Raw genomic sequence first — 115,343 nt, 5'->3', positions numbered from 1 at the left:
TCGATCTCATCGAGCACTTTATCCAAATGTCCGAGTTCATCGATAGCGAAGTGTGCTCCCGCCTGCTTGAATCGCTCCACAGCTTCTGCAACCTTTTGTGCGAGCAATTCCGGATCGGCCGCTGCCACTTGCTCGCGCGACCAGCCGAGTTCGCTGCCGCCTTTTACGACCCCGACCGTCCACATGCCGGCATTTTTGCCTTCCCAAATATCGCTTACGGTATCTCCCACCTTGACCATCGCGCTCATCGGATAGACTCCGAGCCGTTTGGCATTCTCGTAGCACATCCATGGCTCTGGCCGGCCGGCCGGAACTTCGTCGGAAGCGACGATCGCATCCGGCGCGTAGCCGCGCTTTCGTGCTTCTTCCGCCACAATCTCCATCATCTCGCGGGTATAACCAGTCGTCGAGCCTATCTGCAACCCGCGTCTTCGGAGCCGCTCCACCAATTCCACCGCTCCCGGGACCGGCACCGCATACTTTTTTAGAACGGCAAACATCATCGGCTCAAACTCTGTATACAGAGCGTCCACATCCGCCTCGTCCGGTTTTTTGCCGTAACGCTGCTCCCACTGGGCGGAAATCCGTTCCATCCGGCAGATCGCCCGGATGTGATCCCGTTTCAGCAAGCCCATCGGTTCGCGAGCCTCCTCGGGCGTCACATCGATCCCTCGTCGCTTGAATACTTCGATAAAAACGGCGAGCGGTGCGAAACAACCGTAGTCGATCGTTGTTCCCGCCCAGTCAAACACTACAGCTTTGATCATATTTTCACCAGCTTTCTCGCATTTTCTCGTACTTATAGGCTCTGGCAGCAAAACGGCGTTGCTGGGTGCAATGCCTGATCTCAGCCTTGTTTCGCGCTATCTTGCCTGCCATTTGGCAGTCCGCTTTTTCAAAATCAGCGAAATCCACTCTGCAAGGCTGCGGGCGACGATATTGATCGCGACGATCAAAACGGACATGGCGGCAGCCGGGGCTATGTCTCCGGCATCGTCCATGTTGACGATCGCCACCGAGGCCAGCTTGAAGTCTGCCGCGTAGAGGAACACCACCGCCGAGATCGTCACCATCGCATTCATAAAGAAATAAACGGCCATCTCGATAATCGCGGGCAGGCACAGCGGCACAGTGACTCGCCAAAATGTTTTGTACGGGGCTGCTCCCATCGATTCCGCAGCCGACTCGAACTCCCGGTCCAGCTTTTTCAACGCGGTCATGGCCGTGATAAAGGCAACGGAAAAAAAGTGAACGACATTGGCCAGTACCAGTATCCAGATCGTTCCGTACATACTGTGCAGAGGATTCGCCGGATTGTTGAAAAAGAAGATGTACGCAAGGCCTATGACCATGCCCGGCAAAGCGAGCGGCAATACGGACAAAAAGTAGCCTGCCTGGCGAAGGCCATTCCATACCTGCATTTTCTCCAGGACGTAGGCCGTAACAAAGGTGAAAACTGTCCCGACCGCTGCCGTCCAGAAGGCGATTTTCACACTGTTCCACAAAGTCTCCATCCCGGCTCCCGCTGCTTGCGAGAAGTCGTAATGATCGAGCGTAAAGGCCAGGTTGTACGGCCACACCTTGATAAACGACGCCAGGATGACCGCTCCCATCAAGAGCAGCAGCAGACTGGCGACTCCCAGGCAGTAGAGAAAGTAAATCGTGTCCCGAAGCTTGTTTTCTTTGATCTGATAGGGCAGCGACTTGGACGTGATGGCAGCGTTTTGCTTTCGCTGCACGATCCGATCGACGGCAAAAGCCAGCAGGGCAGGCGCGATCAGCAAGAGGCCAACGGTCGCTCCCATCGTCATGTTTTGCTGGCCGATCACCTGTTTGTACACCTCTGTCGCCAATACGGAATACTGCCCGCCAACCACTTTGGGCGCGCCAAAATCGGTGAATGACAGTGTAAACGAAACAAATGCCGAACTGATCAAACCGTATTTGACAGTAGGGATGGTAACCGTCCAGAACTTCCGCCAGCCGCGCGCTCCGAGGGTGTCGGCCGCCTCGTACAAGCGATAGTCGGCAAAGGCAAGCGAGACGGCCAAAATCAGATAGGCTTGCGGAAACACGTAGACGACCTCCGCGAGCACGATCCCTGTGGCACCGTACAGCTCCATATTCCAGGAGAACGGCAATAGCCCGAAAATCCCGGTCGTGATCAAGCCTTGATTGCCAAAAAGATAGGTCAGTCCGATCCCGTGCATCATTGTCGGCGCAAACAGCGGCAGCAGGGCAATGGAACGAAACAGCGCCTTGCCTTTGATCTTTGTTCGCGTCAAGGCGTAGGCAAACAAAAAGGCCAATGTCACGGCAATAATCGTCGTCAGGCATGAGATGTACAGCGTATTGACAAAAGACTGGACGAGCGACGGCGCAGAAAAGTACGCGATGAAATTGGCAGCGCCTGCGAAGCTCCCCTGCTCGTCCCAAAAGGCTCGGAGAAATAAGGTCAGCAGGGGCAGCAGCACAGCTGCCACCAGGATCAAGACCACCAAAGCAAGGATTCCCTTTTGCCAGCCTCTGCCGATCATGGCGGGGCTGATTGCTTTCTTCTGACCTCGTGCGTCGAAGAATGGTCCCATGCTGGCGGGGCTCCTTGCGTCCATACGCGAGGCCTCGCGAGTCCCCTCCTGTGCATCCTTGTCAGCTTCCATTTTTGAATTCAGCAATGTCCCCATTCGCCTCACCCTGTGCCCTTCCAAGCATCCCGTTCAAACACCAGCAGCTTTTCCAGCGGAAGCTCCAGCAGTACCTTTTGATTGAGCTTCACCATCATGCGCTGGGGCATTGTGGCAGGCAAGTCGATCGTCAGGCGAAGGGGAAAGGATGATTCCTGCCCGTCGAGCAAGTGCAAAAACAAGCGGTAAAAGGAACCGCGGAACTCCACACTCTCGACGACCGCAGGGATGCCGCACTCCGAATCGTGATCCAGCAGACGCACATGCTCGGGACGAATCGCCAATAGCGCATTCTCATCCGGGAGAAGTCCGCCGAAACGGGAGCCCTCAAAAAAGTTGATCGCTCCGATAAAATCGGCGACAAACGGGCTGCCCGGCCGATTGTACACGTCCTCTGGCGTTCCGATCTGAACAACTTCCCCGTGGTCCATCACGACGATTTTATCGGCCATGGTCAAGGCTTCATCCTGATCGTGAGTCACCATGATCGTAGTCATACCCGTTTCTTCATGAAGACGCCGAATCTCGCGGCGGAGCTTTTGGCGGACCTTTGCGTCCAGCGCGGACAGGGGCTCGTCAAGAAGCAGGACCTCGGGCGCAAGCGCGATGGCCCGCGCCAAAGCCACTCGCTGCTGCTGGCCGCCGGAGAGCTGCGCCGGATACTTGTCTGCCGCCTGCTCCAGATCCACCATGGCCAGTACCTCCGTCACCTTCTCCCTGATGGCGGTGCGTGTCCATTTTTTCTCTCGCAAGCCAAAGGCAATGTTTTGGGCGGTCGTCAGGTTCGGGAACAGGGCGTAGGATTGAAACATCATCGCGATTCCGCGCTCCGCAGGGGGACGCGCGGTAATGTCTTGTCCGTTCAGTACGATGCGACCCGTCGTCGGCTGCTCAAGTCCGGCCAAAATGCGCAGCAGCGTTGATTTTCCGCAGCCGCTGGGGCCGAGCAGGCAAACAAATTCGCGCTGGCTCACGGCAAAGGAAACATGCTGGAGCGCGGTGTACAATCCAAAACGCTTGCTCACACCCTGGATGGATAAACAGGACTGTTTCATGTCCGCACTCCTTTACTTCGAAGGTTCGCTTTTTGTGTTGAAACGCTTCTCCCATTCAGCCAGCACCTTGTCGCGGCTCGCTGCCGATTTTTTCAGGTCGTTTTTGATCAATTGCTGGAGCGGATCGACCGTATAGCCTTCCGGAAGCTGGCTTGTGATCCCCTCGACGCTGACGATGGCAAAGTTCTTGTTGTATGCCTTCATCGCTTCGTCAGAGATCGCCCAATCGAGAAATTCCTTTGCAGCCGGTTTGATCGTTTGCTTTTTCACAAGCGCGTTTGCTTCCACATCCCAGCCCGAGCCCTCTTGCGGGAAGACGACTTCGACCGGCGCTCCTTTTTGCTTTTCGGCGATGGCGCGATAGCCAAACGAAATGCCGATCGGGTACTCGCCGGAAGCGGCCATTTTTGCCGGTTTGGAGCCGGAGTGGGTATAGACAGCCATATTTTCGTGCAGCTTGGCCAGATAGGCCCAGCCTTCTTGTTCTCCTTTCAGCTGAAGCAAGGCTGAAACGGTCAGGTAGCCAGTGCCGGACGATGCCGGATTAGGCATTGTGATCATTCCCTTGTACTCCGGCTTGATCAGGTCTTCGTAGGACTGCGGAATGGGGAGGTTCTGCTTCGCAAGCTCTGTCGTATTCACGGCAAATGCAGTCTCCCAGGCGTCAATGCCCACCCAATGGGCCGGCTCCTGCGTGTCTTTGAACTCGGTAGAGACTCTCTCAATTCCTTTGGGCGAGTACCCTTCCAGCATGCCTTGTTGATCCAGCACCAACAGACTGGTAGCCGCTACTCCCCAGATGACGTCCGCCTGCGGATTTTCTTTTTCCGCCAGCAGCTTGGCCGTAATAACGCCGGTAGAATCCCGGACAATATTGATTTTTGTCTCCGGATGCCTTTGCTTGAACGATTCCAGGTACGACTTGATCTGGTCGTCTTCCAGCGCAGTGTAGACGGTGAGCTCGGATGAATCTGATGCATCGCTGCCCGCAGAGGCTGTCGATTGTTGTGATTGTGTCCCTGGAGCCTGCCCGCAACCGGCGGCGACGGAAAGCAGCAACAAGGATGCCAGCAAAGGATGGTACCAACGCTTCATAATGAACCTCTCCCTCTCTTTTTCAGAACCTTTCATCACCTCTCATGATACGGGTTAATTGTAAATTGTGTGTGAATCGAGCATTAAGAATGTGTTTTTACTTTGTTTTCGTTGTTTTTAACTGTATATCTGTTTGCCAAATAAAGAAAGACCAGCCCAAAACATGAACGATCATGTTTTGGGCTGGTCGCGAGCTTCTTGCCTTTATTCATTTCCCATGCAAAGTCTTCAAGTTTGGACGCCGGATTTCTCGGCGAACCTGACCTAGACAGATCAGGCGAGTGCCTTCACCAGGCTTTTTCCGAATTCTGTCGCTCCGTCCGGTCCATCGCTCGTAATGACGTCTTTGTGGGCAACGACATGCTCGGGAACGTATTCGACGTTGTTGGCGGCAAGCTCGTTGATCATCGCATCTACAGGGTAGCATGTTCCTTTGCGTCCGGACAGCAAGCCTGTCTTCGCTACCACAACCGAACCCGCGCAGATTCCCGAAACGAGAATGTTCTGGTCATACGCTTGTTTCAGATAGCTGATCAGCTCTTGGTTTCCCCACAGATAATCGATGGTGCCGGAACCGCCGATCACCGCCACCACGTCGAAATCGCTCGCCGACACATCGGAGAAAATTACCTCCGCCTCTGCTTTGCCGGCATTGTCTCCTGTGATTTCTCCCGTTTTCGTACTGGCAACGGTCACTTCGATCGCAGCCTTTTGCAATTCTGCCTTCGGTTTAAACAATTCATCCTCATTAAACCGGTCTGGTGGTATGATAAGCAATGCTTTTTTCGCCATGAAATACGTACCTCCCTGGATGATAAACAAAATGTGTTCGAAAAGTTACTCTTATCCTAACGCCATTTGCGGGTGTCGGGAAGAGTGCACTTTTTTGTTCGATGGTTACGAAAATGTTACTATTGGAGAAGGAGGCGTAGGAAGCGATGTCAGACAAATTGCGAAAAGAAATCCAGGAAAAGCTCAAAAATGGCGATTTTAATTGTGAAAAAGAGCTTACCTTGTCCATCATCAGCGGAAAATGGAAGGTCGTCATTTTGTGGCATCTAGGCGTCGAGGGACCGCATCGGTTTAGCGACCTCCAGAGGCTTTTCCCGAAAATATCCCATAAAATGTTGACCAATCAGCTGCGAGAGCTTATGGAAGACGGGATCGTTCACAGGGAGGTTTATCCGGAGGTTCCCCCCAAGGTGGAGTATTCCATGACAGAGCTCGGCATGACTCTCTTGCCGATCGTCGAAATGATGTATGAGTGGGGAAAGACGCGGATGGCACAGATCAAGGAACAGATCCATAACAGCGATGAGTAACAGCGGGGGCTTGAAGGAAGCTTTCGCTTTGACACGAAAGGCTGCCACGTTCACACATGGCAGCCTTGGTTGTTTATAGGGAGCAAATCTGTTAGGGGAGGACTTTCAGGCGTTACGGTTCGCCGCAGGGAGCTTTCACGTCTCCTGCTTATCTTACGTATTGCACTACCTACTGCAAGCAGAATATGGTAGCCGAATGCATCGCTTCATGTCCTTTTTGCTAGGCTCCCTCCCCCAGAGCGTAGCGGACAGCGGCTTCCGCGTGAATCTGCGTCGTGTCAAAAACGGGCACGGTACAGTCTTCCTGCCCGATCAAGAGGCCGATCTCGGTGCAGCCCAGAATGATTCCCTCGGCACCCTGTTCGATCAGGCGGCGGATCACTTCCAAATATCGGCCTTTTGATTCTGCCCGGATCACGCCCTGGCAAAGCTCCTTGTAAATGATTTCGTGCACGACTTCCCGATCTTCCGCGGAAGGGATGAGCACATCGAGGCCGTGCTTGTCCCTCAGCCTTCCCGTATAAAACGCCTCTTCCATCGTAAAACGGGTGGCGAGCAGGCCCACCCTCGTCAAACCGGCGGCCTTGATAGATTCAGCCGTAGCGTCAGCGATATGGATAAAGGGAAGCGGAACCTGCTCCTCGATCTCCTCCGCGACCTTGTGCATCGTATTGGTGCACAGCACAAGCAGCTCGGCGCCGGCAGCCTCCAGCCGTTGCGCGGCAAGCACCATCTCCTTGCCCAGTTCCGTCCATTCCCCCTCATGCTGCAAATGCGCGATTTCGGCAAAATCAACGGAGAACAACAGGCATTTGGCCGAATGCAAATTCCCTCTTTCCGCCTTCACCATCTCATTTACCAAACGATAATAAACCGCTGACGACTCCCAGCTCATCCCGCCGATCAACCCGATCGTTTTCATAACCCGCTCTCCCTTCTCCGAAATGTTTTCTATACATTATACGTCTACAGGTCGATCAAAGGTATCTCCTTCTCGGGTGAAACCGGAGTGACGGCCCTGCCTCCTTCACGCACCAGCGTGTAGTATTCATAGCATCCGATCACGCCGCTGTCTCCGTTCATCACGCCCGGATAGGCGCGATTGACTGAATACTCCTGGCTTTGATGGGCACGGAGCGCTTCCGCTTTTCGTTCACGGTACAGCGTGATGTCCACTTTTCCTGTAATGGGAACAGCAGGCCTCGGTCCCTTGTCGAGGCAATGATCGTAGTAATGCGGAATGGAAACGAAATAAAGCGAAGGGCACTCCCTGTTTTGCAAATGCTGTTCCGCTCGTTCCACTGCAGCGGCGGTGGCATTGGATACGGCGATATGGTCGGGATGTCCCGTCACGCCATCCGGCGGAAACGTCACCACCGCGTTTGGTTTCCGAGCCAAGATCAATTGGCTGATGCGCTCCACAAGCTCTTCCGGCTCTACTGCCGACAACCCGCCGTCCGGATAACGGAGCAGCTCCAGCTTGCCGATTCCCAAAATATCAGCCGCGCACGCAAGCTCCTGTTCCCGATGCCGAGCCAGCTCTTCCCGGCAATGGATCGGAAACGGTCCCGGACGCCCCTTGCAGCCGGAAGTGACGCAAACGAGGCATGTTTCATGACCTGCGTCCCTGCACTTTGCCAATGTTCCGGCACATGCGAAGGATTCGTCGTCGGGATGGGGAAACACAAACATCAAACGCTTCATCATTTTCACCTCAATGTTTCTCGATTCTCCCTTTGAGATATGCCAATCCTTTGGCAATAACTCCGTAGATGGGTTCGTTTTGCGCCTTGTCGATCACAACCTGGGGAGCCGCCGAGCGGATTTTCTGCATGACGGTAGAACGGACCCGCTCATCGTTTTGCAAGACGCCCCCCTGCAGGATCATCTTGAACGGCTCATTGTCCATGCCCAGCCGCTCCATCACTGCTCTGGCCGCATGAAACAGCTCTTCTCCCGCCTTTTCCAGAATGCCCAGGGCAACTTTGTCTCCACGGTCGGCAGCCTGGCTGACGAGCAGGGAGAGTTCCCCGATTTTTTCGACGGAGCATTGCGAACCGTATGTCCAGTTAAACAGCTCTTCCACATGGGAAAGTCCGATATGCGGCAGCAGCAGGTCTATCAGCGCGGTCTGGCTTCCCCGGCCATCCGCGGCTTTCAGCACCGCCGTGACGGCCTGCTTGCCGATCCAATAGCCGCTGCCTTCGTCTCCGACTCTGTGTCCCCATCCGCCTGATCTGGCAGTTTCTCCGGCTTTGTTGACACCGAAGGCGATCGAACCGGTACCGGCGATGACGAGGATTCCCGGCTCCCCGTTTGTCGCTCCCAGAAGAGCTGCGAAGCCGTCGTTTTCCACCAGCAGGTGCCGTACAGTTACATCCAGCTTTTGCAGGACGGAAACGACCATGTCCGTAATCACTTGGCGGTCGTATTCCGTATCCAGACCGGCAAGTCCGAATACCGCGCATTCAATTTCCAGCGCATCCATCCCCATGGTGCGGCTGTTTTCCGGAATCTCGCAGTCACAGGCAAGCACATCCGACGTGTGTTCGCCTGTACTCCCTGCCTTCTGCCAAAATCCGGCTTCCCGCAGCGCTGTCCGTATCGCCGTCTCCAGCTCCCGGGCTGCCACCTCTCTGCCGATGCCCTGGTAGTTGCAGGAGCCTGCCCGCCCTGTTCCCACGATCTGTTGTCCGTCGTCCACCAATACGGCCAGACACTTTGTTCCCCCGCCGTCCACGGCCAACAGGGGAATGCGTGTCACGGTCATCATGCTTCACTCCATTCGGACGTGATCTGATCGAGAAAGCTCATCGCTTGATGAATGCTTTGCTTCTCTGCTCCAAGCCATGCCGTCTCGGATTGGCCGTCTTGCTTTCGCTGGGCGATCATGCGTCTTATTTCATCCGGGCTGGGACCTCCGGGAAGCTTGCGGATCGCGACAAAATGAACCGGGTCGAGGGCCTGCCGCAGTTCCTGTTCGGTCAGTGCCAAGCTTCGGCCGATGACAGCCTGCGCCGCTTCGTGAACCAGATCGAGTCCGATCTCATCGGCACGAAGTCCGCGTGCCAACGCTTCCTTGACCACTCTGCTGACGATATGGTGGGAGGTGCGGAAAGACAAACGGTCCGTCCGTACAAGAGTATCTGCCAGCTCGGTAACCGTGGCAAAGCTGCCCTTGGCCCGCTCCAGCAGACCTTGCCTGTTGACGTCCATCGTCCCCACCACGCAGGCCATCAGCCGGTACATCTGATCGAGGACGGACAGGCTGCGCCACGCATACGGCTGCATGTCGTCCTCCGTATCGACGATGTCGCCGAACGGGGTATTGTGCATCATCGTCAAGACGGTAGCGGCGCTGCCGGCAGAAGACGACAGCAGGGAGCGCATGTGCTCGAATGAGACCGGGTTCCGCTTCTGCGGCATGATCGAGCTGATCTGTACATAGGGGCTTGCCACTCTCAACACCGCAAACTCCTGTGTACACCACTGCAGCATATCCTGAACGGTGCGTCCCAGATTGATCGACGCCAGCTGCACAGCCGTTGCGACTTCCCCCAGATAGTCGGCGCCCCCGATGGCATCGTATGCATTCTCCACCAGCTCGTCGAAGGCCAGCAGCTTCATCACCCGCTCCCGGCTGATCGGAAAACCGGACGTCGTAAGAGCCGCCGCCCCCATCGGACTGCGGTTGCAAGTCCGATACGCGCTGATCAGCCTGCGGATATCCCGCGTCAGTGAATCGACCACCGCCATCATGTAGTGAGCCATAGTCGTCGGCTGGGCCTGCTGCGTATGGGTATACCCGATCATCACCGTTTCCGCGTGTTCATCAGCAAAACGGAGCAATTGCTCTTTCAGGGCGACAGCCGACGATAGCGTCACCAGCAATTTTTCCCGCAGCACCATGCGGTAAATGGTGACGCCCATGTCATTGCGGCTGCGGGCCAGATGCAGATTGCCCGCGACATCGCCCGCCAGCTCCAGAAGCTTGCTCTCTACCTGAAAGAACAAATCCTCAAATTGTCCCGTATACGAGGAGCGGCGCAGCTCTTCCAGATCGATGCCGCGCAGCGCACGGGCGATCTGCCGGGCTTCGTCATCCGTGATCAACTCCTGCTCGCGAAGCATGACGAGGTGGGCCTTGTTGATCGCCATCATCGGCGTCAAAAGATGGGTTTTGGCTTCCGTAAAGGCTGGCTCCAATACTGCTTCGACATACGTCTTTCCAGGGAAAGTGTTTCCCTCCTGTTGAAAGATCCGTTCTTTGGTATCCATGGTGTTTCTCCTTCCGGCTTCCGGCCATTTCTTTTGTTTTTAGAGGATGTTCGTTCTCCGGTCAAAGCTGCCCCGAGGGGGAAACGGGGAGGACAGCCGACAAACGCAGCCTCCCGCTCTCCTCTCACTTTCTGTATCTGTGTCCGGTTTTTTGTCCGGTGTCTGTCTCCGTTGTTTGTCTCCAGCGTCTGTTTCCGGTATCCGGTTTCTGCATCCGGTGTCCGCGTTTTTCCTTGCCGTTTGCTTTCTATATTACTGCTTTAGACTGGCCATGTTGACAAACAGCCGGATCGCTCCCGGCACCAGCGCGGGTATTTCGCGGTACCAGACGAGCGAGCTGTACGTATACGTCCCTTTTCCGTATGTGGCGGTGAGGAACGTACCAGTGAACTCCTGCTCGCCCGGATCGCCGTTTTTGATCAATTCCACATACTCCTTTGCCCATTTGGACGGATTGTAGGCGGAACGGTCCTGAATCCAATGATTCCAGTCCTCGTCTGTTATTTTGTTGGGCGTGTTGAAAATCGGATGCTCAGGTGTCAGCATCGTCACCTTGGAATTCTCGTCTGTCACGCGCCATTGGATCAACGGCGTACCGATGGTGATCGGATACGGCGCCAGCTCCGGCTTCCATTTGTCTTCCGGCTTGTGGTACTGGACGACCAGATTGCCTCCGTCCTCCACGTATTTGAGCAGACGGGCATTGCTCGGGATCAGCTCCGGCCGGAATCCGTAGGCGCGAATGCCCAGCACGATCGAGTCGTATTGGCTGAGATCGCCAGATTCGATGTCGCTTACGCTGAGCGAAACTACATCCACCCCTACCTGCCGCAAGTACTGGTCGATGTTGTCAAAGCCGCTGGAGACGTACCCGACCTTCAATCCCTCCGGCACGTTCAGATCAAAAGCCTGGATCGCCACCTCTGCCGGCTGGATAAAGTACGTGGTGCCAATGTGCGGATAACGGATCACTTGGGCCCCTTGGGTGCTTTCCTTTCCGTTTCCGCGAGCGACTGCCGTTACCCTGGATTTGCCAGGCTTCACCGAAGCCGCCGCCTTGACCGTAAACGCTGCCGATTTGGTCTCGCCCTTGGCGGCGAAGGAAACCGGCAGCGACTTCGGCTCGGCGGACCAGCCGTCAGGCAGCTCCAGCGAAATAGCGGCATTCGCAGCCCCGGGATTGTAGTTTTTGACCGTCACCTTGACCGGGATCGACTCTTCCGGCTTGAGTGTATTGAGCACGGTCGCTCCGGGACTGACCGACAGGGCGAAGCCTGGCAGAACGGCGACTGCGTCCGCGGGTACGACGTGCGTGACAGAAGCCGTTCCAAAGGCGGTGACCGCAACATCCGCCGTGATCAGCGGCTTTTGATACGGCTGGAACAATGGCGCATCGTTTGGCACCGTTACCTCGTATTCGGCTTTTGCCGTCTGGCTGTAGCCGAGACCGTTTACGCTCGTCGGGCCTGTTGCCCGCGCCTTCCATCCTTCCGGGACATTCAGGTTCAGTTTGACCCGGCTCCATTTCACCTGGCCGCCATTATAGGCGGTTACGGTTACTTTCGTCGTCTGACCAGCCACCAGCTCGCCGGTCTCCGGCTGTACCTTGGCTACGAGCGACAACGCTTCGGCGCACGCTTTGTCCAGCTGCTTTTCTTTTACCTTCAGCCGATGCAGCACATCCTGCTTCGCCGTGCGCTCCAGACCGGATGCCTCCACGGCAGCCTTTGTCTTCCTGACATCGGCAAGCATCGCGTGGACTTCTTCGGCAACGTTGGCGAAGCTCGGATAGGCGGCGATCACCCGGTCGGCGTCCTTTTGCAGCGCGGAAAGCTCTGCCGCCAGCTTGCCTCCGCCCGCGGCTTCCTTCACTTCCTCGGCCAGATCGTCAAATGTATAGGCAATGCCTTCAAAGAAATCGGGGTCTTTTTCCCTTGCCTTTCTCTCCGTTTTCTCCGGGGCAGCCGACTTCTCCAGCTTGTAGTAGCTGTAGCTCGGACCCTCGTCATAGTGCCGCCCCATCCCCTGGCTCTTGTGCATGAACCGAGATTCCTCGCCCAGCTGCAGGTACGAGGCTCCGTAAATCTCGTCGTACTCTCCTACCGGCACTCTGACGTCGTAATCCTTTTCTGATGCCGGGACGTACAGCTTTTTGATTTGCCACGGCGCAAGCCCCTGGTCCAGATGCTCGGGAAACACGCTCGGGTCGGCGGCGTCCTCAAACGCCCTGACGGTAATCACGTTGATGGCGCGATGATGTCCGTGCGTGGACGGCTCGTTCAGGAAAGCGGGAATGACTGCGTCGGGTCTAAGCTCCCGGATTTTCCGGATCAGCCGTTCATAGACCATCTTTTCTCCCCATTTGGAAAGGGTCTCGTCCGGGCTTTTGGAGAAGCCGAAATCGTAGACGGGATCGTCGATCTGTTCGCTGAGCATGCCCAGCGTCACATTGGTGACCTTGGACGCTTCCTGCAGCTCGCGCGTGCGGATGATGCCGAGTGCATTGCCCAGCTCGCTGCCGATCTCGTTCTGTCCGCCTTCGCCGCGATTGGCGATGATGCTGGACGTGTCCACTCCTCTGCCCAGCGACAGGTACGCCAGCATCGCGCTGTGCTCGTCGTCGGGATGCGCTCCGGTGTTCATCGCACTGGCGATCGTGGTCAGCGGCTTGATCGCTTTCCACAGGTCGACGACGCCCCGGTCGGCATGAGCGGTCTGGGGTGCCAGCGGCAGGACGAGACTGCCGGCCAGCGCTACGGCTGAAGTGACGGAAAACAGCTTGGCAAAAGTCCCCTTTCTCAGGTGAATCCTCCTCCATTTCCTCTGTAAGATGATCTATCTGCAGGAATACCTGCATTATCAATCATGGCCTCCATGCAGGGGTGTCATGCTGTCGCCACGGATTGACCCACGGAAGAAAATCGGAAATGCACGAGAATCAAAAGTGCCGGCAGTTGGCGGCGGACTTACTGCTGCTTTTGGCTGATCATGTTTACAAACAGCCGGAACGCTCCGGGAACGAGTTGGGGAATCTCGCGGAACCAGGCCAGCGAGCTGTAGGTATAGGTCCCTTTTCCATAGGGTGCGGTCAAAAAGATGCCGCGGAATTCCGGCTCGCCCGGGTCGCTGGTGGCGATCAGCTCGGTGTACTCGCTGCCCCACCGCGAAGGATTGTAAATCGAGCGCTCTTGCACCCAATCCTCCCAGTCCCTGTCGGTGATCCGATTCAGATAATGGAACAGGGGATGTTCGGGGGCCAGTATTCGCACGGGAGAGCGTTCATCGGTGACCCGCCAGTCGATCAGCGACTCTCCGATGAAGATTGGATATGGCGCGAGCTGCGGCTTCCATTTATCCTCCGGCTTGTGGTACTGGACGACGAGATTGCCTCCGTCCTCGACGTACTTCAGCAAACGCTGGTTGCTCGCAATCAGCTCCTTTCGAAAGCCGTACGCCCGGATGCCAAGCACGATCGTATCGTAGCGGGACAAGTCGCCCGACTGGATGTCAGAATCGTCCAGATTGACGCAGTGCACCCCGACTGCCCGCAAGTATTTGTCGATATTGTCAAAGCCGCTGGACACGTAGCCGACCCGCTGATTTTCCGGAATGGCCAGGTCAAAAGCCTGGACGGTCAATTCAGCCGGACGGATGAAATAGCTCCTGCCGACGTGGGGGTACTCGATCACTTGCACGTCCCGCGAAACCTCTTCCGTGCCGTCTGCCGAAAGAACCTGCGCGGACAGCATGTATTTGCCGTTTTCCACCTGTCCTTCTGTGCGGACGGTAAACGAGACGGTCTGTGTTTCTCCCCTGAATGAAAAAGGCAGCTCGGCGTAGGCCGGTTCCGCTTCCCATCGGGGTGGGACATTGAGCGAGACCCGCGGCTGCGATGCGCCCGGGCGATACTGCTTCACTGTCACCTTGACGGGAATCGCCTGGTCCTGATGCAGCGTGTTCAGGACAATCGCCGAGGGGGTCAACGTCAATGCGTACGGAGGCAGGACGGCGACGCTCGTGTCCGGCTCTACGCGGATGGCGGCAGCCGTCTCGAAGGCGAAATAGTGGGCTTCCACATCGAACACGGGCGATTTGTACGGGTGAAACAGCGGCGCACGGGCAGGGATGCCCAGCTCGTAGACGGCGCAAACCGTCTGGTTGTAGCCAACCTTGGGAAAGCAGGTGGGCGTCAGCGGCTTGACCGTCCAATCGTCGGGTACGCGCAGCCGCAGCTGGACGTGCTCGACATCGAGGGAACCCCCGTTGTAGGCGGTCACCGTAACGGTCGTGGTTTGCCCCCCGACCAGCTCGCCTGTCTCCGGCTTGATTTTCACGACCAGAGACAGCGCCTCGGCGCTCGCCTGATTCAGCTGCGCGTCCTTCACCCCCAGCCGGTAGAGCAAATCTGCTTTCAGCTCTTCTTGCAGGGAGGCTCCGGCCACTTCCTCCTGCGCGGCCCTTAGCAGGGCCTTCATCCGGTGGACGCGGCTGGCCACCTCCGCAAAGCGCGGATAAGCGTCCAGCACTTGCAGCGCGGCCTCGTGCAAGCGGCGCAGCGCTTCTGCCGCATCTGCGGCTCCCTTCGCCGCCACATTTTCGGCCAGATCGGCAAAAGTAAAGGGCAGCCCGGAGAAAAAGTCCCGCTCTTTGCGCTGGGCTGGTGTGACCGAAGCATCCAGCCGGTAGTAATTATAGGTCGGCCCCTCGTCGTAGTGAACGCCCATTCCCTGTGTCTTGTGCATAAAGCGGGAGCGCTCGCCGAGCTGCACGTAAGAGGCGCCGTAGGTCTGGTCGTATTCTCCTACCGGCACGGCCACGTGATAGTCATCGGGACTGCCCGGCACGTACAGCTTTTTGATCTGCCAGGGCAACAGGCCTCGCTTCAGATGCTCGGGAAACACCTGGGGATCGGCCGCTTCGCGATAAGCGCGCTCGGTCAGGATCGTGATCGCCCGGTGATGGCCGTGCGTAGTCGGCTCGTTTTCGAAGCAGGATATCACCACGTCGGGGCGCAGCTCCCTGATTTTACGGACCAATCGCTCGTATACGATCGACTCTCCCCATTTTTCAAAGGTCTCCTCCGCGCTCTTGGAAAATCCGAAGTCGTAGATCGGATCGACCAAATCCTCGCTGAGAATCCCCAAGGTGACGTTGCTTTTGGCGGAAGCTTCCTCCAGCTCCCTTGTACGGATAATTCCCAGTGCGCTCCCCAGCTCGCAGCCGATCTCGTTTTGCCCGCCTTCCCCCCGCGTCGCGATCACGCTGGAGGTGTGCACGCCTTTGCCCAGCGCCAGATAGGCGAGCATCGAGCTGTGTTCATCGTCCGGATGCGCTCCTGTATTCATCGCGCTGGCAATCGTCGCCAGCGGCTTGATCGCCGTCCACAAATCAATCAGTCCGTGCTCCCCGTGCAGGGGGCGTGCGGAGACAGGAATAGGCGGACACGCGATGCCCTCCCCCATTCCCGCATGGACTGGCTTCTCCCTTGCGTCGCTTTCTCCCACGTGAAGCTCCTCCTTTTCGGCGTTTTGCCTGGTTAAACCGCCGTTCCCGCATTGTCGCCGGTCAGTTTTCTGGAGACGAACAGCACGATGATGATAACCGCGATTTGCAAGACGCCGTAGGCGCATGCGGTACCGAACTCAAACGAATACATCTTTTGAAAAATGGCCACGGACAGCGGCGTGGTCCGCGGGGTAAAGATCAGGATGGAAGCCACGAACTCGCCGATACACTGGACGAAGGCGAGCAGCGTGCCGGCCAGTATTCCGCCGAACGCCATCGGAAAGACAACGCGCCGGAAGCTGTACCACCATGTGGCCCCCAGGTTTCGCGCCGCCTCTTCGACGGACGGGTCCATCTGCATCAGGGTAGCCGACGTCGAGCGGAACACAAGCGGCAAATGACGGACGAAGTAGGCGAGCGGGATGATCCAGAAGGTGCCGATCAACACCTGGTTGAAGCTGAACGCGGTCGGCTCGCTGAAGGCCGCGATCAGGTTGACCGCCACGACCGTGCCTGGCAGTGCCCAGGGAAGCATGATCAGCACGTCGAGCAGCGTTTTCCCGCGAAAGCGCAGCCTCACCATGGCGTATGCCGCCGCTACCCCGAACAGGACGATCCCAATCGTGGCGATCGCGCTCAGCTCCAGACTGTTCATGATCGGCCGCCACGTTTTCTTGTCGGTAAACAAGTCGAGATAATGCTCCACCGTGTACTTCGGCGGCAAAATCTGGACGGTCCATGTGCCGTCTACGGAGAAGGAAATTAAAACGAGCACCAGGATCGGCAGCATCAGGATGACGACGCCGATAAAGGCCAGCACGATCGACACGTAGCGGCCGGTCTTGCTTTTGATTTCCGTTCTGTGCACACTGACGCCCTTGCTCTGGTTTTGATAGTTGCGCGCTCCCTGATACCAGCGCATCAACAGGAGGAAGGCTACCGACACGATCGACAAGATCGTCGATTGCGTCGCCGCCATGTCCAGATCGCCATTTGTCCGGGAGAGGTATATTTGCATCGTCATCGTCCGGTCGATGCCGAAGATGAGCGGCGCCGTGTAGGACGCCATCGAAATCATAAACACCAGCAGAGACGAGGCGACCAGCGCAGGGGTGAGCATCGGCAAAATGACTCTCCGCCACACGGTAAAGCGCCCCGCCCCGAGGCTTGCGGCCGCCTCCTCCAGGGACGGATCAAGCCCCTTGATCGCCGCCGAGGCGGTCATGTAGAAATAGGTGTACATCGTAAAGGTGTGAACGACGACAACGCCCCAGATTCCTTTCAAGGAAAACGGAACCTGGGCCAGCCCAAACAGTTCCTTGAACGCCCGGGGGAAAATGCCGCTCTCTCCATACAGAAACGTAAACGAAAGCACGCCGATCAGCGGTGGCAGGGCCATCGGGACCAAGGCCAGCACAGACAGGATTTTTCGCCCCGGAAACTCGTAGCGCTCCAGCAAAAAAGCCATCGTCACTCCGACAACGCCGCAGCTGATGACGCTTAAGACGGATATATAAATGCTGGTCCACAACGCCTCCAGATTGGCTGTATGCTCCAGACTGAAAAAGCGGGCGTAGTTTTTCCACGTTGTCTCTCCATCGATGTGGACACTGGCGACAAACGTTTCCCAGAGCGGGTAAATGACGTACGCCAGCAAGATCAAAAACAGCGGCGAAACCAGTACATACACAAATGCCGGCGAAGAGGTAAACGACATTCGCCTTGCGGGTGCCGATCCTGGCTGCAGCTCTGCTCTCATCGCTTTTCCTCCTTATCCGGCAAAGTAGATGCTGTTTTTCGGTATATGCAGGGAAATGGCTTCTCCTGGCTGTTTGACAGCGCTTCCTTCGTTGATAAACATACTCTTCAGCTGGTGGGGTCCGACGCTGGTCACGTAGTTGACGCATGCTCCGGTAAACTCGGCAAGCGCCACGGTTCCTCTCACCACGTTCTCACCGTCCGCTCCCGCACTTTCCCGAACCGCTTCGGGACGAATCGAAAGCGCTACCTTTTCTCCGACCGCCAAACGAACCTGCGGGGATGCCTGCTGCACGGAGCCGCAGAGGGAAATGTCGGACGTCAGCTGGACATAGACGTCCTGGCCTTCAATTCCCGTCACTGTCGCTTCCCACAGATTGGTCTCGCCGATAAAGGAAGCGACGAAGCGGTTTATTGGCCGATGGTAGATTTCGTGCGGCGTCCCGATTTGCTGCACCACACCGCTGTTCATGACCATAATCCGGTCGGACATCGACATCGCCTCCGCCTGATCGTGGGTCACGTAGATGGTCGTGATGCCCAGCTCCATCTGCAGGCGTTTGATTTCGTAACGCGTCTCTTCCCGCAGCTTCGCGTCCAGGTTGGACAGCGGTTCGTCGAGCAGCAAAATTTGCGGTTCGATGACGAGGGCCCGGGCGAGAGCGACGCGCTGCTGCTGGCCGCCGGACAACTGGTCGATCCGCCGTTCGCCGTACCCGTCTAGACGGACCAGCTTCATGATCCTCTCCACGCGTTCTTTGATGTCGGCTTTCGTCATTTTTCGAACCTGCAGGCCAAAAGCGACATTTTCAAACACCGTCATATGCGGAAACAGGGCGTAATTTTGGAAAACCATCCCGGTGTTGCGCTTGTTGGGCGGCAGCATCGTCACATCCTGGCTGCCAAACGAAATGCGTCCTTCCGTCGGGTAGTAAAAGCCGGCGATCATTCTAAGGGTCGTTGTCTTCCCGCAGCCGCTGGGGCCCAAAAACGTGAAGAATTCTCCCGATTCGATATGAATGTGGACGTCCTCTACCCCTTTGGCATTTCCAAATCGCTTGTGTACGTGATCCAGTGTTACGCTGCTCATCAGGTGTCCTCCCTAACAAAAATGGGCCCGGTCCGGCAGTGATCGCTTATGACCACCTTTATGCAGAGCCAGACGGAGCGGACTTACGCCTCCCCGTCTGGCCGAAACCGGTTACTTCTTTCCTTTGCCTTTGATGTTTTCGTCCCAATGCTGCATCCATTCTTTTTCTTTTTCCGCCATGACCTTCCAATCCAGCTCCAGCGGCTTCAGCTCGAGGTTTTTCATGAAGTCAGGCAGTTCGTCCTTGTTGATGTCTGTGCGGGACGGGAACTGGTAGCGCTCCTTGGCAAGCTGGGCGGCAATTTCCGGGCTGAACAGGAATTCGTAAAACTTCTTGGCCGCGTCCGCGTTTTTCGCGCCTTTGATCAAGCCGACGCCGTCAACGAGGATCGGTGCCCCGCTCTTTGGATAGATGAAGTCGTATGGATGGTTGTTCTGTTTGCTCTGAATCAGCACGTCTTGCAGGTTCCACAGAGAAATGACGCCTTCCTGGCGGTCCATCTTGAGATAGAGGTTGGTCGGGTCCTGGGTGTATTCCTTGGTGTTGGCGTCAAGCCTTTTGAGCCACTCATAGCCTTTTTCCGGGGTGTCTGATCCTTGGCGGTAGATCATGGCGGAGTAGATGGTCCTCATCGTTCCCGATTGCAGAACGTTGCGGATTACGATTTTGTCCTTGTACTTGGGATCGATCAGCTCATCCCAATCTTGCGGGACTTCCTCCGGCTTGAGCGCCTGGGAGTTGTACATGATGACCTCCGGCAGGAGCATTTCACCGTACCAGCGATCCTGCGGGTCCTTGTACAAATCCGGGATTTTGTCCGCAAACGTCGGCTTGTACGGCTCCAGCAAGCCTTCATCCGCTGCCGTGCTCAGAGCCGACTGCGTGCCGCCCCACCAAAAATCAGCCTGCGGATTGGCTTTTTCCGCGCGTACGCGTTCCAGAATCTGCTGCGCTCCCATCTCAAGCGGTTCCACTTCGATATTCGGATACTTTTCGTTGAACTTGGGCAGGACGATTTCGAAGATGTTCTTGTCCCGGGCGGTGTAAATAATCAGCTTCTGGTCGCCTTCCGTCTCGGCCGGCTTCGCTTCGCCGCCGGACGCGGCAGGCTGCCCGCCTGTATTGTTGCCATCTGCAGGCTTCGCCTCCTGTCCCCCGCCGGAGCACGCCGCGACCGTCAGGGCCAGCGAGCTGGCAAACACGCCGCGCATCCATTTTTTCAGTGTGCTGTTGGACTGTTTCAAAACTAACTCCCCCTTTTTTCTTTTACCTGTCCAGCAGTCTCGTGGACGGGAACGCTTCTAAAACGCTGTGGACAGCGCCGATCAGGCCCGCCTGTTCGCCAAGACTGGCCTTTTCCAGGCGAGGCGCTACAGGGACCCATTCATTCAGCCAATCGCGAATCCGCTTCACCCCTTTTTCGTCGATATGGACCATCTCCCCGCTCAGGATTAACAGCTCCGGGTTCAGGATGCTGACGATGTTGGCGATTCCGCATGCCCAGCTGCGGTATACTTCATCCAGCAGCCGAACGGCTTCTTCGCATCCCTCGTCTGCACACTGAATCAGCGCTTCTATGACACTCGACCCTTCCTTGAGGTCGGAGAGAAATCCCTTGGCTTTATACGCGATGCCGGGAGCGGAATAATGGGTCTCGAAAACGCCCGACGCCCCGTCTTTTCTGGTATCGGCGGGGCCGATCATCATGAAGCCGATCTCTCCTGCCGCTTCCCGGCTCCCCCGGTAAAACTGTCCGTCCAGAATGATCCCGGAGCCGATACCCGTGCCTACATACATGTAGACGACCGTGCTGTAGCCGACCCCTACGCCGCGGACGTACTCGCCAAGCGTCATCATGTTTACGTCATTGTCGATGATGACAGGCAAGCCCAGCCGCTCCTCGATGGTCTTCTGGATCGGCGAACCCATCCAGCCTGTGCTGGGAGAAAAGCTGACGGTTCCGCTTCCGCGCTGGGTAACGCCGGGCAGGCCGACGCCGATCCCGAGCAAGCGGTCGCCGGGCAAGCCGCTTGCCTGCAGCAGCATCCCCAGCCCCTGCGCCAAATCCTCGATGACCAGCTCTCCATTTGCAGGCTGTGACAGCCGCTTTTGGTACCGGGCCAAAAATTGGCCTTTCAAATCGGCTATCGCCATATCCAGCGTGGAGCCTTCAAATACGGCGCCGGCAATGGCGTAAGCCTGGTAGTTGTACTCCAGCAAAATCGGCTTGCGGCCGCCGCGCGAGTCTCCCATGCCCACTTCGTGTAAAAGACCTTCCTGGATCATCTCGTCGACGAGGGCCGACACACACGGGCGGCTGAGCTGCGTTTCCTTGGAAATGTCGGCGCGGGAAATCTGTCCGTGCAAAATGACCTGCTGCAAAATCTCTTCCTTGTTCCACTTCTTGACAAGTTTGCTGCTGCCTGTTCGTTTCGAAGAACGCACGCTTCGCCACTCACCACCAGAGAGTTAGTTAACCTTACTAACAAAGTTATCCAAATTATACCTGCCGTAGGCTGAATAGTCAAACTCTTTAGATATATATGACGAAAGGGACAAAAACAGGATTTCCTGAGACATAAAGGGGGAATTCTCGAGAAACTTACTATGCTTTGATATGGTATAATGGCCGAAAGAGAGGTGTTCAAGCGTGAATATGGAAGATAAGTTAGATCTTGTCCTGTCAAAACTGGAAGCCTTGGAGAGCGGCCAGAACACTATTTATCAAGAAGTGGCTGAAATCAAAAAAGAAGTAGCTGAAACTAAAAAAGAAGTGGTTGAAATCAAAAAATCTGTGTTTCGCTTGGAAGAAAGCCAACCTCAAGACATCATGGCATTGATGGAAAGACTGGAAAGAAAAGTTGACACCTTCCGAATGGATGTCGAATTTATTGCCGAAAAGCAATCGATACAAGATTTAAAAATAAATCGAATCGAGAAACAAATCCAGTCATAGATAGAACTGGATTTGTTTTACAGATAGGAATTTGAGTTTTGGGGAAGCTTCAGGGCTTCCCTTTTTCTTTTTTGGAGGGCAGACTTTGACTACCGAACAGGTAAGCTCTTTGAGTGGCTTCACTATCATAAAATTGATATGTATGATGAAATTTTTGTTATCAATGTAAATGAATATATTGGTGAACCCACAAAAAGAGAAATTGCTTACGCTGTCCAAAATGGCAAGGTAAGTAAGTTACCTTGAGCCAATCAATTAGAGTAAGGCTAATCGGGCTTCCCTTTTCTATGCACTTTCTCGCAGCATGAGACGTCGGCCTTACTGATTTTCCCGAACGCTTTGCCACACATCCGCCACCAGCTCGGCGAAGGTCTGAATCGCCGCCTCGTCTTTTCGACGCTTTAAACAAATAATCGAAGTCTCCGCCCGCCGGGAAAAACGGTGCAGCTCCTCGACTGCGCCGGAACGGAGCTCTGCTTGTATCAGAGCAGTACTGAGAAAGGCCACCCCTGTGTGGTTGAGCACCGACCGCTTGATCGTCTCTTCGCTCGTGCACTTGATGACGGATTGGGGGACGTAGTTGATTTCCGCGAGGCACTGGCTGATAAACCCGTCGAGGTTGCAGCCCTCCTGATAGGACAGGAAGGGATACTGCTCCAGCACCTCGGAAAAGCCGCGCCCGGCAATCATTTCCGGCGTCGCTACCAGCGCGAACTCCTCCAGATCGACGACGCTTGCATAAATATCCGGAAGATCGCATGTTCCGGCGATAATGCCGATGTCGGCTTCATGGTTGTTCACCTTGCGCAGCGCCTCCTGGCTGCTGCAGGAAATCACCTGCAAATTCACCTGCGGATGCATTTCCAGATACGTTTTGAGCATGTGCGGCATGTACTGGGTACAGTAAAACTCGGGAGCGGCGACAATCAGATTGCCGAAGGGGTCGTTCAGCTGGTTCAGCTCCTCCTCCATCAGCTGCATGACGGAAAACAGCTGCTCCGTATACTGCTTGACCACCTTGCCCGCCGGAGTCAGGAATGTTTTCTTGCCCACCCGGTTTAAGAGAGAATGGCCCAGCTCCCTTTCCAGCGCCTTGATTTGCAAGGTAATCGTAGGCTGGCTGTAGCCCAGATGCTCGGCTGCTTTGGTCAAATTCAAATGTTCGGCGACGACCTGAAAGGTCCTTAAATTACGAAGCTCCATCGTCTACACTCGCTTTGTCCGAATTGGAAGGCGACGAACGCGCAATCCTTATTCCCCAAAGTGTACCCGATGGAGCTCATTTATGCTATGCCAATTTCACGTGAATGCGCGTCAAAGACGTGACGGTCTCTTCGTTCACTGCGATTCCCAGGCCCGGCGACTCGCCAAGCCGGATGCGGTCGCCGGAAACAGGGAAGTCCGCCACGTCTTTGGCAAACATCCGGGGGCCGACCATTTCGTTGGACCAGATGTTTTTCTTTGCCAGCGAGAGATGCGCTCCCGCCGCGGTGGCAACCGCCGACTCCACCATCGAGCCTATCTGCACGCGGATTCCCGCCATCTCCGCCTGGTGGACCAACCGTACTGCCGGATACAGTCCGCCGCATTTCATCAGCTTGATGTTAATCCAGTCCGCGGCATTTTTCCGGATGATCTGCCGCATCTCCTTGTCTCCCAGCAGCCCTTCGTCGACCATCACCGGGATCGTCGTCTTCCGGCGAATATCGGCCATGCCGTCCAGGTCGTCGGCGTGAACCGGCTGCTCGATCCAGTCGATGCCGCACCCCTCCAGATGCTTCAGCGCCTGCAAGGTCTCGGCTGCGTAACCCCAGCCCTGGTTGACGTCGACGCGGAGCCTGATATCGGGCCCGACCGCCTGACGCACAGCTTGCACCCGGGCCACATCCGTCGCAACATCCGTCCCGACCTTCAGCTTCAGGGTTCCGTACCCTTCAGCGACAGCCGCTTTGGCCTCTTCCGCCATCACCTCCGGCGGCTGAATGCTCATGACATAAGGAATGACCAGTTCATCGTGGGATGGACCGCCCAGCAAACGGTAAAGCGGCTGTCCCGCCAGCTTGCCCATCAGGTCGTGGCAGGCGATGTCAAGCGCCGCCTTGGCCGCCGGGACTCCCTTTGCCTTCTGGTTCATCTTCTCGTGAATCCGCTCGATGGAAAACGGGTTTTCTCCGAGCACAGCCGGACCCAGATGATGCTTGATGACCTCGATCGTGCTCCAGTAGGTCTCTCCGGTCACATGCTCGTCCGGAGTAGCCTCCCCGTATCCGACGACTCCCTCGTCCGTTTCCAGCCGGACCAGTATCGTCGGCATCTCGCGGAACGTATCGTAGGCGATGATAAACGGGCGGATCAGCGGCAGCGCAATCGCGTATAGATCGATGGACCGAATGCGCGTCATCTTACTCGTACCTCGCGATCAGCTTTGCCAGCTTGCCGGCGTCCACATTGCTGCCGCTGACGATCGTCAGCACTTTTTTGCCCGCGATACCCGGGACGGCCCCTTGCAGCAGGGCCGCGACGCCGACGGCACCAGAGCCTTCCACCATCAAGTGATGCTCTTTCGCCAGCCAGTGCATGGCTTGTGCGACGTGCTCTTCTTCGACGAGGAGAATGTCGTCGACGATCTTCAGCGCCAGCTCCAGGTTGCCCTGGGTGATGCCGCCGTGCAGGCCGTCAGCCAGCGAGTCGCTGTACTCGACATCAACCAGACGCCCTGCGCGGAACGAGTAGTACCACGGCGGCGACGCATGGGTCTGGATTCCGATCACTTTTATCGAAGGGTTGATCGACTTGGCTGCGGTGGCAATCCCGCAGATCAGCCCTCCGCCGCCAGCGGGAACGACGATCATATCGAAATCGGGCTCCTCCAAGAGCGCTTCCAGTCCGACTGTCCCTTGTCCGGCGATGATCTGGTCGTCTTCGAAGGCGTGCACGAAGGTTCTTCCCGTTTCCTCCGCGAGCCGGTACGCATGGGCCTCGGCTTCATCGTAGTTGTCGCCGTAAACGACCAATTCCGCTCCATACTTCTTGATTCCGGCTTTTTTCGTCTCCGGCGCAGTCTTTGGCACTACGATCAGCGCGGAAACGCCTTTCAGTGACGCGGCATAGGCTACGCCCTGCGCATGATTTCCCGCAGAAGCGGTGATGACGCCTTTGGCCAGCTCCACTTCGCTGAGGGAAGCGATTTTGTTCAGCGCACCCCTGACTTTGAACGAACCGGTTTTTTGCAAGCATTCCAGCTTGAGCCATACATCCGCGCCAGCCGCGCCGGACAAAGCGTCCGATCGAAGCAGCTGCGTCTTGGTCACCTTCCCCTGCAAGTCCTTGTGCGCTTTGACAATATCGAAAAATGAAACGGATAGCATCCTGTAAAAACCTCCTTAGGCAAACTGCTTGACGAGCTGAATGAACAGATTGATCGCTGTCGGCATCACGTCTTCGTCGATATCGAAGCGAGGGTGATGATGCGGATAGGCGCTCTTTTCGCCGTTCATGCCTACAAACACAAAGGCGCCCGGCTTCTTGAGCAAATAGTGGGAGAAGTCTTCGCCGCCCATGACCGGGTCGACGTGGACGAGCAGCTCGCTTCCGAGCTTTTCTGTTACGACCTGCTCCACGAATTGGCTCATCTCTTTGTCATTGACCACCGGCGGCGTGCCCCAGTCGACCTCCAGCGTCCCATTCGCCCCGAAAGCGGCGCAGATTCCCTTGACGGTCCGCTTCATCTCTTCCGCCAGAGCCCGGCGCGTCGCTTCCGAATGCGACCGGAACGTGCCGGACATGACTGCCTGGTTGGGAATGATGTTGTACGTCGTCCCCGCTTCGATTTTGCCCACAGAGATGACCGCCGGCTCGATGGCGTTCATCCGGCGTCCGACGATTCCCTGCAAAGCGCCGATCACATGACTGGCGATGTAGATCGGATCGATTGTCTCGTGCGGCATCGAGCCGTGCCCGCCCTTTCCTTCGATGACGATGCGGTAATCGTCCGCCGACGCCATCATCGCGCCGTAGGCGATGCCGATCTTTCCTTTCTCCAGCGGCTGCCAGAGGTGAAGGCCGAAAACCGCGTCCGCCTGGTCGACCGCTCCCTGGGCGACCAGCTTTTCCGCCCCGCTCGGCAGCATTTCCTCCGAGGACTGGAACAAAAACAGCACATTCGGCTTGACCTCCTGCCGGTTTTCCGACAGCCATTTGGCGGCGGCGAGCAGCACGGCCGTATGTCCGTCATGGCCGCAGACGTGGGCGATGCCCTCGCGCTTGGACATATAGCCGTCCTTTTCTCCTTCCTCCAGAACCGGCAGCGCGTCGATGTCGGCCCTCAGGGCAATCGTCTTTTTCCCTTCCGTCCCCTTCAAAAAGCCGACTACGCTCGGCGCGGGAAAGTCGAGAATGTCGATGTCCAACTCCCGCAGACATGTTCTGATATACTCGCCGGTCTCGAATTCCACCCCGGACAACTCCGGATTTTGGTGCAAGTAGCGGCGGTGGCCGATAGCCCATTGGGCGAGTTCTGCAGTGCACAAGGTTGCAGTCATGCGATCACGCTCCTGTCAAAGTTGATAGAGGGAGGATGCTCACCGATCCGCTAGACATCCTCCTGCTGACATTTTCTCAAAACGGCCCGTAGCCGATCATCTGGGCGATGATAACCGCCACAGCTCCGATCCCATACTGTGTGAGGATCAGCGGCAGGATCCATTTAACCCAGCGAATCCACGGTATCCCCGCGACCGCCAAGCCCGCCATGAAGTATCCCGAGGTCGGCGTAAAGATATTCGAGATCCCGTCGCCGAACTGGAAAGCGAGAACGGCCGTCTGTCTGGTCACTCCCACCAGATCGGCCAATGGCGTCACGATTGGCATCGTCAATGCTGCCTGACCGCTTCCGGAAGGGACGATGAAATTGATCAGGCTTTGCAGCACAAGCATGCCAAACGCGGAAAACGTGGCTGGAACCTGGTTGATGGCGGTGGCCGCGTAGTAGAGAATGGTATCGAGAATATGTCCATCATTCAATACCACAACGATTGCCCGAGCCACGCCAATGACCAGCGCCCCCGAAATCAGCCCGGCCGCCCCCTTCATAAAGGAATCGACGATGGTATTCGGCGTCAGTCTGCCGATCAATCCGATAATAATTCCCAATAGAAGGAAAAGTCCAGCGATTTCGGTTATGTACCAGCCGTATTTAATGACGCCGAATGCCAGTACGACGAAGTTGATGAGGAAACAGGCCAAAATCCATTTGTGGCTCGTCGTCAGTTTGACGTCGCTGCGAATCATGTCTTCCGTGCTTTTCCCCGCATAATTTCCAAAGAAGCCCTGACCCCGGTCTTTCTTTACCTTCATCGCATAGCGGTAGACAAATCCTACCGAAACAACGTACATGACCACAAATACGCCGATGCGAAAGCCAGCTCCGGAGAACGTCGGCAGCTCGGCGATGCCTTGCGCCACTCCGATTGTAAACGGGTTCATGATCGCAGAGGTGAACCCGACCGAAGCCCCTACGAGCACGATCGCCGTACCGGTGATGGCATCAAAGCCGAGGGCGATCGCGAGCGGGATCATGATCGCAATGTACGGGATTGTCTCTTCCGCCATTCCCATCAAGGTTCCTCCCATGGCAAAGAAGAACATCATGATCGGAATGAGCCATTTTTCCTGGTTTTGCAGCTTGCGCGAGAGCGTGACGATCAAAGCCTCGATAGCCCCGGTCGCGGTCAAAATACCGAAGGTGCCGCCGATAATCAAGACGAAAAAGATGATGCCCGCCGCTTCTTCCATGCCGGTGTGGACGCTGTTGACGAGGCCGAGCGGCTTGACCGGAGACGATTCGATAAATTGAAAGGATTGCGGGTCGACGACGCTTCTGCCGTTTACGTCCACTCGCGCGTATTCGCCCGCCGGGATCAGGTAAGTCAAGACGACCGCGATGGCCAGCACAGCAAAAAGCAGGACGAATACGTTTATTTCCTTGACCTTCGAAAGAGAAGTCTTGGTGTTCGCTTCTGGTTGCGCCATAAGCAATTTTCCCCTCCCTAAACTTTTTTTAATAATAACATTTTTATATTTATACATTCAATTGTATTTTTATAGGGCCCGCACTTAGCGGCGAGCCCTTAGGTATTCCGATACTTTCGCCAGACCGTCACGCAGCACGTCTGTAGCGCATGCATAGCCGATCCGCACATAGCCTTCCATGTCAAAGCAGCTTCCCGGCGTCAGGAAAGCTCCGGTCGTTTTAAACAGGTCAATGCAAAATTCCTCGGACGGAATGTCCAGCTCGTACTTCAGCATCGCTGTCGTCCCTGCCTGCGGCTTCACATACGAAATGAGCGGCTCATTTTGCACCCAGTCATCCAGTATCTGCAGATTGGTGCGAACGATTCCGAGATTGCGGTCCATGATCTTGTCGTAGTTTTTCAGCGCGTGCACGGCGAGGACGTCATCGATCATGCCGCAGCTGATCGTATTGTAATCGCGGTGCTTGACGCATTCCTTGATCACGTCAAGCGGTCCCGCGATCCAGCCGAGGCGAAGGCCGGCCAGCGAGAACACCTTGGACAGGCTGCCCGTGCTGATCCCTTTTTCGTACAGGTCGACGATCGACGGAATGACGACCTCGGGGTCCTGATGCAGTCCGCGATACACCTCGTCGCAGAGCAGGTACGCATCCACACTGCGGGCGATTTCCACGATTTCACGCAGCATCTCTTCGCCCATGAGCGCGCCGGACGGGTTGTTCGGATTGTTGATGCAAATCAGCTTCGTTTTCGGGCTGACCAGACTTCTCAGCTCATCCAAGTCGGGGTAAAATCCGTTCTCCGGACGCAGCCCGAGAAGCTTCACCTGCGCCCCGAACGATTCGGGGACCGAGTACAGCTGCTGATAGGTCGGATGTACGGCGATGACCTCGTCACCCGGTTCCACGAGTGAATAGAGCAGGAGGAAATTGGCTCCGATGGCGCCGTTCATCGAAATGACATTTTCCGGCTTCATGGTCTTGTACAAACCGGCTACCAGCGAGCGAAACTCCGGCGATCCCTCGATATGCCCGTATGTCAGCTTCATTTTTGCCAGCTCGCCAAAAAAACGCTCCGGCTCATCCGACAGGCGGATCAGTTCTTCCACGGTCAGAGAGTCCACGCACGTCTCGGCGATGTTGTAGACCGCGTCCATTTCATACGCATTCATCCATTCTTCGACTTTAAACGGTTTTACCTGCATCTTTTGTTTGCTCCTCCCTGTTTCTAGAGTTCGACTACCGTACCCGCACCCGTCTTTTCCGCCGCTTCCAGCACAAGATTGGCTGTCAGCAAATCCTGCAGCGCGATGCCGGTGCTGTCAAAGATGGTAATTTCCTCGGGCGATCTGCGTCCGAGTGTCCGGCCCAGAATCACTTCGCCGATTTCCGCTGCGATTGCCTCCTTCGTGACGACGCCTTTCTTTACCGGAATCTCCATTTCCCCGACACTGACCGATTGCGTGACATCGTCTACAAAAACGCGTGCTTCGGCAAACAAACGCTCATCGATCTCCTGCTTGCCTTCCATGTCCGCTCCGATACAGGTGATGTGCGTTCCCGGCTTGACCCATTCTTTCCGGATCAACGGCTGACGCGCAGATGTGGCGGTGATGATGATGTCCGCTTCTCTCGTCGTCTGCTCGATGTTCTCTACGGGAACAAACTCGATTTGGCAGCGTTTGGCGTACTCCTCCAGGAGCTCATCCTGCCCGTTAAACTGTGATGCGACCATGCCTAGCAGCCTGGACTGGATCGATTTACAAAACGCATCTGCGCGTTCGTAGGAACGGGCGTTGTATACGGATACCTTTTTTACATGTTTCATGGCAATCAACGTGGCCAGGATTTGAAAAGGAGCTTGGTGGCCGCTGCCGACGATTAGCAGATGCTCAGACTCCGGCCTCGCGAGGTATTTTGCGCCGATTCCCCCGGCAGCACCGGTGCGCATGCATGTGATATGCTCGCCGCTGAGGATTCCCCGCGGAGCGCCTGTGCGGCTGTCCAGCACCATGACCATTCCGATCAGCTGAGGCAGGTTCTTTTGCGTGTTCTCTCCAAACCAGGAGACCAGCTTCAATCCGAAAATGTTGGCGCCTGTCAGGTGGCCGGACTTGATGTCCATATCCGCTTTGCCCGGTTCGAATTCGTGGAAAACCATCGGGAACAGGGTGGCCTCCTTTTGGGCTTTCAATGTATAGGCTTGTTCCACCGTCTCGATGACGCGGGCCATGTCCAAAATGTGTTCAGTCGTTTTCTGGTTGACGACGCGAAAAGGCAACAACGCGCAGCACTCCTTTCCTCTCCCTGTGTTCTTTGCTTTACAGTATCATAGTTGGAATTCATGAAAAAATGAGAAAACGCAATAGTAACCATTGCGAAAATTTAAGAATTGGATAAAAATACAAGTTATCACAAAAATATTAAGATGTAATTTTTTGTTGCCTTGCTTGACATTGACGCGCATTATCTCTACCATTTATTTACAAAAAGACAATTCCGGCAATTAATGGACACAATCTCTTTGGAAGCGGACATCGGCAACTATCAAATACAAGGAGATAGGTCGGGGGAGTTTCATCGGGTTTCTGTCATCGTTGGCCAATGTGGCGCTGCAGAATAGCAAGCTGTCGCTTACATCCCGATTTTGGGAGTTACAATGATAACGGGTTCCCCCTTCAAAACAGGAGATATTGATATGAAAAAAATCAACACCTCGTTTATTCTGGCTTTGCTGGTAAATGGAGGGTTCCTTTGCGTACTGCTGTCAGAACAGACTTTGTTTAGGAACTGGATATTGATTGGATGGACGATAAACGCCTTGATTGTTCTCTACTTCGTGTCCCTTCTGTTTGCTTTGATCGAAATCAAAAGAAAAGCCAGAAACCTTTTCCTATATTCAGCATTGGTGCTTAACTCCATAGGCTTGCTTTTATTCGTTGATTTCTGGCTGCGTCAGTAAATTTCATCACAAAAAAACGCACGTGAGCAGCCCACATTGCCGCTTACGAGCGTTTTTTCGTTTCCTCCAGATTATCCCTGCTCTTTTCTCTTCACCGGACTGTTCCTGCCCAGTTTGTGCTTGATATACAAATATTGCTCGATCTCCCGCAGCAAGGTAAAGAGCGCCGCGCGGGTCTCGAATTCTTCCCTCGACTGGGGCAGCGGCGTCTCCTGGATCTCTTCCCGCATCACCCGCAGCTTGTCGAGGAAGCGGTAGGCCGTATTCCCCGGATGGATCGAGTGGCTCAGAAGGTCGAGGAAATCCGCGATTTGATGGCCCTGCGGCACCTGGACGCTGAGCGTCGACACGATGGGCAGCATCCGCTCCAGGTATTCAAACTGCTTTTCCCGCATGACGAAATACTCGTAATAGGTGTCCTCCTCCTTTTTGCCGATGCGGTTCTCCACGTCGCGCCAGGCGAGGAGCTTGGCCTCTTTTAGCATTTTCTCCGTCTCGATCATCTCGCTCCCGTCCCAATCGCTTTGGCCGTGGCGCAGGTAGAAGCAGAACTCCTGGAGAATCGTCGCGAAGTTGCGCTCCACAGCCGCCTGCATGCCTTTTAGCTCCTTTTCCAGGCTGGGCATGTAGAGGTTTGCCAGCAGGGCAACGCCGACGCCGATGGTGACCAGCGCAAGCTCGTTCAAAATGACGGGCAGATCCATTCGCTCCGAGGAATAGAGGTGCAGCAGGACGACCATGCTGGTCACGAAGCCCTCCTGAATGCCAAAGCGGACTGCCAGCGGGAGGAAGACGAGGATGAGCAGCGTCAGCGCCACGGGCTGAAACCCGAAGAGGGCAAACAGCGCAACCCCTACCACCAGTCCGAGCAGGCAGGCGAGAATGCGGTTGATCGCTGTCCGAAACGACTGCTTCCGCGTCACCTGTATGCAGAGGATCGCAATAATTCCTGCCGAGGCATAGAAAGAAAGGCCCAGCTGCTGGGCGATCAGGATGGCCGCTCCCGTTCCAATGGCGGTTTTTATCGTTCGGTATCCAATTTTTAAAGGCATGTCGCTGTTCCATCCTTCTCTGGTTCGTAATCTTTGTCTTTTGTCCTTATCCGGCAGAAGCTTGTTTCCTCCTATACAGTATCAAAAACGCCGTGCAAAACAAAGAGAGTCTCTCAGCGGGAGAGACTCCGGGGGAGCGAATTCATAAACCTTTAATGAAAGATCGAAGTCTAATTGAGCGTTACGCTGACTCCATCGGCGACCGCCCAGTCGCCCAGCGGGGCAACCTTGTATGTGGTGCCTGCTTCAAGCGCGGCGTCCTTCAGTTCAAACGTCCCTGTCGCACCCTTCCGGCTCGTCAGCTTGTAATCTGCGGTCAGCTTGGTGCCGTCGGGTGCAGTCAGCGTGATGCTGCGCAATGCGAAAAGCTCGTCCTTCGGATCTTCTGCCAAGGTGACAGCCAGCGTCTTTTCATCTGCCGCCTTCACTTCCTGAATCGTCAAAGGGGCCTTCTCGCTCGCGACGAAGGTGTTTTTCTTGATCGCAGCCCAATCGGCTGTCACCGTATACGTAGTGCCCGGCTTCAGCTTCTGTCCGTCCGGCAGTCGGAACTTCGGCGCCTGGCGGCCATCGGTCGCTTGCGTGAAAGGAACGTAGCCCGCTCTGATCGGTTCGCCGCCCTCTGGCGTGATCGTGACGGATATATCCCGCATCGAGGAAAGAATTTCATAGGTTTTTCCTTCATACTGGTTGTTCTCATCGAGAGCGAAAGGGTTCGGGCGGGAATTGCGGTACGCCACGATGACGTTTCCATAGTCGGTAACGCCGTCTTCGAGACTGGACTCCACTTCAAACGTGTCGCTCGCGACCTGCTGGGTCGAACGAAGGGCAAGCTTTTCCGGATTGGCTTCAAATGTGCCTGCCTGTTTCCCTTTGTACGTCAATGTGTAGGTTGTTCCCTCTTTCTGAACGGTGGTCGGCACGATATAGGTCGCTTCTAGGCCTGTCATCAGCTGCGGGACATTGCGAATCGAAAGGCCGTTGTCAAAAACAAAGTTTTGCTTCGCCGCATCCAGCTCCACTTCTTCCTTCGGCAAAGGCTTCGCGAACTTCACGACTAGCGTAATCACGTTCTGTGCTTCGATGCTCGTCACTTTGTTCTCGGATTCCTGCTGATTAGCACGCTTGGCCTCAACCATCAGGTAAGCGGCCTCGGCCCTGGTTGCCGGCGCTTGAGCATTTGCGTTGCCCAGCATTTTCTCCAGGGCCGCTCTTTCTGTATTGTTTGCCTTCGCCACGACATGTACCAGTTCACTTACGGCAACCGGTTGATCGGGCAGGAATTCTGCTCCGTCTCCCGCCATGACTCCTGCCGAGACAGCAGCGGTTACGTACGGGTAAAACCAGTCGTCGCGCTCTACATCGGAGAATGCCGCGCTTTGCTGACCTGTCGGCAGTCCAAAAGCCGCTGTCGCCAGCTTGGCCAGCTCGGCGCGGGTAATCGCTTGCTGCGGTTTGAGCAGATCAGCGCCATATCCGACAAATACCTTCTGCTCCGCCAGCTTTTTCACCGCTGCCTGATAAGATCCGGCTTTGCTGATATCGGCAAAGCTTTCCGCTGCCCCGACAGTTTGAGCAGGTATGATGACAGACGTACCAATTGCAGCGACGGCAAGCAGTCCCGCGAATGTATTCGATGTTTTTCGTTTCATATCGCAACGCTCCTTCCATTCCTGAGGATTCTCGTTCCTCCTCAGGATAGGGAGCAATTCTAAACCCGCTCTAAAGCAGTTCTTAAAAAAACCTTAACCGGAGCGAAACATTTTCTAAACAAGCCCCTTTTACACCGTAAACCGGTATCCGGCGCCCCAGACGGTCTCGATGTACTGAGGATGGGAGGGATCGGCCTCGACCTTTTCGCGCAGCTTGCGAATATGGACCGTCACGGTCGAAATATCGCCCGCGGAATCCAGCCCCCAGATTCGCTCAAACAGATGTTCTTTGCTGAAAACGCGATTGGGATGGGCTGCAAGGAACGCCAGCAGGTCAAATTCCTTGGTGGTGAAGGGCATCTCCTGACCGTTGACGTAGACGCGCCGCGAAGCCTTGTCGATCCGCAATCCGCGAATCAGTATCTCGTCATTTCGCTGCTCCCGACCGCCCAAGAGGCGCTCGTACCTGGCCAGATGGGCCTTGACGCGAGCCACCAGCTCTCCGGGACTGAACGGCTTGATCACGTAATCGTCCGCCCCCAGACCAAAACCTCTGATCTTATCGATCTCCTCCTTTTTGGCCGTGACCATCAGGATCGGGATGTCCTTGCGGGAACGAATTTGCTTGCATAGCTCAAAACCATCCACATGGGGGAGCATGACATCAAGGATGATCAGATCATAGTCGCCTTCCAACGCCTTTGCAAGTCCAGCACTGCCGGAGCGCTCCACATCTACACGGAATCCATTTATTTCCAAATAATCCCGTTGAAGCTCTGCTATGCTTGTATCATCTTCCACGACGAGAATGTTTTTCGTCACGCTTCTTCCCCCTTTTCGCGCGGCAGGGCAATGGTGATGGTGGTTCCTTCGCCAGCGGCGCTGCTCGCTCCAATCGTCCCCCGATGCTCATCCACGATTTGCTTGGCGATGGCCAGGCCCAATCCGCTTCCTCCGGTGTCCGTGCCTCGCGACTGCTCCGCCCTGTAAAACCGGTCAAAAATATTCGGCATCGCCTTAGGATCAATGCCCGGACCGTTGTCGGAAATCTCGATTCGCACTTTCCCGGATTCGATTTGCAGCGCAAAGGAAATCCGCTTTTCCGCCTTGTCATTGTATTTCAAGCTGTTGTCCGCGACATTGGCCAGAACCCGCCTCAGCTTTTCCCGGTCCGCCAGCACGATCGCGGGGGGTGTCGCTGGAGCAGTCGGAACTGACGCCGTTTGCCGGTCAAAATGGACTGTCACATTTTTCTCTTCCAGGTCAAATCGTAGCTCGGTTACGTAATCCTCCAGAAAACGTCCAATGTCCAAGCGCTCAAAAGTAAACGGCAGCTTCCCGAGATCCAGACGCGAGAACAGGAACAGCTCGTCGATCAGCCGATCCATGCCCTTTGCCTTGCGGGCAATCGTATCCAGATATTTTTCCAGCTTTTCCGGCGTGTCCGCCACCCCGTCGCGTATTCCTTCCACGTAACCGAGAATGGAGGTGATGGGCGTTTTCAGGTCATGGGAAATATTGGAGATCAGCTCTTTGCGGTTCTCCTCGTACTGAAGCTGCAGCTCCACAGATTCCTTCAGCTTCTTCCGCATGTCTTCGAAGGCTTGGGAGAGCTGGCCGATCTCATCGCGGCCGGACTGCTCGACATGAAAATCCAGCTCGCCGTCCCTGATTTGCTCCGTAGCCGTTTTCAGCCGGTCCAGCGGCCGGATAATGCTGCGGGATACGAGGAAATTCAGCAAGCCGTTCATCAGCGCGAGCATCAAAAGCAAGAACAGAATCAAGACGGGCAGCAGACTTCGGGTCAGCTCCGCATAAGGGCTTACCTGCTTCATTACGTAGACTCCGCCTTCCGTCTTGTCGGCAAAATGAAAATCAAACTTGACGTAGGAAAAAAAGCGGCCCTCCGTCTCCAATATGTCTCGTACATGCAGGTTGCCGAATTCGTAGGGCGGGAGCGCCTCCTTCATCCCTGGCACCTGCAGCATGGGCGATGCGTGATGGATGTCGCTGCCCTTGCGGACGAGAATACCTGCCTGAACGGGAGCCAAACGCTGTTCAAGCTCCTGAACAAACGCGGCGTCGAGCAGCTGCTCCGGGTTGCTTTTGCCGAGAAACTTGGTCTCTACGGATACCGTCTCCTCCGGCTCGCTCAATGGCATGACGGCATAGCGGCTCGTGTACAGATCGCGGACATGCCTGACGTCCCCCGTCACGGCTACGGCGATGAGAAACACGGCCGAGACGAATAAAATGACCGTGATTAAAAGCATGGCTGTATAGGAAAGCAGCAATCGCAGCCGAATAGACATGTGCACCCCTCCTTTTCCCATCTTACACGAAAAGTCTATGACTGCAATGAGGACGAGTTTTGGGCGATAGTTGTAAAATGAATGTAAAATTGCAAAAAAATGCTTCCCGGTTCCTTTTGCACGTAGACCGGGCTTTTGTGGAGGAGATGAAAAGTTGCAGGAGAGATGTATCTGCTGCTTTCCCGTTGAGCGAGGATAACGGGTTAATTGCGAGCGCGCTCCTTCCCTCGACCTCGATGCGTCTGGGAATCCGCTGCTCGATAAAAGCCTTGACGATCTTTCTTGCCTGCGGGTAAGAACAGTCCGCCACTCTGGCAAGATCCTTGACGGTAAGCGATACGCCTTTTTGGCCGCGCTCATTATCTCCTTCAAAAAGATTCGTCCCCTCGCTTGCATAAGGTGCGATCTTCAACAAAAAGCCAGCCTCAGAGAGCGAGAGCTTCCTGAGGCGTCGCTTTACCTTCTGGCTGGCTTTGATCTTCATAAATTTTTGAGCTGCGTCCCGCTGGCCGGAAGACCTTCACGATCTCGAGCCGAATATAGGTTCGCCACCAACATTATACTATGGCGCTACGAGGGGGCTTTTTCGCTTTCCAAATTACCCCATTATAGGTTGATATTGCTTTTTTACGAGTTTAAATTAACAGAATATTATAAAAAGGTGGTGACTGCTGCGAAAAAGTTTCTTGCCGTTGTTTTTTCTGCAGCAATGGTTATGTCTGTGTCGACTGCTGCTATAGCTGCCAAACCACAATGCGTGGTACTGCATTGTCAGTGGGCTAAGTAACCCTGTGTCCCCCTTGTTGGGGGCAATTTTAAACAATTTCTCTTGACAAATGTCATTGCAACCAAATTCATTTCAAATGCAAATTTTACAACCGAAATATTATGTTAAATTTCGGGAAGCGATTTTACGCAAACGAATCGATTTCGCCAGAACCCGACTTCCCGACATTAGATATCTGTCTCCGGCGGTCCATGTGTGACTCTTTTTGTCAGTTCTGCGGACTTGGACGTAATTGCGAGGAGCAGAAGCGTAAATTTTAAAGCCTCTTGCCCGGCAGGCACGTAAAAAGTTCACATCTTCCCCAAGCGAAATGTTAGCAAAACGTACGCGGTTGAATACACGTTTTCTAAATAATATGGTTCCCCCCGCAACCCGCCTCACAAACTTAATCTGCTGTTTAGGGAAACGTAAAATAAGCAGCTTTCTTGCTTGAAGATAAGCCATATATGCGCGCTTCCCAACAATGTCAGCTCCTGTGCGATGAAGAACATTCATTTGCTCCTTTAAATAATATGGTGAGTAGTAATCGTCATCATCGAACTTTGCGATAAATTGGTATTTCGTTTTGCCGACCGCATAATTCAAGCATCTGCCTAAAGATACCTTTTCTGGAACTTTGTAGATAGAAATATCTTTATAGCCTCGCACTTTCAGGCGGTATTTCGCCAAACTCATGCTATCATTATTAATCACAATAACCAACTCTTTTATTTGATAAAACTGGTTCTTATAATTAGCGATGATATTATTAAAAAAATGCGGTCGGTTCGTGCAAGTGATAATTGAAACTCCGCCTCGAATGATGTTTTCATTTTTCCTCATCTCTTCTCTCATTCCCCCTTATTTTGAAAGTTTGTACACTATATGCAAACTCTTATAGGAGGGAAAGGTACAACAATACATGGAAAACATCACAATTTCTCTTTTGTTAAATAGCGATTCCCTTAGCCGTTAGAAATACCAAACAAACAGTAAGCGGAGCTGTTTTTCCGCATATTTCATAACGTTTCTGATTAACTTCATCCCATGCATATGCCTCATATCTTCTATCAGGAACCGCATTTATCCCCAAGTATATACCGATCCTTCTCGCTTCCTTCACCAGGGATCCCATTCCATCCCACGAAGTAGAGAAGTAAGGCAAATATTCATCCTTAAATCCTTCTTCTGTTAGAAAGTCCCACCCCAGCGCCTCCGCCACTTTCACATCCAACTCACGTCCTGCTTGCATTCCGTTCCCCTCCCCAATTCCATAGTCCCTGCTGGCCTTTCGCTGGTACAGGCTTATTTAACCGCTCAATGTCATCTAATTGCCAGCCTTCATCGCAACAATGCCATAACCGTTACCTCCAGGCAGTCCACCAATTCCCCCACTGCCACTATTGCTCCTGTAGGCAGATTATCCGTGTTGTATCCATGCTGAGCCAATTACAAATCTTGTGATGTGCTAATTATCGTTCTAACCGACCCTTTTACTGGTAATAATGCTATTGAAGGTTAAGGAGGTCGGCAAAAAATTGAAGACAACAGCTAAAGCAGCATTTTTGTTTGGCGTAGGTATTATCGGGATGCTTGATGGAATCGTATTTCATCAAATTCTACAGTGGCACAGTGTTAATATGCAAACTGATCGAGTCCACCAAATTATTAGCGATGGTCTCTTTCATTTACTTGTGACCGTGATCATATTTATTTCAGGAATGATGCTATGGAAAGGGAATCCTCAAGACAAACCTAGCACGTTTTGGGGCAGTTTCTTACTGGGAGCTGGCACATTTAATTTACTTGAGGGTATAATTAACCACCACATCTTGCAGATTCACCACGTCAAACCAGGGCCGAACCAAACTTTATACGACATTTCAAACGATGTTTTTGCACTACTGCTTTTAACAATAGGCTGGTTATTGTTGCGCCAGAGAAGAAGAATCGTAAATTAATTACCGTTGTGAATACTCCCATCTTTACTGTTAAGGTGGTAATATTGGAAACCAGGAATTTCCTAATTTGCATGGTCTTCTGATTGGCGTACTCATTCGCTGTCTTATTCACCAGAGCTTGCAGTTCGGCAAACCATCTTTTTTCGCCTACATCCAATCGAAGCTTTTCAAACGACCATTAAAAGCGATGAATTCTACTGGAGAAGCGTACTTAGCAACATTTCCTTTAATGCCCCAATCATTATTGATGTGAACAACTCAACGCATCTTTCTTACGGCCTTCGCCAAGAAAGTAAACTGTTCAACCTGAAATATTGTGTTGAAAAGGCATCATTTCGACAAATGTACGACTGGGGTCATTACTCGGATAAATATGTTTTTTTTGCTTCTAACCCACTTGCGTTTCCACGTGTAAGACAAATGTCTGTGAACGATCCTGATGTAACCTAAAGCTCGCCTATAGACTAAATAAGCAGTATGTTACGCTCATTACTCGTCCATCTATCGATTTACAACAAATCCCAACAATGCTAATATATTGTCAGAACTTTCAGTAAAGGAGGTGATACTATGAAAAAGTTTTTTGCTCTTGCATTTTCTGTTGTTTTGCTCGCAGCTCCTCTGTCCAGTGCTCAAGCTGCTGACATTTTGTGCAACATAGAACATGATTGGTGCATCTAGATGTGAAACCGTAAGCGCCATCCGTCCGATCGGCTGTTTGTAACGCTCGAATGCCGCGGCGTTCCCTGAACCGGCACAAAGCTCCGGCAGGTTCGCCCTGACCAATGCTTCTGCGAACGGTGGCGGCACAGAGTTTCCGCATCGCGCTACCTGTGCGCTCTTAGGGTACGATTTGATACAGATTGCCCTTGATTAAAACGAGTCTCCATGGGAGAGAAGCCATACATTTTGAGTACATTTTGCCACTGTTTCAAAAATGAAGAAGGATAGCAAGCAGCTATCCTCTCATGCAAGACTATGAAAAATCTAAATAAAATACGCTGGTCTGCGGGTCCGTTTCGGCTGGATAGAGAAATTCTGCTCTCCTTCGCTCACTTTTTCGCAAAAATGTCAAAGCGGTTCCAGACTTCTTCGAGCATTTCGAGGCGGTCGGCAAATTCCTGCGCTTTCTGTTTCCCGACATAGGTGATCAGAGAGTTGATCAGGCTGAGCGGGGCGACGAAGGAATCGATGAACGTCGGCATTTGGCTTGAGGCCGTGAGCGAGACGTCGGCGTGCGGGATCAGCGGCGACAACAGATTGTCGGTGATCGCGATCGTCGTGGCCCCCTTGTCTTTGGCGAACGAGAGTATTTGAATCGTGCTGTTTGTATAACGGGCGAAGCTGATCCCGATGACGACGTCTTTTTCGTTGACCGCGTACAGCCTCTCGGGGAAGCTGTCGCCGGACGAGACCAGCTCGGCGTTCCCCAGCATCATGTTCAGGTAGTATTGCAGAAACACGGCCAGGGACGCGGCGCTCCGGCTGCCCGCGACGTAGACGCGCTGCGCCTGCAGCAGCAGCCGGACTGCTTCGCGAAAGGCCGTCACATCCAGCTTTTCCATCGTCGCCTTGATATTGGCGATGTCGTCCTGGAACACCTCGTAGATGCCCAGCTCTTCCTCGTCGTATATTTCTTGCGACATCTTCAGCCGTTCCGCCGCAGTGAGCTGCTGCTGGACGGAATCCTGCATGTACTGCTGCAGCTCGGGGTAACCGGAATAGCCGAGGAAGGTGGCAAACCTGACCACCGTCGCCTCGCTGACGCCGGAGAGCTTGGCCAGCTTGCCTACCGTCAAAAACGGAACCGTGTTTTGATTTTGCAAAATGTAATTGGCGATTTTATGCTGAGACTTGCTCATGTGAGACATGCGCTCAGCGATGTGCTGGTAAACGTTTGGCATGTGAAAGGGACGCTTACCTCCTTACTCGTTTGATGGCTTCGTGATGGGCTTCCAGGGTCCTCGCAATATCCGCCTCCGTGTGGACAACGGCCATCGAATAACGGTTCAACGGCTTGGTATAGATGCCGAGCTGCAGCAATTCGTAATCGATCGCTTTGCGCAGGGCGATGTCCGCCTTGTTCATATCCCGGTAATTGCGGATGGGGTGGTCCGTCAAAATGATATTGAAAATGCTTCCCATCCCTACTGTCTGCATGCTGATTCCCTGGCTGCGGTAGACGTCCTCCAGGCCCTCCCGCAGCGACTGGGTACGGACAAACAGCTGGTCCATCGCGCTTTCCTCTTCGAGAATGCCGACGGTGGCAAGCCCTGCCGCCAAAATGGTGGGGTGGCCGTTGTAGGTGCCGCTGTGGAACAGCACGTCCGCTTTGCCGCTCTTGGCCGCACCGGCGGTCAGGATGTCTTTTCCATCGCGCGGAGCGGAGATCATCATGACCTCGCGTTTTCCCCCAACGGCTCCGACGGGAAAGCCTCCGCCCAGCACCTTGCCGAGCGCCGTCAGGTCGGGAGTCACTCCATACGCCTGCTGCGCCCCGCCAAGCGAAATACGAAAGCCGGTTTTCACTTCGTCAAAGATCAGCAGGATGCCCAGTTCTTCTGTAACCGCCCGCAGTCCTTGCAAAAAGGAGGGCTCCGCCGGAATGAAACCGCCCTGAATCGGTTCCAGTATGACAGCCGCAACCTCGTCCTGATGCGCTCTCAAAATCGCTGCGGTCGCCTCCAGTTCGTTGAAAGGAAGAATGATGGTATGTTCGACGTAGTAGTCGGGAATTCCTTTTGATTCCGGCACTACGCGCGGCCTGTCGGACGGACCCGCTTCCTCCTCGTCGGGATTGACGCTGAGCAGCACCTGATCGTAGCCGCCGTGATAATGCCCCTCAAATTTTGCCAGTTTTCCTTTTCCCGTATACGCCATCGCCATCCGGATCGACAGCAGCGTCGCTTCCAGCCCCGAGTTGGTGTACCGGACCATCTCGATCCCTGGGTAGAGGGATACCAGCTTTTCCGCCATTTCCGTCTCCATGCGGTGCGGCGTGCCGAAAATCGTCGTTCCGGCTTGCCGCATCTGGCTTGTAACCGCATCGAATACCCGCTGGTGTCCGTGACCGGCGATCAATGCCCCGTAGCACAGCAGGTAATCGATATACTCGTTTCCGTCCACGTCGTACAGCTTGCTCCCCTGGCCGCGTTCCATCAGGATCGGATGGGGCGGAAAATATTTGATCCCCGCAGTCACGCCGCCCGGTATGACTTCACAGGCTTTTTCGTAGTAAGCCTTAGACTTGCTCGTTTGTTCAGACAAAAGCATGAGAGAACCTCTCCTTTTGACTAATTTTATTTCACATAAATATTAAATTTGAAATTTTTATTTCACAAGCAGAAAAAAAAGGCCGTGGAATGGTTCAGCATTCCTATGCGCCAACAATCTCTCGCTCAGCCACTCCCGCTCTCTTTTTCTGTATCAGCCAAACTGCCGCCAGCGCACCAACGCCTATCAGATCCGTCACCCAGCCCGGATGCACCAGACAGACGCCGCCAACAAAACAAATCGTCCGCTCCCACATCGCAGAAGGCCCGGCCAAATACCCGAAAAGACCCGAGCTGACGCCTATCATGCCAACTATCGCGGTGCAAATCGCCAGGGCTGCTCCCGCAGGTGTCGCGTCTACCAGCACCAGTTCCGGCGAAAGAACGAACAGGTACGGCACGAGAAAGGCGGCCACTCCGATTTTGGTCGCCAAAACACCGGTCCGGAATGGATTGGCGTTGGCCAGGCCTGCACCCGCATAAGCAGCCAAAGCGACTGGCGGAGTGATGTCGGCCACGATGCCAAAGTAAAAGACAAACATGTGAGCAGCGATGACGGGAACTCCCAGCTCCTGCAAGGCCGGGGCCGCCATCGTCGCCGTAATCACGTAGTTGGCCGTCGTGGGCAATCCCATGCCCAGGATCAGGCTCGTCACCATGGTCAACACCATCGTCAGGATCAAAGCTCCTCCAGCCAAGGCGATGATCCCGCCCGCCGCCTTCAATCCCAAGCCGGTCAGTGTAACGACGCCGACAATGATTCCGGCAGCCGCACAGGCGGCGATGACAGCCAGTGCTGTGCGGGCTCCTTCCTCCAGGATGCCCAGGATGTCTTTCCAGCCAAGCCGCGTATCGCGATGGAAGAAGCTGACGACAAAAGCGGCCGCAATCCCCATCAAGGCCGCTTTCATCGGCGTTTGTCCGGTACCCAGGATGGCGATGATGACCAGAAGCGGCAGGAACAGATAGCCTCTCTTCCTGATCAGCTCCCTTACCCTCGGCAATTGCTCGCGAGGCAGCCCCATGATCCCCAGCCGTTTGGACTCCAAATGAATCGCGACGTAAATCCCGGCAAAGTACAGGATCGCAGGAATCAGCGCGGCCAGAGCGATTTGGCCGTACGGCATCCCGGTAAACTCGATCATCAGAAACGCCGCAGCCCCCATGATCGGCGGCATCAGCTGGCCGCCCGTGGAGGCTGATGCCTCGACCGCCGCGGCAAACTCGGGCTTGTAGCCCGCTTTTCGCATCAACGGGATCGTAAAAACACCCGAGCCTACCGTATTAGCCACAGAGCTGCCTGATACCGTCCCCTGCAAGGCACTGGAGATGACCGCCGCTTTCGCCGGTCCACCTACCAGCCGTCCGGTCAAGGAAAAGGCCAGATCGTTGAAAAACTGCCCGATCCCCGTCCGGTTCAAGACGACGCCAAAGAACAAAAACAGGTAAATAAACGTCGCCGAGATGCCAATGGGGATTCCCAGTATTCCTTCAGTACTGAGGAAGGAGTGGGTTAAAATACGCTCCACGGCAAAGCCGCGATGCGAGAACAAGCCCGGCATGTACGGACCGGCATACGCGTATACCAGCGCAAGCGAAGCCACGATGACGATCGGCACCCCGACGATTCGCCGAGCCGCTTCCAAAACGAGCATGACGCCAAGGCACGCTACAGCGATGTCGGTTTGTTGGTAAGCCCCGGTCCTGGCAGCCAGCTCCTGGTAAAAGAAGACATGGTAGAATCCGGCCAGCAGCGCCAAAAAAGCGAGGGCCACATCATTCCAGGGAATGCTCGCATGGTCCGTCGCTTTTTGCCGACCCCGCCAAAAAAGCAGCAGACAGCCTGCAAATGCAGCCGCGACTGGCCAGCCGATTTCTCCGGAAAGAAACAGGCCGGCGCCAATCGCTCCCAGCAGCCCAAACAGCGCAGGGGTTGCTCTGCCGCCCTGCTTGTCTGCCGTCTTCCCCGGAAACAGCAGAAACAGGATGCCAAGCCCAAGCCCGATGTGAAACCCCCGCTGCTGCTGGGAGGGCAGCGTGCCAAATACGGCCGTGTAGATGTGAAAAAGCGTCAGCGCGATCCCCAGAAAGGAAATGACGACCGCCCACTTGCCGACTCGTTTGCGATATCTGTGCTCCTGTTCCCATTGCTCCAACAGCTCCTGCGCCATATCACTTCATCCCTTTTTCCTTGTAGAACTTTTCTGCTCCCGGATGAAGCGGAACGGTCACGCCATCCAGCGCTTTTTGCAAGTCGATCTGGCTGCCGATCGCATAGCCTTTCGCAATCTCGCTCTGTTTCTCGTACATAGCCTTAGTCAATTGATAGACGACCTCCTCCGGAAGATCTTCGCGTCCGTACATGACAGCCTGCATCGTCACGGTAGGCACTTCCCGCTCTTGCCCCTTGTACGTGCTGGCCGGGATTGGATACGGCGTGTAAAACGGGTGCTTTTTGGTCAGCTCTTCCAGCTCCGGTCCTTCGATCGGGAGAATTCTCACATCTTTGGAGGTGGCGATGTCCGCGATGTTGGCAGCAGGAACACTGAGAATCGCAAAGGCTGCGTCCAGATTGCGGTCCTTTAGCTTGTCTGCCGCATCGGTAAACGTATCCTGAAAGGACTGAAAATCTCCCGGACTCATTCCAAAGACGCCGAGGATTTGCTCCGCCGCTACAGCCGTTCCGCTCCCGGCCGGGCCGATGGAAACCCGTTTTCCTTTCAAGTCTTTGATGCTCTGGATAGGGCTGTCCTTCGCCGTGACGATTTGGACCACTTCCGGATAGACCACTCCTATGGCCCGGATATTTTGAATCGGCGCGGTGAATTTGTCCTTCCCGTTGAATGCGTCATCGGCAATGCTGTTGATGGAGATAGCCAGCTCCGTTTCCTTGTTTCCCAAAAGACGCATGTTTTCGACTGATGCACCTGTGGACTGGACGGTTACGTTCATCCCGTCGATCGATTCGTTCCACACATTTGCGATGGCTCCACCGAGCGGGTAGTACGTCCCTCCCGTACCCCCAGTCGCCAAGAGATACTCCGTCGTCTTTCCTGTCTGCCCGGATTGGCCTGCTTGACCGCTCTCGCCTGATTGTGCCGGTTTGCCGCAAGCCGTCACCAGCATGATCGCCGCCAGCATGAAGAACAAACCAGGAATCCTGATTCTTTTCACAGCTATCCCCCCGCTTGTATTGACTTACTATTTAGAATAGTATCGGAATTATAAAACTATTACAACATTTATTTCATATTTAATTTTAAATTGAAATTATTATTTCATTTTTTTGGCGACAATTCGTTAAGTAGCGCTCCTCCGTTGACAGAGGAAATAAAAAAGGAGAAGACGCCCAAGGTTCGTCGGACACTTATGGAAGGCAGCTGCCCTGTTCTCTTTCAAAGCGTAAGTCTCGTCCAAAAGCAGCCGATCTGAAAGCACCTTAGACGTTGGTCGCTAGAAAAAGACGACTGCCATTTGGCAATTATGACAATAGGCGTCATGTATGTTCTGCAAAAATAATAGAGAACCGCTGCTCTTTTATCGCGAGCTTATTTTTGAAGGAAGAGGTGTTTTCCATGAATCCACTGACAGGCAAAATCGCTTTGGTCACAGGCGGAAGCAGAGGCGCAGGACGAGGAATCGCAGTAGAGCTTGCTAAAGCCGGGGCGACGGTGTATGTCACCGGGAGAAGTGTGAAAGGAAGGTCGACGCTCGATTTTCCGGGTACGATTGACGACACGGCAGCGGAAATCCGGTCACTCGGAGGAACGGCATTTGCCGTTCGTTGCGACCACACAAACGACGAGGAAACGGAATCGGTCATGGACCGCATCTGGCAGGAGCAAGGGCGATTGGACATCCTGGTGAATAATGTTTGGGGCGGAAACGAGCTGGCTATCGCGTACAAGCCTTTCTGGGAGCTGCCGCTGCTGCATTGGGACCACATGTTTCAGGCCGGTGTGCGGGCACAGCTTGCGACCAATCGGTTTGCGATCCCGCTGATGCGAAGGCAAAAGGCAGGCTTGATCGTTCATACAACATTTTGGGACGACTACAAATACACCGGACATTTTTATTACGATCTGGCGAAAAACGCCCTAAACCGAATGGCTTATGGGCTGGCGACGGAACTTATGCAGGACAATATTGCCGTCGTCGCCGTTTCCCCAGGGTGGATGAGAACTGAACTCGTATTGGCCGCGTTCAACACGGACGAAGACAATTGGCATACCGTAGAGGAATTGAAGCAGACGGAAACCCCGCACTACATCGGGCGGGCGATCTGCGCGTTGGCAGGCGATTTGGCGGTGAAGCAAAAAACCGGTCAGGTTTTGCGAGTGGGGCAGCTTGCGGAGGAGTACGGCTTTACAGATCTGGATGGAAGAAAAATTCCGCCATTTCGCCTCGGATAGATACAAAGAAAAGCCTGCCGACTTTTTTCAAGATCGGCAGGCTTCTTTCTGGCCGCAGCAGGCTGTTTTTCCCTACCTGTTGTCTTTCCTCAGCTCGATCAGCCGCTGAACGAGCTTGGCCACTTCCGCTTTGGCAAGCGTTCCATTCGGCTCAAAGCCGGTTTTCCCCTTTTCGCCAAGAAGCCCGAATGCATGGACGAGCGCTATCGCCGGAACCGCGTCTTTCTCTACGTCTCCGTATGGAGCGGAAAAGATTTCAGGCGCCAGGATGGACGATCGTAGAAGGATTCCCTTTCCGGGTCCAGGCAGGCAGCCCGCTCCAGCTTGAAATTAGCCGGAATGGTGACATATTCTTGCACTTTCTTGACGGCTTCATCCTTTGTGATCCCGGCGGTTTTGGCTTCCGCTGCGAATGCGATACATTCGGAGAAACAAAAATCTACCGCATCCGTACAGCGGTAGATTCTTGTATGTTTGCACTGTTTTGTTGGCTGAAAGCTTTTCGTTGCGACGCTCCGTTATACTTGCAGCATCGCCTGCAGGGACTCCGCCGTAACGCGATTTCCCACCAGGAAGTTGCCAAATTCGCCGTAGCGCGCGCTCACTTCGTCGAAGCGCATTTCGTAAACGATATGCTTGAACTCCAGCGGATCGTTGGCAAACAGGGTGACGCCCCATTCCCAATCGTCAAAGCCTACGGAACCCCCGATGATCTGCTTGATCTTGCCGGCGTACTTGCGGCCGATCATGCCGTGGGAGCGCATCATTTCCGCGCGCTCCTGCATGGTCAGCATGTACCAGTTGTCTTGTCCGTCCCGCTTTTTGTTCATCGGGTAAAAGCAGATATGCTCCCATTTCGGCAGGGTCGGATAGAGACGCTCACGGACGTGCGGGTTGGATTTCGGGTCTTCGCCTGGATTATGTACGTAGTTGCTCAGTTCAACTACGGAGATGTAGGAGTAATCCACTTCCGTAAAGTCGGCAAATTTCGTCTTGTTAAAGGCCGTTTTGATCGCGTCCAGCTCCTGCATGGTCGGGCGAAGGAACATGAACACCAGGTCGGCCTTGTGTCCGAGGATGGAATAGACGGCAGTTCTGCCTGCCTGCTCCTGCTCGTTTGCGTCCCATGCTTTCAAGAGCCCTTGGAGTTCGTCCACGGCGGCATTGCGTTCTTCGGGAGTCGCCTTTTTCCATTTCTCCCAATTGATCTTGCGGAAATCGTGATACGTATACCAACCTTCCAACGTGAGAAGCGCTTCGTTCGTACTCATCAGGATCAGCTCCTTTGCGTGATATGGCTTGTATTTCCTGTTACCATTCCCAGTATAGCATAATCGCCCAATGGTTATCCGATACGAATTGGTGAACAACCTTTTGCCTTCCGCATTTTCGCCCAGCAAAAAACACGCCTTACAAGAGGGCGTGTTTCGTTTCCATGAATGTGGCGCTGAGGCGGCTGGCGGCTGGCCGATCCATGATGACGACCACATCCGGATGCCGCTGGAGCAAGGAAGCCGGCACATCCGGCGTCGGCTCTTCTTCCAGCATGCGGTGAACGGCTTCTGCCTTGGATTGGCCGCTGGCCAGCAGCACGATTTTCCTGGCATCCAGAATGGTCTGGATTCCCATGGAAACGGCTGCTTTCGGGACCTCCTCGATGGAAGAAAAGAAGCGGGCATTGTCTTCGATCGTTCTTTGGGCGAGCTGAACGACTCTCGTCCGGGAGTCAGCCTCGGAGCCTGGTTCATTAAATCCAATGTGGCCATTCCCTCCGATCCCCAGGATCTGCACATCGATTCCACCCGCGTCCTTGATCGCCTGCTCGTATCTCGTGCACTCCATCGTCAGGTCGGAAGCGTCTCCGCTGGGGATATGGGTATGCTCCGGCAGCAGGTTCACGTGGCGGAAGAAATTGTCCCGCATGTAGACATGATAGCTTTGCGGATGGTCGGCGGAAAGTCCAACATATTCGTCCAGATTAAAGGTCATAATCCGGGACAAGTCCAAATTCTCTATGCGATGCAGACGAGCCAATTCCTTATACATGCCGACCGGCGTACTGCCCGTAGCCAGTCCGAGCACGGAGTCGGGCTTCGCCTTGACCTGCTCAGCGACAAGCCTTGCTGCCTCTGCGCTCAACTCCTCGTAATTTTGAACGATCTTCCACTTCATTTCAGTCACCTGTCCTATCCCTAGCTATTATGGTTTGCCTTTACCCGGTTGGGCGGGCTCATACACTTTATCCAATACGGCTTTGGCTGTCTTCTGCTTGTAGGTCAACGCCTTGTCGCTGATTCTCTGGGATACCGCCGTACACAGTACGTCAATCACGTGAAGCTGGGCGATCTTCGCCGCGAGCGAACCACCCTCCAGCGGTCCCTGTTTGGCGGCGGTCAAAAGCGTGATATCGGCATGCTGCGTAATCGGAGACCGGCGGTAATGAGTGAGGCAGATGACGGAAGCCCCGGCTTCTTTCGCCAGTTTCAGAGCGTCAATGGTATCCTTTGTACTCCCCGACACAGATATTCCCACAGCAACGTCGCCCGGCTCCAGCGTGGATGCCGCCATCGCTTGCAAATGCGCGTCCGAAAAGGCGTCTACCCGCAGCCCGATGCGCAAGCATTTGTATTTGGCGTCAAGGGCTGTCACGCCGGAAGTACCTACCCCGTAGAAATGAATATTTCTCGCCTCTATGATCATCTGTACGCAGCGCTCCAGCTGTTCGACATCCAAAAGGGCGTCTGTATCGTGGATCGCCTGAACGTGAAAGGCCGCAACCTTTTGGGCAATGGCATCCAATGAGTCTTCCTCTGTCAGTTCATTCCGATCGTGCTGGGAGGGGTTTGCCAATTCCTGAGCCAGCGCCAGCTTGAATTCCTGATAGCTGCGAAAACCGATTTTTCGGCAAAAACGCAGAACCGTGGTCTCCCCCACACCAATCTTCTCCGCCAAATCAATGACCGACGCATAAATAACGCTTTCGGTGTGAGCGAGGACGTATTCCGCGACTTTGCGTTCCGATTTGGTGCACGAAGGAAGAAGGCTTTTGATCTCCAGCAGTGTGGCGGTTTTGCCAATACTTGTTGTCATCCATTCTCCCCGGTCTGCTGTTGATTCTGTCATGGTTACCTCCCTGGCTCTGGCTTGAACACAAAAAACGGATGATTCCTCCAATATATTATCATAAGGCGGAGCATTTCTCCAAAAGAAAAAAAGCGGGCGGACCTTATTATCTGTTCCACCTGTATGCATTTAAGAAAGATGTCCATCGTCCGGATCGGGGCTTCCTGGAACAAGCGTTACCCCTATTCGGTTTCCACACCGCTTCAAAACACCTTTTCTCTCCGGTTATCCTGTTAAAATAAAAAGGCCCATTCCCTTTAAAGGAATTGACCTCTTTTACAGTTATCCTTACTTACAGGATGATCCGATATCCGATCAAAATCACGACAACCATCAACGCCAACGCCCCGACGAAAAAGCCGATGCTCGCTTCGTTTCGGCGTGCCCGCCCCAGCGACATTTCCATCAGTCCAAAGACAATCAGCGCGATAAGGCCTTTGACGTAGTACAGCCAGTCGCCCGCACGAAACGCAAACAGCATCCAAATGCCGGACACGGCAATGATCACAATCATCAGACGCAAAATCATATGTAGAATTTTCGCTACCCGTTCTTTTCCCGCACGATACAGAATATAGCCGATGATCAAAAGGACAAAGGCCACTTCCCAGCCACCGACGTGGGATTCCACCAACGCTTTATACACGAATCGTTCACTCCCTGCCAGCAATCATTTTATTAAACTTATTATAACGTAATGTCAGGAAAAGTACAGGACCCGCGATGTACGACATTTTTGTGACGAACGCTCCGATAAAAACGGCTGTCTTCAGTGCGGACAGCCGTTTGGAAAGAGCATACCGACACCCCGCACATGCTTCAGCGGAGCTTTCCTTTTCGGAATGTACTTTTTCTCTACATTCTAGCGACAGAGATGCCGATCAATCCTGTTGCTCTTCTGACTGCTGCCAGAGAACGAACGGATTTGGCTGCGACTGATCGTTCTCCAGCTTTTTCATCACGACCGAACGCTGCTGCATCGGCAGCGCGATCTGCTCGTAAATCGCCCCGGAGTTGAATCCGAAAGGCTGCGCTTCTTCCTTGGAATAGCCGTAGTAAACCGTTTTGATTCCGGTATAGTAAATGGCGGTCAAGCACATCGGACACGGCTCGCCGCTCGCATAGATGACACAGTCCTCCAGCTTGACGCTGTTTTCGCGCTGGCAAGCCTCTCTGATCGCGAGGATTTCGGCGTGCGCAGTCGGGTCGTTGGTGGCTGTTACTTCATTGACACCGCTTCCAATAATCTGGCCGTTTTTTACCACCAAGGCGCCGTAGGGGCTGCCGTGGCCGGACGCCGCATTATCGCAAGCCAGCTTGATCGCTTTTTGCATGAATGCCTGTTCTGTCATCATGATTCCTCCCTTTGCCGACTTTTTTCCTTCCTTCATTGTAGCATGGGACCCGCTTTTCCTGCAGCGCTCTCGCTTTGCCGTGGCTTGGCTCCAGTTTTGCTGGTTTGGAGTTTGGCGCTGGCCGGTTGCATTCCAGAAGCAAGGAGGACGCTCCCAACAGAAATGGGCTCGGGAGCCTTCTCGGAGGCTGTTGGACGCAAAACAGCGGTTTAGACAAGAGCCCGGCAATTTACCGGGCTCTGACTCGATTTGTATTTGACTGAAATCAGTTTTCACTTGATATGCTTCGATATTGTCTCTGATCTGACAGCTGAAAATCTGCGCGCAGTCTTTCCGCCAGCTAGACAGCCCGGAAGCCCTCGCCCAGCACCTCTTGGGCCGGACACAGGATGATAAACGCTTCGGCGTCAACAGAGCGCACCAGCATTTTCAGCTTGCTGACCTCGCTTTGGCTCACCACGGCCATCAGCACTTTTCGTTCGTCGCCGGTATACCCCCCGGAGCCGTCCAGCAGCGTCACGCCCCGGTCCAGATCAAACAGAATCGCCTCGCGCATTTTTTCTGTTTCGTCTGAGATGATGTACGCCACTTTGGACGTATTCCAACCCATCTGCACGATGTCGATGGTCTTGCTGGTCACGAATAAAGCAATCAAGGCATACAGCGCCTTTTCAGGAGTAAAGACAAAACCGGCTAGCAGGATCACCAACCCGTCAAAAACAGCAACGGACACGCCGAGGCTGATACCGCTGTACTTGTGCAGAATCTGTGAGGCGATGGAAAAGCCTCCGGTAGAGCCACGTCCCCGGAAGACGATGCCGATCCCAAGCCCCACGCCCATCCCGCCGTAGATGCTGGCGAGCAGCGTGTTATCCGTCAGCGGCTGAAGATGGCTGGTCAGCGCGACAAACAGCGGAAGGACGATGGAGCCTACTGCCGCCTTCAGGCTGTACTGCCTGTCTAAAAGCCAGAAGCCGAGCAGAAACAGCGGAATGTTCAACGCCCACTGGACGATGGACGGCGGCCAGTGAAAGAGATGATACAAAATGACAGAAAGGCCTGACACCCCTCCCGATGCCAGCTGATTCGGGTTGAGAAACAGGTTGAAGCTCGCGGCAAGCAAAAAGGAACCCACGAGCAGCATACCGTACTCGACTGCTTTCCGCTGCGGGCTGTTCAGACTGACACCTGTCCGACGTTTTCGTGACACTTTTCTTTCTCCTGCCTTTTTCACTAAGATGAAAACCGTCCATACCTTACCATGTTTTGTCCAAAAAAGAAACCCCCAAGCGCATGGGGATTATTTGGGCTTTTGCGGTATTCGGTTAGCTTGCCGCATAGCGGTACACTTCGTATCCGATGGCGGCCATTGCCTCAAGGGAAGCATCAGGGAGGGCATTTTCCGACAGGGCTGTCAGAGAGTACGTTTTTCCTCCCGCGAACAGGAGGCCGACATCGTGCTGGCGGCCTGTGTCCCAGCCGGTCTTGTTGGCCATTTCCCACACAGCGGCCGGATCGGACGCGCCTTCCACGATGTGGAGCAGCCGGGCGGGCAGCGCGTTTCGCACCTGCTGCTTTTTCATAATCTCGACCATTTGGCGGCAAGCATGCTGGCTCAGGAACGTGCCTGCGGCCAGCTGTCTGAGCATTCGCGCGATGTCTCCAGCGGTAATCGTGTTGTTGGGCGGATTGTCTGCCGGGTACAGCATCAGTTTGCGGCTGTAGCAGCTGTCGTGCATGCCCAGCTCCTTCATGGCGAGCCGAACCTGATCTTCTCCAATGAGGTCGATCAGCATATTGGTCGCGGCATTGTCGCTCTGGATGATCATCAGCGTGATCAGATCGTAAATGGGGTAATGCGTATCGGGCGTGAGATGCTGCAATACACCGGAGCCTCCGACCTGATCGGTTTGCTTCATCACGATCGCTTCGTCAAGGCGAATTCGTCCCTTGTCGGCTGCTGCGAAAACGGCTGCCATGATGGGCACTTTGATAATGCTCTCTGCGGCAAATGATTGACAAGCGTTGTGCTCCCAATAGAAGTCTCCGTTTATTTCTTCGACCACCACTCCCCATTCTCCGCCGGCCGCAGCGATGATCGTCTCCAGCTTCTCCGGTAAACTGTTCATTTGGCTTGCTCCTCCTCTATTCGTGCTCGTTGGTCTGATTGGCAGCCGCCATGGCTTCAGTTGAAGGTTATCAGGTAAAATTCCCCAGCAGCAAGTTGGATTCCTTCCCGGGCTTCGAGAAATAAGCCGTTGGGCTTTTTTTATGTCTGTAGATCGTGCTGTGGGGGAGGAGATGAAAAAGAGGGGCACTGCCGTTTTTTACCGCCTCAATTCTCAAACCAGCCGACGGGCTGCACCTGCAAATTGATATTGATCTGTTTGACTTCGGTGAATTCGTCGAAGCCGAAGGTTCCCAGGCCGCGCCCGATTCCGCTTTGCTTGTAGCCGCCCCAGGGGGCTTCGTTGTAGGTGGGGTGGTAGCAGTTGATCCAGGTGATGCCCGCCCGCAGTTTTTTGATGACCCGCATCGCTTTGGCGCCGTCCTGGGTAAAGACGCCTCCAGCCAAACCGTACACGGTGTCATTGGCGAGGCGGATGGCGTCCGCTTCGTCGCGGAAGCGCTGCACGGCCAATACCGGGCCGAAAATTTCTTCCTGGACGATGCGCATGTCCGGCCTGGTATCGACAAAGACCGTCGGCTCGACGAAATAGCCGTTTTCCAGACCGCCGTGGGTCAGGCGGTTGCCGCCGCAGACTAATCTGGCCCCCTCCGCTTTCCCGTACTCGATGTAGCGCAGCACCTTTTCCATGTGGGCTTCACTCACCAGCGGCCCCATTTCGGTCTGCGGGTCGTCTCCCGGTCCTACCCGTATCTTCCGCGCCCGCTCCACCAGCCGCTCGACAAAGCGGTCATGTATGCTGTCTTCGAGCAGCAGCCGGGAGCCAGCCGAGCAGACCTGCCCCTGATTGGCGAAAATTCCGAATAAAGCATAGTCTACCGCTGTCTCGAAGTCCGCGTCGGCAAAGACGATATTGGGCGACTTGCCCCCCAGTTCCAACGAGATCTTCTTGATGTTGCCCGCTGCCACGGTCATGATGCTTCTGCCTGTCGCCGTTCCCCCTGTAAAGGAAACCTTGTCTACCAGATGGCTGGCGGCCAGCTCATGTCCGACTGTCGGTCCAGGTCCCATGACCAGATTGGCCACACCCTTTGGCACCCCTGCTGCTTCCATGATCTCAAACAGCTTGATCGCTGTGACGGGCGTGACCTCGGACGGCTTGAAGACAATCGTATTTCCGGCAGCCAGCGCGGGCGCGATTTTCCATACAGCCATCAGCAGGGGGTAATTCCACGGGACGATCAGTCCGCACACGCCGACTGGTTCTCGGACGACCATGGCCTGCACCGGATCCGCGACGTGGTACGTTTGTCCGTCGGGCTTGGTGACCATTCCGGCGTAATAGCGGAAGCATGCGGCCGCATCCGCCACGTCAAACCGGGTTTCGCGCAGCGGCTTGCCGTTGTCCAGCGTCTCCAGAGCAGCCAATTCCTCGGCGCTCTCCTCGAGCTTGTCAGCGATCGCGAATAAGCAACGTGCCCGCTCCGCCGCCGCGAGCTCGGACCAGCTGCCGCTGTCGAACGCTTCGCGTGCTGTGCGTATCGCTTTTTTCGCATCCTCTGCCGTTCCCTCCGCCGCCAGCGCAATCACCGCTCCTGTCGCCGGATTGACGATCTCCCGTGTCTCCCCGCTCTCTGCCTTTACCCACTCGCCCGCAATATACATCTTCAGATCGATCATTTGCTTGCTCCCGCCTTTCAACTTATTTCGGATGTCTTCGTCATTTTCACAATGTGACGATGCTCCCGGCTAATGATCCGCCAGAAAAGCTTGAGGCAGTTCCTTGCCATCTTCCGCCTCCTCCCCTGATGCCGCCAGCCGCTTCTTTTGCAAGGCAACGAGTGCGGCGAAATCGTGGATCAGCGTCGCCGCCAAAAGCGATGTCGTCTGGGCCGGATCGTAGGGCGGGAGCACTTCCACCAAATCAAAGCCGATGTAGTTCAAATCCGTAAGTCCCCTGATCAGCTCCAGCGTCTCAAAGCTTGTAAATCCCCCCACCTCTGGCGTCCCTGTCCCCGGGGCGTAAGCTGGATCGACGAAATCGATATCAAAACTGAGAAAACAGGGAGTCTCTCCGATCGCTTCCTTTATCTTTCGCACCGTTTCTGCGGCACCGGCCTCTCGCAGCTCTTGGGTGGTTATCACGCGATAGCCCAGCTCCAGACTCGCCCCCAGGTCTCCCGGGTGGTTCAATGTCCCGCGGATGCCGATCTGGAAAACCTTGTCCGGCAGCAGCAGGCCTTCCTCATGGGCGCGGATAAACGGCGAGCCGTGCCAGTACTTCTCCTCGTAATACGTGTCCCACGTGTCCGTGTGGGAATCTAACTGAATCAGCGCCACCGGCCCCCATACCCGTTTGGCCGCCCGCAGCGAGGCCAACGTAACGGAATGATCGCCGCCGAGCCCGATCGGCACGATCTCCTTTGCCATCAGATCCCACATGGCGGCTTCCATCCGGTCGTAGCTGCGATGGATATTGTGCGGAATCACCGGCACATCCCCGATGTCAATCGCCTGTGTGTCCTCAAACGGAAAGACCTTGTGGACGGGGTGATAAGGAAACAGGAGCATGGACGCCTGCCTGATCGCCTGGGGTGCAAAACGGGCGCCTACCCGAAAAGACGCAGCGGTATCAAAGGGCAGACCGACGATGGCTACCCTGGCGTTTTCCCTGTGGGCAGGCAGCCGCATGTAAGAGCCCGTGGTGCAAAATTCCGGTTTCACGTCCGGAGACAACGGATACTGCAAGGTCTTCACCTCCGTGTTTTGTCCATGGTACCCAAAGTCGTAGCAAACCGCGTGCCAAACAAAGCATGAATGAAAGATAAAGGCTTTTTGCGTTCCAATCGCATCAGCTCGTATGTTTCCCGATTCATTTTTCACCGTTCGCTTCTCATCTTCTGGAAAAGGCTCTCAATAGTGAGAAAAGGAATTCTTCTCAAAAATGAAGAAGAACGTCCTGGCGAATCCGGACGTTCTATAAACGATGCGAAACGATTTTTGGAGGGAAGCCTATGAAACCCGTATGCTGGCGGTTATCTGTTTATTGCCACGGATGAGAATGGTCAGGAAGCCGTCTGGCTGGACAAGCGGGCCGCTGCTTTATTAGACCTGCCTTCAGCCGGCCCGCACCGCCCGGAACAAGTGTTGGCAAAGATACGCGACGGAATCGCTCACGAATGATGGCTCGCTTGCTCTGTTGTGGATGCAAGCATGACTTCTTGGTCGAACCGCTTCGCAATCAGAGCTTAGGAAGCGCTGCGCCCCATCATTTCCTGGAGGTCTGTCTGTGCCTCGCCGATCGCTTTGACGCCAAACAGATTCTGAAGCACCTCCCATACCCCGGGCTGGATGAATTCAGGAAGCTTCGGCCCGATGCGGATATCGCGGACTCCCAGGCTGAACAGCCCCAGGAGAATGGCCACGGCTTTTTGCTCAAACCAGGAGAGGACGATGCTGACAGGCAGGTCGTTTACCTCGCAGTCCAGCGCTTTCGCCAAAGCGACGGCAATTTTGACCGTAGAGATGGAGTTGTTGCACTGCCCCAGATCGATGTAGCGGGGGATTTGCGTACCCGGCACTTTTCCGTAATCGACATCGTTGAAGCGGAACTTCCCGCAGGACGTCGTCATGATCACCGCATCTGGCGGCAAAGACGTAGCCAGCTCCCGGTAGTAGTCGCCGCCTTTTCCGGGGGCGTCGCAGCCCGCGATGACAAAGAAGCGGCTGATCTTGCCTGCCTTTACCGCGTCCAAAATTTCCGGGGCAATGCCCAGCACTGTCTCATGGTGAAATCCGGTCAGCAGCGTCTGATCGGACTCGACATCCGCATCCGGCAATGAGAGTGCCCGTTCGATCAGCGGCGTGAAATCGTCGTACTCAATTTTGGTGACGCCTTCGAGCCCGGCCACATCGTACGAGAAGAAGCGGTCGGCATACGTGCCTTTGATCGGCATGACGCAGTTGGTCGTGGCCAAAATCGCGCCGGGAAACTGTTCGAACAGCCTGCGCTGGTCATACCACGCCTTCCCGATATTTCCCTTGAGATGCTTGTACTGGCGAAGGGCCGGATACCCGTGCGCCGGGAGCATCTCCGAGTGGGTGTAAATATTGATTCCTTTCCCCTCCGTCTGCTTCAGCAGCTCCTCCAGCGCGAACAAATTGTGGCCTGTCACAACTATGCATTTTCCTTCGATTTTGTTTTGGGAAACGCGGATGGGCTGCGGGATGCCGAACCGGTTCGTATGAGCCTCGTCCAACAGCTCCATGACGCGGATGGCAGCTTTCCCCACTTTCATGGCCATGCCCAAATGTTCATCCAGATTGAAGTTTACATTAGTCAAAGTAAAATAGAGAGCTTCCTGTGTAATACCGTCCACTTCCGGGTCAATGTATCCCAACTGGCGGGCATGCGTCGCATACGCCGCAATCCCTTTGAGCGCAAAGATGATCGTATCCTGTATACTGGCGAGCTCCTCCGTCTTTCCGCATACCCCCACTGTCTTGCAGCCGCCTGTCGGCGTTTGCTCGCATTGATAGCAAAACATGTCAGTACCTCCCTCTCTATATCAATTCTTACTACGGATTATAGAGGAGACGAAAAACAGGAGCTGTGACGTTCCTCACAGGAGACCCCTTTTCACGGGATATTTAAATAAAAAAACGATTCGCACTTCCGGAAAAACCGGTGCGAATCGCCATGTCCTGCATCTAGTTTTTTGAGGTTGCCTGCTCTTTTACTTGAGCGACTTTTCCGGCATCCACGTACTTGAGCGCATCTCCCTCTTCCCGAACGCCGGTGCCAAAATGGACTTCCGGCACTTCGGTACGGCGGACGAAATCGGCGATGTTCGCCAGGCCAAGCCCGCTTCCAGCTAAAATCCTCAAGTGCCCTCCCGCGGTCACCCGAACAAGCTCGGCAATCCGCTCCGCTCCGTCAATTGCGCTCTTCTGTCCGCCGGAGGTAAGAATCCGCGAAATTTGCGGATAGCGCATCAGCACACGGACGGCTTCGAACTGATCGGCCGCCTCGTCAAATGCGCGGTGGAACGTGACATCCAGCCCTTTCGCCTGATCCAGCAGGCTTTCCAGTCCATCCGTATCGATCTGGCCGTCAGGGGCAAGCATGCCGGTCACAATCCCGGCTGCACCGAGCTCGCGGATGATGCGCACGTCTTCGCGCATCACCCTGTAATCGTCAGAGGTGTACACGAACGACTGGCCGTGCGGCCTCACCATCACATTGACCGGAATGGTCACGGCGCGGACGACCGCATCGATCAAGCCCCAACTGGGAGTTACGCCGCCCTCCAGTATCCCGGTGATCAGCTCAAGCCGGTCAGCTCCTCCCGCTTCCGCACGCTTGGCGTCCTCTACAGAGGTCGCGATTACTTCCAACAACATAGCACGGAACCTCCCGTTCTGTTTTCCCTATTGTAAACGGTTTGTGCGACAAGCGGCAACGACAGGCCGATCCGGTCCGCCGCTTGTCTGGCTGATGCTCGCCTTGCCTGCTTCCGAGCCATCTGCCGGCCTACTTCGAGAGAACGAAGTCCGCGAGCAGTCTCGCCCCGTAACCAGTGGCACCCGCCACCCTGTATCCGCCGGTCGCTTTGGCTTGGACGGGGGGAGCCATGTCGATGTGCACCCATTTCATGCCGGCGGCCACGAACCTGCGGATAAACAGCGCGGCAACGATCGCTCCCCCGTAGCTGATCGGACTGATGTTGGTCATGTCGGCGTAGTCGCTTTTCAACAGTTCTTCGTAATCGTCTACCAGCGGCATCGGCCAGAGTCTGTCCCCGCAGCCGTCTCCTGCCGCGAGCAGCTGGGCGGTCATCTCGGCATCTCCCCATATCCCCGCAAGCTTCAAGCCGAGCGCTTCCCCGACGTTCCCCGTCAGCGTGGCGATATCGACCACCCGATTTGCCCCCAGCCTGTCGGCATGGAGCAGGGCGTCGGCCAAAATCAGGCGCCCTTCTGCATCCGTATTGGCAGTTTGCACGGAAAGGCCGTTCGGGTAGCGGATCACATCCGACGGCAAAAAGGCTCCTCCGTCCGGCACGTTCTCCGCTATCGGCAGCAGCGCCAGCAGATTGGCCTTTGCTTTTGCGCGAGTGAGGATGTCCAGCGCCCCCGCGACAGCTGCCGCGCCGCCCATGTCCATGCGGGCGTCGCTGATATCCCGGCCTCCCTTGACGTTCATGCCGCCCATGTCAAAGGTGACCCCTTTCCCGATCAGCGCCATGAGCGGCAGCGACGGGTCGGTGCAGTAGCGGATTTCCACCATAGCCGGAGGGTGGACGCTGCCTTTGCCGACCGTGATCAGGCCGACCATTTCCAGACGCTCCAGCGACTCGCCGCGATGAACCGTTATTTCTACGTTGCGTTCAGCGAAATGGTTCTGCAGCCGCTCGACGAAAGAAACCGGCGTCAGCTGATTGGGCGGTTCATTCACCAGGTCGCGGGCGAAGCTCGTACCGAGTGCGCGAATGCGTGCCCATTCGATCGCCTGCTCCGCCTGTTCCGCACCCGGACAGGCGATGTGCAGTTTCAACACGCTCCGTTCCTGAGTCTTTGACAGGTAACGGTCAAACGCGTATGTACCGAGCAGCCAGCCCTCTGTCCAGGCAGTGACGGCGCTTTTGCCGTCCAGTCCGGCGGCAAACAGCGGCGCAAGCGACTCAAACGTCACACACGCTTCCCTGATCTTCTCCTTTTCTGCAGCCCGTCCCGCGTTGCCTGCCGCATCGCGCAATGCTTCCAGATCAAAGCGCTCGCGCTCCCCCAGTCCGACGACGAGCTCATGCCGTTCCGTTGCCCGGCCAAAAAACCAGGTAACAGCCCCCTTTGCCTTCATGTGCGGGCGCAGCTCATAAGGCAGCTGCTCTGTCGGCGAGTCCTGGAAAAGCAGGCGGATCGTCGCTTCCATCTCCCGCTGCTGTCCTACCGAAATGTCCATCCTCTTCCATCCCTTTCTGCATCCCTTGTCCTCATGCCGGCATCACCCGGGCATCGGGCTTGCACGCAAGCGACTTCCTCTGCTTGTCAGCGTTTTTCCAGCCGGAAAACCGTGCGTTTTTCGCCAACTACCAAATGGTTGTCGTTTTTAATCTCGCTCGGCACCAGCGCACGCAGCCGTTCAATGGTGTCCTTGTTCTCGTAGTTGATTTGCTCCAGGATCGAGGCGATGACCAGCGGCCACACCAGCTCGGAGCCGTCCAGCACCTTCAGGGCAAAGCTGATGCGTTCTTTTTTCAAGCCGAAGCCGTATACGCCCATCGCGCCCCCTTTGGCGACGATGTTGGGATCGGTTAGCAGCGAGGTGCAAACGAAGTTGTGGCTGGCGATTATATCGGGATTGGCCGTCATCCATCCGGTAATCTTCACGACAGCCTCTCTCGTTTCCGCGTCCGGGATCAGGTCGGGGCAGGCCAGCTTCAAATACGCTTTGGCAATGTGCACAAGCGGCACGGCAAAAACCGGGAAGCCGCACCCGTCGACGCCAAGGCGAATCTCGTCCTTTGGATACTCAGCCAGATAAGCAAACGCTTCCAAGGCGCTTTGTTGAGCAGGGTGGTTAACGTCGTAATAGCTGTCTGTCGGGTAGCCCATCTCTTTGGAAAGGGCGAGAAAGCCCAGGTGTTTGCCGGAGCAGTTGTGGAACAGGCGGCGCTTCGCCACGCCTTCGCGCAAGCAGGCAAACTTCGGCTCCTCATTCAGCGGGTAGGTCGGGCAGGTCAGCAATTCTTCCTCGGAGATACCCGTCTTTTTGAGGATCGACTCCAGCCCTTCCATATGGTACGTCTCGCCGCGATGGGAAGCTGCGAAAAGGGCCGCTTCACGGCTGGTCAGCCCGAATTTTTCGTCGATTTTCTGTTTGGCGACCGGAATGGCCTGGAACGGCTTTGCAGCGGAACGGAGAAACGTGATGTGCTCTTCGCTGCCCGCAGACAGGATTACTTTTCCGGTTTCGTCTACGCCGCAGATGACGCCAAAGTGGATATTCTCCAGCACTCCACCGCGGTATTCTTCCACCAATGTGCTGTAATTCATCTCTCATCACCAACTCTGTCTTAATGGTATGTTTGGAAAGGAAGGACCAACAGTACGGAATTAATCCACTGATGGTATTAAATAATGGGTTAACCTGAAAAAACTAGCGGAGCCAATGGGGAAAGATAGAATGGAAAGGGCGATGAAACCATATTTTCCTCATCGAATTTCTCCAACCATGTTATTAATTTGATAGTAACAGTCGCGTATAGCATCGTCAATTTCTTTTTTCAACTTTCAAAATAGCGGTTCTTGGGGGAAAAGGCAGGAAGCTTTTTCTTGGTACAGGCCTTGGTGGAGGAGATGAAACAGGGAGAAAACGCTCAGGGTACGGTGGGACACTGCTCCGGGGATTGAACTTCCCGGCGCCATTTCAAAAGCGGAACTGCGTCCAAAAGCAGCCGACTCAAGGGGGCCTCTCAGAGGTTGGACGCAAAAGCTGTTCCTGGGAGGAATAAATGAATGAAAAAGAAAATCCGTCCGATGCATTCATGGCCCGGACGGATTTTTGGCTTTCTATAATTGCTTTACCGCTGCTTGCAGCAGCGAAGCCGCATGCTTGTTGTATTGTTGGATCAATGCGTTCAGATGGCGGTCCAGTTCGGTTCCCGGGAGCGGTACAGGGAGCTGTTCGAGGGCCCGGCCGTTCACGACGATTCGTGTGCTCAGCATGCTTCGCTGAGTTTCATCGAGGGCTGGGAGCGACAGAGGTCTCGCTTTGTAGCTGCCTTTTCCCCCCTGGACTTTGAGCAGCTCCCGGAAAAAGAGCTGGTGGTAATCTGCATAGATGTCTGCCTGGTAATGGCCGCCCCGCTCGCGTACAAGTCCTCGCTTGGTCGCCCAGTCAACAAGCTGCTGCTCGGTCAGCGACTTGCTGCTCGTTCCCTGGGCGACGTGATGCATCAGGGTGAAAAAATCGGTTTCCGTGAAACCCGTGCGGGCAGGGTCTGGCTGCAGAACTCCTTTTTCGGTCAGTGCCGCCAGCACCTCCCGCTTGCCCGAACCAGCCGGCAGTTCAAGATACAGGGCCAGGTTGGCAAAGAAGTTCGCCTCGCTGCTCAGCCCCCGCCCCCAACTGTACGGCTTCCCGAAATCGACCAGCTTCAAAGGATCGCTCTGAAGCAGCTGCTGGTAGGCGGGGAATGGCTGGGCGGTTACGGCTTGATAGGTGACTGTCGGCCGCTTGGTCAAAAGAGTTGTGTGAAACAGCTCAGCTCCGTTCGCGTCCAAATAGCCAAACTTGTCCTTGGACGTAAAGACAAATGGCCCCGGCAGCTGTTCCACGCCCAGCATGGGAAAAACCTGATCGGTCGGCCTGATCGATTCGTAAGCCGGAGGAGCGGCTGTCCGCCAGTTTTTGTTCAATACGCCGAAAAGTCCCGTTTTCTTGTCCCGATAGGTTACGATGTTCACACCGCTGTACGTGGACAATACATCAAGCCGGTCATAGCTTCCGCTGGTCAGCTGCTGCAAATCGGCCGAGTAGACATCCCAACCGCCGGACTTCTGGACAAACAGAACAGATTGCGATTCTTCCCGCCGATAGTTTTGCACCTGCTCCAGCTTGGCTGCGATCTGTCCGCTCGCCATTACCCGGAGATCAAAACTGCCATCGGTGTTTTGCAGCGCGATCAGCTGCCGGTCTCCCCATGGCTGGATCGAAATGCCTCGATACGCAAAGGCAGTCAACGCCTCTACGGCCCCGCCTGCTACGCGAAGCAGCGCCTGCTCGTGTTGCCCTTTTTTCATTCCGACTGCGTAGATGTCCTCTCCCGCCGGAAAGAGAGTGACCGGGGGCCCCTCCTGAGACGGATTCATGGCCGGAAGCTTTACGTCTGTTGTCAGCAGCGTTCCCTCCGCCGTGTACAGGTCGGCTTCCCCGACGCCGAAGGCCACGACGATTTTTCCGTCAGCAGCGACATTGACCCCCTGATAAGCCTGACTGCTGATCGGCTTGCCGCTTGCCGCATCCACGATGAAGACTCCTTCACCAGGCTTGTATATGAAGGAAAGAGCATCCGTCAGCCGATGTGGCTTGGGCTGGGCCGGGTCTTGCGAAGTACCGTCGGAGCGATATTCGCGCGTCGATCCGTCCGGGCCCTCGACCAGAACGCGCCCGAATTTTGGATCATAGCGGACGACCGTGCCTGATTGTGGCGGGACGAGAAGCCCTTTTTGCTGCGAATAGAGGCCGGTCTTGTTCCCGTCCGTCACACTGACAAGATCGTAGCCCCCGAGCGTCGTCACCGCATCAAACCAGGCATCCGGTTCCTCCACCGGCTTTCCCCACGCCGCGCGCAGGATGCCCTTTTTCCCGTCGGAGCGGACCAGCAGCCACATCGCCGGTACCCCTTCCAGGCGCGGATATGCAAACGGCACCACCGTTTCTCCGCCGATGCGTTTCACGCCGTATCGGGAGGTCGTCGGGTCCTGTCCCAGAATGTAGCCGTCATGCAAATACTTGGCCCCTTTTTTCAACGAAAAGGAAGTGCCGGTAGAGATGGAGTGGTACGTCTCCAGATCCCCGTCGAGCACCACATAACCGTCCGGCATGTCATGCTCGACCCTCACTTCGGCAAAGCTCGGCTCGGCAACCATCCGCCCGTCCTTCCACAAGCCGCTTCCCTTTTCGTTTTGCACGCGGATAAAACCGCTGTTTCCCATCATTTGAATGCTCGTGTATCGCGGCTCCAGGACGTATTTCCCGTTTCCATCGACGAGGCCGTACTTGCCGCCGACCGACACCTTGAAATAGGCCATTTTGTTCCCGTCCCCTGGAGCCATGGTCGCCTTCGGCAGAGAAAAGATCGGCTTCAAGGTATTCGGGTCATAGACCGTGAGCTGTTTTGCACCAGTGGTGACCAAATACCTGATCGTTTCTTCCTCGCCGCTCTTCCCCGGCTTCGCCAGATCGGCGAACTCGATTTTTCCCGCGAACGGCGCAATCAGAGTTCGGCCGGACGGATCGAGCAGCATCGAGTTCTGGCCTTGCATCAAAATGACGCCCGGATAGGCCGGTGACAAAAAGAAGGTGTGTGCTCCCGCGTACTTGCTTTTGGAGACGCTCCTTTTGGAAAGATCGATATATTGAAACCAACCGCCATTGCGGACCACGGCGATCTGTTTCTGTTCGGGTATTTCCACATCGTCCCAGATCGGCGGAGTCAGCTCCTGTCCGGTGCGGGCATCGAGAATTCCCTTCTTCCCGTTTTTCACTACTGTGTAATAGGCGCCAACTTTGGAAAATTCCTCATAGACAGCCTTGGTGACCAGCGCTTGTCCATTTGTAAATCCGATTTTGTAGTCGGTGATGTAGGGCTGAACCGAAGCGAAGCCGGCCGCTTGCCCGGGTACGGACCATGCATTCCAGCTGAGCGCGGCAGCCGCGCAAAGTGCAGCGATGCGTGTTTTCACAGATGTTGTCCTCCTGACTTATCAGCAAAATGTGGGTCTATCTTTGACGCTGGCGGAGGAATAATGTTGCACTGGGAATGAAGGTTTGTCGCTGGCTTTCGATCCCGCTTTTACCCAGCCCTGCGAAGAAAGGCCAGATAACCTATCCAAAGCAATAACAAGTGGTAAAGAAGTCCCGCTGAAAAGAGCACGGAAAAAACAGCTGCAGCCCTCGGCGTACTCGCTGCTTGTAGCTGGGTTGCCGCTCTCAAAAAGGTTTGCACGGGCCAAAAGGTGGGAAATACCGCACAAATCCATCCCCAAGCCCCGGGTAAAAACAGCGAAGCGGCCGGGATTAGTACACTTACGCCGATCGCCTTGGACCAAGCGAGCCCCTCCACCTTGTTCGCGGCGAGAGCGGCCATCGCTAGCCCGTACAAGGGGCCTTCCAGCGCAACCAGAGCCAGTCCAGGCGCGCTTTCCCAAAATGTCCCGGCGTGCAGACCGCTGCCCCACAGCACCGCAGCCGCACCGACGCCGCTCAAGAGAAAGGGAACGGCCAGCCTGTAAGCGAGATAGCCTTGTTTGGTCAAAGGCGTAACCGAATAATAGGCAAGCATGTTCTCATCCCGTTCATCCAGCATCAGAAGTCCAGCGAGAATCCCCTCCATCAGAGCCACAAGCAGCAGCGCGTTTGCCAGGAGGAAGTCGCTGTATACGTTCACGTCGATACCGGCTCTATCCCGAACGGTCTCGCTCAGAAGCGGGAAGCCGAACCGCAGCACGGCAAGCAAAAGGATCGGGGCAGCTACCGAAAGAGCCAGCATTGGATCGCGCATGAGATGCTTTCCGTCGGCTTTGGCCAATTGCCAGACGTGGTTCACGTCATCCGCCCCCCTCCGACAGCCAGCATCCGTCTGCGAAAGGCGTGGCGAACCCACAACTCTGCAAGCAAAATCCAAAGAACTAGCATGACAACCGCTGCCAGACGCTCACCCCAGCCCGGCGGGTCGGAGGGTGCCGCGAGCAGCACAAGTCCCGCTTTTGCGGGGAGAAAGGCAAAAAACGGAGCAGTCCCGACTCCCGCCGCTTCCAATATCGGCGAAATAAACAGAATCGTACCGAGCGTGCCGAGAAAAAAGAACCCGTTCATGCTGCGGCAATAGATCGCAAAGCCCATTCCCATCATCGTAAAGAAGACTGATGTCAACGCTGCTCCCGCGCAGAAATCAGCCAACCCCTCTCCCCAGCCGAACACGCCCAAATGGATCACCAAAGCGGCCGTCACCGACAGGAGCGTCAGAGAAAGCGTCTTGGCCCAAATGTACTGTCTCGGGGTGTACGGCGTCACAAACAACGGACCGAACAAATCCAGGGCCTTTTCCAAGAGGACCAGCCCGCCGATAAAATAAAAGCCCAAAACGCTCGGGTCGGAAAACGTAAGCAGCAGCGCCGCCGTCTCCCGGCTCTCTCCGGGAAGCTGGCGGAGCAGCAGGACGTAGATCGCGGAGACAATAGCATAAATCAGATAAAATCCTTGCCTCCACTGCATCTTGACATCGTAGCGAAAGGCTTGCAGCCACCTCATGTCAAGCTCCTCCCCGTCGTTTCCACAAACACGTCCTCCAGCGTGGCCTCCGCTGTATGGATTGTCTCTACTTGCCGATGCCGCAATATTTGCAGGAAATGCTGGTCATGTCCGATCCCCTCCAGCGGAAATTCGCTGTTGTGCACCTTCCCGGCCTGAATATACTCCACCTGCAGCTTCCTCGCCCCGTGCTTTAGCTTCAAGTTTCGCGGCGTATCTATCAGCACGATCCTTCCGTCAACGACAAAAGCGATCCGGTCGCAGAGCTCGTCTGCCGCCTGCATGTTATGTGTCGTGATCAGGACGGTTTTCCCGGCAGTCTTCCCGGCGAGAATCAGCCTTTTCACCATTTTTGCGTTGACCGGGTCCAGGCCGGAGGTCGGTTCATCGAGAAACAGCAGCTCAGGATCGTGCAGCAGCGCCCTGCACAGGTTGAGCCGCATTTTCATTCCTTTTGAAAAATCGGACACTCGCGTATGTTGGTGCTCTTCTAGCCCAACCTCCCGGAGCATCTCTAGGGGAGCCTTCGTTTTTCCGGCGTACAGTGAATGAAACAGCTGCAGATTTTCCAGAGCGGTAAACCGGCCGTAAAAATTGGGAAACTCAAAGGCAACCCCGATGCGCTGATAGAAGTCGGACCCGGTGCGGCTGAGCTCCTCGCCCATCACCGATACCCGCCCCTGAAACTGCCTCAGCATGCCGATCAATATTTTTTGCAGCGTGCTTTTTCCCGCTCCCGACGGGCCGAGAAAACCGAATATTTCCCCTCGTTCAATCGCAAAGGAAATGTTCTGGAGAGTGTCATTCCGGCTACCCGGATAGCGGTATGACAACTGTTCAACCTCGATCATCGGTATCTCCTCCTGCGCGAATCAGGCCATTTGCCAACAATTGGGCCAAAAGATCGATCGTCGGAGCGAACATCGCCTCCCCGATCTGCTTTTTGTGCAAAGCGAGCAGCATGACGGATCGTATCAGGCTGATGACGACATTCGGATCGTACTCTTGGGACATTTCTCCAGTTTCCTGCAAGCGGCTGATCACCGGACCAAATGAGTGAGCGTCGCTTTCGAACAGCTCCTCCAGCTTCTCCTTGGGCCATTTCCGCAGCAGAATGTTCATTGTCTCCTCATCGTGCAGCTGACGCAAGAGCGGTTTTTTTTCCATGACGTCAAAAGCCTCCCGCAAAAACAGGCGAAATGTTTCCCGGGTAATGCTCCCTGCCGACAAGTACCGTTCGATCAGCTGCTGATGAATCTCTTTTTCCTCCTGCTGCAGGATTTCCAGATAGAGCTCTTCTTTTGACTCGAAAAAGAGGTAAAAAGATCCCTGGGCGATTCCCGCTGCGCCCGTCAAATCAGCGACGCTCGTCTTTTTCAATCCCAGCGTGGAGAAACAATGCCGCGCCTGTTCTATCAGCCTGTCGCGAATGACTGCCTTTTCCTCTTCTGAAAATTTTTTCGCCATGGGTTCCTCCTGTTTTGAATATATGAATAATTTTATTTTATATTCATGTTGAGTGTAACTCTGGTACGGGCTCTCTGTCAATCTGCGTTCATTATAATGAAGAACAAAAAAGGGTCCCTCCGTCTGATAAGACTTTGGGACCTCTTTCCTTCGTCTATTTCGCAATGGTTTTTGGCAGCAAACCTTACGCATTCTCGCCGAAATGCTTGTCGTACCATTTGATCAGCGCCTGCGTGCCGTTGTCTTCCAGGCCCTGCGCCGCCAGCCCCTGGTAAAGCGAGAGGGAAAGCTCGAGGCCAGGCGTGGCCAGGCCCATTTCTTTCGCGGCCTCCAGGGCGATCGACATGTCCTTGATAATGTGCTTGATATAGAAACCGGGGGCAAAGTTCCCGGCGATCATCCGTGGCGCCAGATTGCTGAGGGACCAGCTGCCCGCTGCCCCAGCCTCGATGCTCTTCAGCACGGTTACCGGATCAAGCCCCGCTTTTTTGGCATACGCGATGGCTTCGCACACGCCGATCATATTGGATGCGATCGCGATTTGATTGGACATCTTCGTATGCTGGCCGGCACCGGGGCCTCCCTGCAGGATGACGTTGGTTCCCATCAGCTTGAAGGTCGGCTCCATCGCTTCAAACGTCTCCGTGTCACCGCCCACCATGATGGTAAGCCGTGCCTCTCTCGCTCCCACGTCACCGCCGGAGACCGGCGCATCTAGGGAATGCAGGGAACGCTTTTTGGCTTCCTCATAAATCTTCTGCGCCAGGGACGGTTTGGATGTCGTCATATCGATCAGGTAGCTGCCCGGCTTCGCATGGGCGACGATCCCCGCTTGTCCGAGGTAGACTTCCTCCACGTCCTTTGGATACCCGACCATCGTGATAATGACATCCGCCTCAGCCGCCAGCTCCGCTACCCGATCCTTCCATACGGCGCCTTGCGCCAACAGCTCTTCCGCTTTTTGCTTGGTGCGGTTGTACACGAGCACCTCATACCCGGCCTTCATCAAATGGGCTGCCATGCTTTTGCCCATCACTCCGATTCCGATAAACCCGATCGTCTTTCCTGCCGAATGTGCTGTCATCTTTTTTCTCCTCTCTCTACTGCTCATTGCTCTAACTTTCTAACTTCTCTTACCTTTCGCGAAATTCCTTCTGTCGCTTTCCTTACATCCCTTATCCACTGCTGCCAGTTTTCCGATATAATGGAGGAAAAATCTAGCATGAACAGGAGAGATGCAGGGGTGGACCGTAAAACAGAACTGCTTTTAGACACGGTCACAACCATTTTCCTGATAATCGCGCTGCTTATGTTGATCGTGAATAATCCAGATGGCCCCTTCTGGTTATTTGGCGCGGCAATCCTGTTCCTCCTGCTGTCGATCCTGCGCAACTTCATCTGGCCGATTTCCCTTGCGAGCACCTGGGGCCTCTGGTTTATCATCGCCCAGTCTTTGCTTGGCTTTGCCATGAACATCGGGGACAACTCGTTTGTCTCGCAAATATTTTTGTTTGTTTTGCTTGGAGAGACGTCCTTTTCACGTTCTGCCCGCTTCAGCATCGGTTTCGCACTGGCCTGCGTCCTCGCCTTTGGCCTTGGGCGCTGGATCCACGAGGACTTTCCTCCGTTCTCCGCTATCTCTTATGTGGTTCCCCGCTCTCTGGAGTATTTAGCGATCGCTTTGCTCGGCCATTTCGCCAAGCGCATGCTCGACCAAAAACAGCAGCTGACCGCCGCCAACGAACGGCTTCATCAAGCCGCGCTGGAGCTGGAGGAAAACATTCTGCTGCGCGAGCGCACACGCGTCTCCCGGGAAATCCACGATACAGTCGGCCACACCTTGACGACAGCGTTGATCGGTTTGCGGGCGGGGATTCACACCCTTCAGCACGATCAGCAAGCTGCCGCCAAAATGCTCGGTATGGTGGAAAACCATTTGCAAAAAGGGTTGGCGGAGGCCCGCCAAACTGTCCACCTCTTCTCCGAGCGCCACACCTTTTGGCAATTCATCCCCAGTCTGGAAGCGCTCTTGACCGAGACCTGCATGCAAACGGGTGTTATCATCCACGCGGACATTTCCCCTGATCTGCCTCCGCTAGGCCCGCGGCTGGAAATGATCCTGTACCGCGCCTTGCAGGAAGGGTTGACGAACGGCATCCGCCATGGACAAAGCAGATGCTTTCGCCTGTCGATTACCATTGAGAATGGGCACGTGGTCTTTCTGCTTACTGACGACGGCATTGGGGTGAAGGGGCCGATTACCTTCGGCTTTGGCCTCACCTCCATGAGAGAGCGAGTCGTCGAGGCAGGCGGCATTCTCAAGGTGGAAAACGCCCCCGATCACGGCGTGCAGCTGCACATAACCATTCCCCTTCCAGCTTCCAATGAGGTGACGTAACGATGACTCCGATCCGAATCCTTATCGTCGAAGATCAACCGATCATCCGGGAAGGCTTGCGTATCCTGCTTTCTGCGGAGCCTGAGCTGGAGGTGGTGGCTACAGCCGTGAACGGACAAGAAGCCGTTCGCCTCGCTGCCGACTGGCACCCGGATATTGTGCTGATGGACATCCATTTGCCTGTCATGGACGGCATCTCTGCCACCAGAGAACTGAAACAGCTGATCCCGTCCGTCAAAATCATGGTGCTGACTGGCCTGCAGGAGGAGCATCTGGTGATCGAAGCGCTGATCCTCGGAGCCTCCGGCTATCTGATGAAGGATGTCGAAACACCCCTGCTCATCACCGCGATCAAGCAGTGCCACAAAAATCAGCTCGTTCTGCCCGCCTCGATCTCGGCGGCGCTGTCTGCCCGCCTGGCCAAGGTCCCCCCCATCCTCTCAGCCAATCGCGACTGGTCGCATGGCCTGTTTTCGCCGCGCGAGCGCGAGGTGGCGGAGTGGCTTTCGACAGGCGCCGATAATCAGCAGCTCTCCCAGGCCCTCTTTCTTTCGATGGGAACCGTCAAAAACTATGTCAGCGCCATCTACAAAAAGCTGAATCGGGAAACCCGGGAAGAAGCGATCGCGATCATCCGGGACATGATGAACAAGGGAAATGGCCGAAGCATGTGATGCGACAGTAGCAGGACGAAGACCGGAGCGGAGCCTGGAAACAGGCTTCTCCCCACCGCAGCCGCTTTCCTTCTTCGGTGGATGGACAGGCTGTGGGGGAGGAGATGAAAAAGGAGAAAACGGCTCCAGGTTCGGTGGGACACTGCGAGGGAGCTGGACTGTCCGGCTCCATTCCAAAAGCAAAACCGCGTCCAAAAGCAGTCTATCCGAAGAAGCGTCTCAGAGTTGGACGCTAAAAGCGTGTTTTGCTTTTTCCATTCCGCCTGGGCGGTGTCCCAAAGACCTTCGCCGTTTTCTCCTTTTTCATCTCTACAGCTGTTGGTTTCCATCAAAAAACCGTAAAGAAGCCGTTCGGGCATACACCCGAACGGCTTTGCAAGAACACTTGCTTACAAAGAGGGCTTTCGTTTTTATGGCGAAAGAATCCCTTGTCATCCTTCTTAGATGGCTTGCCATGACCCTTGGACAACCTGAAAACCTCCCGCACGCTTTTTCATGCCGGAGGCAGCAGTTCTGCTCGCCGGAGAAGCCTGTTTCCAGGCGGAGCGACTAGCGAAGTCCAGCCTAGCGGAGCAATGATCCCGGGGAAACAGAATCGCAACCTATGAATAATCTGCGAAGCTGCGCGCCGTTTTGCGATTCCCTCGGGATCATTGCGGAGCGGACAGTCTCCGCTTCCATGCGGGACGAAGACCGGAGCGGAGCCTGGAAACAGGCTTCTCCCCACCGCAGCCGCTTTCCTTCTTCGGTGGATGGACAGGCTGTGGGGGAGGAGATGAAAAAGGAGAAAACGGCTCCAGGTTCGGTGGGACACTGCGAGGGAGCTGGACTGTCCGGCTCCATTCCAAAAGCAAAACCGCGTCCAAAAGCAGTCTACCCGAGGAAGCGTCTCAGAGTTGGACGCTAAAGGCGTGTTTTGCTTTTCCCATTCCGCCTGGGCGGTGTCCCAAAGACCTTCGCCGTTTTCTCCTTTTTCATCTCTACAGCTGTTGGTTTCCATCAAAAAACCGTAAAGAAACCGTTCGAGCATATACCCGAACGGCTTTGCAAGAACACTTGCTTACAAACAGGGCTTTCGTTTATGGCGAAAGAATCCCTTGTCATCCTTTTACAAAGCTTGTCATGAGCCTTGGACAACCTGAAAATCTCCCGCACGCTTTTCATGCCGGAGGCAGCAGTTCTGCTCGCCGGAGAAGCCTGTTTCCAGGCGGAGCGACTAGCGGAGTCCCGCTCAGCGGAGCAGTGATCCCGAGGAAACAGAATCGCAACCTATGAATAATCTGCGAAGCTGCGCGCCGTTTTGCGATTCCCTCGGGGTCATTGCGGAGCGGACAGTCTCCGCTTCCATGCAGGACGTAGACCGGAGCGGAGCCTGGAAACAGGCTTCTCCCCACCCCAGCCGCTTTAAGGAGCCAAAACAATACGATTCCCTTGGTTTAAGGAATCAGCCCCTGCTCCTTCAGCCAGGCCTCCGCAACATCCCGCGCTTTCTTCTTGTCTACATCCACCTGCGCGTTGAGCATCGCCATCTCTTTGTCGTCAATCTTCCCGGCCAGCTTGTTTAGCACTTCCCTGATCTGCGGGTGCTTCTCCAGCGTATCCTGGCGCACCAGCGGCGCAGCGTAGTACGGCGGGAAGAAATGCTTGTCGTCCTCCAGAATGACCAAATCGTGCTTCACCAGTTGACCGTCTGTCGAGAAGGCATCGATGATATCCACGTTCCCCTCGCTGATCGCTTTATATTTAAGACCGGCGTCCATTGATTTCGTACCTTTGAATTTCAGGCCATACGTTTTTTCCAGGCCTTTCAAGCCGTCCGAGCGTTCGAGAAACTCCTGCTCCGTCCCAAACGTAAGCTCGGCCGCATGCGGGATGAGATCAGAGATCGTTTTCAGCTTGTATTTGTCGGCTGTCTCTTTCGTCACCGCCAAGGCGTATGTGTTGTTAAACCCGATCGGTTCCAGCCATTCCAGCTTGTATGTTTCCGCAAAATCGGTCTTGACTTTATCGTAAACCTGCTGGGGATCCTTCATCGCTTCCTGCCCCATGATATTGACCAGACCTGTTCCCGTATACTCCACATACAGGTCGGCGCTGCCGCCTTTGACCGCGTTAAAGGCTACATCGGTCCCGCCTAAAAACGGTTTTGTCTCGACCTTTAGGTCCGTATTTTTCTCCAGCATGATTCCCACGAGATTCGCCAGTATGTCTTGTTCCGAGAAATTTTTCCCGACCACAGTCACCCGGTCAGACGCTTTTGTACCGGTCAGAACCGAGCAGCCCGTCACCGCTATCATTGACAATGCCAGTACACCCATTCCAACTTTCCTCAGCCATCCTGCCCTCACAAAATCCTCCCCTTTCAATGATTAGAATTTATTTGCAAAATCTCAAAAAGCCTGATGCATTCAACTTTTTGAAAATCAGCTTCCTAAAAAGCGAGCCTATCGCGAGTGGCGGATGCGAAGCCCCTTTGGCGTCACTCGCCAATCCACCCAAGCCAGAATAAGGTCAAACAAGACAGCCAGCAATGCAGCCGGGACCGCTCCTGCCAGGATAATGCCCGTGTCCACCATGGCAATGCCGCGAAGGATCAGGTCGCCCAAGCCTCCCGCGCCGATAAACGCTGCGAGAGTCGCCACCCCGATCGTCATCACGGTGGCCGTGCGAATCCCGGCAAAGATGACGGGGCGGGCCAGCGGAAGCTCGACGATCCGCAGCATCTGGCCTTTGGTCATCCCCATGCCGCGCCCCGCTTCCAGCAGCGAGGAATCGACGTCCAAAATGCCGGTGTACGTATTTCGCACGATGGGCAGCAGCGCGTAAATGACCATCGCGATCACGGCCGGAATCGGACCGATGCCGAACAGCGGAATCATAAATCCAAGCAGCGCCAGGCTGGGAATCGTCTGGAAGACCGAGATCACGGCCAGCACCGGACCCGCGAGCTTCCGGTACCGGGTCAACAAAATGCCTGTAGGCACCGCAACGACAATCGCCCAGAACAACGCGACGACAGACAAAACGATGTGCTCCCATGACGCCTGCACAATATCCGGCCAACGGTCTGCCATTACGGAAAAAACTTCACTCATAGCGCCTCGCTCCTTTCCTGCTCCAGATAAGGCCGTGCCAATACATCGACCAGACTGGCCCTTGTCAACAAGCCTGCCAACGTTCCGTCTTTGCGGACGACCGGCACATACCCGTACGGCGCTTCCTGCACGTAGCCGATGGCATCCACGAGCGGGCTGTCCGGTGCAAGCGTCATGGTGTCTGTCCGCATCACGTCGCGGATGGCCAGCGATTCATCCGGGTAGCGCTTGTGGATATCTGCCGTATCCGCCATGCCCAAATACTTTCCATGCTTGTCGACAACGATCAGCCCGGTAACCCGCTTTCGGTGCATGATTTGAACGGCCTCCGCCAGCCCTCTCCCCGGAAAGACGGTGACCGGCTGCGCGACCATTACGTCCTGGACAAGCTGTCCGAGATGGGATTGCAGCCGTTTTTCCCCGATGAACTCCCGGACGAAATCATTGACCGGATGGCGCAGTATCTGGTCGGGCGTCCCTTGCTGAATGACGTTCCCGTTTTGCATGACCACGATCTGGTCGGCGATTTTCAGCGCTTCGTCCATGTCATGGGTGACAAAAACGACTGTTTTGTTCAGCTCCTGGTTGAGCCGGATCAGCTCATCCTGCAGCTGCTCCCGGGTAACCGGATCGAGAGCCGAAAAGGGCTCATCCATCAGAATGATCGGCGGATCGCTCATCAGCGCCCGGGCCACGCCTACCCGCTGCTGCTGGCCCCCGGAGAGCTCGGACGGGTATCTGTCGCGGTACCGCTCGGGGTCCAGTCCGACCATATGGAGCAGGCGATCAACCTTTTTGTGGTCGATGGACTGTTTGCCCCCTTGCAGTCTGGGCACCAGCGAAATATTTTCCGCGATGGTCAGATGGGGGAACAGCCCGACCTGCTGGATCACGTAGCCGATGTTCCGCCTCAGCGCGACAGGATCGATCTCCGCCGAATTCCTGCCGCCGATGGTAATGGTTCCCGATGTCGGCGAAATCAGCCGGTTGATCATTTTCATCGTGGTGGTCTTGCCGCAGCCGGATGGTCCGACCAGCACCGTAATGCTCCCCTCGGGAATCTCCAGATTGAGATTCGGGATCACGGTCGTCGAGCCGTAAGATTTGCGCACGCGTTCAAAGACAACCGCATTTGCCATTCGCATCCCCTCTTTTCGTCTGTGTTTTTTGGAAATAAAAAAGACCCCGCCAAAGCAGGGTCATGTCTATAGCAAACACAAACAGACCCTGCAAAAGCATAGGGTCAAAAAACCGAATTGTTCTCCACATCGAAATCATCCGACACGGATTGCTTGTTTTGACCCATCTTGAGGCTGACGAGGTTAGCTGACGGACTCGGGAAAGATGGTTCCCTACGGCAGAGATGCTGCCGATTCGCCCCGGAAAAAGTGGTTCCCCCGCTTTCCGATTATGCAAATCGGAAATTAAGCTTATGGCTATTATGCATGAATTCGATCAACAAGTCAAATCCCCTGATGCCCGCACCGTCTCTTCTGCCTAAAAAAGTGCCCCTCGGTCTGCCAGAGACCTCGGGGCACCTCCATCTAAGTGAAACAAACGCCCGTTTCATTCCAAAATGCCTTCCCTGCTTTGACCGAGCGGAAAATGACAGGAGACAAAATGCCCGCCGTGACCTTCTGTCAATGTCGGCGCAGTCTGTCTGCATACATCCTGCACATACGGGCATCTGGTGTGGAAATGGCAGCCGGACGGCGGATTGGCCGGATTCGGCAAATCGCCCTGCAGGACAATCCGCTCTTTTCGCTGCGTCGGGTCAGGGATCGGGACGGCCGACAGGAGCGCTTCCGTATAGGGATGGCGCGGGTTTGCGAACAGCTCGTCGCGCTCTGCCATCTCCACGATCTTGCCGAGATACATGACCGCGATCCGGTCGCTGATATGCTTGACGGCAGGCAAGCCGTGAGCAATGAAAATGTAAGTCAGCTTTAGCTCCTTTTGCAGCTTCTTGAGCAGGTTCAGCACCTGCGACTGGATCGACACGTCGAGGGCCGATACCGGTTCGTCGCAAACGATCAGGCTGGGATTCAAGGCGAGGGCCCGCGCAATGCCGATCCGCTGTCTCTGCCCGCCGCTGAACTCATGCGGGTGGCGGCTCATGTGGTGGGCATCCAGTCCGACGAGGCGCAGCAGCTCCACGACCTTCTCCTTCAGCTCGGACCCTTTGTGCGTACCGTGTACGCGCAGCGGCTCGGCCACGATGTCCTCCACGCGCATCCGCGGATTCAGCGAGGAGTACGGGTCCTGAAAGATCATCTGCAGATGCTGCCGCAGCGCCCGCACCTGTGTTTTGCCGAGAGCGGAAAGATTTCTGCCCTCGAACCAAATCTCGCCTTCGGTCGGCTCCAGGAGCTGCAAAATCATCTGTCCGGTGGTCGACTTGCCGCAGCCGGATTCGCCGACGATGCCGAGCGTTTCCCCGCGGTACACGGTAAAGTCGACGCCATCCACGGCCCGGACGTAGCCCGTCTCCTTGGAAAACATGCCTTTCTTGTAGGGAAAATGCTTTTTTAACCCTTTCACCACCAACAGCGGTTCTTTCGTCTGGTCCATAGCTCATGTGCCTCCTTTACGCGTAGAAGCAGCGTGCCAGATGGTTCGGGGCCACCTCTTGAAGCTGCGGCTTGGTTTGCTTGCACTCCTCGGTGGCGGCAGGGCAGCGCGGGTGAAAGGCGCAGCCGCCCGGCATGTCGAGCGGATTGGGCACCGAGCCGGGGATCGACTCCAGCTCCTCGCGTTTTTCGTCCAGCTTCGGCAGCGAACCGAGCAGCCCTTTTGTATACGGATGCCTGGGCTCCGCGAAAAGGGAAAAAACGTCCGCCTGCTCCACCACTTCTCCCGCGTACATCACGACCACCCGGTCGGCCATCTCGGCCACGACCCCGAGATCGTGGGTAATCAGAATAACCCCGGTTTGCAGCTCCTTGTTCAGCTTTTTCAGCAGTTCGAGAATTTGCGCCTGAATCGTCACGTCCAAAGCGGTCGTCGGTTCGTCCGCGATCAGCAGGGCCGGATTGCAGGCCAGCGCCATCGCGATCATCACGCGCTGCCGCATCCCTCCTGACAGCTGGTGGGGAAAGGAATCGACGATTTTTTCCGCGTTGGGGATGCCGACGTGCTCCAGCATTTCGATGCTGTGGGCCCGCGCTTGCTTCTTGTCCATTTGTCTGTGCTGGCGAAACACCTCCCCCAGCTGGTTCCCGATCGTAAATACGGGATTGAGCGACGTCATCGGCTCCTGAAAGATCATCGACAGCTTGTTGCCGCGCAGCTTGCGAAGCTCTTTTTTGCTCAACGCGAGCAGGTTTTGGCCCTCCAGGCAGATTTCTCCGCCCACCACTTCTCCGGGCGAAGCGACCAACCCCATGATCGAGAGGGAGGTGACGCTTTTGCCGCAGCCCGATTCGCCGACGATGGCAAGCGTTTCTCCCTTCGCTACGGAAAAGGAGACGCCGTTTACGGAAGGAACGACGCCGTCCTCCGTTTTGAAATGCGTCCGCAAATTTTTTACTTCCAGCAAGTTTGCTTCCATATCGAATCTCCCCTCCCTACTTCGCTCTTGCCTTCATGCGAGGGTCCAGAATGTCGCGCAGCCAGTCTCCGAGAAACATGATCCCAAGAACGGTGATCGTTATCGCTACGCCAGGGAAGGTGGCTACCCACCAGCTCGTGGCGAGATACTGCCGGCCGTCGCTCAGCATGCCGCCCCAGGAGACAGTCGGCGGCTGAATTCCCAGTCCGAGAAAACTCAGCGAAGCTTCCGCAATAATCGTCGTGGCTACGCTCAAGGTAGAGACGACGATAAAGGAAGAGATGACGTTGGGCAAAATGTGGGTAAAAATAATCCGTCCGTCGCTCGCGCCGACAGTGCGAGCCGCCCTGACGAAGTCGCGCTCTTTGACGCTGAGCACTTCGCCGCGGATGATGCGGGCGTACTTGACCCAGTTGGTAAAGCCGAGAACGAGGATCAAGGTCGGCAGACTGGGCCCGAGAACCGTCAAAATCACCAGCATGAACAAGATGTTGGGAATGGCCAGAAACGAGTCGACCGTCCGCATGATGAGATTGTCGACAAGCCCGCCGAAATAGCCGGAGACGAGCCCCAGAACGACTCCGATCGCGCCCGCTACGGCGACGGCGCACACCCCGACCAGCAGAGACACCTGCGAGCCGTAGATGATGCGGCTGAGCACATCCCGCCCCAGATTGTCGGTGCCGAGCGGATTTGCGGGCGAGCCTCCCTCCATCCACATGGGGGGCTTGAGTCGCTGCGCCGCCTGTGTTTTGGCCGGATCGTGAGGGGCGATCCAGCTGGCGGAGATGGCCATGAATACGACGACGATAACAATCAAAAGTCCGATCGTTCCTGTTTTGCTTTTCAACAGCATGCGGGCCAAACGGCGGAGCTGCCCCGGCTTTTTGGCCGCCTGGCCGACGCTTGTTACTTGCGCTGATTGCGATTCCAGGGGAAGAGACATGCGGCTCACCTCCGTTTAGTTGTATTTGATCCGCGGGTCCAACACGCGGTACAGAATGTCGGCCAGAATGTTGCTGACGATGACCAGGAAGGCGACGACAAAAACGGCGGCCTGGACGATGGCCATATCGCGGGTGTTTACTGCCTGGATGATCAGCTGCCCCATGCCCGGCCAGGAAAAGATCGTCTCTGTAATCAGCGTCCCGCCGATCAGCGTGGAGGTTTGCAGCGCCATGATGGTCACGACGGGGATGAGCGAGTTTCTGAGAGCGTGCTTGTAGACGACAAGCGTTTCGATCAGCCCCTTGCTCCGGGCTGTGCGGATGTAGTCCTGCCCCAAAATCTCCAGCATGCTGGAACGGATCAGCCGCGTCATCTCGGCAGCGATTCCCGTTCCCAATGTAAAGGCGGGCAGAATCAGATGGTCCCATGAACCTCTACCCGACACCGGCAAGGACTTCCACTCCACGGCAAATAACAAAATCAGCATGATTCCCAGCCAAAAGTGCGGCATCGCCTTCCCTAATACGGAAGCGCCCGAGACAAAAATGTCCAGAAAGGAATTTCGCTTGGTGGCTGACAAAATGCCAAGCGGAATCGAGATCACCGTGGCGACGATCATGGCTGCGATCGCCAGCTCAAAGGTGGCGGGCAGACGCTCCAACACAATCGGCAGGGCGGGCATGTCGTAGCGGAATGACGTGCCAAAGTCCCCCTGCAGCATATTGCCGAGAAAACGGAAATACTGGATGTGCATCGGCTGATCCAATCCCAGCGCCGCGATCAGGATTTCCCGATCCTCGTCTGTCGCCGTATCGGACAGCATCAGAGACACCGGGTCTCCGGTAATGTACACCAGCACGAAGACGATGATCGAGATCAGAAAAAGTACGGGGATAATCTGCAGAATCGACTTCAACAAATACTGTCTCACGCTGTCACCTCCCGAAACATTTGCGTTTGGCAAAAGCTTGTTCGCCCGCTTTCGGCCTGGAACAGGAAGGGGTCTCGCCAGTGGAGACCCCATTCGCTGCACCCTTTTCTTATTTCAGTGTAATTTCGTCCACGTACAGCATTTCGTCCAAACGCGGTTCAAAGCTGATGCGGTCGCTCACGCCATAGTTGGCATTCATTTGGTACAGGTAAATGTGCGGGCGCTCTTCCGCGATGATTTCCTGCGCTTGTTTATACTGCTTTTCGCGCTCTTCCATGTTCATGTTTTTCTCGCCGTCGGCCAAAAGCTTGTCCAGCTCCGGATTGCTGTAATCCGACTCGCCCTTGGCCCGTTCCGAAGTCAGGCGGTCAAACGCCAGAGACGCGTCAAACATGGAGTTTCCGTAGGCGATCATGAACACTTCATCAAATTTTTTCGCTTTGTACTTTTCGTTGAACTTGCTCCACTCGAGCAGCTCCAGTTTGGCATTGATGCCCACCTCGGCCAGCATCGCCTGAATCAGCTCCGCGGTTTCCTTGTCTTTCAGGTAACGGCCGCTCGTCGCGTTCAGCGTCAGCTCCAGACCGTTGGCATAGCCTGCTTCCGCCAGAAGCTGCTTCGCCTTTTCCGGATCGTAGAGCGTTTTGCTGTACAGGTCGAGATTGGTGCCGAAGTTGCCCGGAGTCACACGGGTCCGGGTCGGCACTCCTCCGCCAGCGAGGATATTGTCGACAATCGCCTGCTTGTCGATCGCCAAATCGATGGCTTCGCGCACTTTCGGATTCTCGGTCACCGTTCCCGGCGTCAGCCGCAGGGTCAGCTGCATGACGCGCTGGGTCGGTCCTTGCTTGGTGTCGGTGCCGTCGTTGTCCTTGACGCGCTGCAGATCGCTCGGCGGGATGTTTACGGCGATATCGACGCCGCCTGTCAACAGTTCGGCTACGCGGGTCGCGTCTTCCGGAATGGAGCGGAAGACAACCTTGTCCCATTTCGGTTTTTCGCCGAAATACTCATCGTTTTTGACCAGCGTCAGGCGATCGTCACGCACCCACTTTTCCAGCTTGTACGGGCCTGTTCCCACCGGGTTTTTCAGAAACTCGTCCCAGCCCTTTTCCTTGATGTACTTGGACGGGAGGATACCGGATCCGAGGCGGGACAGACGGTTCAGCAGGACCGGTTCCGGCGCGTGGGTGATGATTTCGATCGTATGCGGGTCGATTACTTTCACTTCTTTGATCTGCTTGTAGTTTCCGTACTCCAGCAGCTTGTTGTCGGTGGCAACCCGCTCCAGCGTGAACTTGACGTCCTCTGCGGTAAACTCGTCGCCATTATGGAATTTTACGCCCTCGCGCAGCTTGAAGCGCCATGTCGTGTCGTTTACGGTCTCCCACTCAGCCGCAAGGTCGGGCTGCACCTTTTGCTGGGCGTCCTTTCGCACCAGGTAATCGAACATGTTGACGTGTACAGCTTCCGTGGATGTGTTGTTGTGATCGTGGATATCAAAGGTGACAATGTCGCTGCCGCTGGCAATCGTCAGCACTTTTTCTCCGTTCTGTGCAGCGGGCTGCGTCGTTTCCTTTTTCCCTGACGGTTGAGCCGGCGAGCTGGATTGGCTGCTGCAGCCGACGAGTGCCGCCGACAAAGCCAGAATCGCTGCGAGGCCCATGCCTGCAATCCGTTTTTTCATGTCTGTTTTCCCCCTTATGGATACACTGATGCTGCTCCCGCCTAGCGCTCCAAATACTTCAAGGCGAACGCCGACAGCATGGCGACGCCGATCGGAAGCGCGTCCTCATCGATGTCGAACAGCGGGTGATGCAGCGGATATCGGGTCCGCTGGTCTTCGTTGCCCGCACCCAGGCGGAAAAATACGCCCGGCACATGGTGGGTGTAATAGGAGAAGTCTTCCCCTCCCATGGACGGTTTCACGAGCTGGTACTTGCCCTCGCCCAGAACGTCATCGGACGTTTGGAGCAAAAGGTCCACCATGCCGTCGTCGTTTAAAATCGACGGGTACCCGAATTCGTAGGCAAATGAGTAGGTGGCGCCGAAGGCTTGGGTAACGCCGGCGATCACCTTCTCGATCCGCTCCGGCATCTGCTCCCGGAGCGCCGGATTGAGCGTGCGGACCGTTCCGAAAAGCTCTACCTCCGGTGCGATCACATTGTTTGCGGTCCCTCCCTGAATTTTGCCGATCGTAATCACGATCGGATCGAGCGGGTCCACATGGCGGCTCGCGATCTGCTGCAGCGCCGAGATCACCTCCGCTGCGACCGCGACGGAATCTACTGCCAAATGCGGATGTGCCGCGTGGCCGCCGCGGCCGATGACCCGGATATGGATCGTGTCCGCTGCGGCGCAGCCTACGCCCCGCACGGCAGTCACCCGGCCCACAGGCACTCCCGGAAAGACATGGAGTCCGGCCATTGCCTCAATGCCTGTCTCCCGAAGCAAGCCGTCCTCGATCATGACCTGCGCGCCACCGCCTCCCTCTTCAGCCGGCTGGAAAACGAAGACGACATTTCCCTTTTCCGGCCGCTCCACCTGGCTGAGGAACTGGGCTGCCCCCATCAACATGCTGGTGTGAGCGTCATGGCCGCAGGCGTGCATTTTGCCGTTTACCGTCGAGCGATAGACCACATCTTTTTGATCGTGTATCGGCAGTGCATCCATGTCGGCACGCAGCCCGATCGTGGGTCCCGGCTGCTTTCCTCGCAAAATTCCGACAACGCCTGTCCTGCCGAGGCCCCGCTTTACTTCCAGACCCAGCTTTTCCAGGTGGGCTGCGACAATGTCCGAGGTGCGCTTCTCTTCAAAGCTGAGCTCGGGGTTCTGATGAAAGTCCCGCCGCCACGCCACGATTTGCTCTCTCAAGACGCTTGCTTTGGCAAGAATCTCGGAGGTTTGGTACAAGGCTGGGGTTTGGCCCATATGACGAACGCCTCCTTTTTCGTTACCGCGCTGTTTCCGGCTCCTACTGCTCTTGTTGCTCCAGCGGTTATACGGTACTTGCAATTCTTCGATTTACCTTCGCGGTTCTTTGGTTCCCGCGATTTGCGGCTCCTACGCTTCCTTCGCAAACTCTTCGAGGATCGCGGCGATATGCTTGATCCCCTGTATGTAGTCGTCGATGCTGATGTTTTCGTTTGGCGCGTGGTTGTTGGAGGCGAAGTTGCCGACGCCGACCGATACGGCGGGGATGCCGAGGTGCTGGCAGAGAATGTACATCGGGCCTGTTCCTGGCGACATCGGCATAATCGTCGGTTCCATTCCGTAAATCTGCTTGGAGGTGTTCACGACTGCGCGGGTCAGCGGATTGTTCAGCGGCGTACGGGCCGGATGCTCCAGCGTAAACGATTGGATCTCGATGTCCGAAAATCCGTGCTCGTCCAAATGCTTCCGCAAAAGCGCGAGTATTTCGCGCGGGTCCTGATCGGGCACGAGCCGGAAATCGAGCTTCACCCTCGCCTCTGCCGGCAGCACCGTCTTGGAGCCCTGGCCGATATAGCCGGAGACGATGCCGCAAACGGTACAAGTAGGCTGGAAAATCAGCTTTTGCTTGAGCGGAATTCCTTTCAGGTCCAGCAGGAAGGACTTCAGCCCCAGCTTTGCCAGCGTGTCTTCTTCGTTGTAAATCATCTGCTCCAGCATGAGCGTATCGTCATCGCTCAGACTCGCAACCTTGTCGTAAAAGCCTTCGATGCGGATACGTTCATCCGGTCCCTTCAGCGTGTTCAAGGCCCAGATCAGGCGCCAGGCGGGGTTTTCGATTATCGCCGCATTGGCGGAGTGGAGATCGGTGTTGGCTCCCCGGCAAATCAGCTCCACATAGCACATCCCTTTTACCCCGAGGCTGATCTGCGGCCGTCCGTCAGCGTTTTTATAGCCAAACTCCCAGACGCATCCGTCGGCTCCGATCCGGTCCGCGTACTTTTCCACGAATTCCTCCAGATGCACGCTGCCGATCTCTTCCTCGCCCTCGACGATGAACTTGACTCCTACAGGCAGCTTGCCCCGTACCTGAAGGTAAGCGTGGACGGCAGCCAGGCGGGCCATCAGATTGCCCTTGTTATCGGCCACTCCCCGCGCATACATGTATCCATCCCGGATCTCCGCGCCAAAAGGCGGAGAGTTCCATAAATCGAGCGGATCTTCCGGCTGGACATCGTAATGGTTGTAAAAGGACAAAATCCGTTCGCTCTCGCCCTTGAATTGTCCGAAGACGACCGGATAGCCCGACGTTTCCAGTTGCTCCGCCTCTCCGCCGATTTCGCGGACGAAGCGCTCCACCATGTCAGCGGTTTCCTTCATGCCGCGGTTTTGCGCCGCCACGCTCGGTTGCTTGCAGATGTCTTGCAGCCACCGGATGTACGTCTCCCGGTTTTGTTCGATGTAGGAAAAAACGTCCTGCACCTGTCTCTCCTCCTTCTTTTTGGAAATATTCCTTTAAGATTCCTTAATTTAAAACTATAGGGTCGGTTCACCTTTGTGTCAACTCAAAATATTCTAAATTGTTCCAATAAAATAAAATTTATTGGAAGGATTTTCATTTCCATTAGAGAAACTCATTTGAATTAAGGAGTAATTCCTAAATTATTCCTAAAATAGAACGCCGCAAAAAAGGAGACGCATATGGTTGAAGATGTAAACAGACTAGTAGAAGAGCTGTCCCCCTCGCTTATAAGCTGGCGCCGCGATTTTCACAAGTACGCCGAGTCAGGCTGGGTGGAGTTTCGGACTGCCAGCATCGTTGCCGACCGCCTGTCCGATTGGGGCTATGATGTCAAGGCCGGGCGGGAAGTCATCCATGCGGAAGGTAGAATGGGTGTGCCTGACGAGTCGTTTTTGGCTGCGCAGCAGCACCGCGCCCAAAACCAGGGAGCCATCGCCAAATGGCTGCCGCAATTTTCCGGCGGCTTCACCGGAGTCGTCGGCATTCTCGACACAGGGCGTCCAGGTCCTACGGTCGCTTTTCGCGTCGATATGGATGCGCTGGACCTGCAGGAATCGGATGCGCCCGATCACATTCCGGCTGCAGAAGGCTTTGCTTCCGTCAACCCCGTCATGATGCACGCCTGCGGCCACGATGCCCACACGACGATCGGGCTCGGGCTGGCCTACGTGCTGAGCCAGATGAAAGACCAGCTTCGAGGCAAAATCAAGCTGATTTTCCAGCCGGCGGAGGAAGGCGTCCGGGGAGCCAAGTCCATGGTAGACGCGGGAGTTGTCGATGATGTCGACCGTTTTTTTGCCTGCCATATCGGCATCGGCGTGCCGCTCGGCGAGGTAGCTTGCGGAACCTATGGGTACATGGCTACGACCAAGGTTGATGTGACTTATACAGGAGTAGCCTCGCACGCGGGAGGACATCCCGAAGACGGGAAAAACGCGCTGCTCGCTGCCGCCTCCGCCGTTCTCGGCCTCCACTCGATCCCCCGGCACAGCGGCGGCAACTCGCGCGTCAATGTAGGCGTCCTGCACGCCGGCAGCGGACGCAACATCATTCCCCATCACGCCTCCTTCAAGCTGGAAACGCGCGGAGAAACAAGCGAGGTAAATGAATACACGCTCGCCCGGGCGATGGAGATCATCGAGGGGGCTGCCGAGATGTACGGCGTTATGGCGAGCGTCCGGATCGCGGGAAAAGCAAAGCAATGCTCCCCAAGCCCGGAGCTGCTTCCGTTTATCCGCAGTCAGGCGGAAAAAGTAGCCGAGGTCGCCTCCGTCCTGGACCGGTTCCAGACATCCGGTTCGGAAGACGCCACGTACATGATGGAACGAGTCCAGTCAAACGGCGGTCTCGCTTCCTATCTGACATTTGGAACGACGCTGGCTGCCGGTCATCACAATGAGCGCTTCGACATCGACGAGAGGGTTTTGCCCATCGCCGTGAAAACGCTCGCCTTTTGCGCCCTGTGCGCCCATGAGTCATGATGATCAGAGTCGGGGTTGTCGGCCCCCGGGATTCCGTCCAGCTCATCTACGAAGTCGGTGAAGAGTACAAGGACCGCATGCAGTTCATTCCTTATGTCTATCAAAATGCCGCAGAAGCGAGCGGAATTGTCCATGCCGCGGCCGATTCGGTCGATATCTGGCTGTTTTCGGGACAGGCCCCTTTTGCCATCGCCAAAGAGCAGATTCGCAAGCAGAAGGCGTTCTTTCCCCAGCTCCAGGGATCGAGTCTGACGAGAGTCTTGCTTGAGCTGGCATACCGGGATCATCGCCGCCTGGAGCGCGTCAGCTTTGACACCATTTCACCGGAGGCGTTTCGGGAAATGTGCTCCGATCTCGATCTTCCCTGCGATCAGCTCCATCTTCTCTCCTATTCCGGCTACATGCCTTCCTTGGAGCTGATCGCCTTTCATACGGGTCTGTATGCACAGGGAAAGGTCGATGCCTGCGCCACCTGCATCAGCTCCGTCTACGACGAACTAAAAGCGCTGGGAATCCCTGTTTACCGGATCACCCACGACCGGATGGCGATCCGCACCATGCTGGAGTTGGCCAGTCAGGAAGGAGAAGCACTGCACTTCAAAAAGTCGCAAATCGCCGTTCAGATGGTGGTTGTCGACGGCTTGGACAAGCTGGTTGGCGAGAATAAAGGGATTTACGAGGTCCATCGTTTAGAGCTGAAGCTGCAGGAGACCATTCTCGATTACGTCGAAGCGCAAGCGGGTGCCGTCGTGCCTCTGGGGAACGGCAAGCACCTGGTCTTCTCCACCCGGGGAGCGTTTGAAGACAACCGGACGTTTCCTCCGTCCGCCCTGATGGAGCGAATCTGGCTCATCGCCGATCTGCCCACGCACATCGGCGTCGGCTTCGGCGCCACCGCTCTGGCAGCGGAAAAAAACGCCCAGCTGGCGCTGCTCCACGCCAAACAGACAGGCGTCTCCAACGCGATCCTCGTCAATGACGAAGGCGTGATGGAAGGCCCCTTGTACACGCCGGACAGCATCTCTTATCAATACCGGACGGAAAGCAAGGAAATGAGCCTGTTGCTGCGCAAGGCTGGCGTCACGATCACGACATACAACAAGCTGTTCTCGGTACAAAAAAATTTGGGGCAAAATTGCATCAGCGCCGTGGAGGCGGCGGAATGGCTGGGGATGACCCAGCGAAATGCCCGCCGCATTTTAAGCGATCTGGAAAAGAACGGCCTTGCCGAGCTTACCGGAGAAGAGGCTCCGGCCAGCCGCGGGCGGCCGCGAAAAGTGTACCGGCTGATCCCGCCGATATAAACATAGCGAGGAGGAGAAATCCATGTCATCCATCCTGTCCTACCTGAAAGAACGGGAACACCTGATTTTATCCGATCTGGAGCGTGTCGTCCGGGCAGAGTCGCCCACGCACGACAAAGCAGCCGTAGACCGCTGCGGCGAAGTCTTTCAGGAGCTATTCCGCCAGCATCTGGGGCTGTCCGCCGAGGTGATCCCGATGGAGAGAACCGGCAATCATTTACGCTATCGCTTCGGCGAAGGCAGCGAGCAAATCCTCATCATGGGCCATATGGATACGGTCTGGGACATCGGCAGGCTCAGCTACCGGCTCGAGGGCAACAAGGCGTACGGCCCCGGCATTTTCGACATGAAGGGCGGCATCATTCAAGCGCTCTGGGCGCTGAAGGCCTGCAAGGATTTGGGCATTGTCCTCGACAAAAGGGTCGTCTTTCTGCTGACCAGCGACGAAGAGGCTGGCAGCGACACCTCGCGCTCCCTGATCGAGGAAGAAGCCCGCAAAAGCGTGGCGGCCCTCGTTCCCGAGCCCGCTGTCGCCGTTTCGGGAGCGCTCAAGACGGCGCGGAAGGGCGTCGGCCGGTTTGCCATGACGATCACAGGCAAAGCGGCCCACGCCGGAAATCATCACGAGGACGGCATCAGCGCGGTCCAGGAAATGGCCCTTCAGATTTTGGACCTGCACGCCCTTACAGACTACGCCAAAGGCACGACCGTCAATGTCGGGATCGCCTCCGGGGGCACCCGGTCCAACGTCGTCGCCGAACAAGCGCGGCTCGACATCGATGTCCGCATTTCCAGCCAGGCAGAGGCAGAGCGGGTCCAGGCTGCCATCAACGGAGCTAAGCCCAAACTGCCCGGAATCAAACTGAAAACGGACGGCGGACTCAACCGTCCCCCGATGGAGCGGACGAAAAAAACGGCTCGTCTGTTTGCGCTGGCGAATCAATGCACAGATGAGCTTGGATTCGCTCTGACCGAAGCGGCCGTGGGCGGCGGCAGCGACGGCAACTTTACCGCGGCTTTGGGCATTCCGACTCTGGATGGACTGGGCGCATTCGGCGATGGCCCCCACGCGGAATACGAGCATGTCGTGGTCGATCAGCTCGCCCAAAGAAGTGCGCTGTTTGCCCTGCTGCTCACGAAAATCTAGCGATAGCCGCCTACCGGTAGAAGCAGCAAAGGCCGACGTGATCCGCCCACGTCGGCCTCCCTCCCTTTTCTCTGCCGTGCAAACGCCTTCCCTTTCCCAAAAGCCTTTCCTTTTGATCACCAGTGATGCATGCGTTCCCCTGCACTTTAGACAGATTTCAATCCCGCTTGTTCTATTCCGAAACAAATTCACGTAAAACGTCCTGTTTCCGGAATGAAAGCAAAAATATTATCGTTTTTCCGGGCCGGGATCTTCTTTTCCACCTCTTCTTATCGCTTAACGGTAATTATTGCTATTATATAAGACAGGTTATCTCGTACACTCCCGTCACCTGTACATAGAGGAAGTGCAAACATGGTGTGCGGATGCGGTTTGTATACCGTTCGCATGCATACGAGGCATGACCAGCGTCTGTTTTTTTGTTATTTTTAAAAGAATTTAGCATCATTTATTTAATGAAATGATCGCGCCCAACCGCATCAGATACATTTCTCAAGGAGATGGAATGAGAATCCGCAAACGGAAAAAGGACGGGGGAAAGCCGCCATGCTGAACAAACGCATTTTGTATATCGAAGACGATGCCGACATCGGTGCCTGGGTCAAAGAAGACTTGTCCGGAAGGGGGTATGCGGTCAACTGGTTGACGTCGGGAGAGCGTGCGGCGCAATACGCTGAAGCCGCCGATCTGGTTATTCTTGACGTGATGCTGCCTGGCCTGGACGGCTTTACCGTCGGACAGCGCCTGAAGAAGGCGGCGCCGCAGCTCCCGATCTTGATGCTCTCGGCTCGCACGGCGGTAGACGACAAGCTGCAAGGGCTGCAGTTCGCCGACGATTACTTGACGAAGCCGTTTCACCCCGACGAGTTGGCTGCGCGAGTCGAGGTGCTGCTGCGGCGTTACGGTTCGGCGGCTTCGCAAGCGCTGCGGCTCGGTCATATCACTGTCGACATCGGCGGGAACCTCATCATAGACAGTCGTTCGGGCGAGGAGATCGTGCTGACCGGGAAGCAGTTGCAGATTTTTATGTACCTTTTGAAACATGCAAACCGGATTTTGACCAAGGAGCAAATCTATGAGGCGGTCTGGGGTGAGCCGTACATCGAAGGAGACAAAACGCTGAACGTGCACATCCGCCATCTCCGCGAAAAAATCGAGCTCGATCCGAGCGCGCCGGCGCTGATCGAGACGATTCGCGGCATCGGCTACCGGGTGAAGCTATGAAATTCCGCAATTCGCTGCTGTTCAAATACTTGCTGATTGTTTTGCTGGCAATGCTGCTTCTGCCGATGCTGTTTCCGCTGCTGTCGATTGCGCTGCATATGGTGCTGCCGGATAATGGCGAGCCGAACATGTATCAGAACGGGGGCAGGCTGGAGCAGATGTGGCATCAGGAAGCAAGGCAGCTTGCCGGTGCCGATGACGAAGCGATCAGCCGGAGACTGACCCAGCTGAAAGAAATGTACGAACAAGCTTCCGTCTTCTGGGTCGATTCGCAGGGAAGAACGAGGCTTACGCTTCCAAAGGACGTGGACATCCCCGATCAGTGGACGCCGGCCTATACGATCCAGTTTATGAAGGAGCGCTACGATGCCGATCCGTTCACGACGGTGGCCTTTATCGGAGACAGTCGGGACAAAGGCTTTATGGTTTTCCAGGTCAACCGTTCCGTGATCCGGACAAGCAGCGAGCAGCTGTGGGAGAAGCGGGATCATCTCTTCATCGCCGTCGCACTGGTCATTCTCGGCTTGTTTTTGTTCATTTCCTGGATCTTTATCTACCGCCTGCGCAAACGGTTGCTTGGATTGGAGGTGGCAATGACGTCTCCGACCGAAAACGGCATTCCGACGCCGATCGAGGTGAACGATCCGGACGAAATCGGGAGGCTGGAGCAAGCGTTCAACGCGATGGTCAGGCAGCTTGAGCTCGGCCGGAAGCGGGAGCAGGAAGAGGAGCAGCTGCGCCGACAGCTCATCGCCAACCTGTCGCACGATTTGCGCACGCCGCTGACGTCCATCCGGAGCCACGCCTACAGTCTCCAGCAGGAGAAGCTCAGCGAGCAAGGTCGGCAATCAGTCGAGCTGATCGACCACAAGATCGGTTATTTGGCTGAGCTGATCGACAACCTGCTCTCCTATACGCTGCTGTCAGCCGGCAAATACCCGTATCGTCCGGAGCCAACCGACATGGTCCGGCTGCTGCGGACGATATTGTCCCATTGGTACCCCGCCTTTGAAAGAGAGGGCTTCACCGTGGAGCTGGAGCTTCCGGAATCGGCTGTCGTATGCCGGGTCGACCCGATGTGGATCGAACGCATTCTGGACAATCTCCTGCAAAATGTGCTCCGGCATGCCCGGACCGGCCGCTATCTTTCCGTCAGGCTCGAGCCGGAGCGGACAGGCAGCCATTCGCCTTGAGGACCGGGGACCGGGAATGAACGGCAAGTCGCTGAACCGGGGAGCCGGGATCGGCCTGACGATCGTGCAGCTGATGCTGAAAGAAATGCAACTGAAGTGGGAGGTCGACAGCGACAGCGGAGGAACCCGAATGACCATTGCCGGCTTGCGTTTAAACGAAATTTAACCTTCGCCCTCCCGTGGATTTAACCTCGAACCGTTACAATCCGGTATTGAGGTGATGGGCTATCATGAGCGAAGCCGTAATCGAGACATATCAATTAACCAAGAAGCTGGGAAATAAAATGGCCGTCGATCGTCTGGACCTGCGGATCGACCAAGGCGAGATCTACGGCTTTCTCGGACCGAACGGTGCGGGAAAGACAACGACGATCCGGATGCTGCTCGGCCTGATCCGGCCGACTCACGGCACCGTGCGGATCTTCGGACGCGACCTGCAGCAGGACAGGCTGTCGGTGCTGCGCCGCGTCGGATCGCTGGTGGAATATCCGTCCTACTACGGGCACCTGACCGCCTATGAAAATTTGGAGGCGGTGCGCCGCATCCTTGACGTGCCGCGATCCCGGATCGACGAGGTGCTGTCGGTCGTGCGGCTTACGAAGGAAGCGAAGCGGCCGGTCAAGGGCTTTTCCCTCGGGATGAAGCAGCGGCTCGGCATCGCGACGGCGCTGCTGGGCGCCCCGGAGCTGCTCATTTTAGATGAGCCGACGAACGGCCTCGACCCTTCCGGCATTTTGGAGATGCGGGAACTGATCAAGAGCATGCCGAAGCAGCTTGGCATGACCGTTCTGGTATCGAGCCATTTGCTGTCCGAGGTTGAGCAGATGGCCACGCAGGTCGGCATTATTGCGCAGGGCAAGCTGATTTTTCAGGATTCGATCGAGGCCCTAAGGCTGCACTCGGGCTCCCGTATCCGAGTAAGCGTCGATCAAGGCGAGACCGCATGGAAGATGCTGCTTGCCAGCGGAATCCAGGCGGAATGGGAGCGAGCGGATGCGAATCGGCTGCTGCTGCCTCACGAATCCGACGAGCAACTGGCCCGGCTGGTCAAATTTCTTGTGCACAACGATATTTCCGTGTACCGGGTGGAAGAGGCGAAGCGTTCCCTGGAAGACATGTTCCTGGAGCTGACCGGTGGAGGCGAAAGCTTATGATGCGCAGAGTGATGGCGTCCGAATGGCTCAAAATCCGCCGCAAAGGGATCTGGCTTCTGATCGCACTCGGCCCGCTCGGCGTTGTGGGGCTGCAGGCGCTGAATTTTTTCCTGCGGTACGATTACTTGACCAAGCGGTATGCCGACGATCTGTGGGGGGCGGTAATCGCGAACGTGCATCAGCTTTCGGTGCCGACCCTGCTGATAGGGATTGCGATTGTCGCCTCCATGATTGCGGGCATCGAGCACCAGACGAGCGCCTGGAAGCAGACATTGGCTTTGCCCGTATCGAAGCGGTGCGTCTTTGCCTGCAAGTTCGCCGGGCTCTGCGCGCTTCTGGCGTGCGCCTGCACATTGCTGGCGGCGGGCACGGCCGTTCTCGGCATCGCCCTCGGATACGGCACCGATATTCCGTATGCCACGCTGCTGGTCAAGTCGTATTTGCCGTTCCTTGCGGCGATGCCCTTTGTCGCACTGCAAACCTGGCTTTCGATCACGATCAAAAATCAGGCGATCCCGCTGACGGCAGGCATTCTTTTCTCCGTCCTCTGCCTGTTCGGGACAGCGGCGGGCGATTGGCTTCCGTTGAAATGGCTATATCTTGTAAATGAGTGGAACGAGCCCTTCTATTCGGCTGGAGCGGGGCTGGTCCTGGGGCTGCTCATCTACGCCGCCGGGCTCATCCATTTCATCCGAAAGGACGTGAGCTAGGCCATGTGGAGATTTTTCCGATCCGAGCTGCTGAAATTGCGGAAATCGCCGATCTGGCTGCTGGTATTCGTCAGTCCTGCTTTGTCCACGGTCATTGGATTGGGGATGCGAATCGATACGGAGATGGAAGAGATGGCATGGGGAATGACGTACGCCACGATGGCGGTGTCGCACGCCCTGTTGTTTCTGCCGCTGCTGACCGGCGTGCTGTCCGCGTTCGTCTGCCGCTACGAGCATGTCGGAGGCGGCTGGAAGCAGATGCTTGCGCTGCCCGTATCCCGCGGCACCGTCTATGTGGTGAAATTCGCGATGGTAATGGGGTTGCTGCTCCTGGCCCAATGCCTGCTGCTCGCAGGATTGCTGGCGGTCGGGGCGGCCAAGGGTTTCTCGGCGTCTATTCCATGGGATATTCTTATTCGCAGCCTCGTCAGCAGCTGGGTAGCCTGCATGCCGCTGGCCGCGCTGCAGCTCGCCGTCTCTGTGGCCTGGTCGAGCTTCGCCGCGCCGATGGCGGTCAATGCCATCTTCACGCTGCCGAACATCCTGTTGGTCAACTCCGAGAAATACGGCCCGTGGTACCCGTGGGCGCAGCCGATGCTTGCCATGCTCCCGCAGTCGCAGGCCGAACTCGGGATGCTGGGCGTGCCGCAGGCAACGCTGTTCATCGTCATTCTGGGCAGCTTTGCCGTGTTCTTCGTGTCCGGGTTCGTTTATTTTCAACGTAAAATGGTTTAAGGCCCCGCAGCCAAAGAAATAAAAACGACAAAGCTGCCTCAACCGATGTTGGGGCAGCTTTGCTGCTGCTTGGCGTCTTTTTCCGAGTCTTGGGTGGAGATGTCCCCCTGATTTCTTTGCCTTTACCCCACGTTCAGGATTTTGGAGTAGCTGCGATAGCCCTTCCACACCTCAAAGCCCAGCTTTCTGTAAAAGTCCACGAGGTCGGTCCAGTCGATGCAAATCCGCTCGATTCCGCGCTGCCGGAGGAAGTATATGCCCGCCTCGACAACTGCTCGTCCGTATCCGTATTTTCGTTCCTGCAGATCGATTCCGAGCGGGCCGATGCCACCCAGCTCGTCGGCAAAGAGGGGTGCCCAGTACACATTTTGCGCGATGATCGGCGAGCGGGCGTCGTTGATCCGGCAAAAGCCGATCATCGTCCCGTTTTTCTCAGCCAGAACATATTCCCGTCCGGTCCCCCCTTTTTCAAAATAGCAGATCGCTTCGTACTCCCAGCGGCCGGGAAAGCATCTGTTGAAAAAGGCCAGCAGCGCGTCGCGGTCCTCGGGCTTTCCCTCCCGGAACGTCACATCCGCGAAAACCGGCAGCTCCGCGCTGGACGAAGGCTGCTTTTCCGCTGTCTCCTCCTGCGAAGAGATCAGATCAAACAGCTGTTTTCCCGCGATATACCCCCGTCTTTCCACCCAGCGCATTGTCTCCTGCTCCTCGTCAGGCACCCCTGGAAAGTAATGCCACCAATCACTCCCCAGGCTGATTTTGACGACGTTCTGTTGAAAGAGGGCACTCTCCGCCCGCTTCAGCAGTTCTGCGCCAATCCCCTGCCTGCGGTAAGCCCGGTCCACCAGGAGCGCCTGTATCCACCCGGTGCCTTTTCCCCAGGTGACAGGGTCCGCCTCGCTCCATCTCTTGGCGATGACGACGCCGACCGGCCGCAGGCTTTCCTCCTCTACGGCGACCCATGAGCCTTCCGGCAGCAGGTGAGGGTCATCCAGGCTGTTCTGCCGAAGCAGCTCCGCCCTCATCGGAAACCGGTCTCCGCACTGCTCGTTCCAGAGCTGACACACGGCATCGAGCCATTTTGACGTCCACGGATGATATTCCATATCGCTCCCCCGTTCCTTTTCAAACCATCTCATCTCTTATTTTAGCCCGGAGCTTCTGGCTCCTTCGACAAAGTACTTTTCGGCGATCAAAAACACGATCAAAATCGGGATCAGGCTGATCAGCGCCCCGGCCACCAGGTACTGGTCGTTCCCCCCTGTCCACTGCCCTTTCAACGACAGGATGCCAATCGGCAGGGTGTATTTCTCTCTCGAAGTAATGTAGATGACCGGCGCAAGGATTTCGTTCCACTTGGCCATGAACGTAAAAATCGCGAGTGTGGCCAGCGACGGCTTGCACATTGGCAGCGCGACCCGCCAGTAAATTTGAAACGGATTGCAGCCGTCGATCTTGGCCGCCTCTTCGTACTCCCGGGGAATCCCCAAAAACGCCTGCCTCATCAGGAAAATGCCAAAAGGCTGTCCCAGCCATTCCAGCACCCAGAGCGGCATCAGCGTATCCAGCATGCCCAGCTGCTTGAAAATGATAAACTGCGGGATGATCGTGACGACGCCGGGAATCATCATCGTCCCGAGCACGATCATAAACAGCGTATCCCGGAACGGGAAGCGAAGCCGCGCAAAGGCGTACGCCACCATCGAGCTGGACAGGATCGCTCCCAGAATGGACAGCACCGACACCGTCAGGCTGTTGAAGGTGTACGTGTTGAAATTGGCCAGCTCCCATACCTCCGAGTAGTTGCTCCACTTGATCGGGTCGGGGAACAGCTCCGGCGGATACTTGTTGAACTGGCCCACCGTTTTCAAGGAGTTGAACAAAGCGGTCACGAAGGGAATGAACATGATGGCCGAACTGATTCCGATAGCGGCATAGGCGAGTAATTTGCGTATGTTCATCTGCAGCTGCCCCCTTCCTCAATCGTAGTGGACCCAGCGTTTTTGCAGCTTCATCTGCATAAAGGTAAAGACAAACAGAATCAGGAACAGCACCCAGGCGATCGCGGAGGCGTAGCCCATGTGGAAAAAGGTGAAGCCTTCGCGGTACAGGTGCAGCATCAGCACCAGGCTGGCATTGTTCGGACCGCCTGCCACGCCGTCGACCGCTCCTGCCGTCATGACGTAAATCTGCTCAAAGCTTTGGAACGAGCTGATCGTGCTCAGGATCAGGACGAGAAAGGTCGTCCCCGAGATCAGGGGCACCGTGATGCGCCAAAACTTTTGCAGCGGCCCGGCTCCGTCGATCTCCGCAGCCTCGTAGAGATCGCCCGGCACGTTTTGCAGCCCGGCGAGGAACAGGACCATCATGTATCCGACGCCCTTCCACACCGCTACCGCGACGAGAACGGGAATCACCAGCTGTTCGTCGGCCAGCCAGTTTTTCGGATCCAGTCCCATGCTGACGAGCAAGCTGTTGGCCCAGCCAAAGCGCGGATTGAAAATCGAGTCGGCCACATATGCGATGACCGTCCACGACGAGATAACCGGAATGAAATGGGCGATCCGGTACAGCTTCAAGCCTTTCAGCTTTTGATTCAGCGCGACAGCCAGCACCAAAGCGAGCGCTGTCTTGATCGGAACGAGCAGAATCGTGAAGTAGAGCGTGTTTTTCAGCGCCTTCCAGAAGAGCGGATCGTCGATCATCTTGCTGTAATTGGCCAGTCCCGTCCACTCCGGCGGATTCAGCATGTCGTAATCCGTGAAGCTGATGTACAGCGACGCAATGGAAGTGAACGCGACAAAGACGATCAGGTGAATCAGATACGGGGAGATGAGCAAAATGCCCCATCTCCCCTCACTGTCGAGCCGCTTTCGTTTTCGGGGCTTTGGTTCAGGCCGTTGATCGGTTTTCCATTCACCAGCAAGTTGTGTGTTTTGGTTCATGACTGCCTATCCCCCGTAAGCGATTATTATTTCTTGTAGAAGCCATCGAGCACCTTTTGGACGGCGTCGTTCGCTTTCTTTAAGCCCTGGTCGACGCTCTCCTCTCCGGAGAACGCGGGGAACATGGCCTCGTCAAACGCTTTGCGCCATTCGCCAAACACGGCGTTGGCATCGAGGGAACCGGCGAATTCCATGCTGTCGAGGAAAACCTTCGCGTTCAGAGAAGTGTCGGAAGTGAGGACCTCCTCGGCCACTTTTTTCTTGACCGGTATGGCTTCGCCAAGCGACGCCCACTCCCTCTGCGCCTCGTCGTCCGTCGCCCAGTACTTGATCCACTCCCAGGCCGCTTGGGTTTTCTTCTCGTCGGCCGTTTTGCTGATCACCCAGGAGTTGACGATGCTCGGCGCGAAGCGTTTCCCGGCAGGGCCCGCCGGAATCGGCGCTACATCGAAGTTCAGTCCGGCTTCGCGCATTTTTACCCGGGCGGCGTAAATGTCGATCTGCATCCCGGACACGCCGCTCAGGAAAGGCTTAAACGGGTCCTGGAAGCTCTGCAGGTCGACCGGGTCGGGGAAAATCCCCCGCTTCATGCCGTCTACCATCCACTCGATCGCCTGTTTGTTTTCCGGCGTGTCGAGAACGGCCTTCTGCAAGCTGCTGTCCAGCACCCCGCCGCCGAACGTCTTCATCAGCGGGAACCAGCCTCTGCTCACCCCGACAGGACTGCTGAAGATGGTGAAGCCGTACTCCGACACCTTGTTTGGATCAAAGGAAGGATCTTTGCCGTTTTTGCCGGAAGCGTCAATCGTCATCAGTTCGGCTGCTTCCTTCACCTGATCCCACGTCCAGTTGGCGTCGGGGTATTTGACTCCTGCCTTGTCAAACAGGGCTTTGTTGTAGTAGAGCACCCCGATCTGGATTCCCTGGGGAACGCCCCAGACCTCGCCGCCTGGCCCTTTGTTGGCGTCCATGCCGTAGTACTCGTCTTTGCTCAGGTCCTTTTCGATCCATTCGCGCAAGTCCTTGAGCGCACCGCGTTCGGCGAATTCAAACACCTTCACCCCGTCGCTCAGCCACAGATCGGGTGCATTGCCGCCCGCTATCTGGGTATTCAGCTTCTGGAAAAATTGCGCGTGAGGCCCTGTTTCTGTCGTGATCTTGATGTTCGGGTGCTTCTCCATGAACTTCGCCAGCAGCTCTTCCATTTTTTTCTGCGTGGGAGGATCGGAGTAGTACCCCATCTTCAGTACGATCTGCTCAGAATCGTTCTTGGTATTTTGCGGATCGCCGGTGTTTGCCTGCTGACCGGTACAGGCCGTAATCAGCAGGGCGGAAGACAAGAGTGCCGAGAAAAACAGCGAAAAACTCCTCTTTCTTTTCAATGCAGACCCCTCCATTTATCTATGAAAAATGTATTGCCACAAGATACAGGTACTGCCTGCTGTCGCAGCGCGAAGAGAGCCGGAGCGCTGATTCGGACTGGATGGCTAGCCGATCGGAGCGGCATCCCGGTAGATGTCTGGTAAAAACGCCGCTAATTATAGTCTTAATATTCTGAATAAAAATATCCTAATCGGTCCGAAACTCGGCCAAAACCGCCTGACGTGTCTTTCGCAGCGAGGACACGGCCTTTTCGTAGCTTTGCGCAGCTACCCCCATGAACAGCATGTCGATGACAGCCAGCTGGGCGATGCGGGACGAAGTGGCGGCGCTTCGCATGTCGGCCTCCGACGAAACCGTGGACAGATGAATGTCCGTCAGCGCCGAGAGGGAATTTTGCCCGAACTTCGTAATGCCGATCGTGACCGCCCCTGCTTCCCGCGCCCTTTTGATCGCGGCAACAACCTGGCGCGTCTCTCCGGAATAGGAAATGCCGACCGCTACATCCTTGTCCGTAAGCGTGACGGCGGAAGAAATTTGCAAATGGGCGTCGGCGTGCGCCGTCGACATTTTGTTGATGCGCAAAAACTTTTGCTGCGCATCCTGGGCGACCAGCTGTGACGCGCCCACTCCGAAAAAGTCGATCCGGCGTGCCCGATAGATCGCCTGAACCGCCTGCTCGACCGCTTCCGGATCCAGAACCTTGATCGTCTCGCGCAGGGAGAAGATGTGATTGGCAGTGACGGATTCGATCAGGGTGGGGACGTCGTCGGTAGGGCGGATTTCCTTGTACTCGTCCTCTCCGGCGGAGGACGACTGCAGGTCGGCGGCGATGCGTATTTTCAGCTCGGGGAAACCGTCCAGCCCCATGCTTTTGCACATGCGGATGATCGCCGCCGGGCTGGCGTTGCTCCGCTCCGCCAATTCCTTGACCGACATGCGGATGACTTCCCGGGGATGCTCCAAAATGTACTCGGCCACGCTCCGCTCGGACGGCTTGATGTCTTGCAGGTATTCACGGATTCGCAGCAATCCCCCGCTCAGCACGGCTTCGTCCCCCTTTGTCATGAGTGTCGTTGTAAGCGATACCTATTTCAGCCAGTCCTAATCAGCTAATCCAATCAAGGTAAGATCAGGTATCTTTTGCCATTTTACATTCATTATACGACTTTGAAACTAAAAATCAATACAAACTATTCTTTATAAAAATAATTTTCAGATTAAACGAAACAACAAAAAGCCGGTCGCCAACATGATATAGCGAATCCGGCCTCCTTTTGCATGCATGGCTGTTCGAAGCACGGTCTCGAAGAAAACAGCGGCATGCCTGGTCTACCTCATCCTTTCCTTACCCATATCCGGTATACCCCTCCCTCCTCTTCCGTTTTCAGAAGCTCGTGGTTGTTATGACGGGCCCAACCCTGAAAATCGTTGACAGACCCCCGGTCAGTCGATTCCACCTGCATGACCTGCCCGCTCTCCATCGCGTCCATCGCTTTCTTCGCCTTGACGATTGGCATTGGGCAGGACAATCCTTTTGCGTCCACAAACACGTCTACGTTTATCATGAACAATTCCTCCTTGGCATCGCTTGGTTTTGTGATGGTTTTTGCGATCCTGCTTACCCGTGGTGAAGAGCGCAGCGATTCGGCCCGATCTCCAGCTCTGTTGCCTGTTCCGCCGATACGCTGCAGACCCCGCGATTAATCTCGATGATCTCCTCGTAGTTAGGAGGCGCCGCTCCGACGGAATGGGCGACTTTTTCCGTAAATTGATCGCGGTCGACAGTGCGCATCACTTCGTTGTTCCGGCGTATCTCTCCGAGCGCCGCTCCCACGTAGCCCTCCTGCCGGATTTCGTTTTGGTCGGCATAATGGGTCGGCAGCACGAGCACCTCGTCACTCAGGGAAGCGATTGTCGTAAACACCGTGTCGTACAAGGCTTGAGCCCACTCTGCCGCTTTGCCTCCCAGATCGGGTCTGCCGAGTCCGCCGACAAAGATGGTGTCGCCGGAGAGAAGATAGTGATCATTTACCAATACCGAGACACTCCCTGGGGTATGCCCAGGGGTGGGCACGGCGAGGATTTTGACCTCCGCATGACCGACCCGCAGCAGTCCCTGCCTTTCAAGCGGCTCGTAGAAACGTTCGGAGCCTTGCATCTCGCCGGACGAGATGTAGTAGACGGCTCCGGTTTTCTCAGCCAGCTCATGGCCTCCCGAGATGACCATGTAGGATAGGCAGCCCTTGGCCAGCCGATTTACCTGGATCAGTTTCAGCGTCTCTTCCTCTATGACGGTCACCGGGCGGTAGAACTGGCTCCACTCCTGGATGCCCTGCTCCAAATAGCTGGCACAAAAGCCCTTCTCCTCCAGCAGCTCCGCTACCATCCTGGCGCTTCCTCCCTTGGCGCAGATCACGACGACCTCTTCGTCTGTCGGCAGCCGGCGGTAGAGACAATCGTCGTCGCCGAGAAAATCAAAGTACGGGATATTGAGAGATCGCACTTTTTTTCCTTCGATCTTCCAGTCCGCAAATGGCTAACCTGTCCGACGCCGTTTTTCCGCAATATTTTGGCAGCCTGCCTGCTTCTCGTCCCGCTCTGGCAGGTCAAGACGACATGATTTGCGGGATCGACCTTTTGGCAGCGGTGCTTCAGCTGCCCCAACGGGACATTGGCAAAGCCGGGAATATGCCCCCTCTGGTATTCAAACGGTTCCCGAACGTCCAGAAAGACGTGCGAACCAGGCTTTTTCATAAGCTCCTTCAGCTCTTCCGGCGAAAGCTGTTTCAGCCCTTTGACCGGAAGCATGCTTTTGATGAAAAACAGCATGACTGCATCCATCGCTGCGTAAATAACCCAATCCAACGATTTCCCCCCCGCTTCGTCAGCTATATACACATACCCAAATAGGTATATAAAAGATCAAAAGAAACCACCCATCAATCTGTTTATTTCAAGGCTTCTTTCTATGCTTTTTATCCGTATGGTCTGCCGCTATTTTTCTATCGAACAGCTTCTTTTGTTTCAATCAAATAAACAGATTCACCTTAGACTGTTCCGCTTCTGCCAAATAGGTTGCCACTCCAGCGAATTTCAGCCCGTCTACCAGCTCTTGCTCCTTGATCCCCAGGACGTCCATGGACATCGTGCAGGCGATCATCTCCACATCCAGCTCCTTGGCAAGCTGGATCAGCTCCGGAAGCGAGGCCACGTTCTTTTTTTGCATGATGTGCTTCATCATCGCCCGGCCCATTCCGCCCATGTTCAGCTTGGAAATGCCCAGTCTTCCAGGACCGCGGGGCATCATCCGCTCAAACAGTTTCTCCAAAAACCCTTTTTGCACCGGGACGTATTGCTCTTTCCGCAGGATGTTCAGGCCCCAGAAGGTAAAAAACATCGTCATCTTGTTGCCCATGGCCGCAGCTCCGGTTGCGATGATGAAGCTGGCCATCGCTTTGTCCAGATCGCCGCTGAATACGACCATGGTCGTTTGCTTTTGTGTGTCCATCGAATCGCTTCCTCCTTCCCCATTATACCTACCGGGGTATTTTTATCTCAAAAAATATAGGCTCTCCGCCTCTTTATATGATACCCCTACCCCTATGAGTATATTGACTAACAGGTCTCGCTGTCAAGACCGGATGCATTATCGGCTCTTGACCAGCAGTTGAATCGCTTGCTGGACGACTTGATCGGTGTCCTTGCCTTCTGCCAGCTCCTCCTTGATGCACGTTGCCAGGTTTTCCGCCACGATCAGGGCGATCGCCTTGTCTACGGCTGAGCGAATCGCTGAAAGTTGGCCGACCACTTCCTTGCAATCCTTGTCTGTTTCCATCATGCTGAGGACACCGCGGACTTGTCCCTCGACACGCTTGAGGCGGTTTTTTACGTTGTCTCCGTATTTCATTTGGTTTCCTCCGGTTCTATTTTGACAGCGTTTATTTACAAAGCACTTCGAATACAGGGTATTTATTTACCCCTGTGGGTATATAGTAGACAGAAAAGAGAGGCAATGTCAATTTGCATGCCTCTCTTCGTCAATGCCATCCTATTGGATTTTCTCGATAAACGCCGTGCCTTCCTTCTCAAACTTGTACATGAAGACATCCGCGTACTGGTTGTCGCCTTTGGCGTCAAAGGTGACCTTTACGAATTTGCCCTGGTATTCTTTCGTGTTGTGGACCTTTTCCAGCACCTGCTCGCGCGTCGGCTTTTTCCCGCCGTTCTCTTCGATGGCGGCTGCCAGTCCGTCGAGGATCACGTTGGCCGACTCATACGCGTAATCGGAGTAGGTGCCCGGCTTTTTGCCCATCGCCTTTTCGTATTCTTCCGCCCATTTGCGGCCTTCCTCCGACTGCTTGGCGTCTCCGGCCAGAGCGGTCAGATAAACGCCCTCCGCTGCGGCTCCGGCGATCTTGATCAGGTCGGGAGAATCAATGCCGTCTCCGCCCATGAACATGCCGGTATAGCCTTTTTCCCTCGCCTGCTTAATGATGATGCCCGCTTCCGGATAGATGCCTCCGAAATAAATCATGTCAGGCTTGCTGGCGACGGCTGTGTTCACGACGAAATTGTAGTCTTTTTCCCCCTGGTTTACCCCTTCGTAGCCCAGCACCTGAATGCCATCCTTCTCGAATTGGGCTTTTACCTGATCGACCAGTCCTTGTCCGTAGGCGGTCTTGTCGTGGATCAAAAAGACGGATTTGACGCCGAGCTTTTCCTTGGCGTATTTGGCTCCCTTGGGACCTTGGGCGTCATCGCGGGCGCAGATTCGGTGAACGGTCTTCTTGCCCTCCTCTGTCAATGTCACCCCGCTGTTGGCCGGGGAAACCATGACCAGGCTGCCTGATTCATACTTTACGGAAGAGGGGATCGCCACACCCGTGTTGAAATGCCCGACTACGCCCAGCACATCCGGGTTGGCCACGAGCATTTCCGCGTTGGACACGCCAATTTTCGGGTCGGCCTGATCGTCCTGCGGGAACAGCTGCAAGTCGAAGCCGAGCTGCTTGAACTCTTCTTTCCGCTTTTCGATGGCAAATCCGGCTCCGGTCTTGATCGCATCGCCGATCGCGGATTGCGATCCGGAGAGCGGGCTTTGCGTCGCGATCAAAATCTTCTCGCCGCCACCGCCACTGCTGCTCCCGGACGATGCGGTATTGCCGCCCGAACTTTGGTTGTTCTGAGCGGGAGCCGTTCCTTGCGAGTTACAGCCGACAAGCGGCATGCTAAGAAGCAGCATGGACGCCAGAACAGTAGCCACCTTTTTTTGACTCACGATAATCCCCCCTGTATGTTTTCTATTTCTATCTTATCTGTAAATATAAGAAAAAATAGAAAATTCTTAATCTTACATATTGTCAATTAATGAATCCTAAATATCATACAATCCATCTCTTTTCATGATCATATTTTTATGCTTTATCTTCTTATTTTTTCTCTATATGTACTTTCCGTTCATTAAAAACCCAATTTTTGTATTTTGCTAATTCACGAAACAGCTTTCGCGAAGAAAATAAAAAGCCGACACATCATTGCGTCGGCTTCTGGAGAACTCGGGCAATCGTCTGCCCCATCCCATCATGGCTGTCATCCTGATTTTATTTGTCCGTAAAAAACGTATCCGCATACGTATACAGCGCAGGCGTGCCCCCCGTGTGCAGGAACAAAACCCGATCGTCTTTGCCAAGCGCTCCCTTGCGAATCAGCCCGATCAGACCGGCCATCGCCTTTCCCGTGTAGACCGGATCGAGCAGGATGCCCTCGGTTTGGGCGAGCAGCTTCACAGCCTCGACCATCTCAGACGTGGGAATCGCATACCCAGGACCGACGTATTCGTCTTCGCAGCGCACCAGTGAGGTAGGCAGCTCCCCTTTCAGTCCGACCAGCTCTGCCGTTGAAAGCAGCAGCTCATGCACTTTTTTCTCCTGGGTCTCACGGTCCCGGCTGACATTGATGCCAATGACGGAAGCAGAGGACTGGCGGGCGGCGAAACCGGCGATCAACCCGGCTTGCGTCCCGGCGCTTCCTGTCGCGGTCACCACATAGTCAAACGGAATGCCCATCTCCCATGCCTGCTGCTCGATCTCTTCGGCGCAAGCCATATATCCGAGTGTCCCTACCTCGCTGGAGCCGCCGACCGGGATCTGGTACGCTTTTCGCCCTTCTTTCTCCAAGGCTGCAGCGAGTTTTTCCATCTCCGCCAGCATATCCCCATCCGCGGGAATGATCTGGAGCTTCTCGGCTCCCATCAGGCGAAAGAGCAAATGATTGCCGCTCGCCTGGGGATTGTAGCCGCCTGCCTCCGGTTCGCTCAGCACCAGCTGGCAGCGAAGCCCCTCCCGTACCGCTGCGGCCAGAGTCAACCGGCAGTGGTTGGACTGTACGGCCCCGCAGGTGATAAGCGTATCTGCCCCCTGCTTGAGCGCATCCGCCACCAGATACTCAAGCTTGCGCGTCTTGTTCCCTCCTGCTGCAAGCCCGAGCAGGTCATCTCGCTTGATATAGATGGAAGGGCCGCCTAATGCTTCGGATAAGCGTCTCAGCTCTTCGATCGGTGTCTGTCCATTCGTATACCGCCTGCGTTCATAGCGGATATGGTTCATTTTGCTCGTCTCCTCTCCTTGTTCAAGAGCTTCCGATTCACTTGGGAAGCAATCAAGTTGCTGTACGACTGCTTCTTATCAACTGCTTCCATGATAGCTCAATTTGTTTGCTATTTCTACCGGACCGCCAGCTACAGTCCTTTTTCACATCGTCATGCGGCCATTTTCGGCAAGATTCTTTTGATCGATCATTCCCCTATCGCCCCTCTTTTTTATTCGCTAGAATAAACCTAACAGCACGAAGGGGGAACACGTTCATGAACGATCAGGACTGGAGTTTGCTCCAGGCGATCTACGACGAAAAAAATCTGACCAAAGCGGCAGAGAGGCTCTACATTTCCCAGCCCGCATTAACCTATCGAATTCAGCAGATCGAGCAGGAATTCGGAGTAAAGGTAATCCTCAGAAGCAACAAGAAGATCAGCTTTACGCCCGAAGGAGAATATCTGGTGGCGTATGCGAAAAAGATGCTTTTGGAGCAGCGAAAGGCAAAAGACTTTGTCACCGGCATGTCGCATGAAGTACAGGGCTCCTTACGTATCGGCTGTTCCAGCAATTTTGCCTTATACAAATTGCCTCCCCTGCTGAAGCAGTTTCTCAGTCAGTTTTCCAAAGTCGAGATCAATGTCAAAAGCGGGTGGAGTTCGGAAATTGTCAGGCTGCTGCAGTATGAGGATGTTCAAGTGGGACTGGTCACCGGGGATTACAAATGGACGGATGAAATGGTCCTGATCAATGAAGAGCCCGTCTGCATTATTTCCAAGCAGAAAATCGACCTGGCGTCTCTCCCCGATCTGCCGCGCATCAACTACTTTCCCGGGCGAGGACATCCCAACCCGAAAGATCCGCTGATCGCAAACAGCATCGATGATTGGTGGCAGCAGCAATACTCCAGGCCCCCGCTTATTACGATGCATATCGACAAGGTAGAAGCCTGCAAGGAAATGGTACAGAACGGGCTGGGGTACTCGATTATTCCGCGGGCGACTTTGACGGACAAGGACGATTTTTATACCATTGACCTTCATTATAAAAACGGAGAGGCATTGATGAGACGGACCTGGATGCTTTACCGTGCTTCCTCGCTTGAGCTGTCCGCTGTAAATCGCTTTGTCCATTACGTGAAAGCCTACTATGCAAATCAAAAGACCGAGTAGCTTTTGTCCAGCTTCCCGGTCTTCTTTTGCATCTTTAATTCGTCAGTTGTATAAATGACAGGCGACGTAATGTCCGTTGATTTCTTTCCATGCCGGCCGCTGTTTCCTGCATATCTCCATACACTCGCTGCACCGCGGATGAAAGGCGCATCCAGCTGGCGGATTGGCCGGACTGGGCACGTCTCCTTGAAGCACGATGCGCTCTCTTTTTGCCAACGGGTCGGGAATCGGAACAGCAGACAGCAGGGCCTTCGTATATGGATGCAAGGGTTCCGCATACAAGTTGTCCTTATCGGCCAGCTCGACCAATCTGCCCAGGTACATGACCCCTACACGGTCGCTGATGTGTTTCACTACACTCAGGTCATGCGCGATAAACAAATAAGTCAGCCCGAATTTTCCCTGCAAATCCTGAAGCAGATTGATCACCTGCGACTGAATGGATACATCCAGAGCGGAAACAGGCTCGTCTGCGACGATCAGCTTGGGCTCCAAAGCGAGCGCCCGGGCAATCCCGATTCGTTGTCGCTGCCCTCCGCTGAATTCATGCGGAAACCGTTTGGCGTGGTAGCTGTTCAACCCGACTACCTCCAGCAGCTCCTCGACCCTCTTATCCTTTTCCTTGCCGCTATACAGACGATGGATTTCCATCGGCTCCGCAATGATCTGCCCTACCGTCAAGCGAGGATCGAGCGATGCATAGGGATCCTGAAACACCATCTGCAAATCCTTTCGCAGCTTTCGAAGCTCTCTCCCCGGCATCCTGACAAGGTTTTGCCCTTCATACAAAACTTCTCCATCTGTAGGCTTGAGCAATTGCAGAATCGTTCTCCCGGTCGTCGATTTCCCGCATCCGCTCTCCCCTACAAGGCCCAAAGTCTCGCCTTTGTAGATTGAAAAATCAAGCCCGTCAACCGCCTTCACATGGTTGACAGTCCGCTTCAGCAGCCCTTTTTTAATCGGATAGTATTTTTTCAGGTTTTTGATTTCGACGAGTGGTTTCCTCATTCTGCCTGTTCCTCCTTTGCCTCATAGAGCCAGCATCTGCAGAGATGTCCTGTCTCCACTGCGGCTAACTCCGGCATCTCCTCCCGGCATGTGTCCAGCGCGTATTCGCAGCGCGGGGCAAACGTACAGCCCTTGCGCAAACTGCCCGGGATCGGCACGCTTCCCTTGATAGAGTACAACCGCTGCTCAGATGAGTCCAAGCGAGGAATGGATTTCATCAAGCCCTGTGTATACGGATGCTTCGGATTGGTAAAGAGCGTGACCACGTCCGCCTCCTCCACGACCTTGCCCGCATACATAACCACGACACGGTCGCACATTTCCGCCACTACACCCAAGTCATGCGTGATCATCATAATCGCAGTGTTGTGCTTTTCCTTCAATTCGCGCATCAGGTCCAAAATCTGAGCCTGGATCGTCACATCAAGAGCAGTCGTCGGTTCATCGGCAATCAGCAGCTTGGGATTGCAGGACATGGCGATGGCAATCATTACGCGCTGCCTCATTCCTCCGGACAATTGATGGGGGTATTCATCTACGATTTGCTCCGGTCGCGGAATGCCGACCAGCTTCAGCATTTCGATAGCCCTCTCCCTCGCTTGCTTCTTGCTGTATTGCATATGGATTTCAATCGCTTCGCCGATCTGCTCTCCAATCGTAAACACCGGATTCAAGGATGTCATCGGCTCTTGGAAGATCATGGCCAGCTCATTGCCACGCACCTTTCTCATATCCTCTTCGGACAGAGCCAGTAAATCCTTCCCTTGAAACAAAATACTGCCTTCCTCTACCTTTCCGGGAGTCAACCGCATGGCAGTCAAGGACGTGACGCTTTTTCCGCAACCCGATTCGCCAACGATCCCCACCGTTTCTCCTTCATGGATGACAATGTCCACCCCGTCAACAGCGGGGACTACTCCCTCGTCCGTATAAAAGTATGTTTTCAATCCCTTCATTTCCAGTAGCTTCTCTTTCACTGCCAGTCCCTCCCCGGATCCAGACGACCAATATTAGAGCTTCATTTTGGGATCAAGCGCGTCTCGCAAGCCATCGCCCAGCATATTGAATCCCAATACAAGGAACATAATCGCCAAACCCGGCATCGTACTGACGTGAGGAGCCATCCTCAAATATTCCCGGCCTGTGCTGAGCATGGCTCCCCATTCCGGCGTAGGCGGCTGCGCTCCCATTCCCAGAAAGCTCAATCCGGCAGCCGTAATGATCGCCGTCGCGATCCGCAGCGTGGACAAGACGATGATCGGAGCGATACTGTTGGGAATCACGTGCTTGATGATGATGTGCAAATGATTGCCGCCCATGGCTTTGACCGCTTCGATGTACTCCTTGTTCCGCACCCCGATGACCGAACTGCGGGACAGCCGCGCAAACGTTGGGACGGAAAAAATACCGATGGCGATCATCACATTGACCATGCCCGGTCCAAGCACGCTGACGATGGCCAGAGCCAGCAAGAAGCTGGGAAACGCCATGAAGATGTCCATGACGCGCATGATCAGGCTGTCTGCCAAGCCTCCGAAATAACCGGCTATGGTGCCGAGCGCGACTCCCAATACAACCGCAATCAATACGCCGACAATGCCTGTCATAAGCGAGATTTGCGTCCCGTACATGACTCGGGACAGGATGTCGCGCCCAAACTCGTCGGTGCCAAAAGGATGGTGCAGGCTTGGCCCTTCGAGCATGATCTGCATGTTTTGTTCGATCGGGTCATAGGGAGCGATCCAGGGTGCCAGCGCGGCAACGGCTACGCAGAGCACAACCATCCACAGGCCTACCATGGCCCGTTTATTTTTTTTGAATCGGCTGCTCATCAGCTTCCACTGTGAGCGGCTGACATAGGCTTGTTCCGGGAGGTTTTCCTGCTGAAGTGCCAAATCCATCTGACTCATGGCTTGCTCCTTTCTAGTCGTATCTCACGCGGGGATCAACCAATCCGTAACAGAGATCAACAATCAGGTTGACGATGACAAATATGGTGGCCACAAACAGGATGCTGCCCTGAATGGCTGGATAATCCCTGAATTGTATGGACTGAATGATAAAACGGCCTAATCCGTTAATAGAAAACACCGTCTCTGTAAGCACCGCTCCCCCGAGCAGCGTCCCGAATTCCAGTCCGATAATGGTGATGATCGGGATGAGTGCGTTCTTCAAGGTGTGCTTGTAGATGACAAGCTTTTCTTTTACTCCTTTGGCACGCGCAGTCCGAACGAAATCCTGGTTGATCACTTCCAGCATGCTGGAGCGCGTCAACCGGGCCAGGATCGCCGATGAGGAAATGCCGAGAGCAAATGCCGAGAGCAAATGCCGGCAGGATGAAATGCCGGAAGCCGTCATTGCCCCCCGACGGAAGGACGCCCCAGTAGTACGAGAAGACGAGAATCAACATCAACCCCAACCAAAAAACAGGCATGGATATCCCGAAAAGGGAGACCATCATCGTCGCGTTGTCGATCAGACTGTTCGGTTTGGTCGCTGAAAAAATGCCGGCAAACAGACCCGCTGCGACCATCACGACAATCGCCATCAACGTCAGTTGAATCGTGGTAGGGAACCGGATCATGATCTCATCCAAAACCGGGCGTTCCGAGCGAAGCGATGTGCCGAGATCCCCCTGTGCCAGATCGGCTACATACTTTCCGTACTGAACGTATAGTGGTTGATCAAGCCCCAGCTTTTCACGCACAAGCTGCACGTCTTGCTCTGATGCCTCCGGACCTGCGATGATGCGGGCCGGATCGCCGGGAACAGCGTGAATCAGCACAAAGGTCAGGATGGAGACCCCGATGAGCGTCGGAATCAGTTGAAGCAAACGTTTCACCACATAACCAAGCACCAGGATGCCTCCTTATCAAGAGCAAGAGGATGGTTGTCCATCCCCCGCCCAGTCAGTCTATTATTTTTTCTCCGCGTAGCGCAGAACCAAACGCTCCGTATTGGAGCCGTAGACTCCTTGCACATGCTTGCTTGTACCGACGAATTGGTTCATTTCTACCAGGAACAGCCATGGCGCATCTTCCTTGATTACCTGCAGAGCCTGATTGTAGATCGTTTTGCGCTCTTCCTCATTGGTCGACTTCATCCCCTTTTCCAGCAGGGCATCCAGCTCTTGATTTGCAAAGAGTGTCTTGTTGTTGGAACCATCTGACGCGAAGTTCGGACGAAGGCCCCAGTCAGCGTCGTTGGTCGGCACGGCCCAGCTCAGCAGGAACAAATCGTAGCCCGAGTCGGGATTGTCGACTGCCTCTTGGTATGCGCCCCATTCCCACTTGCGGAATTCCACGTCAAAACCGACTGCCTGCAGATTGGCCTGGACGAATTCAGAAAGCTGGCGATCCATCAGATAACGTCCTTCCGGTGTCCACAGCTTGATTTTCGTCCCGGGCTGCACGCCCGCTTCAGCCAGCAATTGCTTGGCTTTTTCCGGGTTGTATTCATACATGCCAACGGCGGAGAAGCCGTTGGTCAGCTCGGAAATGGCCGCTTGCGAGGGCTTGGCGTTGCCCATCATGATCTTGTTTACAATCGTGTCCTTGTCGACTGCGTAGTTCAGAGCCTGGCGCACTTTTACATTGTCAAACGGCGCTTTCTGCGTGTTCATCCCCATGTACAGATTGCGATTGCTCGGATAGGTACTGACAGTCACTTTGCCTTCCGATTTGATTCTTTCTAGATCCGTAGCCGGTACGGGAAAGATGACATCCGCTTCCCCAGTTTCAAGCATCAAGGTGCGCGCAGCATTTTCCTGTACAGGCTTGATTGTAATCGTTTTCAATTTTGGCTTTTCTCCCCAGTAATTGGGGTTTGCTTCCAAGACGAGCTTGTCCCCGGAAATCCACTCCTTAAACTGGTAGGGACCGGAACCGACCGGCGCTTTGTTGACGCCCTTGCCCTTTTCTTGCAGATTTTTCGGGCTGTGAATGCCACCCGCCGGATGGGCCAGGGTAGCCAGCATCGGGCCATATGGGAACTTCAGGTGAAACGTAACCTGCTTTTCGCTGTCTGCCGTTACCTTATCGATAAATTCAGCGAACAGGGAGTGCCGTTTCAGCTTGTTTTGCTTGTCCAGGATTCGCTCAAAGCTTGTCTTGACAGCTTCTGCATTGACTGGAGCGCCATCTTGAAAGGTCGCTCCATCCTGCAAGGTAAACGTCCATGTCTTCCCGTCTTCAGAGACTTTCCATTCTTTCGCCAGCTCGGGAACGATTTTCATATCCTGATCAAAGGTAACGAGCTTTTCGTAAATCAGTTCAGTCGCATGGTAGGAGATCCCGTCACTCGCGTCCTGCGGATCCAGGCTGACCGGCTCGGATCCCAGTGCTACCACCAGATCCTTGGGCCCTTCCTGCCCGCCTCCGCCGCCAGTGGAAGAATTGTTGCCACAGGCAGCCAGGAGCATCATCGCCGAGAGCGTGACAATCGATATCAGTTTTTTCAAAAAAATCCCCCCAGATCGATTAGATGGCGGCATTCTGTTTTGCTTTTGCCGCTTGAAACTCTTCTTTTATCTCTGCCAACAGCGCGGGATTGGTGATCAGATCATAACCTGCTCCCGCAATTGATTTGGCGGCTGCTACAACGGCAGCATGTCCAGCCTCGCTCACTCCTGCCTCAACCCATGCCCACGTGTGATTGGAAGTGCCGAACGGAACAAACGCAACCCGCAAACAAGCGCCAGGAACGCGATGGGTAACGGTGCTGAAATCAGTTGATCCCGTGCTCTGACGCGGAGGCGTGATTTCCTTGGCTCCCGCTTGTTTGGCATTCTCCAGCAAGAGATCATTTAATCGCTGAACATTCAGTTTATTGTCCAAAGCTTTTCCTTCGACGATCGTCAGCTTCGCACCGGTGGCAAGAGCAGCACCGCGCGCTACATTGTAGACCCGTTCCACGACCGTGTTCAAATACTGGCGGTCTGCCGCCCTGACGAGGAATTTGGCGACAGCTCGCTCTGGCACGATATTTGCTGCCGTTCCGCCCTCGGTAATTATACCATGTATTTTTACGTCAGCCCGAACATGCTCCCGCAAGTATTCAATCCCATTAAACGTTAGGAGCACTGCATCCAGGGCGCTGATTCCTTGTTCCGGAGCAACGGCTGCATGGGCCGGCTTCCCTTCAAACACAAATTCGATCGAATTGATCGCCAAAGACTTCCCGTCGACCGTCGTCCGGTCACCGCCATGCATCATCATGGCAACATCCAGGCAGTCAAACAGTCCTGCTTCGGCCATCGGCACCTTCCCGCTCGTCGTCTCCTCCGCCGGAGTCCCGAAAAGCTTGATCGTTGCCGGCGTATCGCCCAAATGCTTGGAAAGGGCGATGGCAGCCCCTGTGATCGACGCTGACTGCAGATTGTGTCCGCATCCGTGTCCCATTCCTTCCAGGGCATCATACTCGCACAGCAATCCGATGGTAGGACCGCCTTCCTTGTTTGTAAACGTCGCGGAAAAGGCTGTCGGCAGCCCTGCCAGCTCTTTCTCCACACGGAAGCCATGTTCAGCAAGCGTTTCTGTCAAAAGCTTTACCGCCTTGAATTCCTGGTGGCCCAACTCCGGATTATTATGAATGAAGTCGTTGATCTCCATCATCTTTTCGCGGAGACTTTCCACTGTTGCATACAAATTCTCTTTTTTCTGTGTCACGTTATACCTCCAGCCTGCTGCAGCAAATGATTCTTCATTAACCATGCATGATCTCATGTTCGAACATTTCTCAGGTTTCAGGCGTCTGTTTCCTCCTCCTTCAGGCAATTCGCAGCATTTTCGACGTTCCTTTCGTCTCATCCAAACTACTATGAAGCTGGCAGAACCGTAAAATAGATATCCTTTATGGACTTCTTCAAATATTTCTATCATTCAATATGTTCAAGCATCGATCAAAGGCCCAAGGAGCGCTGGAACACTTCGAGGGGTGCCGTTTCTGTTTTATTCCAAGAGCGGAACATATCCACAATACGCTCTTCAGGAAGCTTCTAAAAAAAAGCCGGTTACCCATTTTCATGGGTACCCGACCGTTCTCGCTCACGCCTGCTTTTCTTTTCCCAATTCTCATAGTCATGAATAGCGTATCCCGCATACGCGGAGTATTTCTTCATCCGCGTCTCCAGTATGCCTACCTGCTCGTGCATTTTCTCCGTGTCTTCTTCGTAGAACGTCGTCCGGTCGCCTTCGTCGCTTTCCAGCAGATTTAAACCGACTACCACTTTTTGTCGATCGTATCCCGCTTCGTCCAGAATGCGGCTCGCGATGTCCAGCACGCCATTGGGACCTTCCACGTAATCCCGGTAGGCCATCAGCGTCACATGATCGAGCTGCCCGATCAGCCACTTGCTGACACTCTGTGTCTCGCCCGCCGTAAGCTCGTTCATCCAAAAGGGAATATCCGCGCTCACCTGCAAATTTGGATCTTTTTTTGTCTCATGGACCACAAGCTCCATGTTTTCGATCCATTGTCTTTTCAATGCGTCCTTGTCACGCTTCCACTTTGGGTGCACATGCGGCTCGATGTCGACATGGATTCCGGTGAAGCGCTCGTCTTCTGCCGCAGAGCTGTTGTACGCATGCACCCAGTCTATAAAGGACGTAATGCTTTTTTGACTGGAGACGAGCGACCAGGCAGGATCGCCGCCAAGAGCATCCACCTGTATGTCCCTTGCACTCGCTTCCTTGATGAATGTGCGATACGCTTCCGTCGGCACATCCTTTTGATCGATGTGCAGATAGATCCTGTTGATGTCGTTTTGCTCGGCAAAAGAAAGGATCGCCTCTCTCTTTTGGGCAATCAGCTGCGTGTTCCAAAGCCATGTCGCTCTTATCCCTGGGGTGGACGCGAAAAAAAGCCACAGCATCGTGGCTGTCATCATCAGGGTGATCAGCAGCCTCAGCCAAAGGTACCGGTTTACTCGCTTGCATCGTCTTTTAGCGGGGATCGTGTGCATATGGCCGCCTCCTTTACCCTGGTTGTTTGAGACATCTGCCTCTTTTCCTTCTTATTTAAACAGACGTATTCAGGGCTGCTGCAAGTTGCGGCGATTTCTTGACAGCCTGCACCTGTACCCGCAAACCTTTGTTCCATCAGCCTTGTTGCGGAAGAGAAAAGGCCAGCTCTATGAACCGGCTGACCTGACTGCTTACTCTTGCGCTCTGCTCCTGTCCCCTCCGTCCTCGGGGAGTTGCTCTGGTGGCGCCACCTCCATCAGCTCGGTCCGGTTTTTTCCCGCCTGCTTGGCTCTGTACATCGCTTCGTCCGTCAGGGCCAGCAAGCTGCGGATGTCTTTGACCTGCGCCGTAAAGGCTCCTACTCCAAGGGAGAGCGTCACCGGCTCGCCTGTCGGGCTGACTTGGCTGCTCATAAAGACGCGAAGAGCTTCCGCGACTTCGTAGGCTGTTTCCATCCCCGCCCTCGGCAGCAGCACGATAAATTCCTCTCCGCCGTAGCGGCCGCAAATGTCTCCTTTGCGAACATGGTGCTTCATCGCCTGGGAGAGAAAGCGCAACACCTCGTCTCCCGTCTGATGACCGTATTCGTCATTTACCTTTTTAAATCCGTCTACATCCAGGAGCACAATCGAATATGGCAATCCCGTTTCCGTCCATTGGCGAAGCTTGTTTTCGATGTATCTGCGGTTCGCAAGTCCAGTCAGCGGGTCGGTCAGCGACTCTCGTTTGATGACGTTCATCTTCTGGCGCAGTGTCTCCGCATACTGCTGAAAGGCGTGATTGATCTGCTCGGCCTCGTAGTACCAGGTCGGGATCGTCGGAAACGGCTGGACCTCTGTCCCCGCCGTCCGGACGCTTTTGGCGTAGTTGGCCAATTGCCGCAGCGGGTTGACCATTTTCTGGGTCAGGGAGAACGAGATCAAGAGAAGCAAAATAAGAACGGGCTGATGTACGCAAACATGTCGAGGACGACTTTCAGGGTAGGAGCGAGCGCTTCTTCTTCCGGAGTCTGGGACACGATTCCCCAATTGACGGCAGGCACGTAGGTGTACCCTGTCAGCATCGGGATTCCTTGCGTATTGACCACCCGCTCCGCGCCCGATTTCTTGTCCATCAGCTTTTGGACTACGATGTTGTCGTCTACCGTCTGACCGATTCTTTCCGACTCCGGGTGGTAGATGATCATGCCTTGCTCATCGACTACGTACAAGTACGAGCCGTCCTCGTAAAAATGCTTCTCCAGCAACTCATGCAGGGTATTGTCCTGCTCCAGATAGAAGGTTCCGCCCAGAAAACCGGCATAATTTCCGTTCTTGTCCCACAGAGGCGTGGATACCAAAACGATCAGTCTGCCCGTAATCGCTTTGTATGGCTGCGATACGATTGTTTTTTTCTTTTCCAGCGCTTCCCTCGCGCCGCTGGACAAAAGAAACTTCCCAACAATTTCCATATCCGGTTCCGTTGCGAGGATCTTGCCCTTGCTGTTCGCAACCAATATGGAATTGAAGAACATCGTGCTTTCCTGCAGCCGCTTCAAATCGCCCTGCAGCCTCTGGCGGCCTTCCAGAAGAGAGGCGATCTCACCGGCGCTCGTCTCCAGATTCTTTTTCATACTTAAAAACAAGAGGTCAGTGGTCTGCGCCATCTTCTCGCTGTACGCACGGTTGATGTCCAGAATGTCTTCGGCAATCACCTGCTTGACCACAAAATAAATGCCGGCCCCGCAGCTTAGCACGATCAAGGACGTCGAGACGGAGTACAAAAAGATCAGCCAAAAGCGGAGTGTAAAGCGTTTATAGAAATCCATCAGGTTTTCTCCCCTCTATACGACAATAGAGGAGATACCCTTTTTTTGTTCTACCGAAACTCGCTGGATTTTATTTCCTCGTGACCGTTCCTTCTTCGTCAATCCCTGCTCTGTACGAGAGCTTTTCCACTTTCCCCCTCAACTTCTTCGCATCCTCACCGGTCAAGGGAACGGGCTGGCCGTTTACAATTTTAGCCGGAATGATTTTGCCGTCTGTCTTGTTTTGGGCAAACGTCAGCGTGACGATCAGCGACTCGGAGCCCTTTGGGTTTCGCGGTGTAGTGAAGACAAAATTGCCCACGCTGTAAAAGATCGGGACCTCTTTGTACCATTCGACGCCCATCAGGGAATGGCTGTGCGATCCGACAATCGCGTCCACTCCATTGTCGATCAGCAGGCGGGCCATCTCGCGGGCGTATGGCTCAGGGTAATCCTTGTACTCCAGATTCCAGTGCATGATCGCGATCGTGATATCGGACTCTTCTACCGCTTTGCGGACATAGCTGAGCATCGGCTCCCCCGAGTAGGCATGCGCAAGTCCCGCTTTGTTTTTTCCCGCGAACCACTTCTGATTGGGCAGCACCCGACTCAGTCCGATGATCGCTACCTTCTTTCCTTTGATCGTCCGAATGTACGGGGCAAACGCTTCCTCCTCCGTCTTCCCTCCGCCCACGTAAGCGATATCGTTTTCACGCAAATGCCGCATCGTTTCGAGAAAGGCGTCCATCCCGTAGTCCATCGTGTGGTTGTTGGCCAGATTGACGACATCGAACCCGGCGTTGGCCAAACCTGCCAACGTCTCCGGCCTGGCCCGGAAGGTAAATTCCTTGTGCTCGGGCGATCCCCGTTTGCTTACGGCAGTCTCCAGATTCCCCACTGTCAGATCAGCCTGCTTGAGCAGCTCAGCCGTTTTGGCAAACGGATAGTCCACTCCGTGGCGTTCGATTTGCTTCCCGACGCTCTTGTCCAGCAATATGTCACCCACCACCGTGACCGTGATCGGCTCATCCGTCTGCGGATGCTCCTGCTGCGCCGCTTGTCGCGCTGCCCCGCCTGTTTCCGCCTCCACGAATGCAGGAAGCAGGCTAAGATTGGCCAGCGACCAGGCCATCAGGATGGAGACAAACGCTTTCCAGATTTCGATCTTGTTTCACCTCTTTACTCGTTTGCTTCATTCTATGAGCGCAGAAGCGTGAAACATGACGA

The 115,343-nt window shown here is 55.2% G+C and carries 102 protein-coding genes, 2 pseudogenes and 1 riboswitch (1 of these 105 running past the window's edge); of the genes and pseudogenes, 19 read left to right on the top strand and 85 right to left on the bottom strand.

Annotation, left to right across the window (positions count from 1 at the left end):
* The 5 genes from phnX to Q3F21_RS00495 all read right to left on the bottom strand — a co-directional run.
* A protein-coding gene (gene phnX, locus Q3F21_RS00515) for a phosphonoacetaldehyde hydrolase (RefSeq protein WP_340249024.1) crosses the window boundary here: on the bottom strand, nucleotides 1-767 show its 5' portion. It extends 31 nt beyond the left edge of the window; only the first 767 of its 798 coding nucleotides appear in the window; its start codon is at nucleotides 765-767; the stop codon falls past the left edge of the window.
* A gap of 96 nt (nucleotides 768-863) precedes the next feature.
* Nucleotides 864-2,588: a putative 2-aminoethylphosphonate ABC transporter permease subunit gene (locus Q3F21_RS00510; RefSeq protein ID WP_425341198.1), complete on the bottom strand. Its 1,725-nt coding sequence runs from the start codon at nucleotides 2,586-2,588 to the stop codon at nucleotides 864-866.
* Between the two features lie 101 nt (nucleotides 2,589-2,689).
* Nucleotides 2,690-3,739 (bottom strand): ABC transporter ATP-binding protein, encoded by a 1,050-nt coding sequence (locus tag Q3F21_RS00505; RefSeq protein ID WP_340249022.1) that lies wholly within the window; start codon nucleotides 3,737-3,739, stop codon nucleotides 2,690-2,692.
* A gap of 12 nt (nucleotides 3,740-3,751) precedes the next feature.
* Complete coding sequence (locus Q3F21_RS00500; RefSeq protein WP_340249020.1) at nucleotides 3,752-4,834, bottom strand: putative 2-aminoethylphosphonate ABC transporter substrate-binding protein; 1,083 nt, start codon at nucleotides 4,832-4,834, stop codon at nucleotides 3,752-3,754.
* A gap of 273 nt (nucleotides 4,835-5,107) precedes the next feature.
* Nucleotides 5,108-5,626, bottom strand: coding sequence for a DJ-1/PfpI family protein (locus Q3F21_RS00495; RefSeq protein ID WP_340249017.1), 519 nt, complete (start codon nucleotides 5,624-5,626; stop codon nucleotides 5,108-5,110).
* A 146-nt stretch (nucleotides 5,627-5,772) separates the two neighbouring features.
* Between Q3F21_RS00495 and Q3F21_RS00490 the strand changes: the two genes are divergently transcribed.
* Nucleotides 5,773-6,156: a winged helix-turn-helix transcriptional regulator gene (locus Q3F21_RS00490; RefSeq protein ID WP_340249015.1), complete on the top strand. Its 384-nt coding sequence runs from the start codon at nucleotides 5,773-5,775 to the stop codon at nucleotides 6,154-6,156.
* 220 nt (nucleotides 6,157-6,376) lie between these two features.
* On the opposite strand, the gene Q3F21_RS00485 is transcribed toward Q3F21_RS00490, so the two are convergent.
* The 10 genes from Q3F21_RS00485 to Q3F21_RS00440 all read right to left on the bottom strand — a co-directional run bounded on the left by Q3F21_RS00485 (nucleotide 6,377) and on the right by Q3F21_RS00440 (nucleotide 21,233).
* Nucleotides 6,377-7,078, bottom strand: a complete 702-nt coding sequence (locus Q3F21_RS00485) for an aspartate/glutamate racemase family protein (RefSeq protein ID WP_340249013.1) — start codon at nucleotides 7,076-7,078, stop codon at nucleotides 6,377-6,379.
* Between the two features lie 44 nt (nucleotides 7,079-7,122).
* On the bottom strand, nucleotides 7,123-7,860 hold the full coding sequence (locus tag Q3F21_RS00480) for a PIG-L deacetylase family protein (protein ID WP_340249010.1): 738 nt from the start codon (nucleotides 7,858-7,860) through the stop codon (nucleotides 7,123-7,125).
* Between the two features lie 10 nt (nucleotides 7,861-7,870).
* The gene (locus Q3F21_RS00475; RefSeq protein WP_340249007.1) at nucleotides 7,871-8,926 is read right to left on the bottom strand and encodes an N-acetylglucosamine kinase; all 1,056 of its coding nucleotides are present in this window, start codon (nucleotides 8,924-8,926) and stop codon (nucleotides 7,871-7,873) included.
* Entirely contained in the window at nucleotides 8,926-10,434 is a 1,509-nt protein-coding gene (argH, locus tag Q3F21_RS00470; RefSeq protein WP_340249005.1) for an argininosuccinate lyase, read from the bottom strand. Before argH ends, Q3F21_RS00475 begins: the two co-directional genes overlap by 1 nt.
* 252 nt (nucleotides 10,435-10,686) lie before the next feature.
* Nucleotides 10,687-13,236, bottom strand: coding sequence for an NEW3 domain-containing protein (locus tag Q3F21_RS00465; protein ID WP_340249586.1), 2,550 nt, complete (start codon nucleotides 13,234-13,236; stop codon nucleotides 10,687-10,689).
* A gap of 164 nt (nucleotides 13,237-13,400) precedes the next feature.
* Nucleotides 13,401-15,896, bottom strand: coding sequence for a PIG-L family deacetylase (locus Q3F21_RS00460; protein WP_340249585.1), 2,496 nt, complete (start codon nucleotides 15,894-15,896; stop codon nucleotides 13,401-13,403).
* A 74-nt stretch (nucleotides 15,897-15,970) separates the two neighbouring features.
* Complete coding sequence (locus tag Q3F21_RS00455) at nucleotides 15,971-17,698, bottom strand: ABC transporter permease (RefSeq protein WP_340249003.1); 1,728 nt, start codon at nucleotides 17,696-17,698, stop codon at nucleotides 15,971-15,973.
* Between the two features lie 12 nt (nucleotides 17,699-17,710).
* Nucleotides 17,711-18,787, bottom strand: a complete 1,077-nt coding sequence (locus Q3F21_RS00450; protein ID WP_340249001.1) for an ABC transporter ATP-binding protein — start codon at nucleotides 18,785-18,787, stop codon at nucleotides 17,711-17,713.
* Between the two features lie 111 nt (nucleotides 18,788-18,898).
* Complete coding sequence (locus Q3F21_RS00445) at nucleotides 18,899-19,999, bottom strand: extracellular solute-binding protein (RefSeq protein WP_425341203.1); 1,101 nt, start codon at nucleotides 19,997-19,999, stop codon at nucleotides 18,899-18,901.
* A gap of 55 nt (nucleotides 20,000-20,054) precedes the next feature.
* On the bottom strand, nucleotides 20,055-21,233 hold the full coding sequence (locus Q3F21_RS00440) for an ROK family protein (protein WP_340248997.1): 1,179 nt from the start codon (nucleotides 21,231-21,233) through the stop codon (nucleotides 20,055-20,057).
* A gap of 205 nt (nucleotides 21,234-21,438) precedes the next feature.
* Here Q3F21_RS00440 and Q3F21_RS00435 point away from each other — a divergent pair, with 205 nt between their 5' ends.
* On the top strand, nucleotides 21,439-21,744 hold the full coding sequence (locus Q3F21_RS00435; RefSeq protein ID WP_340248996.1) for a hypothetical protein: 306 nt from the start codon (nucleotides 21,439-21,441) through the stop codon (nucleotides 21,742-21,744).
* Between the two features lie 318 nt (nucleotides 21,745-22,062).
* Here Q3F21_RS00435 and Q3F21_RS00430 read toward each other — a convergent pair whose 3' ends face one another.
* The 7 genes from Q3F21_RS00430 to Q3F21_RS00400 form a co-directional block, all read right to left on the bottom strand.
* Complete coding sequence (locus Q3F21_RS00430) at nucleotides 22,063-22,947, bottom strand: LysR family transcriptional regulator (RefSeq protein WP_340248994.1); 885 nt, start codon at nucleotides 22,945-22,947, stop codon at nucleotides 22,063-22,065.
* Nucleotides 22,948-23,032: 85 nt separating this feature from the next.
* On the bottom strand, nucleotides 23,033-24,145 hold the full coding sequence (locus Q3F21_RS00425; RefSeq protein ID WP_340248991.1) for a mandelate racemase/muconate lactonizing enzyme family protein: 1,113 nt from the start codon (nucleotides 24,143-24,145) through the stop codon (nucleotides 23,033-23,035).
* Nucleotide 24,146: 1 nt separating this feature from the next.
* Nucleotides 24,147-25,112 (bottom strand): threonine ammonia-lyase, encoded by a 966-nt coding sequence (locus Q3F21_RS00420; protein WP_340248988.1) that lies wholly within the window; start codon nucleotides 25,110-25,112, stop codon nucleotides 24,147-24,149.
* Between the two features lie 15 nt (nucleotides 25,113-25,127).
* Nucleotides 25,128-26,285 (bottom strand): amidohydrolase, encoded by a 1,158-nt coding sequence (locus Q3F21_RS00415; protein ID WP_340248986.1) that lies wholly within the window; start codon nucleotides 26,283-26,285, stop codon nucleotides 25,128-25,130.
* 76 nt (nucleotides 26,286-26,361) lie between these two features.
* Nucleotides 26,362-27,774 (bottom strand): YfcC family protein, encoded by a 1,413-nt coding sequence (locus Q3F21_RS00410; protein WP_340248984.1) that lies wholly within the window; start codon nucleotides 27,772-27,774, stop codon nucleotides 26,362-26,364.
* An 84-nt stretch (nucleotides 27,775-27,858) separates the two neighbouring features.
* On the bottom strand, nucleotides 27,859-28,980 hold the full coding sequence (locus tag Q3F21_RS00405) for an aminotransferase (protein WP_340248980.1): 1,122 nt from the start codon (nucleotides 28,978-28,980) through the stop codon (nucleotides 27,859-27,861).
* A 23-nt stretch (nucleotides 28,981-29,003) separates the two neighbouring features.
* Nucleotides 29,004-30,059, bottom strand: coding sequence for an ornithine cyclodeaminase family protein (locus Q3F21_RS00400; protein ID WP_340248978.1), 1,056 nt, complete (start codon nucleotides 30,057-30,059; stop codon nucleotides 29,004-29,006).
* Nucleotides 30,060-30,473: 414 nt separating this feature from the next.
* Here Q3F21_RS00400 and Q3F21_RS00395 point away from each other — a divergent pair, with 414 nt between their 5' ends.
* Nucleotides 30,474-30,737: a hypothetical protein gene (locus Q3F21_RS00395; protein WP_340248975.1), complete on the top strand. Its 264-nt coding sequence runs from the start codon at nucleotides 30,474-30,476 to the stop codon at nucleotides 30,735-30,737.
* 71 nt (nucleotides 30,738-30,808) lie between these two features.
* On the opposite strand, the gene Q3F21_RS00390 is transcribed toward Q3F21_RS00395, so the two are convergent.
* From Q3F21_RS00390 to Q3F21_RS00365, 6 genes are all read right to left on the bottom strand, one after another.
* A complete protein-coding gene (locus Q3F21_RS00390; RefSeq protein WP_340248972.1) occupies nucleotides 30,809-31,789 on the bottom strand; it encodes an aromatic acid exporter family protein in 981 nt (326 codons plus the stop codon).
* Nucleotides 31,790-31,959: 170 nt separating this feature from the next.
* A complete protein-coding gene (locus tag Q3F21_RS00385; protein ID WP_340248970.1) occupies nucleotides 31,960-33,441 on the bottom strand; it encodes an S-layer homology domain-containing protein in 1,482 nt (493 codons plus the stop codon).
* Nucleotides 33,442-33,570: 129 nt separating this feature from the next.
* Nucleotides 33,571-34,263 carry a response regulator transcription factor gene (locus Q3F21_RS00380; RefSeq protein WP_340248968.1) on the bottom strand — a complete coding sequence of 231 codons (693 nt, stop codon included), beginning with the start codon at nucleotides 34,261-34,263 and terminating at the stop codon, nucleotides 33,571-33,573.
* Nucleotides 34,260-35,753, bottom strand: a complete 1,494-nt coding sequence (locus Q3F21_RS00375) for a sensor histidine kinase (RefSeq protein WP_340248965.1) — start codon at nucleotides 35,751-35,753, stop codon at nucleotides 34,260-34,262. Before Q3F21_RS00375 ends, Q3F21_RS00380 begins: the two co-directional genes overlap by 4 nt.
* 886 nt (nucleotides 35,754-36,639) lie before the next feature.
* Complete coding sequence (locus Q3F21_RS00370; RefSeq protein WP_340248963.1) at nucleotides 36,640-37,374, bottom strand: glycosyltransferase; 735 nt, start codon at nucleotides 37,372-37,374, stop codon at nucleotides 36,640-36,642.
* Between the two features lie 94 nt (nucleotides 37,375-37,468).
* The gene (locus Q3F21_RS00365; RefSeq protein ID WP_340248961.1) at nucleotides 37,469-37,771 is read right to left on the bottom strand and encodes a hypothetical protein; all 303 of its coding nucleotides are present in this window, start codon (nucleotides 37,769-37,771) and stop codon (nucleotides 37,469-37,471) included.
* Nucleotides 37,772-38,057: 286 nt separating this feature from the next.
* Here Q3F21_RS00365 and Q3F21_RS00360 point away from each other — a divergent pair, with 286 nt between their 5' ends.
* On the top strand, nucleotides 38,058-38,480 hold the full coding sequence (locus tag Q3F21_RS00360) for a DUF2243 domain-containing protein (RefSeq protein WP_340248958.1): 423 nt from the start codon (nucleotides 38,058-38,060) through the stop codon (nucleotides 38,478-38,480).
* Nucleotides 38,481-39,167: 687 nt separating this feature from the next.
* Here the strand turns inward: Q3F21_RS00360 and Q3F21_RS00355 are convergent.
* The 5 genes and pseudogenes from Q3F21_RS00355 to Q3F21_RS00335 all read right to left on the bottom strand — a co-directional run.
* Nucleotides 39,168-39,335: pseudogene (locus tag Q3F21_RS00355) on the bottom strand (DNA cytosine methyltransferase); the annotation flags it as partial.
* A 197-nt stretch (nucleotides 39,336-39,532) separates the two neighbouring features.
* Nucleotides 39,533-40,384 carry a MurR/RpiR family transcriptional regulator gene (locus Q3F21_RS00350; protein ID WP_340248955.1) on the bottom strand — a complete coding sequence of 284 codons (852 nt, stop codon included), beginning with the start codon at nucleotides 40,382-40,384 and terminating at the stop codon, nucleotides 39,533-39,535.
* A gap of 13 nt (nucleotides 40,385-40,397) precedes the next feature.
* Nucleotides 40,398-41,753 carry an aspartate aminotransferase family protein gene (locus Q3F21_RS00345; protein WP_340248953.1) on the bottom strand — a complete coding sequence of 452 codons (1,356 nt, stop codon included), beginning with the start codon at nucleotides 41,751-41,753 and terminating at the stop codon, nucleotides 40,398-40,400.
* 103 nt (nucleotides 41,754-41,856) lie between these two features.
* Nucleotides 41,857-43,923, bottom strand: a complete 2,067-nt coding sequence (locus Q3F21_RS00340) for a TRAP transporter fused permease subunit (RefSeq protein ID WP_340248951.1) — start codon at nucleotides 43,921-43,923, stop codon at nucleotides 41,857-41,859.
* A gap of 1 nt (nucleotide 43,924) precedes the next feature.
* Complete coding sequence (locus tag Q3F21_RS00335; protein ID WP_340248949.1) at nucleotides 43,925-44,926, bottom strand: TAXI family TRAP transporter solute-binding subunit; 1,002 nt, start codon at nucleotides 44,924-44,926, stop codon at nucleotides 43,925-43,927.
* A gap of 401 nt (nucleotides 44,927-45,327) precedes the next feature.
* Here Q3F21_RS00335 and Q3F21_RS00330 point away from each other — a divergent pair, with 401 nt between their 5' ends.
* Complete coding sequence (locus Q3F21_RS00330; protein ID WP_340248948.1) at nucleotides 45,328-46,164, top strand: SDR family NAD(P)-dependent oxidoreductase; 837 nt, start codon at nucleotides 45,328-45,330, stop codon at nucleotides 46,162-46,164.
* Nucleotides 46,165-46,682: 518 nt separating this feature from the next.
* On the opposite strand, the gene hemQ is transcribed toward Q3F21_RS00330, so the two are convergent.
* The 19 genes from hemQ to Q3F21_RS00235 form a co-directional block, all read right to left on the bottom strand.
* Nucleotides 46,683-47,435: a hydrogen peroxide-dependent heme synthase gene (gene hemQ / locus Q3F21_RS00325; protein WP_340248946.1), complete on the bottom strand. Its 753-nt coding sequence runs from the start codon at nucleotides 47,433-47,435 to the stop codon at nucleotides 46,683-46,685.
* Between the two features lie 139 nt (nucleotides 47,436-47,574).
* Entirely contained in the window at nucleotides 47,575-48,336 is a 762-nt protein-coding gene (gene nagB / locus Q3F21_RS00320; protein WP_340248944.1) for a glucosamine-6-phosphate deaminase, read from the bottom strand.
* A 27-nt stretch (nucleotides 48,337-48,363) separates the two neighbouring features.
* Entirely contained in the window at nucleotides 48,364-49,287 is a 924-nt protein-coding gene (locus Q3F21_RS00315) for a MurR/RpiR family transcriptional regulator (RefSeq protein ID WP_340248943.1), read from the bottom strand.
* Between the two features lie 292 nt (nucleotides 49,288-49,579).
* On the bottom strand, nucleotides 49,580-49,933 hold the full coding sequence (locus Q3F21_RS00310; RefSeq protein ID WP_340248941.1) for a DUF1516 family protein: 354 nt from the start codon (nucleotides 49,931-49,933) through the stop codon (nucleotides 49,580-49,582).
* 235 nt (nucleotides 49,934-50,168) lie between these two features.
* Nucleotides 50,169-50,639 (bottom strand): nucleoside deaminase, encoded by a 471-nt coding sequence (locus Q3F21_RS00305; RefSeq protein ID WP_340248939.1) that lies wholly within the window; start codon nucleotides 50,637-50,639, stop codon nucleotides 50,169-50,171.
* A gap of 343 nt (nucleotides 50,640-50,982) precedes the next feature.
* Nucleotides 50,983-51,852: a YitT family protein gene (locus Q3F21_RS00300; protein WP_340248936.1), complete on the bottom strand. Its 870-nt coding sequence runs from the start codon at nucleotides 51,850-51,852 to the stop codon at nucleotides 50,983-50,985.
* A gap of 115 nt (nucleotides 51,853-51,967) precedes the next feature.
* Nucleotides 51,968-52,771: a serine hydrolase gene (locus Q3F21_RS00295; RefSeq protein ID WP_340248933.1), complete on the bottom strand. Its 804-nt coding sequence runs from the start codon at nucleotides 52,769-52,771 to the stop codon at nucleotides 51,968-51,970.
* A 206-nt stretch (nucleotides 52,772-52,977) separates the two neighbouring features.
* A complete protein-coding gene (locus Q3F21_RS00290) occupies nucleotides 52,978-54,450 on the bottom strand; it encodes an aldehyde dehydrogenase family protein (RefSeq protein ID WP_340248930.1) in 1,473 nt (490 codons plus the stop codon).
* 69 nt (nucleotides 54,451-54,519) lie between these two features.
* A complete protein-coding gene (gene speB / locus Q3F21_RS00285; protein ID WP_340248927.1) occupies nucleotides 54,520-55,518 on the bottom strand; it encodes an agmatinase in 999 nt (332 codons plus the stop codon).
* 500 nt (nucleotides 55,519-56,018) lie between these two features.
* Nucleotides 56,019-57,317 (bottom strand): hydroxylamine reductase, encoded by a 1,299-nt coding sequence (hcp, locus tag Q3F21_RS00280; protein WP_340248924.1) that lies wholly within the window; start codon nucleotides 57,315-57,317, stop codon nucleotides 56,019-56,021.
* A 163-nt stretch (nucleotides 57,318-57,480) separates the two neighbouring features.
* A complete protein-coding gene (locus tag Q3F21_RS00275) occupies nucleotides 57,481-58,173 on the bottom strand; it encodes a copper homeostasis protein CutC (protein WP_340248921.1) in 693 nt (230 codons plus the stop codon).
* A 130-nt stretch (nucleotides 58,174-58,303) separates the two neighbouring features.
* On the bottom strand, nucleotides 58,304-59,731 hold the full coding sequence (locus Q3F21_RS00270; protein WP_340248920.1) for a leucyl aminopeptidase family protein: 1,428 nt from the start codon (nucleotides 59,729-59,731) through the stop codon (nucleotides 58,304-58,306).
* 86 nt (nucleotides 59,732-59,817) lie between these two features.
* Nucleotides 59,818-60,825: an asparaginase gene (locus Q3F21_RS00265; RefSeq protein WP_340248918.1), complete on the bottom strand. Its 1,008-nt coding sequence runs from the start codon at nucleotides 60,823-60,825 to the stop codon at nucleotides 59,818-59,820.
* A 516-nt stretch (nucleotides 60,826-61,341) separates the two neighbouring features.
* Nucleotides 61,342-64,239, bottom strand: a complete 2,898-nt coding sequence (locus Q3F21_RS00260) for a WG repeat-containing protein (RefSeq protein WP_340248915.1) — start codon at nucleotides 64,237-64,239, stop codon at nucleotides 61,342-61,344.
* A 110-nt stretch (nucleotides 64,240-64,349) separates the two neighbouring features.
* Complete coding sequence (locus Q3F21_RS00255) at nucleotides 64,350-65,102, bottom strand: hypothetical protein (RefSeq protein WP_340248913.1); 753 nt, start codon at nucleotides 65,100-65,102, stop codon at nucleotides 64,350-64,352.
* The gene (locus Q3F21_RS00250; protein ID WP_340248910.1) at nucleotides 65,099-65,806 is read right to left on the bottom strand and encodes an ABC transporter permease; all 708 of its coding nucleotides are present in this window, start codon (nucleotides 65,804-65,806) and stop codon (nucleotides 65,099-65,101) included. Before Q3F21_RS00250 ends, Q3F21_RS00255 begins: the two co-directional genes overlap by 4 nt.
* On the bottom strand, nucleotides 65,803-66,657 hold the full coding sequence (locus Q3F21_RS00245; RefSeq protein ID WP_340248908.1) for an ABC transporter ATP-binding protein: 855 nt from the start codon (nucleotides 66,655-66,657) through the stop codon (nucleotides 65,803-65,805). The genes Q3F21_RS00250 and Q3F21_RS00245 overlap by 4 nt, the downstream gene beginning before the upstream one ends.
* Nucleotides 66,644-67,273 (bottom strand): TetR/AcrR family transcriptional regulator, encoded by a 630-nt coding sequence (locus Q3F21_RS00240; RefSeq protein WP_340248906.1) that lies wholly within the window; start codon nucleotides 67,271-67,273, stop codon nucleotides 66,644-66,646. The genes Q3F21_RS00245 and Q3F21_RS00240 overlap by 14 nt, the downstream gene beginning before the upstream one ends.
* Before the next feature lie 184 nt (nucleotides 67,274-67,457).
* Nucleotides 67,458-68,384 carry an NAD(P)-dependent oxidoreductase gene (locus Q3F21_RS00235; protein WP_340248904.1) on the bottom strand — a complete coding sequence of 309 codons (927 nt, stop codon included), beginning with the start codon at nucleotides 68,382-68,384 and terminating at the stop codon, nucleotides 67,458-67,460.
* A 132-nt stretch (nucleotides 68,385-68,516) separates the two neighbouring features.
* On the opposite strand from Q3F21_RS00235, the gene Q3F21_RS00230 reads away from it, so the two are divergent.
* The 4 genes from Q3F21_RS00230 to Q3F21_RS00215 all read left to right on the top strand — a co-directional run bounded on the left by Q3F21_RS00230 (nucleotide 68,517) and on the right by Q3F21_RS00215 (nucleotide 71,252).
* A complete protein-coding gene (locus tag Q3F21_RS00230) occupies nucleotides 68,517-69,671 on the top strand; it encodes a sensor histidine kinase (RefSeq protein WP_340248901.1) in 1,155 nt (384 codons plus the stop codon).
* Nucleotides 69,672-69,673: 2 nt separating this feature from the next.
* Complete coding sequence (locus Q3F21_RS00225; protein WP_340248898.1) at nucleotides 69,674-70,345, top strand: response regulator transcription factor; 672 nt, start codon at nucleotides 69,674-69,676, stop codon at nucleotides 70,343-70,345.
* Nucleotides 70,346-70,449: 104 nt separating this feature from the next.
* Nucleotides 70,450-70,581: a hypothetical protein gene (locus tag Q3F21_RS00220; RefSeq protein ID WP_340248896.1), complete on the top strand. Its 132-nt coding sequence runs from the start codon at nucleotides 70,450-70,452 to the stop codon at nucleotides 70,579-70,581.
* 368 nt (nucleotides 70,582-70,949) lie between these two features.
* Entirely contained in the window at nucleotides 70,950-71,252 is a 303-nt protein-coding gene (locus tag Q3F21_RS00215) for a hypothetical protein (protein ID WP_340248894.1), read from the top strand.
* Between the two features lie 529 nt (nucleotides 71,253-71,781).
* Here the strand turns inward: Q3F21_RS00215 and Q3F21_RS00210 are convergent.
* The 10 genes from Q3F21_RS00210 to Q3F21_RS00165 all read right to left on the bottom strand — a co-directional run bounded on the left by Q3F21_RS00210 (nucleotide 71,782) and on the right by Q3F21_RS00165 (nucleotide 83,282).
* Nucleotides 71,782-72,693 carry a glycine betaine ABC transporter substrate-binding protein gene (locus Q3F21_RS00210; protein ID WP_340248892.1) on the bottom strand — a complete coding sequence of 304 codons (912 nt, stop codon included), beginning with the start codon at nucleotides 72,691-72,693 and terminating at the stop codon, nucleotides 71,782-71,784.
* Between the two features lie 96 nt (nucleotides 72,694-72,789).
* Nucleotides 72,790-73,440, bottom strand: coding sequence for an ABC transporter permease (locus Q3F21_RS00205; RefSeq protein WP_340248889.1), 651 nt, complete (start codon nucleotides 73,438-73,440; stop codon nucleotides 72,790-72,792).
* Nucleotides 73,437-74,579 carry a betaine/proline/choline family ABC transporter ATP-binding protein gene (locus Q3F21_RS00200; protein WP_340248887.1) on the bottom strand — a complete coding sequence of 381 codons (1,143 nt, stop codon included), beginning with the start codon at nucleotides 74,577-74,579 and terminating at the stop codon, nucleotides 73,437-73,439. Before Q3F21_RS00200 ends, Q3F21_RS00205 begins: the two co-directional genes overlap by 4 nt.
* A 157-nt stretch (nucleotides 74,580-74,736) precedes the next feature.
* Nucleotides 74,737-74,881, bottom strand: a riboswitch (cyclic di-AMP (ydaO/yuaA leader).
* Between the two features lie 125 nt (nucleotides 74,882-75,006).
* The gene (locus tag Q3F21_RS00195; protein ID WP_340248885.1) at nucleotides 75,007-76,011 is read right to left on the bottom strand and encodes a dipeptide ABC transporter ATP-binding protein; all 1,005 of its coding nucleotides are present in this window, start codon (nucleotides 76,009-76,011) and stop codon (nucleotides 75,007-75,009) included.
* 16 nt (nucleotides 76,012-76,027) lie between these two features.
* Nucleotides 76,028-76,990, bottom strand: coding sequence for an oligopeptide/dipeptide ABC transporter ATP-binding protein (locus tag Q3F21_RS00190; protein WP_340248882.1), 963 nt, complete (start codon nucleotides 76,988-76,990; stop codon nucleotides 76,028-76,030).
* Nucleotides 76,991-77,006: 16 nt separating this feature from the next.
* The gene (locus Q3F21_RS00185; protein WP_340248878.1) at nucleotides 77,007-77,936 is read right to left on the bottom strand and encodes an ABC transporter permease; all 930 of its coding nucleotides are present in this window, start codon (nucleotides 77,934-77,936) and stop codon (nucleotides 77,007-77,009) included.
* Nucleotides 77,937-77,951: 15 nt separating this feature from the next.
* A complete protein-coding gene (locus Q3F21_RS00180) occupies nucleotides 77,952-78,869 on the bottom strand; it encodes an ABC transporter permease (RefSeq protein WP_340248875.1) in 918 nt (305 codons plus the stop codon).
* 109 nt (nucleotides 78,870-78,978) lie between these two features.
* The gene (locus Q3F21_RS00175; RefSeq protein ID WP_340248872.1) at nucleotides 78,979-80,556 is read right to left on the bottom strand and encodes an ABC transporter substrate-binding protein; all 1,578 of its coding nucleotides are present in this window, start codon (nucleotides 80,554-80,556) and stop codon (nucleotides 78,979-78,981) included.
* Between the two features lie 41 nt (nucleotides 80,557-80,597).
* Entirely contained in the window at nucleotides 80,598-81,800 is a 1,203-nt protein-coding gene (locus Q3F21_RS00170; protein WP_340248869.1) for an amidohydrolase, read from the bottom strand.
* Nucleotides 81,801-81,932: 132 nt separating this feature from the next.
* Entirely contained in the window at nucleotides 81,933-83,282 is a 1,350-nt protein-coding gene (locus Q3F21_RS00165; RefSeq protein ID WP_340248866.1) for a M20 family metallopeptidase, read from the bottom strand.
* Between the two features lie 219 nt (nucleotides 83,283-83,501).
* On the opposite strand from Q3F21_RS00165, the gene Q3F21_RS00160 reads away from it, so the two are divergent.
* The 9 genes from Q3F21_RS00160 to Q3F21_RS00120 all read left to right on the top strand — a co-directional run bounded on the left by Q3F21_RS00160 (nucleotide 83,502) and on the right by Q3F21_RS00120 (nucleotide 92,270).
* Complete coding sequence (locus Q3F21_RS00160) at nucleotides 83,502-84,803, top strand: amidohydrolase (RefSeq protein ID WP_340248864.1); 1,302 nt, start codon at nucleotides 83,502-83,504, stop codon at nucleotides 84,801-84,803.
* Nucleotides 84,800-86,107 (top strand): hypothetical protein, encoded by a 1,308-nt coding sequence (locus Q3F21_RS00155; protein ID WP_340248862.1) that lies wholly within the window; start codon nucleotides 84,800-84,802, stop codon nucleotides 86,105-86,107. The genes Q3F21_RS00160 and Q3F21_RS00155 overlap by 4 nt, the downstream gene beginning before the upstream one ends.
* 22 nt (nucleotides 86,108-86,129) lie before the next feature.
* Entirely contained in the window at nucleotides 86,130-87,254 is a 1,125-nt protein-coding gene (locus Q3F21_RS00150) for a M20 family metallopeptidase (RefSeq protein ID WP_340248861.1), read from the top strand.
* A gap of 546 nt (nucleotides 87,255-87,800) precedes the next feature.
* Nucleotides 87,801-88,478 carry a response regulator transcription factor gene (locus Q3F21_RS00145; RefSeq protein ID WP_340248859.1) on the top strand — a complete coding sequence of 226 codons (678 nt, stop codon included), beginning with the start codon at nucleotides 87,801-87,803 and terminating at the stop codon, nucleotides 88,476-88,478.
* Nucleotides 88,475-89,671 (top strand): histidine kinase dimerization/phospho-acceptor domain-containing protein, encoded by a 1,197-nt coding sequence (locus Q3F21_RS00140; RefSeq protein WP_340248857.1) that lies wholly within the window; start codon nucleotides 88,475-88,477, stop codon nucleotides 89,669-89,671. The genes Q3F21_RS00145 and Q3F21_RS00140 overlap by 4 nt, the downstream gene beginning before the upstream one ends.
* A 16-nt stretch (nucleotides 89,672-89,687) precedes the next feature.
* Nucleotides 89,688-89,837: a hypothetical protein gene (locus Q3F21_RS00135; protein ID WP_340248853.1), complete on the top strand. Its 150-nt coding sequence runs from the start codon at nucleotides 89,688-89,690 to the stop codon at nucleotides 89,835-89,837.
* Between the two features lie 64 nt (nucleotides 89,838-89,901).
* The gene (locus tag Q3F21_RS00130) at nucleotides 89,902-90,825 is read left to right on the top strand and encodes an ABC transporter ATP-binding protein (RefSeq protein WP_340248850.1); all 924 of its coding nucleotides are present in this window, start codon (nucleotides 89,902-89,904) and stop codon (nucleotides 90,823-90,825) included.
* Nucleotides 90,822-91,535, top strand: a complete 714-nt coding sequence (locus Q3F21_RS00125; protein ID WP_340248847.1) for an ABC transporter permease — start codon at nucleotides 90,822-90,824, stop codon at nucleotides 91,533-91,535. The genes Q3F21_RS00130 and Q3F21_RS00125 overlap by 4 nt, the downstream gene beginning before the upstream one ends.
* 3 nt (nucleotides 91,536-91,538) lie before the next feature.
* Nucleotides 91,539-92,270 carry an ABC transporter permease gene (locus Q3F21_RS00120; protein ID WP_340248845.1) on the top strand — a complete coding sequence of 244 codons (732 nt, stop codon included), beginning with the start codon at nucleotides 91,539-91,541 and terminating at the stop codon, nucleotides 92,268-92,270.
* 122 nt (nucleotides 92,271-92,392) lie between these two features.
* On the opposite strand, the gene Q3F21_RS00115 is transcribed toward Q3F21_RS00120, so the two are convergent.
* The 12 genes from Q3F21_RS00115 to Q3F21_RS00060 all read right to left on the bottom strand — a co-directional run bounded on the left by Q3F21_RS00115 (nucleotide 92,393) and on the right by Q3F21_RS00060 (nucleotide 103,203).
* The gene (locus Q3F21_RS00115; protein WP_340248843.1) at nucleotides 92,393-93,376 is read right to left on the bottom strand and encodes a GNAT family N-acetyltransferase; all 984 of its coding nucleotides are present in this window, start codon (nucleotides 93,374-93,376) and stop codon (nucleotides 92,393-92,395) included.
* Between the two features lie 36 nt (nucleotides 93,377-93,412).
* Nucleotides 93,413-94,231 carry a carbohydrate ABC transporter permease gene (locus tag Q3F21_RS00110; RefSeq protein ID WP_340248841.1) on the bottom strand — a complete coding sequence of 273 codons (819 nt, stop codon included), beginning with the start codon at nucleotides 94,229-94,231 and terminating at the stop codon, nucleotides 93,413-93,415.
* A gap of 18 nt (nucleotides 94,232-94,249) precedes the next feature.
* A complete protein-coding gene (locus Q3F21_RS00105) occupies nucleotides 94,250-95,215 on the bottom strand; it encodes a carbohydrate ABC transporter permease (RefSeq protein WP_340248838.1) in 966 nt (321 codons plus the stop codon).
* 26 nt (nucleotides 95,216-95,241) lie between these two features.
* Complete coding sequence (locus Q3F21_RS00100) at nucleotides 95,242-96,597, bottom strand: ABC transporter substrate-binding protein (protein WP_340248835.1); 1,356 nt, start codon at nucleotides 96,595-96,597, stop codon at nucleotides 95,242-95,244.
* A 187-nt stretch (nucleotides 96,598-96,784) separates the two neighbouring features.
* Nucleotides 96,785-97,639, bottom strand: a complete 855-nt coding sequence (locus tag Q3F21_RS00095) for a MurR/RpiR family transcriptional regulator (protein ID WP_340249584.1) — start codon at nucleotides 97,637-97,639, stop codon at nucleotides 96,785-96,787.
* Between the two features lie 293 nt (nucleotides 97,640-97,932).
* Nucleotides 97,933-98,163, bottom strand: coding sequence for a sulfurtransferase TusA family protein (locus Q3F21_RS00090; RefSeq protein ID WP_340248832.1), 231 nt, complete (start codon nucleotides 98,161-98,163; stop codon nucleotides 97,933-97,935).
* Between the two features lie 53 nt (nucleotides 98,164-98,216).
* Nucleotides 98,217-99,101, bottom strand: coding sequence for an MBL fold metallo-hydrolase (locus tag Q3F21_RS00085; protein ID WP_425341197.1), 885 nt, complete (start codon nucleotides 99,099-99,101; stop codon nucleotides 98,217-98,219).
* On the bottom strand, nucleotides 99,011-99,463 hold the full coding sequence (locus Q3F21_RS27370) for a rhodanese-like domain-containing protein (RefSeq protein ID WP_425341196.1): 453 nt from the start codon (nucleotides 99,461-99,463) through the stop codon (nucleotides 99,011-99,013). Before Q3F21_RS27370 ends, Q3F21_RS00085 begins: the two co-directional genes overlap by 91 nt.
* 163 nt (nucleotides 99,464-99,626) lie before the next feature.
* Nucleotides 99,627-100,106 carry a DsrE/DsrF/DrsH-like family protein gene (locus tag Q3F21_RS00075; RefSeq protein WP_340248830.1) on the bottom strand — a complete coding sequence of 160 codons (480 nt, stop codon included), beginning with the start codon at nucleotides 100,104-100,106 and terminating at the stop codon, nucleotides 99,627-99,629.
* A gap of 138 nt (nucleotides 100,107-100,244) precedes the next feature.
* Entirely contained in the window at nucleotides 100,245-100,505 is a 261-nt protein-coding gene (locus Q3F21_RS00070; RefSeq protein WP_340248827.1) for a metal-sensitive transcriptional regulator, read from the bottom strand.
* 141 nt (nucleotides 100,506-100,646) lie between these two features.
* Complete coding sequence (locus Q3F21_RS00065; RefSeq protein ID WP_425341195.1) at nucleotides 100,647-101,876, bottom strand: branched-chain amino acid ABC transporter substrate-binding protein; 1,230 nt, start codon at nucleotides 101,874-101,876, stop codon at nucleotides 100,647-100,649.
* Nucleotides 101,877-102,198: 322 nt separating this feature from the next.
* Nucleotides 102,199-103,203 (bottom strand): D-cysteine desulfhydrase, encoded by a 1,005-nt coding sequence (locus Q3F21_RS00060; protein WP_340248824.1) that lies wholly within the window; start codon nucleotides 103,201-103,203, stop codon nucleotides 102,199-102,201.
* Between the two features lie 257 nt (nucleotides 103,204-103,460).
* On the opposite strand from Q3F21_RS00060, the gene Q3F21_RS00055 reads away from it, so the two are divergent.
* A complete protein-coding gene (locus tag Q3F21_RS00055; RefSeq protein ID WP_340248820.1) occupies nucleotides 103,461-104,360 on the top strand; it encodes a LysR family transcriptional regulator in 900 nt (299 codons plus the stop codon).
* A 42-nt stretch (nucleotides 104,361-104,402) separates the two neighbouring features.
* Here the strand turns inward: Q3F21_RS00055 and Q3F21_RS00050 are convergent, their stop codons facing one another.
* The 11 genes and pseudogenes from Q3F21_RS00050 to Q3F21_RS00005 form a co-directional block, all read right to left on the bottom strand.
* Nucleotides 104,403-105,368 carry a dipeptide ABC transporter ATP-binding protein gene (locus tag Q3F21_RS00050; RefSeq protein WP_340248818.1) on the bottom strand — a complete coding sequence of 322 codons (966 nt, stop codon included), beginning with the start codon at nucleotides 105,366-105,368 and terminating at the stop codon, nucleotides 104,403-104,405.
* A complete protein-coding gene (locus Q3F21_RS00045) occupies nucleotides 105,365-106,345 on the bottom strand; it encodes an oligopeptide/dipeptide ABC transporter ATP-binding protein (protein WP_340248815.1) in 981 nt (326 codons plus the stop codon). Before Q3F21_RS00045 ends, Q3F21_RS00050 begins: the two co-directional genes overlap by 4 nt.
* Before the next feature lie 33 nt (nucleotides 106,346-106,378).
* Complete coding sequence (gene nikC, locus Q3F21_RS00040; RefSeq protein WP_340248812.1) at nucleotides 106,379-107,278, bottom strand: nickel transporter permease; 900 nt, start codon at nucleotides 107,276-107,278, stop codon at nucleotides 106,379-106,381.
* A 13-nt stretch (nucleotides 107,279-107,291) separates the two neighbouring features.
* The gene (locus tag Q3F21_RS27365) at nucleotides 107,292-107,726 is read right to left on the bottom strand and encodes an ABC transporter permease (protein WP_425341194.1); all 435 of its coding nucleotides are present in this window, start codon (nucleotides 107,724-107,726) and stop codon (nucleotides 107,292-107,294) included.
* 40 nt (nucleotides 107,727-107,766) lie between these two features.
* Nucleotides 107,767-108,210 (bottom strand): annotated as a pseudogene (locus Q3F21_RS27360) (ABC transporter permease); the annotation flags it as partial.
* Nucleotides 108,211-108,285: 75 nt separating this feature from the next.
* Complete coding sequence (locus Q3F21_RS00030) at nucleotides 108,286-109,827, bottom strand: glutathione ABC transporter substrate-binding protein (protein ID WP_340248809.1); 1,542 nt, start codon at nucleotides 109,825-109,827, stop codon at nucleotides 108,286-108,288.
* A 19-nt stretch (nucleotides 109,828-109,846) separates the two neighbouring features.
* Nucleotides 109,847-111,034 carry an amidohydrolase gene (locus tag Q3F21_RS00025; protein WP_340248806.1) on the bottom strand — a complete coding sequence of 396 codons (1,188 nt, stop codon included), beginning with the start codon at nucleotides 111,032-111,034 and terminating at the stop codon, nucleotides 109,847-109,849.
* A 344-nt stretch (nucleotides 111,035-111,378) separates the two neighbouring features.
* A complete protein-coding gene (locus Q3F21_RS00020) occupies nucleotides 111,379-112,329 on the bottom strand; it encodes a hypothetical protein (RefSeq protein ID WP_340248803.1) in 951 nt (316 codons plus the stop codon).
* A gap of 192 nt (nucleotides 112,330-112,521) precedes the next feature.
* Entirely contained in the window at nucleotides 112,522-113,262 is a 741-nt protein-coding gene (locus tag Q3F21_RS00015) for a diguanylate cyclase (protein WP_340248800.1), read from the bottom strand.
* Nucleotides 113,250-114,137, bottom strand: coding sequence for a cache domain-containing protein (locus Q3F21_RS00010; protein WP_340248797.1), 888 nt, complete (start codon nucleotides 114,135-114,137; stop codon nucleotides 113,250-113,252). The genes Q3F21_RS00015 and Q3F21_RS00010 overlap by 13 nt, the downstream gene beginning before the upstream one ends.
* 70 nt (nucleotides 114,138-114,207) lie before the next feature.
* Entirely contained in the window at nucleotides 114,208-115,275 is a 1,068-nt protein-coding gene (locus Q3F21_RS00005) for a CapA family protein (protein ID WP_425341202.1), read from the bottom strand.
* Nucleotides 115,276-115,343 lie beyond the last annotated feature (68 nt).

This window comes from Brevibacillus borstelensis (genome assembly GCF_037834415.1).
Taxonomy (GTDB): domain Bacteria; phylum Bacillota; class Bacilli; order Brevibacillales; family Brevibacillaceae; genus Brevibacillus; species Brevibacillus borstelensis_A.
Note: the sequence above shows the minus strand (reverse complement) of the source record. Positions and strands in the feature narration are given on the sequence as shown.

Bases quoted from the DNA above. Each gene is read 5' to 3' on its own strand.
- Q3F21_RS00485 (WP_340249013.1), bottom strand. From the start codon at position 7,078: ATGAAAACGATCGGGTTGATCGGCGGGATGAGCTGGGAGTCGTCAGCG.
- Q3F21_RS00275 (WP_340248921.1), bottom strand. From the start codon at position 58,173: ATGTTGTTGGAAGTAATCGCGACCTCTGTAGAGGACGCCAAGCGTGCG.
- argH (WP_340249005.1), bottom strand. From the start codon at position 10,434: ATGGATACCAAAGAACGGATCTTTCAACAGGAGGGAAACACTTTCCCT.
- Q3F21_RS00295 (WP_340248933.1), bottom strand. From the start codon at position 52,771: ATGAACAGTTTACCGGAGAAGCTGGAGACGATCATCGCTGCGGCCGGC.
- Q3F21_RS00120 (WP_340248845.1), top strand. From the start codon at position 91,539: ATGTGGAGATTTTTCCGATCCGAGCTGCTGAAATTGCGGAAATCGCCG.
- Q3F21_RS00110 (WP_340248841.1), bottom strand. From the start codon at position 94,231: ATGAACATACGCAAATTACTCGCCTATGCCGCTATCGGAATCAGTTCG.
- nikC (WP_340248812.1), bottom strand. From the start codon at position 107,278: ATGAGTCAGATGGATTTGGCACTTCAGCAGGAAAACCTCCCGGAACAA.
- Q3F21_RS00425 (WP_340248991.1), bottom strand. From the start codon at position 24,145: ATGACGCGCATTCGGTCCATCGATCTATACGCGATTGCGCTGCCGCTG.
- Q3F21_RS00140 (WP_340248857.1), top strand. From the start codon at position 88,475: ATGAAATTCCGCAATTCGCTGCTGTTCAAATACTTGCTGATTGTTTTG.
- Q3F21_RS00315 (WP_340248943.1), bottom strand. From the start codon at position 49,287: ATGACAGAATCAACAGCAGACCGGGGAGAATGGATGACAACAAGTATT.
- hcp (WP_340248924.1), bottom strand. From the start codon at position 57,317: ATGTTTTGCTATCAATGCGAGCAAACGCCGACAGGCGGCTGCAAGACA.
- Q3F21_RS00060 (WP_340248824.1), bottom strand. From the start codon at position 103,203: ATGAACCATATCCGCTATGAACGCAGGCGGTATACGAATGGACAGACA.
- Q3F21_RS27365 (WP_425341194.1), bottom strand. From the start codon at position 107,726: ATGACGGCTTCCGGCATTTCATCCTGCCGGCATTTGCTCTCGGCATTT.
- Q3F21_RS00305 (WP_340248939.1), bottom strand. From the start codon at position 50,639: ATGACAGAACAGGCATTCATGCAAAAAGCGATCAAGCTGGCTTGCGAT.
- Q3F21_RS00510 (WP_425341198.1), bottom strand. From the start codon at position 2,588: ATGGGACCATTCTTCGACGCACGAGGTCAGAAGAAAGCAATCAGCCCC.
- Q3F21_RS00195 (WP_340248885.1), bottom strand. From the start codon at position 76,011: ATGGACCAGACGAAAGAACCGCTGTTGGTGGTGAAAGGGTTAAAAAAG.
- Q3F21_RS00500 (WP_340249020.1), bottom strand. From the start codon at position 4,834: ATGAAGCGTTGGTACCATCCTTTGCTGGCATCCTTGTTGCTGCTTTCC.
- Q3F21_RS00405 (WP_340248980.1), bottom strand. From the start codon at position 28,980: ATGCAGGTAAAACCGTTTAAAGTCGAAGAATGGATGAATGCGTATGAA.
- Q3F21_RS00070 (WP_340248827.1), bottom strand. From the start codon at position 100,505: ATGAAATACGGAGACAACGTAAAAAACCGCCTCAAGCGTGTCGAGGGA.
- Q3F21_RS00370 (WP_340248963.1), bottom strand. From the start codon at position 37,374: ATGAGAGAAGAGATGAGGAAAAATGAAAACATCATTCGAGGCGGAGTT.
- Q3F21_RS00190 (WP_340248882.1), bottom strand. From the start codon at position 76,990: ATGGAAGCAAACTTGCTGGAAGTAAAAAATTTGCGGACGCATTTCAAA.
- Q3F21_RS00135 (WP_340248853.1), top strand. From the start codon at position 89,688: ATGAACGGCAAGTCGCTGAACCGGGGAGCCGGGATCGGCCTGACGATC.
- Q3F21_RS00410 (WP_340248984.1), bottom strand. From the start codon at position 27,774: ATGGCGCAACCAGAAGCGAACACCAAGACTTCTCTTTCGAAGGTCAAG.
- Q3F21_RS00075 (WP_340248830.1), bottom strand. From the start codon at position 100,106: ATGGACACACAAAAGCAAACGACCATGGTCGTATTCAGCGGCGATCTG.
- Q3F21_RS00475 (WP_340249007.1), bottom strand. From the start codon at position 8,926: ATGACCGTGACACGCATTCCCCTGTTGGCCGTGGACGGCGGGGGAACA.
- Q3F21_RS00050 (WP_340248818.1), bottom strand. From the start codon at position 105,368: ATGAGGAAACCACTCGTCGAAATCAAAAACCTGAAAAAATACTATCCG.
- Q3F21_RS00455 (WP_340249003.1), bottom strand. From the start codon at position 17,698: ATGAGAGCAGAGCTGCAGCCAGGATCGGCACCCGCAAGGCGAATGTCG.
- Q3F21_RS00020 (WP_340248803.1), bottom strand. From the start codon at position 112,329: ATGCACACGATCCCCGCTAAAAGACGATGCAAGCGAGTAAACCGGTAC.
- Q3F21_RS00265 (WP_340248918.1), bottom strand. From the start codon at position 60,825: ATGAATTACAGCACATTGGTGGAAGAATACCGCGGTGGAGTGCTGGAG.
- Q3F21_RS00205 (WP_340248889.1), bottom strand. From the start codon at position 73,440: ATGAGTGAAGTTTTTTCCGTAATGGCAGACCGTTGGCCGGATATTGTG.
- Q3F21_RS00185 (WP_340248878.1), bottom strand. From the start codon at position 77,936: ATGTCTCTTCCCCTGGAATCGCAATCAGCGCAAGTAACAAGCGTCGGC.
- hemQ (WP_340248946.1), bottom strand. From the start codon at position 47,435: ATGAGTACGAACGAAGCGCTTCTCACGTTGGAAGGTTGGTATACGTAT.
- Q3F21_RS00345 (WP_340248953.1), bottom strand. From the start codon at position 41,753: ATGCTTTTGTCTGAACAAACGAGCAAGTCTAAGGCTTACTACGAAAAA.
- Q3F21_RS00420 (WP_340248988.1), bottom strand. From the start codon at position 25,112: ATGCTATCCGTTTCATTTTTCGATATTGTCAAAGCGCACAAGGACTTG.
- Q3F21_RS00240 (WP_340248906.1), bottom strand. From the start codon at position 67,273: ATGGCGAAAAAATTTTCAGAAGAGGAAAAGGCAGTCATTCGCGACAGG.
- Q3F21_RS00375 (WP_340248965.1), bottom strand. From the start codon at position 35,753: ATGTCTATTCGGCTGCGATTGCTGCTTTCCTATACAGCCATGCTTTTA.
- Q3F21_RS00105 (WP_340248838.1), bottom strand. From the start codon at position 95,215: ATGAACCAAAACACACAACTTGCTGGTGAATGGAAAACCGATCAACGG.
- Q3F21_RS00220 (WP_340248896.1), top strand. From the start codon at position 70,450: ATGAAAAAGGAGAAAACGGCTCCAGGTTCGGTGGGACACTGCGAGGGA.
- Q3F21_RS00480 (WP_340249010.1), bottom strand. From the start codon at position 7,860: ATGAAGCGTTTGATGTTTGTGTTTCCCCATCCCGACGACGAATCCTTC.
- Q3F21_RS00270 (WP_340248920.1), bottom strand. From the start codon at position 59,731: ATGGACATTTCGGTAGGACAGCAGCGGGAGATGGAAGCGACGATCCGC.
- Q3F21_RS00125 (WP_340248847.1), top strand. From the start codon at position 90,822: ATGATGCGCAGAGTGATGGCGTCCGAATGGCTCAAAATCCGCCGCAAA.
- Q3F21_RS00460 (WP_340249585.1), bottom strand. From the start codon at position 15,896: ATGGGGGAGGGCATCGCGTGTCCGCCTATTCCTGTCTCCGCACGCCCC.
- Q3F21_RS00340 (WP_340248951.1), bottom strand. From the start codon at position 43,923: ATGGCGCAGGAGCTGTTGGAGCAATGGGAACAGGAGCACAGATATCGC.
- Q3F21_RS00395 (WP_340248975.1), top strand. From the start codon at position 30,474: ATGAAAAAAATCAACACCTCGTTTATTCTGGCTTTGCTGGTAAATGGA.
- Q3F21_RS00290 (WP_340248930.1), bottom strand. From the start codon at position 54,450: ATGATCGATCTGAAGATGTATATTGCGGGCGAGTGGGTAAAGGCAGAG.
- Q3F21_RS00115 (WP_340248843.1), bottom strand. From the start codon at position 93,376: ATGGAATATCATCCGTGGACGTCAAAATGGCTCGATGCCGTGTGTCAG.
- Q3F21_RS00385 (WP_340248970.1), bottom strand. From the start codon at position 33,441: ATGAAACGAAAAACATCGAATACATTCGCGGGACTGCTTGCCGTCGCT.
- Q3F21_RS00150 (WP_340248861.1), top strand. From the start codon at position 86,130: ATGTCATCCATCCTGTCCTACCTGAAAGAACGGGAACACCTGATTTTA.
- Q3F21_RS00145 (WP_340248859.1), top strand. From the start codon at position 87,801: ATGCTGAACAAACGCATTTTGTATATCGAAGACGATGCCGACATCGGT.
- nagB (WP_340248944.1), bottom strand. From the start codon at position 48,336: ATGAAGTGGAAGATCGTTCAAAATTACGAGGAGTTGAGCGCAGAGGCA.
- Q3F21_RS00225 (WP_340248898.1), top strand. From the start codon at position 69,674: ATGACTCCGATCCGAATCCTTATCGTCGAAGATCAACCGATCATCCGG.
- Q3F21_RS00175 (WP_340248872.1), bottom strand. From the start codon at position 80,556: ATGAAAAAACGGATTGCAGGCATGGGCCTCGCAGCGATTCTGGCTTTG.
- Q3F21_RS00450 (WP_340249001.1), bottom strand. From the start codon at position 18,787: ATGAGCAGCGTAACACTGGATCACGTACACAAGCGATTTGGAAATGCC.
- Q3F21_RS00330 (WP_340248948.1), top strand. From the start codon at position 45,328: ATGAATCCACTGACAGGCAAAATCGCTTTGGTCACAGGCGGAAGCAGA.
- Q3F21_RS00365 (WP_340248961.1), bottom strand. From the start codon at position 37,771: ATGCAAGCAGGACGTGAGTTGGATGTGAAAGTGGCGGAGGCGCTGGGG.
- Q3F21_RS00490 (WP_340249015.1), top strand. From the start codon at position 5,773: ATGTCAGACAAATTGCGAAAAGAAATCCAGGAAAAGCTCAAAAATGGC.
- Q3F21_RS00430 (WP_340248994.1), bottom strand. From the start codon at position 22,947: ATGGAGCTTCGTAATTTAAGGACCTTTCAGGTCGTCGCCGAACATTTG.
- Q3F21_RS00160 (WP_340248864.1), top strand. From the start codon at position 83,502: ATGGTTGAAGATGTAAACAGACTAGTAGAAGAGCTGTCCCCCTCGCTT.
- Q3F21_RS00235 (WP_340248904.1), bottom strand. From the start codon at position 68,384: ATGAGCAGTAGAGAGAGGAGAAAAAAGATGACAGCACATTCGGCAGGA.
- Q3F21_RS00495 (WP_340249017.1), bottom strand. From the start codon at position 5,626: ATGGCGAAAAAAGCATTGCTTATCATACCACCAGACCGGTTTAATGAG.
- Q3F21_RS00350 (WP_340248955.1), bottom strand. From the start codon at position 40,384: ATGCCAAACGTTTACCAGCACATCGCTGAGCGCATGTCTCACATGAGC.
- Q3F21_RS00445 (WP_425341203.1), bottom strand. From the start codon at position 19,999: ATGCGCGGCGTGTTTGCCAGCTCGCTGGCCCTGACGGTCGCGGCGTGC.
- Q3F21_RS00415 (WP_340248986.1), bottom strand. From the start codon at position 26,285: ATGACTGCAACCTTGTGCACTGCAGAACTCGCCCAATGGGCTATCGGC.
- Q3F21_RS00010 (WP_340248797.1), bottom strand. From the start codon at position 114,137: ATGGATTTCTATAAACGCTTTACACTCCGCTTTTGGCTGATCTTTTTG.
- Q3F21_RS00250 (WP_340248910.1), bottom strand. From the start codon at position 65,806: ATGAGGTGGCTGCAAGCCTTTCGCTACGATGTCAAGATGCAGTGGAGG.
- Q3F21_RS00505 (WP_340249022.1), bottom strand. From the start codon at position 3,739: ATGAAACAGTCCTGTTTATCCATCCAGGGTGTGAGCAAGCGTTTTGGA.
- Q3F21_RS00200 (WP_340248887.1), bottom strand. From the start codon at position 74,579: ATGGCAAATGCGGTTGTCTTTGAACGCGTGCGCAAATCTTACGGCTCG.
- Q3F21_RS00090 (WP_340248832.1), bottom strand. From the start codon at position 98,163: ATGATAAACGTAGACGTGTTTGTGGACGCAAAAGGATTGTCCTGCCCA.
- Q3F21_RS00245 (WP_340248908.1), bottom strand. From the start codon at position 66,657: ATGATCGAGGTTGAACAGTTGTCATACCGCTATCCGGGTAGCCGGAAT.
- Q3F21_RS00215 (WP_340248894.1), top strand. From the start codon at position 70,950: ATGAATAATCTGCGAAGCTGCGCGCCGTTTTGCGATTCCCTCGGGATC.
- Q3F21_RS00055 (WP_340248820.1), top strand. From the start codon at position 103,461: ATGAACGATCAGGACTGGAGTTTGCTCCAGGCGATCTACGACGAAAAA.
- Q3F21_RS00155 (WP_340248862.1), top strand. From the start codon at position 84,800: ATGATGATCAGAGTCGGGGTTGTCGGCCCCCGGGATTCCGTCCAGCTC.
- Q3F21_RS00390 (WP_340248972.1), bottom strand. From the start codon at position 31,789: ATGCCTTTAAAAATTGGATACCGAACGATAAAAACCGCCATTGGAACG.
- Q3F21_RS00130 (WP_340248850.1), top strand. From the start codon at position 89,902: ATGAGCGAAGCCGTAATCGAGACATATCAATTAACCAAGAAGCTGGGA.
- Q3F21_RS00170 (WP_340248869.1), bottom strand. From the start codon at position 81,800: ATGGGCCAAACCCCAGCCTTGTACCAAACCTCCGAGATTCTTGCCAAA.